Genomic DNA, 108,928 nt, shown 5'->3' on the forward strand with positions numbered 1-108,928 from the left:
TCATAATAGCAAAGTGAAAAACTTTCTTTGTGAACATCCATTCCGATGAAAAGTGTGGTAAAATGAAACATATAAGACCTCCAATTGAGTGTGGTAATTCCTGTTAGAAGTTGATTGTTTTTTTATTCTAGTGTACAGGTAAATCCACGAATTCTCAACTGGGGGTCTTTACATATTGTCTAAACGACTATAATACTCAAAAAGCAGGTCCAAGCCTAAGACCTGCTAACTTTTTTATTTCTATTTCATTCACGCTTCATGCCTTCCGGTACTGATACTGCCCTGCTCTCTCCATTATTCGCTCTTCTCTAACTGATAAGCAAAGCCGATTGATGTTTGTTCAAAGCCATAATGCTCATAGAAACGATGGGCAGCCTGTCTCTTATCTCCTGTACCGCTATTTAAAGCCATCACCTGACAGGCTGTTTCTTTTCCAATGTCTTGAACCCTGTCTAACAAGGCTGTCGCAATCCCTTTTTTACGATGCCTACTGTCTATAACGAGGGCTAAAATACGGATATAGGTACCACTTCGCTCAAAGAAATACATCTTGGCATAGCCAAGCAAGCCAATCACCTGCCCCTTTTCTTCATAGACCAAACATTCATAATCAGGATGAGCCAAAAGATGGGTCAAGCGCTCCCTCAACTCTCCCAGCTGACTAGGGTAGCCCAACTCCACCAACAACTGCTGACAAGATTGGGCATCTTCTTCTTGGTAGCTCCGAATCATCATGTCTCCTTTAAAGCGTCAAATTTAGCTTTCATGGTTGGATTTTTCCTCGTTAGCTTTTTAACTGTAACATCCTCCAACTTATTATTGGCTAAACGCAGTTGATTTTCACTAGTCGTAAGTGCCGCCTTGACTGCCTCCATCCGCTTGATAGCCTTATCAATCTCATCGATTGCCTTTTGGAAGTTCGTGCTAGCAGACTGGTAGTTCTTGGCAAAGGCGTTTTTAAAGGTTTGTAAGTCCTCTTCAAAGTGAGTGATGTCAATATGCTGCTCTCTCACCAGCGCCAATTCCTGCTTGTATTTAAGGGCATTCATCGCTGCATTACGCAAAATTCCGATTAGTTGAATAAAAAACTGGGGACGAACCACGTACATTTTTTCATATTTATGGCTGACATCCACAATCCCTGTATTATAGTAGTCGTTGTCGGACTCTAGCATGGTGACAAGCACAGCATATTCACATTCTTTCTCTCGGCGATCCTTATCCAATTCTTTGAAAAAATCTTCATTCTTATGTTTTTTCACTGTATCATCGGCTTCATTTTTCATCTCAAACATAATGGAAAGAATTTCTACACCATTTTCGTCCACCTCCCGATAGATGTAATCCCCTTTAGAACCACGCTGAGAGACCTGATTATCCTTTTCAAAATAGGCATTCGGAAAGGCTAGATGACGAACCTTGTTAAACTCTGCTTCTGCGTATAGTTCTAGACTCTCTCCAATAGCTTTGGTCGACTGCTGAGCCTTGAAATTTTTGTAAAATTCAACCTGTTCATTGGCTGCTTTTAACTGCAATTCAAACTCCTGCCTGGTCGTTGCAAGAGCCAATTCCTGCTTTTGTTTCTGCATGAGCAACTCTGTCTTAACCGTATCTCGCTCTTTCTCCATAGAGGAAAGAGCTAATGTTAATTCGTGTTCCTTTTCTAAGAGTGCCTTCTCAAGCTGTGCTTCAAGGGCGAGGATTTCCTGCTCCTTCTGTGATAAGGCAGAACGAATTTCCAGTTCTGTTTGGTGCTCTGACTGTTCTAACTTGGCAGTCAATTCAACGATTTCTTTATCCCGCCTTGCTAGTTGTCTTTGCAAATCATTTTTAGCCTTTTCTGCGACTAATTCCGTCTCACGTGCTAAGCGTTCATGCAATTCTTTTTCAAACTCTGCTCCGCGGACCTGAGCCAGTAGCTGGCTATATTCTGTTTCATTGACCTGAAAGGCCACCCCGCAGTGCGGGCATGTTAGCATCTGCATATATCGTCTCCTTGTCCTTCTATCCTTCTTTACCTAGCCTGCACCTCGGCTAGTGCTTACAGGTTCTAATACTCTTTAAAAACCTTCCCTTACTCCAGTCTACAGACCTAGATTTTAAAACATCACCTTACAAGTTACCAAAGGATACCTCTATAGGCCAAAACAGTCGAAATAAAGTAAAGGAGGTACAAAACGATGAATAGCCATTTGAGGCGCACACAGAGGGCTATAAACTCACGGATAAAGGCAGAAGGAATATAGTAAGAAGCGGTTGCGCACCCCAAACCATCTCCAACTAGCCCTATCTTTTTGGCATAAACACTGGTTCTAAAAACATGATAGTCGTTGGTCACAAACAGGAATTGGGGCTGAGGACAAAGACTCTCACCTATTTCTTTTGAAAATAGGAGGTTTTCAAACGTTGTACGTGATTTATCTTCTAAGAGAATAGCACTACTAGGAACAGCCCCTGTTTTTAATAAATAATTTGCAATCGCCTGAGCTTCTGAAATCTTCTCATCTTCGCCTTGTCCCCACTGGCAATCAACCTTGTCTTTGAATTGCCCAATCGTTGGTAGGCTTCTACTGCCTTATCTATTCGTTTTTTTAATAGGGGAGTGACCTCTTCTCCGTTCATCAACCCAGCACCATGAATAATAATAAAGTCATACTGTTTGCGCTTGGGGATAAAGAGATAGAGGTATGAATACAGCATGAAGCCCGCAAAAGCAAATCCAAATAAGAAATAAGTGAAAAAAATGCTGATGACGAAAATGTTCAAGTAGCTATTCCTATAAAATAGTCCGTTTTGATCTGTGAAACGCCAAAAGAGTAGAAGAAAAAAGAGAAGGATAGCAAAGCCCATAGCCAGCGATAATAGATTCGCCTTGGAGTATCCCTCTTTCCTCAATAGAATACAACCATTGTAGACTAGGAAAAATCCGCTAAGAAATAGGATAAGGGGTAGTAATACAAAGCCTGCAGCAAAAACGATATTGTGTACCACCAACCAGTCCAACTGGTAAAATAAATCTGCCAGAGAGAGATAGAGGAAAAAAAGACCGATTATCAATAGTGCAGGATTTAATAAACTACGATTATCCTTCATAAATGAGACAATAAGCAATAAAATAACAATCAGTGTCAACCAATACAGCATAGATACTCCTTAAAATCATCTTCTTGGACTATTATACCATAAACGAGTAAGAAATCTCACTCCCCTTCAAAAAGAAAGGGAGACTCTGACCATCACTTGTCTATCTTCAATGACATTCGTGATTGAACTTCCTATGCCTACCATATAAAAACAAAAGCAACGGCAATCAACCGTTGCTTTTGAAGAGTATAAACTACTTTCCTTTCTTCACTAGATAGACACCAAGTCCGACCAGTAGAACAAGACCAAGGACAATCAGTCCCAGACTGGTCGTGCTATTAGTTGCTGGTAAGATTTTCTTAGTTCCTGCTGATTGACCAGCCTGTGGTTGAGTCGGCTCTCCTACAGGTGGCTGAGTAGCCGGAGGAGTTCCCTTTGGAACATGGCTATTGGTAATCAAGGTACCATCAATCTGTGTGGTGTAGCCTGCTACCGCTTCTTCCTCAACCGTATACTGAATGGCTTTTCCATCCTGGTATTGGTCTAGGTCGTCAAAATGGTAGTTCCAGCCTGTAGCTTCTGAAGCAATCGCCGTTTTCTTGGTATCCACCCCATTCGCAAATAGGTGGACGGTGATACTGCTTGGACGAATCCCATCTTGATTGTTCCCATCGTTCCAGACCTTAGAACCCTTGAGGCTTATCTTCTTAGGTGTGTAGCTGTTGGTAATCGTATAACGACTGCCCTCAGCGATCATCTTGCTTCCATACTCTGCTGGGACAAGCTCCTCTAGGCTATAAGGAATCTCTTGGCCATTTGCGTACTTGGGCAGGTCTTTCGATGCAAAGGTCCACTGTCCCTCTTCATCAGGTGTGACCGTGATGCGATCTACTTCCTGCCCTTGACCATCCTTCACAAGGAGGACGATACTGCTAGGACGCTTGCCATCTTGGTTGTTGGCATCCTCCCAGACCTTGCTTCCAGTGATGCGAATCATCTCAGGAGTCCGTGAATTGGTGATCACTTGACCCTCGACCGTGGCACGGTAGCCCGCCGTTTCTAACAGGGCTAGCGTCGCCTCATCTTCTCGGACAGAGTATTGGATTTCTTGGCCATTTTCAAATTGTGGGAGCTGGGTGAAGCTAGCTGTCCAAGTCTCGTCATCTGTTTGGTCTGCCTTCGTCAGAGTCAGGGTCTTTCCTGCAATGGCGACAGGCTCACTACCAGCTACAGATTTGTAGAGTTGGACAGTGATCGAGCTTGGACGTTTCCCGTCCTGGTCTCCCCTATCTGCCCATTTTTTGGTGACCTGATAGCTGATTTCTTTTGGTGTATAGCTATTGATGATGGTAAAGTCGTGAACGGTGGTCGTATAGTCGTCAACCGCTACTTCTTCTACCGTATACCGAATGACTTGTCCCTTGGCATATTTGGGCTTGTTGGTAAAGGTGGTCATCCAGTTCCCTGTCGCATCTGCTTGAATCGTTTGGCTATCGACCCGCTCTCCATTTGCCAGAAGGTGCACTTGAATCTTGTCCGGACGCTTGCCATCTTGGTTATTGCCATCCTCCCATTTTTTGTGAACCGTAATATCCACCATTTCTGGTGAGTAATGGTTGGTGAGGTTGTAGCCTTCAAGGCTGGTCTGATAGTTTGGCACAGCTTCTTCTGCAATCGTATAAGCAATGGCCTTCCCATCTTGGTACCTTGCTAGATTGGTGAAGCGATAGGTCCAGTTATCGGTAGCAGTCACGGTCTGACTGGCCACCTTTTGCCCATTGGCAAGCAGGTGGACGGTGATAGAGTCTGGACGTTTCCCATCTTGGTTGTCCGCATCATCCCAGGTCTTGCTTCCCGTCACTTCCGTTACTTCAGGACTATAGGTGTTGGTCAAGTTATAGCCCTCTACTGTTTTTGTATAGCCTGCTGGAAGCTCTTCATCTACGCTATAGGTGATGGCTTGACCATTTTCAAACTGAGGAAGATTGGTAAAGGAGTACTTCCAATCCTCCTTAGCGGAGGTTTCCGTTCTAGCTGCTTCTGTTGTCTGACCTGCTACTGTTTTGAGAAGTTTGACAACCAGCTTCTCTGGACGTTTCCCATCTTGGTTGTCATTATCAGCCCAGGTCTTAGTACCAGAAACCTCTGTTACGGCAGGCGTATAGCTATTGGTCAGGTTATAGCCTTCTACTGTTTTTGTATAGCCTGCTGGCAGCTCTTCATCTATGCTATAGGTGATGGCTTGACCATTTTCAAACTGAGGAAGATTGGCAAAGGAATACTTCCAATCCTCTTTGGCGGAGATTTCCATTCTAGCTACTTCTGTTGTCTGACCGCCTACTGTCTTGAGAAGTTTGACAACCAGCTTCTCTGGGCGCTTGCCGTCTTGGTTGTCATTATCAACCCAAGTCTTGGTACCAGAAACCTCTGTTACGGCAGGCATGTAGGTATTAGTGAGGGTAAATCCTGTTGTCATGTCACCTGCTACCTTAGATTGATAACCATCTGGGACATCTACCTCTTTCAACGAATAGGTAATTTCTACCCCCTGATCATCATATTTGTTTAAATTTTCAAAACTGCCTGTCCATTTATTCTCTGCATTGAGGGTAAGGTTTTTTCCTGCGACTTCTTGACCGTTGGCAAGTAGTTGAACCGTAATAGAATCTGGGCGCTTTCCATCTTGGTTATTAGCATCTTCCCATACTTTAGTGACGGGAATGGATACTTTTTCTTTCTTATTTTTAATGGTCCGAATGACCCCATCCTTTCCGACCGTCACTTCAATCGGCGTTTTATCCAACATATAGCCCTTGGGAGCCTTGATTTCGACGATGGTAAATTTCCCCTTAGCTACTTCATCAGCTGTGTACACTTTAGACTGGGCAACACCGTCTTTCTCAATTTTAACGATTTCTTTCTGACCACTTGGTGAAGTGATTTCAAACTCTGCCCCATTCAGCAAGGACGCTGTTTCGGCATCCTGTTTGTAAAGGGTGATACGGTAACCTGTGTCTAATTGGATGGACCCGCCTGTTGTAATTTTAGTAGAGCGTGTCACACGATGAACCGTTCTTTGATTCTCCGTGCTAATAGTCACATCTGTCTCCCCACCTTTCATAGACAATTCATTGATGACGTTTGTACCATTAGCAGGTGAGGTTGTCGCATAATAGACGTTATAAGCGGCAGGTCGCCCGTTTTCTGCCATTCTCGAAGCAGTATTCAACAATTTTAAGGTATAGCTGGTATAGGCACTATTATATTCGATGGTGTAATCTTTTCCTTCTTCAAGTAACTTTTGGCCCGTCAAATTCAAACTAGAATTAAAATGCCCTGCATAAACCTTGACCTTTTCAGGAATAAACTGCATCGGTGCAGAATCTTCAGGAATCACATCTTTTAGGGAGATGGAGTCGTAACTGGACTGATTTGTATTGACCCGTAGGTACCAGTTATGGATATAGTCCCCACTTTTTCCTAGTGTCTGAGAACTCCAAGACTCTTTGCTCATCACTCCACCATTTTTTACAAAATTTTCTTTTTTGATTCCTTCTGTATAATCAGGTGTCGTCCGTTCTTTGACCGAAATAGAGTGACTAATGTTTTTGCTGGTTTCTGTAGATGGATAGGTGATGGTTTTGCCACTCACGACCTCGTCTACTTTGAAGTCTGTATAAAAAGTTCCCTTGACTCCTTGAATCTGGCTACCACCCTTCTTTTTGAGATATTCCTGCAAGTCCTTGAGGGTGACCTTCACCGTCCCACCATTTCCGGCTCCGTTTGAGGTTACAGTAACTGTTCCGACAGCCACATCTGTCCCGCTATCTTTCAAGTCAAAACTCGTATCGCTAACAGTTATTGGTGCAGGTATGGTGAATGTAAAATAATCACCATCTACTAAATTCCCATCATACTTTGAGAGATCAAAAATTGATTCAAATCGATACGTCACCCCTTTTATTAACTGATAAGAACCTGAACTATCTGTAGTAAGATGACTCCCATTACTGACGTCCCACAAGTTGATATCTGTTAATACATTTTGGAGTTCTTTTGCTTGAACAGTCGTCGCACTTGCTCCAATGCCTAATAAGGTGACCATTATAGCTAGAAACATGACTAACCATTTCTTAAGCTGGTTCATTTTTTCCTCTTTTCTACACATTATTTATGTTTGTTATATGATTTCTTTTTTCTTTTCGTAAATCAGAATGTCGCCAGTAACGTCGGCTACAGATACTGCTACAAAATACCGTTCGCTTATCAAGAACACCTTTTTTCGTCACCACTCGGCGCCCACATTTTTTACAGGTAAACGTCCGGCTCTCATAAAAATTGATTCGTTTTTCTGCGAGCATTTTACCTCCCTTTAGCTGATAGCCCCTTTCTGGTTGTTATAGTCTTTTCATTTACTTCTAGTGTCTACTCCTAATCATTTAAGAGAGGATTGAAAGTTGGAAATGAGAAATCGACATTTTTTCAGACATTGAAGTAATAAAAGAGACGCAGCTATCTCAACTTTAGTCAATGACAACTGTAGCTACCTTTAGGTATAAACTGACTGTCTATAAAAGCCTAAAAACTTCCAGAGTTGTAAAATATATCCCCACCACCCCAACCCTCATACACTAGCCCTGATCACGAATCCATGTACATACCAGACTACGAACTGTTTGTCCTGCATCCTTTTTCTCCCTTCTTTATATTCTCGCACTAACAGCTCTAGTTTCCTTCTATCTCCAGATAAATATGCAAAGCATCCCATGTATAGCCATAGGGCTTGCAACTACTATAAACATGTCAATATTTATAGTGGTTCATGTTCAGCACATTAGAGACACGACTGTTAGTTATAAGGTTTGACTTGTAGTCAAACCTTTGATATACGTAGTATATCAAACACCCATTAAATTTATGTACATTATCAAATTGAGGTGTAGAAAAATGATTGCTCACACATTTGTACAGCACATTGTCCTAAGAAGGTGATAGACAAAGACTTGAACTGTTACTCATACTCTTTAAAAATCAAAAGGATACGTCGTCAAGAGTCTCGAGGACGAGTGAAAAAACAGGACAATGGACTTGGACTCGCTGCCCGGTTTTTGGGCGAGGGAAAAAACAGTCCACTGGACCTTGGACTAGCTTTCCTGTTTTTGGGCGAGGGAAAAAACAGTCCACTGGACCTTGGACTAGCTTTCCTGTTTTTGGGCGAGGGAAAAAACAGTCCACTGAACCTTGGACTAGCTTTCCTGTTTTTGGGCGAGGGAAAAAACAGTCCACTGGACCTTGGACTAGCTTTCCTGTTTTTGGGCGAGGGAAAAAACAGTCCACTGGACTTGGACTCGCTGCCCGGTTTTTGGGCGAGTGAAAAAACAGTCCACTGGACTTGGACTCGCTGCCCGGTTTTTGGGCGAGTGAAAAAACAGTCCACTGGACTGTTTTTTTATGCTATACTATCCTATAGGAATACTAGAGGAGGAATCTATGATAAAATTACTTGCCCTTGATATGGACGGGACGTTACTGAATAGTCAGAAACAGCTGACAGAGACACAGATCAAAGCGATTCACCAGGCTGTTGAAAGTGGTGTCAAGCTAGTCCTTTGCACCGGTCGGATGTTGACAGGAGTTAAGCCCTATTTTAACCAACTGGGTCTCGAAACAGAAAATGAGTATGTCATTGTCAATAACGGGTGTTCAACTCATCAAACAAGCGACTGGAAACTCATCGACTGGGCTGAGCTATCGCCAGAACAAATTCAGTACCTTGCAACGTTCTTGCCAGAGACTAGCCTGCAACTAACCTTATTCGATGAAAATCACTACTATGTCTTGGACGATGAACCCAATCAATATTCACGAGCAGATGCCGAGCTTGTCAACGTTGAGCCTACTATCTTAAGCATGGAAAATGCAACTGACCAAAGCCGTCATCTTTTCCAAGCCATGTTCGTCGGAACACAAGAGGCTACGGATGATTTTGAAAACAAGCACCGAGTAAGACTTAGCAAAGACTTCGATGTTGTCCGCTCTCAAGATGTACTGCTTGAAATCTTACCAAGCGGTACGAATAAGGCTTCCGCCTTAAAAAAATTATCAGAACAACTACAGATTTTACCAGAGGAAATTATGGCTATTGGAGATGCTAACAATGATATTGAAATGCTTGAATTTGCAGGTCTCAGCATCGCAATGGGGAATGCCAGCAAGCTGATTAAATCTTTAGCAGATGATATCACCGATACAAATGATCAAGACGGTGTAGCCAAAGCCATCTACAAACATATTATCCATAAACCTTAAAAGGAGGAAACATGAAATACCCAAATCTTTTAGAGCGCTTCCTTATCTACGTGAAGGAAAACACACGTTCAGACGAAAAGTCTACCACCACACCTAGTACCCAGAATCAGGTAGCATTTGCCCAAAATATCCTACTTCCTGAAATGAAACGCATCGGGCTTCAAGATGTCCACTACCTGCCAAACGGATTTGCGGTCGGAACACTGCCCGCTAATGACCCAAGTCTGACTCGCAAGATTGGCTTTATTGCCCACATGGATACGGCTGACTTCAACGCTGAAGGTGTCAGCCCACAGATTATTGAAAACTACGATGGCCAACCGATTGCCCTCGGCAGTTCTGGTTTTGAATTACATCCGAAAGATTTTCCACAACTGAATCATTACCATGGTCAAACCTTGATTACGACAGACGGAACGACCTTGCTTGGTTCTGACGATAAGTCAGGTATCGCTGAAATTATGACAGCTATCGAATACCTCGTTGCTCATCCTGAACTCAAACATTGTGAAATCCGAGTCGGCTTTGGTCCTGATGAAGAGATTGGAGTCGGTGCAGATAAGTTTGATGTGGAAGATTTTGACGTAGACTTTGCCTATACGATGGACGGAGGACCTCTTGGTGAACTCCAGTATGAAACATTTAGCGCTGCTGCTGCTAAAATTGACTTTATCGGACGCAATGTTCACCCAGGTTCTGCCAAGAATCAAATGATCAATGCCTTCCAACTAGCGATTGATTTCCACAACGCCCTTCCAGAAACGGACCGTCCCGAAAAAACAGATGGGTATCAAGGTTTCTTCCATCTGATGGATATGGCAGGAAGTGTGGATCAGGCCTATAGCTCCTACATCATTCGTGACTTTGAGGAAGCTGATTTCCAAGCCCGCAAGCAGCTGATGTTAGATATCGCAGCAAAGATGAACCAAGAGTTTGATACACCAAGGATTATCGTCAATCTTCACGATCAGTATTATAATATGAAGAAAATTATCGAAAAAGATATGACCCCTATTACCATTGCAAAAAGTGTCATGGAAAACCTTGGGATTACGCCAATTATCGAACCAGTCCGTGGTGGGACAGACGGTTCTAAAATCTCCTTCATGGGAATTCCTACGCCCAATATCTTTGCAGGTGGCGAAAATATGCACGGGCGCTTTGAATTTGTCAGCCTTGAAACCATGGAATCCGCTGTCGACGTTATTCTAGGGATTGTTAGCCATCCATAAGCAGCTAGCATGACACATCAGACATTATTACTTTGAGTGGCTGAATAAAATGCGAGCGACAATCCGTTTTACCCGAGTAAAGAAATGAAAAGCTAGTTTCGTCTTCATTTAGTATCAGATTTTTTCAACTTGCAACCAATAGTAGCCAAATGTAAACAAGACTTTCTTGAGGAATGCCCTTCCTCTTGCTAAACTCTACTCAGGAGGTGACACCATGTTACTAAATGAAAAAATTCGTCTCATTCGGAGTATCCATCACTTATCACAGGAAGAATTTGCTGAAATATTTGCTGTCAGTCGCCAATCTATCTCTAAATGGGAAAAGGGTAGCTCGATTCCTGATCTGCAATCTCTTATCAAAATTGCCGACTTTGCAGCTATCAGCTTGGATCAGCTGGTCAGAGAAGAAAATGACTTCCCGCCCCTGCAAACGACAAAGCCACCAGCAGCTGAAAACAAAAGCCTATCCATCCCTCATTTTTCTATCCAAAACTATCTCGGGAAAGTCTGCGATGTATCCTTAAATAGCATGTGGTATTCCGTTCTACGAAATATCAAAATCATCGGTTGCTATCAGGAGATGGTTTGCTTTGAAAAGAATCAGCGCTATGGCTACTTCAACCTCAATCGCTGTACCAGTATCCTCATCAAAAAAGAAGAAGCCTACACAGCCCACCATCACATTTCCCTCGGAAAATGCAAGGCCTATACTAATATTGACCGTTTCTGGGGTGGTCACCACTACCTCTTTAGTCAAGTGGTAGCTGTAGATGAGACTGGTATCAAACTTCAAACAGGGACCTTCACTACTAAGATTGACTTTAGCCATTTGGTCATTCTGATGATGAAATAGTTTTTCCAAGCACTGATTCCAGTGCTTGTTTTTGGATGACCTGTTGCAACAGTTCACAGAGCTTCTATGGTCACTTGCTAGTTTTTAGGTGACCAGTTGCAACAGTTCACAGAATTTCTATGGTCACTTTCTAGTTTTTAGGTGACCTGTTGCAACAGTTCACAGAATTTCTAGGGTCACTTTCTGGTTTTTAGGTGACCAGTTAAATCAGTTCAACGAGCTTCTGTGGTTACTTGCTAATTTTTGGATAATCAGTTGAATCAGTTCACAGAACTTCTATGGTCACTTGCGCATTTTTAAATAATCAGTTGCAACAGTTCACAGAATTTCTATGGTCACTTTCTAGTTTTTAGGTGACCAGTTGAATCAGTTCACAGAACTTCTATGGTCACTTTCTGGTTTTTAGGTGACCAGTTGCAACAGTTCACAGAACTGTTGCAATCCCCTGACTATTTCTATCCTTGAAAATTCTTCCTCCTTCTGCTACAATATAGCGAAAAGGGGAGGATTATGAATCAACAAGCATACAATTTAAAACTGGCCGAGCGTGGTGCTATCTTATCCATTATCGCCTATGTCGTCTTATCGGGTATAAAGCTGGCTACAGGCTCCCTCTTTCACTCGGATGCTCTAACAGCAGATGCCTTTAACAATATTTCAGACATTATCAGCAACATTGCAGTATTGATTGGGCTGAGGATGGCGCAAAAACCTGCAGACACTGACCATAAATTCGGTCACTGGAAGATGGAGGACCTAGCGAGCCTCATTACCTCATTCATCATGTTTGTCGTTGGATTTCAGGTTCTTCATAGTACCATCCAAAAACTCTTCAGTAAGGAAGTCGTTGAGATTGATATGATGGGAGCAACCATCGGAATCCTCTCTGCCTTTGTCATGTTTGTCGTCTATCTCTACAATAAACGTCTAGCAAAAAAGGTTCGTTCCAAGGCCTTAGAGGCAACTGCAAAGGACAATCTCTCTGATGCGATGACCTCAATCGGAACATCCATCGCTGTCTTTGCTGCTGCCTTTCAATTTCCAATTATTGATAAAATCGCAGCCATTATCATCACCTTCTTCATCTTAAAAACAGCCTATGATATTTTTATGGAAAGTTTCTTCACCCTATCAGATGGCTTTGACGAAGAACTGCTCCACAAGTACGAAACAGACATCCTGACCTTACCCAAGATTAGCGCTGTCAAGTCCCAGCGTGGTAGGACCTACGGAGCCAATATCTACCTTGATATTGTCCTTGAAATGAATCCCGACCTATCTGTCTATGAAAGTCATGAGGTGACAGAGCAAGTCGAGCAACTCCTTATTGGAAAGCATGGAGTCTTTGATGTTGATATCCATGTTGAGCCAGCCGCAATCCCTCACGATGAAATGTATGAACATGTCTTTGATAAACTCTACCGTCTTGAAGCTGAAATCCAAGCCCACGAAAAGGGCTACCAAGAGTTAATTGAGGAGAATTACCTACTGATTGATGAAAATGGGCAGTATCTAAACAAGGAACAGATGTTGCAATCTCATCCCGTGCAGTCCACCTATTTGACAAATTTTAAAATGGTCTCTGTCAGCCAGAAATCAAAACTTGTCACTTTTGAAATGGGAGATAAGATGCACACCTCTCTCTGGCGCCGCCACGAAGTATGGCGGGTCGTCTTTCATCAGATAACACCAAAAAAGCTGGGCTAGTCATTATCCACTAGCCACAGCTTTTTCTGTCTGGAAATCGAGCTTGGGTGCAATACTGTATATTTGCCAAACTCTAATATCGTTACATAATATAGACATTCGGTTTATACCTAGCGTCAAAAGTATAGTATGTCTTTGAAGGAGAAACTAGGAGTTTACCTTATACTCAATAAAAATCAAAAGTAGACTAGGAAACGAAGGCGAAGGTAGAACTAGCGTTCACCGAGACAAGGTGACAACGTATCCTTTTGATTTTTAAAGAGTATTAGCAAATATCCCTTACTTCTTCGGCATATTTCCTTTGAAATAAGAGGAAACTATTGAGAAAAGTCGTGACTTTTCTCAATAGTTCCAATTAGAGTATTATTTCTCTTCAATCGCTGCGATAAGTTCCGCAACAAGGACCTGATCACTCACACCTGTTACCTTTTCTATGACACTAGCGAGCGGTTCTTGAGCCTGCATCTCTTGTAATTCAACCGATTGAGCATCTGTTTCATCCTCATACTCAAAAATATAATGCACCGTTTGGAGGAGAGCATCGTAGGATAAACCACGCTCCCGTAATTCACGGATTGGACGGATAAAGCGTTCATCATAACCCAGTTTTCTAATAGGTGTACGGGCTACACGGGCCACATCATCAACAATAAATGGATTTTCAAATCGGCTAATGATAATGTTATGATAGTCTTTCAGTGCTTCTTCCTCAAAGCCCCATTTAGCCATAAGAAGGCTACGAATTTCAGCCAAGACCGCTTCCACTTTGGTCTTAACTATTGGCATTTTAAGAGCTTCTAAAATGGTCTGCGCTCCAAAGTATGCCCCCGTATAGGCTGATGTGGCATGACCTGAGTTGACCGAGAATAATTTCCGTTCGATAAAGGGTTCAAGATCAGCTTCATAATGGACTTTTGCCAGCTTCAACTCAGGATTTTTCATGGCCTGACTTTCCACGACCCACTCATTGAAAGGCTCTACCACAACAAACAGAGGATCCTCATGACTTTGAGCAGGGACAATACGATCTACTGCAGCATTAGGAAAACCGATATGTGCTTCTGCAAAGGCAGTTCCTGCTTCAGACAAGTGTTTTTTCACTTCTTCATGGAGGAAGCTAGAACCACCAATCATGTTTTCGCAGGCCAAAATATCGAGTGCCTGCTGATTGTCTGCTTGCTGACGTGCCTCAATCCCTTGTGCTATTAGGCTTGCAATAAAGGGTAGGATATTCGGTCCAATAGCTGTGGTCACCAAATCTGCCTCAGCAATCGCCGCCACGACTTCCTCGGGATGGGTACTGTTGTTAATCCCTCGCACACCTGATATGATGATGTGGCGCTGTCCTTCCTCTGCAATCTCGATCTCATAGCTACCACGCTCATTCAGCGCATCAATAATCTGCGCGTTCACATCAACAAAGGTAATCTCAAAGCCATTTTCAAATAAAATTTCACCGATAAAACCTCGACCGATATTTCCTGCACCAAAGTGGACTGCTTTTTTCATCTTCCTACCTTCCTCCCTATTCAACACTATTTAAAAGAGCGATTACTTCTTCTTTTGAGGTGGCATCCGCCAGTTTGACCACATTGTCTACGTCTGCGCAAAAGATGGAGATTTTCTGAATAATGTCCAAATGCTCATCGCCAAGACCGGCAATTCCAAAAAGGACCGTCGCAATTTTCGGATCAGCCTCTGTTCCAAAATTCACCCCAGCTGGGACTTGAACAAGACTTATCCCTGATGAAAGAACCTCTTTTTTAGCTGCCTCTGTCCCATGAGGAATAGCAATAAAGTTCCCCATATAGACGGATAATTCCTCATTGCGTTCAATCATCGCCTGGATATAGGCTTCCGTGACATGGCCTGCATCTACTAATTGACGACCGCAAAAGCGGATCGCTTCTTCTTTTGTCGCAAATGCTTGCTTTAATTGAATCAATTCTTGTTGAAGTTTCATGTTAATTCTCCCATTGTTTCATTTTTTCATTGAAGATTGTATTCAGGAGCTGGTAGATAATCTCCTGATTTCCTGTACGATAAATTTCTGTATAGAGATTGTTTTCAATAATCGATTGGCTGATGGCTGTCATCAGTTCACGAACTTCTTCCTGCTCGCCTAGCTTGGTCAACATGACCAAGATCCGCTGAACGGTTTCAGGTTGATTGTTCATTGACAAGGCTGTGACTGGCTGATGCAGGGCGACGATTTGAAATTGACTCTGGCTCACCTGGCTAGATTGGGTATGAATCAGCGCTAAATTGGTATTCGGAATGGCGAGCGGACTCATCTCAAAGCGTGAAATCAACTTTTTTGCCAAATAATGCTTATCCTTCACAAAGGAAAGTTGCTCAACAATCTGAAGCACGGTTTCTTCAAAGGTAGCCCGATTCTCTAAATGATAGAGTGAAAAATGCTCTAATAATTGGCTGCTCCCTTTCAAATAAGCCTGTAAGTCGTAATGCTTAGCCACCACGATATCCTCACGGACCGCCACTGTCCGATGCTCCTGAATCGCCTGCAGTCGTTCCTGTAGTTCCAAAATTTCCTTGGTATTGGGAAAGGTCGAAATGACATCAATGTCCATCTGCGGAATCGGCTTAGTCGCAAGGCAATAATCATACTGCTCAAGGTTTAGTTGGGCAAGTTGAGTGGTGCTTTGCACGTCCATCCATCCGACAAAAGGTGCAACACTTTTTATCTTAGACACAAGGACACTGGTCGGCAAAGGACGCTCATCTGTCACTAGCAGCATCCGAATCGGATAAATATCCGGACTGCGCCTAAGACTGGAAGCAAAGTGGAGCGTCACCAATTCATATTCGTATTCATTATGGATATAGCTCGGGAAAAGATCCCGCATGACTAGGCTCACAAGACTGTGCAAAAATGGATTTTTCTGGGTTGCCAGATAGGCCACATTCGTCGTTGTCCGATCTGGAAAAAGAACTGGTACTGCCAAACTCAAGCGAATATGGTGAAAGAGCAAGGGAAAGAGTATCTTATCTTTCACAAAGTCAATCTTGGTAAAGCGTGAAATGCTATCAACTAATTGGGAAATACTGTAATAAAAGCCAGTATCAAAACTCTCGCTAAACAAGGGGACTTCTTGTCGCTTGATAATGACCTCATCTAAAACCATCGCAAAGTAGATGATTTCTTGAATATTGTAAAATTGCTTGCTTTCCTTGGCTAAATCTGTAAAGACTTTTTGTGCAAAGTCCAGGGCTGCTTTAGAGACATTGACCTGTTGGGTCAACTCTCCTTGATTGTCTGCCAGCCCCAGCAACATCATCAAAAATTCCTTGAGCTTGGGATCTATCTCTCCCAGTACAGTTTGATAGCGCTCAAAAACCCTGCGTGCCTGTCGCATCTTGTCGACCTGTAAAATCGGAAAATCATTATAGTTATCCGACCAAAAATCTTGGATTGAAATGGCATTGGCCAATAAGATAGCTAACAAGCGTCGCTTTTGACTGTTTGAACTTTCTACGCGGTAACCCCGTTGGCGTATCAGCTGTAAGCCAAAGACGGTAAGACAGCGCTCTATTTCTGCAATATCCTGAATGATGGTAACATTTGACACTAAAAAGCGCTCTTGAAATTGCTCATTGGTCACCACTTCTTGACTGGTTAGTAATTGGTAAGTCATCAAGGTCTGACGTTGACTTGGAGTATAGACCGTCTCTGCCTGATAGTCACCCAAGGCAGAAAAATTACCCGACAGGTAGTATTTCTTACCATCCTTAATCAGTTGAATATTTTCTTTGGAAAGGCTCTCAGTCAAGTCTGATAAGGTTCGGTAGACTGTCCGTGACGAGACCTGGAGAATGCCTGTCATTTCCTTTAAGGAAAGCTTTCCTACTTGGAGGAAAGCTTTCATCAGTTGTTCTTCTCGTTTGGTTAGTAACATACTTTCATTATACTATAGTTGCTGTAAATTGTCTGTTGATTTTTGACGAGTATGAGATGACCCTTCCTTACTGGAGGATTCTTGCCACTATCCTATCATATTGCGGCGTTGTCACAAGACTATCAACAACGACAAACTTCGCATGCGGTGCGTTTGCTTGGATTATCTCCTGCTGATTAGGAGTTAGCACTATCAAACTGGTCTGTGCATCGTACTCAGATAGACTTTCATAAGGTAGGCTAATAACGGGTAGCTTGATTCCCTTATTTTTAAAGACTGCATTCAAGGTAGCTTGCCCCATTGTTGCTGATCCTTGAGCCTCTCCGTATGCAAAAATGACGGTTTCTAAATCCTGCAAATCTGGTATCCTATCCTCACTTGCCTCTACTTGATCTACAGGCTCTGTATCTACTTGACTCGTCAACTGAGCGATGATTTCATCATATTTTGGTGAGGTGAGGAAATTATCTACTGCTACATGGATAGCACGAGGGGTGCGTTGTGCTGCACGATTAGCCAGTTCCTCCTGCGTGATAATGAGCGTATGATCTGTATCTTGAAGATTGGCGATTGCTTTATTTGTCACCGGAATATTCAAGCCTGCTTTTTTGACCTTGTCACGGAGTAAGGAGGCTCCCATAGCAGAACTTCCCATACCTGCATCACAAGCAAAGATGATTTGGTGGACATTCTCTAGTGTTACCTCCCTTGACACAGCTCCCTGCACCTGACCTTTTGCAACAGCTTTTGCAGCTTTCGTAACTGCTTGTGCAGATTCAAGAGAAGCCCCTTCTGATTTGTCGGCCTTCAAGATAATGGAGGCGACAAGGAAGGAAGCGACTGCTCCTGCCAGTACCCCGCCCCAAACAGCCAAAAGATTGGCAAAATAATTTCCTTCTTTCGGTACAAGACCAGTAATCGCAATGATTGATCCTGGTGAAGAAGCCCCTACAAGCCCTGCATTCAAGAGTTGGAAGGTAAAGGTTCCAGAAACACCGCCTGCAATCGCAGCTAGAAAGAGGGCTGGTTTCATCATCACGTATGGGAAGTAGATTTCATGGATACCTCCGAAGAAGTGGATAATCATCGCCCCCCATGAAGAAGATTTGGCAGAACCCTTGCCAAATAGAGCGTAGGCAAATAGGATTCCTAAACCAGGTCCAGGGTTTGCTTCCAAGAGGAAGAGGACCGATTTTCCGACTTTTAATACCTGCTCTGTTCCCAGCGGGGTAAAAATACCGTGGTTCAGTGCATTGTTCAAGAACAAGACTTTTGCTGGCTCAATGATGATGTTCGCAAGCGGTAAGAGCTTCATATCTACAATCGCCTGCACCCCATCTCCGATGGCGCTTGTCATGCTTGATACAAGGGGACCTACCACCTTAAAGCTAATCAACATAAACGCAAATCCGATGAGACCAGCAGAGAAGTTATTGACTAACATTTCAAATCCTGGGCGAATCTTGTCTTGGAAGGCTTGGTCAAATTTCTTGATAATCCAAGCTCCAAATGGACCAACGAGCATGGCACCGATAAACATTGGGACCTCTGAACCCGCTATAACCCCCATGGTCAAGATAGCTCCGACAACACCACCGCGTTGCCCGTAGACATTGTAACCGCCTGTGTAGCCGATTAAGAGTGGCAATAAATAGGTAATCATCGGGCTAACAATGGTTGCAAAGGTTTCATTTGGTAGCCACCCTGTCTCAATAAAGAGTGAGGTTAAGACCCCCCAGGCAATAAATGCCCCGATATTGGGCATGACCATATTGGATAAGGTTGTTCCCAGTTTTTGAATCCGAACTTTTAATGAAGACTGTTCCATCTTTCTCCTCCTACATTTTTCTACTCTTATTATACAAGCTCTCCCGGCAGAAAAAAACTCAAATCTTGGCACAAAAATTTTGACAAAAGAGAAATAGAAGAAAAAAGACGAGGAACACTCTCGCCTTTTAGTTATTATTTACCTTTGATGACATCCGTTGCGACATCTTCTCCAAACCATTTATCTGAGATTTTTTGGAAGCTACCATCTGCATACAATTCTTTAAAAGCTGCATTGATCTTGTCGACCAAGGTCGTATCTGCCTTGCGAGCACCTACTCCAAAGGCTTCTTTTTCAAATCCTGCATCGATAATGTTGTAGTCGCTGATCAATCCCTCTTGTTGCAAGTAATAATTGGCATAGACACGGTCGATCAAGAGTCCATCAATGCGGTCATTTTTCAAATCAATCAAGGCTTCATTAAAGGTGGCATACTGGGTTGCTTCATTGTTTTTTACAAGGTCTTTTAAGATAGTTGGCTGTGATTCAAAATTTGTATAACCAGATGAACCAGCTTGGGCGCCGAGTACCTTGTCCTTCATGCCTGAGCTATTTGTAATATTGGAGGATTTTTTGGTGACCAGTACTTGGAGATTCTCCATATAATTATCTGTGAACAGGACTTTTTCACGGCGTTCAGCTGTCGCTGAATAGCCATTCCAAATCAAATCAATGTTCCCATTGTTTAATTCTGTCTCCTTCAAATCCCAGTCAATCGGTTGCCACTCAATAGCAAGACCATACTTGTCAAAGACAGCTTTTGCTAACTCAATATCAAAGCCTGTATACTGACCATTCTTTTCTTCAAATCCCATTGGGACAAAAGTTTTGTCAAATCCAATGGTAATTTTTTTACTTTCTTCATAGCGAGACCAGTTGTCTTTTTTAGTGACAGAGTCTCCTGTCCCACACGCTGCAAGAGCAAAACTTGCAACCATCCCTACTAGACCGATAACGATTGATTTCATTTTCATAATGATATTTCCCTTTCACTGATACACATGTTAATGTTTAGGCTCAATCTTGATAATCTCATCGGCAATATGTTCAGCAAACTGCATATCATGAGTGACGACAATTTGCGTAATACCAGTTCTACGATTTTCAAGAATGAGATGCTCCACTTCTTTTCGTAACTCAGGGTCAAGTGCTGAGGTTGGCTCATCATAGCCAATGATCTCAGGGTCAATCATCATAGCTCGCGCTAAGGCAACACGCTGCTTTTGCCCACCTGATAAAGAGTAGGGATAAGCAGCTGCATGACCAGCCAGACCGAGAGTTTCCAGTAATTGACGGGCTTTGCCTTCCGCCACTACACGAGACATATTCTGCGTTTTGATGGGCGACAAGATTAGATTTTCCAACACTGACAGGTGTGGAAACAACTGGAAATCTTGGAAAACAAAGCCCAACAAATGTCGTTTTCCTAACTCTTCTAAGGGAAGTTCCTCTCCATTATAAATCAACTGACCAGAATCAATACTCTCAAGGCCTGCGAGCATCCGTAGTAGGGTCGTTTTCCCACCGCCAGATTGTCCAACGATAGCCAGGATTTTCCCCTCGGGAATCACGAGGTCATAGTTGGAAAAAATCTGCTTATTACCAAAACGTTTGGAAAGATTGCGTACTTCTAACATAAGACCTCCTATTTATAATAATCAAATTTTTTCTCAATCCGCTTGGCCATCAGGGTCACCAGGCCAATCATTACCAAATATAAGGCACCTGCGATAAACATAGGGGCTAGACTAACATCACGATTGGCAGCTGTCCGACTCGCCAAGAGCAAGTCATTGACCCCCAAGGCATAAATCAAAGAGGTATCCTTGACTAAGGTTGTCACCTCATTAAAGACACTTGGGAGGACGATTTTCACCACCTGAGGCAGGACAATATAACGAATCGTCTGGACTGGAGTAAATTTCAGTACTTTGGCTGCCTCATACTGACCGGAAGGAATCGCCTCAATGCCCCCACGAAAGATTTCAGAGAAATAGGCGGCATAGTTCAAGGTAAAGGTGAGGATGACCGCAGGCATCCGATCAAAGGTAAGGCCCACGCTCGGCAAGACATAATAAACAAAAATCAACTGGAGCAACAAGGGAGTGCCACGCATAATCAACACATAAAGATTCAAAAACCAGAGCAAGGGCTTAAATGGAATTTTCATCAAAAAGGCAACCAAGGCTCCCAATGGAAGAGATAGGAGCAAAACCAGTACAAAGACCTGAAACGATACATAGGCGCCATTTAACAAGCTCGGTAAAATTTCCACAACGTATCCCATAATCTCCTCCAAAATAGTAATTAAACCTTAGTATAACAGAAATTTCTGAAAATTAAAAGACCTTTTCTGCATTTTTATAAGAAGAGCCAGCATAGTAATGCTAATACTCTGCAAAAAGCACACTCGGCAACGAGACTATTGAGACTATTGAGTCTAGGCTAGCCTGTGCTTCGCTTTCCTAGCACTCTATTTTATATATACAAAAATCCCTGTAGCAAGACTACAGGGCAGATAAATTCACAAATCTAGCAGATTATCTAAGGAATAGCAACCAGAGGTCTATACACTTTACTCCACCGTAACAGCCTTGGCCAAGTTCCGTGGTTTATCGACATCTAATCCACGTTGAAGAGAAGCATAGTAGGCAATCAACTGGGTTGGAATGACCATTGAAATGCTTGAAAGGAATGGATGAACCTTGTTAACCACGATATCATCTTCTTCACGCTCCAAGCCTTCTTCAACAACCGTCAAGATATGGGCACCACGAGACACGACTTCTGCAATATTTCCACGCGTATGAGCCGCAACTTTCTCGCTAGCTGACATCAAAGCAATAACTGGGGTACCCTCTTCAATCAAGGAAATGGTGCCGTGTTTTAACTCACCAGCTGCAAATCCCTCACATTGGATATAGGAAATTTCTTTTAATTTCAATGCAGCTTCAATCGTTACATAGTAGTCATTTCCACGACCGATATAAAAGGCATTGCGGGTTGTTGCAAGCAACTTCTCCACCTTTTCAGCAATCATATCCTTCTCAGACAAGGTTGCTTCGATCGATTGTGCCACAATAGATAATTCATGCACCAAGTCAAACTCACGCGCTTCCTGCTTACCGTTTGCTTCTCCGACTGCTTTTGATAGAAAGGCAAGGGCTGCAACCTGTGCTGTATAGGCCTTGGTAGAAGCAACTGCAATTTCAGGTCCTGCGTGAAGAAGCATCGTATGGGTGGCTTCACGTGAAAGGGTGGAGCCTGGAACATTCGTAATCGTTAAACTTGGAATCCCCATTTCATTGGCTTTTACCAATACTTGACGGCTATCTGCAGTTTCTCCTGACTGGGTCAATAAGATAAAAAGTGGCTTCTTGCTCAACAGTGGCATGTGATAGCCCCACTCAGAAGCCACCCCTAATTCGACTGGTGTATCTGTCAGGGCCTCGATCATATTTTTAGAGGCATATCCTGCATTGTAAGAGGTACCTGCTGCAAGGATATAGATACGATCTGCTTCCTGAACAGCTTGGACAATCGCAGGATCAACCGTCATCTGACCATCCTCATCAGAATAGGCCTTGATCAACTTACGCATCACCGTTGGTTGCTCATCAATCTCTTTCAACATATAGAAGGGATAGGTGCCCTTACCGATGTCTGATAGATCCAATTCTGCTGTATAGCTACTGCGCTTGATCGGGCGACCATCATAGTCCATTACTTCCACTGCGTCTTTGGTCACGATGACCAACTCTTTATCATGGATTTCCATATATTCACTGGTCTCACGAATCATGGCCATGGCATCTGAACAGACCATATTATAGCCCTCTCCAAGACCGATTAGAAGTGGCGATTTGTTCTTCGCCACGTAGATTGTATCTGGATTGACAGTATCAATCAGGGCAAAGGCATAAGAACCTTGAATAATGTGAAGGGCTTTCTTAAATGCTTCAAGCACCTCTAAGCCTTCTTCTTCAACAAATTTACCAATTAGGTGAACCACAATCTCTGTATCTGTCTGTCCCTTGAAGGTATGGCCTGCCAGATAGGCATTTTTCATTTCAAGATAGTTTTCAATCACCCCATTGTGGACAAGAACGAAACGACCTGTCTGTGATGTATGAGGGTGGGCATTGTCTTCCGTTGGTTTTCCGTGAGTGGCCCAACGAGTATGTCCGATTCCGATTGTCCCTTCCACAGACTCTCCGACCTTGAGCGACAAATCGGCAATGCGGCCAACAGATTTAACCAAGTGACCTGTTTGTCCACCTGTAACAAAAATTCCGGCTGAATCATAGCCACGATATTCTAATTTTTCAAGTCCTTGAATTAAAATATCTGTTGCATTTGTATTTCCAACAACACCAACGATTCCACACATATTGTTTACCATCCATTTCTAACTAAAGGGTTTTATAAATTGGTATAGTCATATCTTTTCCAAACAAAACCAATAAAAATAGTATATAGAAAAGATTTCTATTTGTCAAACGTAAAATTGGTCTAGTCTGATTCATAAAAAGACCATCAAAAAAACTAACCCTACTTCTGGGTTAGTCCGATGTCTACAAAGCCAAATTCACTGATAGGGCTGACACGAAAGGTCAAGCGACCGATGACTTGCTGAGAGGAAATCAAGCCGAGTGTCCGACTATCTTCAAGATTCGTCCGAATATCATTTAAAATCCAATAATTCTTTTTCTCAAGCTGGGGAACGATGATATCCTCTGTGTAGTAATCTTGGTGATTCGCTGATTTACTGAGATAGGTTTCTTCGACAATTTCATTATTACGATACAAGACATCGTCCATATAGGTCACACTATCCCCACCTTTGGCGATGACGCGACCGACATGCTCTGTCCCGTCTACCTGATATAAAACAAAGTCGCCATATTCGAGTTCCTTGCCTTTCACAGCAATGATGACATCATTTTCTTTGAGATAATGATTCGCCATTTGCTTGGTTATAGTGACAGGTTCAAAGACCCAGATACGCAGTGCAATGACACCTACTGCTAGCAATACCAGTATAATCATACGATGAATCAGTTCTCTTTTTACCATAATTCTCTCCCTTCCTCTCTTATTAGTATAGCATATTTTTCTCGAAAATTACCCAAGACTTTTTCCCATGATGGCTGCATAGACGGTATCAGCTACAAGCTGATTGCCCAGTAGGTTTAAATGTAGCCCGTCGCTGTAGTAGTCTAGCCGTCCCTCCGTCAGCGGGTATAAGTTAATCCACTCCACCCCTTTATCCTCAGCGATGCTGGGAATTATTTCCTGCAATTCAGTACGGATAATATCGTTGTTCAGTCCAAAACGACTGGTCGGTACATAAGGAGGAACTAAGAGATAGATGTCTGGCTGGCTAGGCATGTGTCGGTACCGATCTACCAACTCTCCATACTCCTGCATAAATCGCTCCTTATCCCAATACAAGGGACGACTATCATTGCTTCCAATCATGATGATGACGATAGCTGCTTCACTTTCAAGCGATAGCTGGCCATTTTTTTCCTGTAAATAAGGATAGTCCGAGCTTGACTGCAAGGAACGACCACTCAGACCAAAATTCGACACCTGATAATGAGACCCGAGCTTTTCAGCTAGGATACTGGGATAAGCCTCATGCTCTCGATTTTCTAGTCCATAACCATAGGTCAAACTATCACCAACTGTCGCCACCTTGATAGCACCACTTCCAATCGTCATGACTTCTGGATACATTACATCTGACATATTTTCTCCTTTTTTCTATTCTAACATTTTCAAAAAAATAAAGAAACCCTATTGACTTTATGCTATACTAGGAGCATGAAAGCAAAAGAGATTATCATTATAGGGGGAGGAATTGTTGGCTCTACTGCTGCTTTTTACCTCTCTCAACATCCAGACATACATGTCACACTTATCGATGAAGGGACAGGTAGTGCAACGAGAGCGGCAGCTGGTATCATCTGTCCTTGGCTCTCTCAACGCCGCAACCAAATCTGGTATCACTTGGTTGATAAGGGAGCTGCCTTTTATCCAGACATGATGCAAGACTTACAAAAAGCAGGCATTACCCAACTTCCCTATCAGCAAACAGGAACCATGGTCTTTAAAAAGCAAGACAGCCTGCTAAGCAAATTAGCAAGTCTTGCTCAAGAAAGACGAGAGCGGTCTCCTATGATTGGACACCTTGAGGTCTTAAAGGGGCAAGAAGTAACGAAACGAATCCCCCCTCTTGTCACAGACCAAGGTGCTGTCCTCACATATGGTGGTGGACGAGTTGACGGTGGACAACTCTTAGATCAGCTACAGGAGCTATTTCAACAGCAAGGAGGATGCTTTATCCAAGGAAAAGCCCAACTCTTGCCTAACAAGCAGATTCAAGTAGAGTCCAACAGGTACGACTATGACGAGGTAATCTTAGCAGCAGGTGCTTGGCTACCAGACCTCCTTGCTCCCTTGGGCTACGAGGTTGATATACGGCCACAGAAAGGGCAACTACTAGCCCTAGATACGGACTTTATTACTGATGATTGGCCGGGCTGTATGCTTCATGGAGAGATAGATATTCTGCCATTTGAAGATGGAAAAATCATCATTGGGGCCAGCCATGAAAATGATCAGGGCTATGATTTATCGCTTGATTGGGAAAAAATCCTGCAGATGAAAGCCACTGCTACTTCTTTTCTCCCTGACTTACAAGAATATGAAATCAGTCATACCCGTGTGGGGACTCGAGCCTATACGTCAGACTTTTTACCTTTCTACGGACGACTAGCAGACCAACCTTCTATTTTAGTAGCAAGTGGTCTGGGTTCTTCTGGTCTCACCTGCGGTCCTTTTATCGGCTGGCAACTGGCACAGCTCATCTTATCACACCCCTTTGCATTTGATGCGACACCCTATGCACCCAATCCCTACATCCGATTCCAGCAAGGGCGGGACAGCTCATGCTCTTCAAACTAGAGCAAATGTCGCCTTGTTATACTCAATAAAAATCAAAAGTAGACTAGGAAACGAAGACGAAGGTAGAACTAGCGTTCACCGAGACAAGTTGACAACGTATCCTTTTGATTTTTAAAGAGTATTAGATGTTCGTTCTACCTTCATTTCCTATCCTATTGTTGATTTTTAGTGACTATAGAACACTATACTAGAAAAATAGAGAAAAATGAACAAAGATTGAGATTTTCTTTTCACATCATCAATCTTTGTTCATTTTTATGCTACTGTTAGCCTATTGGCTAGTCTTGATTGACCAATAACATGGACTTAATCACCTTACGATCTGCCATATCTTGGTAGGCTTGATTAACATCTTCCAAAGGATAGGTCTGCGTAAAGACACGTCCCGGATTGATGTCTCCATCAAGTACAGCCTTCAATAAGACTTGCTTGTTATAAGTGGTCACTGAAGCTGAGCCACCTGCAACAGAGATATTCTGGGCAAAGGTAGAACCAAGGGGACGACTGTTGTAATGTGGCACCCCAACAAAACCAACACGCCCGCCATTGTGAAGTACGCCGAGTGCTTGTTCGATGGCTGCCTCGGTCCCCACACATTCAAGTGCTGCGTCTGCTCCGCCACCCAAGATTTCACGAACCTTAGCAATGCCTTCCTCACCACGTTCTGCTACGACAGCAGTCGCACCTGATTCCAAGGCCATGGCCTGTCGATCGGCATGGCGACTCATTAAGACAATCTGAGAAGCCCCCATCATTTTAGCTGCAATCACCGCACATTGCCCAACTGCACCATCACCGATAACGACCACCTTATCTCCACGCTGAACGTTTGCCACACGTGCCGCATGGTAGCCTGTCGGCATAACATCTGCCAAGGCCAAGAGTGATTTGAGCATACCTTCTGAATAGTCAGAGGGTTGCCCTGGAACCTTGATTAAAGCCCAATTTCCATAGTGGAAGCGTAGATACTCAGACTGGAAACCACCACCCCAGTTAGTCGGTGCTGGATGATTATCACAGGTGCCATCAAATCCTGCACGACAAGCATCACAATGTCCACAACCATGCGTAAAAGGAACGATGACAAAATCTCCTGGCTTGACCGTGGTTATCTCACTTCCTACTTCTTCGACGATTCCCAGAGCCTCATGTCCTGAGTTGATGGAGTGGGCTGCACGATCATCTCCATGCGAATAAGACCAAAGGTCCGATCCACAAACACAGGCGCGGACAATCTTGATAATAACATCATCCTTTTCTTGGAGGTGGGGTTTCTCAACCTCACCAATAATCATCGAACCAGCTTTTTCAAAAATTGCTGTTTTCATCCTCTTTCCTCACTTTCTTTACTGGAATATATCTAGTATAGCACTTGGAGTTGACTCCAAGTCAAGCTATTTATAAAAATTTTGCTCCCTCTTCTTTTTGACAAGTATATAGGCCAATGCACAGGCAAGTATCATCAGACTAGCACTAATATAAAAAGGTGTGATAAAAGTTTCAATCTGGAGTTTTTCCAACAATTTCGTTAGTAGGACTGGCGTTAGGACAACACCAATATTTCCTCCTGTAATCGCTAGGCTCGTCACAAAATGGACCTGTTCCTTAGGGAATTGATTAGAAATATAGGAAAAGTTGTAGGACATGATACCAACAAAACTCATCCCTACCAACATGCTAGCCAGTGTAAAAAGGAGTTGGTTGAAAGGAAGGGTAAAAAGAAAGTTCCCGAGTCCCATTGCGATGAAACCAACAAAGAGGCTTGTATCTCCTAACTTCTTCAACATTGAACCAAAGAAACAACCTGTGACAATCCCACTAAGGGCCAATAGGGTGAGCAACTGACTGGATAGGGTTGTTGGAAGACCGTTCCGAGTGACAAGGAGACTAGGAATTTTAATAGTCGCTCCGATGTAGGAGATTCCGACTAAAAACGTTAGGACCATCACCAAACCTACTTGGGGATTCCATACAAGAGTATCCTTTACCGTCACCTGATTCTGCTTCGTTTCAGGAACATTCAGATAAAAGAGGGTAAGAACTGGGAAGGCCAATAGATAGACTAAGAAGGTATAATTGACTCCCACCAGCAAGGCATAGCCCGCTACAAAGGTGGTCAAGGCTTTCCCGATATTTAGAAAAGCTGTTCGCAACCCTATCATCTTGGCTCGCATGTCTCCCTCGTAAAAGTCACTAATCAGACTAATCGAAAGGGAATTATAGAGTCCAATCCCCACTCCCAATAGTAACCGACAGATGAAAACGAGGGGAAAGGAGGTTAAAAAGGTTGGAAAAACGCCAAATACACCAATCAGACTCAAGCCGATTAAAACTGTCCGCTTGGTGCCGACCCAAGAAACAAACAGATTACTGAATAAAACCGTAAGGGTAATCATCATGGCTGGTACTGTCACCAAGCTCTCAACGGAGGCAAGACCGATACTTGCATCCTTAGCATGGTAATAGTGATACAGTTTTGGAATGGCTGGGGCAATCGCCAAATGGGACATTAAAAAGATAGAAATCAGCAAGATTGAAAACCGAGTCATCTCTTTATTTTTCATAAATTCTCCTTTAATACTCTATCAAAATCAACATCTTAATAGGCAAGGAAACCGAAGGGAATTGAAACACTTGAATACTGTCCCAAGTTGGACATCAGAAATTTTTCTCAATCCTCCCATCTTGTTTGAAAGAAACGGGATGAAATGATTGAGAAAAGTTACGACTTTTCGTATTTCAACTACTTTCTTCCTCGTTTCCTAGTCTACTGTTGATTTTCATAGGAAGTACCGTTTTTGATCCTAGCAACTACTGCATCAGAAAAGCCATCGTGGTTTCCACTAGGCTTTTACTAGGTTTTATTTTACAGTACGTACACGCATTGTATTTGTAGAACCAGCGACACCAACTGGCACACCTGCTACGATAACGATGTTGTCACCAGATTGAACAAGACCTGCTTTGATTGCTTCGCGCTCTGCCAATTCAAACATGTCATCTGTAGAAGCTGGTTTATCCGTCACAACTGGGATAACCCCCCAGTTAATCATCAATGATTTTTGAACTTCTTCTGTAAAGGTTACAGCCAAGATGTCTGCATCTGGACGGTACTTAGAGATGGAGCGTGCTGAGAATCCAGTTTCCGTTACCGTTACCACTAATTTGATATTCATTGAATGACAAGCGTCACGAACAGCTGATGCGATAACTTCTGTCTTGCTTGTACGTTTAAAACTTTCTGCGTCTAAACGACCATATTCGTTTAAGAGAGTTTGCGCATTTTTGGCAATAGTCGCCATCGTACGAACGGATTCAACTGGGTATTTACCATTCGCTGATTCACCTGACAGCATGGTAGCATCTGTCCCATCAATAACAGCATTGAATACATCTGATACCTCTGAGCGAGTCGCACGTGGTTTTTCAGTCATTGTTTCCAGCATGTTTGTTGCTGTAATGACTGCTTTACCTGCTGCATTTACCTTAGTGATAATCATTTTTTGGTAAACTGGAACCATTTCAAATGGTACCTCAATCCCCATATCACCACGGGCAATCATGATACCATCTGCTGCATCGATGATTTCATCAATGTTATCAATACCTTGTTGGTTTTCGATTTTCGCAAACAATTTCACATGACCATTGCCAGTTTCTTCACAGATAGCACGTACTTCTTCTACGTCTTTTGCCGTACGAACGAATGAAATCGCAATGAAGTTCAAGCCTTGCTCAAGACCAAAACGGATATCTGCATTGTCACGGTCAGCAAGTGCTGGGAAAGGAATTTTAGTGTACGGAATATTGACACCTTTTTGTTTCGCAATGACACCGTCATTTTCAACTGTTACCTCAAACTCACGTTTTTCATCGTCTTTGGCAAAGACACGAAGTCCCAGCTTTCCATCATCAACAAGGATTTGCTTGCCAACTTCAACATCATCATAGATGTCAAGAGCCCCTGCAACATTCAAGGCAATCACTTCACGAGTTGACTTGATTCCTTGTTTTGTAGCAACACGAAGAGTTTCACCAGTTGTATACTCATATTCTTTTGCGTCATCTTCAAACAATTCTGTACGGATTTCAGGACCCTTGGTGTCAAGTAAGAAACCAACTTTTTGACCAGCGATTTCTTCTGCACGACGCACTGTTGCCATACGTTCTCCCTGCTCTTGGTGATCACCATGTGAGAAGTTAAAACGGAATACATTTGCCCCTTCTTTGATCAATTCAGCGATTTTCTGAGCAGATGCTTCAACATCTAGTTTTTCTCCCCAGTATCCATCTTCACCAAATTTTTTACCACCACGGATTTCAACCGCAGGACCCAATGTAGCAACAAGTTTTACGCGTTTATTCATGATTTGTTTTTTCTCCTTTTTTGCAACCAGTTTATACGAACCGTTATAGATATTTAGTAACGAGACAAGCTCCGAGCCAGTCCTGCTAACTTAGCATCCCCTCTATGTGGGTTGTTGACGATAATCTTACCATCTTCTCCTAGACAAAATAGAGCATTCTCTTCTTTGCTACCGAGAATTGGATGGGCAACAAGTTCATCTTTATGGACACCGACAGCAAGACCACCACAACCTTCTTTCAGAAGCTCAACAGCATAAGCTCCCAAACGTGAAGCTAGAACACGGTCTCGGACGGTTGGACGACCTCCACGTTGGATATGACCGAGTTCAATCGCCCGAAGGTCGCTCGTGTCGCCAGCTTCTTTTAATTTTTTCGCAAAATCATGAGCGGACATGACACCCTCAGCAAGCATGACAATATTGTGGTTCTTCCCTTTTTCGTATCCCTTTTGAATGCTTGCAACGACGTCTTCAATCTTAAAGTCTTCTTCTGGAACGATGATCTCATCAGCACCGATAGCAATCCCTGTCCAAAGAGCAATGTCTCCTGCATGACGCCCCATTACTTCTACGACGAATGTACGGTGGTGGCTCATCGCTGTATCACGAATTTTATCAACCGCATCCATCACCGTCATACATGCCGTATCAAAACCGATTGTGAAGTCTGTACCTGGAATATCATTGTCGATGGTACCTGGTACACCGATCGCTGGAAAACCATGCTCTGTCAAGCGCATCGCACCGTGGTAAGAACCATCGCCACCGATTACTACGACGCCTTCAATACCGTGTTTTTTTAATTGCTCAATCCCTTTTAACTGACCTTCTAATTGAGCAAACTCTGGGTAGCGGGCAGAATACAGCATCGTACCACCAGTACCCAAAATTCCACTGACACCTTCTTTTGTGAGCGGGAAGATGTCTCCAGCTACCATTCCAGCGTAACCATAGTTAATCCCGAAGACTTCCATTCCTTCTGAAATTGCTTTCCGAACAACCGCACGCACGGCAGCGTTCATACCAGGGGCATCACCGCCACTAGTCAAAACAGCAATACGTTTCATTTAACTAATGCTCCTTTTTTCATTTTTAACTGTACCATTATATCACATTTAACCGCTTCATGCTTGACTTTTTGCTATTTTTTACCGAAAAACCGTTTTCATTGAAAATTTCTGTAAGCGAGTTTGCAAGTGGGGAGATTTTTCAACAAATATCCGTTCTAATTGCACCGTCTGGTTGCTATCTTGATAGTGTAATATGACCGGAATTGCCCCTGGATACTCACTCAAAATTCTAGCAACCTGCTGGTCATTCTCTCGGTTTTCCAGCAAGATCCAACATTTCTCCGTACTGGGTTGCTCTAGCCTATCCAACACCATCTGCAGCCGTCCCTCCCGTTCTTGCATCTTACCTGTCAGATAAAAAATCTCTCCTTCTGCCAAGAGGGGCTGGTAGCGCTGGTAGATTTCTGGAAACAGGGTCACATCAAGTTTTTTCTTGGTATCGCTCACTTGGACAAAAGCCATCTGCTGTCCTGTTTTCTTGGTTCTAATCACACGAATCGTCTGAATCTGCCCTAAAATAGTCGCAACACTCCCAGCTACCAATTCAGAAAATGCAGTGTGGGGCTTACTCGTGGACTGGGCTAAGGAGACCAAGGGATGGGGACTGATGCCGACCCCGATGATGGCTTGCTCTAGCCTAAATTTTTCACTATCGCTATAGTCTTCTACTTCAATCCAACTATAGGTTTCTTCTGAAAAAAGGTTTCCAAAGGTATCAGCAAAGACAAAGAGATGATCTAGATTTTGTAAAACTTTCTTTCGATTGGGTTCAAAAATATCAAACAAACCGAGTTCAATCAAGGGTTTCAAAGTCTCTTGCTTTTTAAATTGAGAAGGCAAGCGCAGGATGAAATCCTCCACACTCTTAAAGGGTCGCTCTTCAATCATCCAAAAGGCCAAGTCCTTGGGGAGGCCCTTGATATTTTTTAAGCCCATAAAAATCTTCTTCTCGTCAAACTTATCATGGTAAGGAACGTTATTGACGGTTAGCGGTGCCACCTGAAAATCGAATTGTAGGGCATCGGATATATAATCACTGCTTGAATAATTCAGCATAATGTCAAAAAAGACATCCGGATAATGGGCCTTAAAATAGGCGAGTTGAAAGGCGAGAGCCGAATAAGCATAGGCATGACTGCGATTGAAACCATAACCGGCAAATTTTGCCATCATACCAAAGATGGCTTTTGCCTTATCTTCATCATGCCCATTTTGAAGAGCTCCTGCCAGAAAATCGGCTTCCATCCCCTGCATCTCCGCCTTATTTTTTTTGGACATAGCACGGCGCAAGAGGTCGGCTTTCCCCAGTGTAAATCCTGCGAAGCGCTGCGCAATTTGCATGACCTGCTCCTGATAGAGCATAATGCCATAAGTCGGTTGTAAAATCGCTGCAATCGAATCGTCTAGTAAATCAACCGCTTCTTGACCGTGCTTGCGTTTGACAAAATTATCGGAATAATCACTCGCTCCAGGACGGTTCAGACTGGTGGTCGCCACAATTTCTTCAAAACGACTAGGTTGAACGCGCTTCAGTAAGTGAATCGCCCCTGGTTGCTCAAATTGGAAAATCCCCTTGGTTTGTCCCTTGGCAAAAAGAGCCAAGGTCTTTTTATCTTCCAAATCAATCGCTGCAATCACAATTTTTTGACGATATTTTTCCTCAACAGCTGCCGCCATTTTCTGTACGAAGGTCAGATTACGTAGTCCGAGAAAGTCCATTTTTAAAAGACCGTTAGCTTCAACTGCATGAGCATCATACTGGGTAATCAGCATATCTTCCCCTGCCTTTAAGGGGATGGTATCTGTCAGTTCCTGATCGCTCATGACAACTCCTGCTGCATGGATAGAGGTCTGTCGTGGCTGTCCCTCAATCTGACAGGAAATGGCATAGGCTTTTTGATATTCAATTTTACTATTGATGATCTGACGAAAAGAAGCATTTCGCTCATAGGCTGTTCCCAACGTATCGCGAAAAGAAATCTTCTTCGTGATGGCACTAACTTCGTACTCTGGTGTTCCATAGCGCTTCAAGACATCTCGCAAGGCCTGCTTGGCTCCAAAGGTCGAATAGGTCACAATCTGTGCTGCGTGAAACGTCCCATAGCGCTCTCGTACATAGCGGATAAAATCCCCACGGTGAATGTCTGGAATATCAATATCAATATCAGGCATGCTATAGCGCTCAACATTTAAAAAACGCTCAAAGAGTAAGTCATGCTTGACTGGATCGATTCCTGTAATGTAAAGGGCATAGGCAACGAGACTTCCCACTGCAGAACCACGCCCCATACCCATATAGTAGCCCTGGCTACGACCGAAGCGCAACAAGTCCCAAACGATTAAAAAATAGTCATCAAAGCCCATTTGATGAATGACCGCTAATTCCCGCTCCAAACGTTCCTGATAAGCTGGGTCCGTCAATTTCCTACTCCGAAGCCCCTCTTCTGCCTTTTCACGTAATTCTTCCACCGCCAAGCGTTTGCGATTAAAGCGAGGTAATTTCAACTCTTTATCTAGTTCGTAGGAAATGCCAGAGACCAAGTGCTCCAACTCCTGAAGAGCTTCTGGAAAACGCTGCTTAAAAATGCCCATCAGACTTTCTGGACTTAGCAGGGCCTGGTTATGGATAATGTGTGACACTTGGTTGAGGGGGACGTTTTCTTGAATCGCATGGAGAACCTGCAAAACTTCGACTTGACCTTCTTCAAAGTACCTGACTGTATGTAAGGGAATCAGGGGACGACTGGTCTTCAATGCTGGCGTTGTCGCGCATACTCCGATGTAAAAATCAATCCCTACATCACAGTCCTCAATCCCATCAAAATAGGGAATAATGACTGCAATACCTGCTAGATATGGGCGGATACTCTCAAATTCTCTTTGCCCCATCATCCTTGCCGTTGAGATTTTTAGGAGATTTTGATACCCTTCTGTATCTCTTGCAACGAACTGAAATAGTAAGGTTTCATCCGGTGAAATAGATAACTCCATCTCACAGCCAATAATCGGCTGAATACCTGCTTTCTCACAAGCCTCCATAAAAGAATAGGCTGCATAGAGATTATCGCGATCCATGATGCCTAGATGTGTATAGCCCATGTCCTTAGCACGCGCGACATAGCGCTCGATGGTCATCATACTATCCATGAAACTATAGACGGTTTTAGTATCTAATTGTGCTAGCATATATCACCTCATTTTCCTTCTATCATTCCCTGTTGTTATCATCTTTTATCCTACATTTCATACCTTCTGTCATTCCTCTCAGGCAGCGGGGACGCAAGCACTCCTTTGGAGTGCTTAGACTGAAGAAAAAGTTTATTTTCTTCAAAACGATTATTTTATTATGATACTTTACTTAGGTAGCACGGACGGCAGCAACTCCCTACGGGATTTCATGCCTAGATTTTGAGCCTAAGTCTCAAAATCTCCGAACACCAGAAACATAACGTTTCTGGTGTTTTTTGCTACGGCGTAAAGTAGCGGTTATGAGCTCGCTTCGCTCGCCTTTTCACGAAGAGATAAGAGCACTGATACTATCCTTCGATATTGACATTGACAAATTTTCTCAGAGATACTTTGTCTACAACCTGAGCACTCCTTTGGAGTTTTATCCCTCACTTGTGAGTCTCTGCCTTATACTCAATAAAAATCAAAATTAGTAAGATACAAAGCCCGTAAAAAACTCAAAGTGAAAATAGGAAATCCGACGAGTGAAAAGTTGAGGAAGTATCCTGTTGATTTTTAAAGAGTATGAAAACTAAAGTACTATATCATCTACTATTATACACCAAAAATACTGGCCTTGCTACTGCTGACTTTTAAGAACTTACAGACGGTATGGAGCAGGGCAGAATCAGACTGCTGAAACAACCTAGTTTCTGCAAATTCCTTATGTTATAATCATACTTTCCTTGAATCGACCCAATATCCTTTGCTTTGCAAAGAGTCTGAATAGATTTTTTATCCTGCAATACGAAAATAATACTTGCAATCTTCAAATAAAAGTTGTATTATATATATAAGACAAAGATACAGGATGGAGGCTAAGATTTGCCATCTCACACCATCTATTGAAAGGAGCTATCATGGCTTGGAAATTCGATAATAACTTCCCCATCTATATTCAGATTGCCAATACCATTAAGCTGAAAATTGTGACGCATCAGCTCAATTCTGGAGACAAACTGCCGACTGTGCGTGAGTTAGCAGAAATCGCTGGTGTCAATCCCAATACTGTCCAGCGCGCCCTGTCCGATCTTGAAAGTGAAGGCTTTGTTTACTCGGTCCGCACGACAGGACGTTTCGTAACAGACGATCTTGAACTCATTCAACAGACCCGTATCAGTCTAGCTAAAGATAAGTTGGAGAACTTTGTGACCAGTATGTTAAATCTGGGATTTGAGCAAGAGGAACTCATTCAGCAATTAGAACACTATCTAAAAGGAGAATAAGGATATGGAAAAGAATGTTACACTCGTTGACATCCAGCAAGTATCAAAATCATACGGTGGATTGATCGCCTTAAACAATATCAACCTCAAACTATCTGCTGGAAAAATCATTGGCCTACTAGGACCAAATGGTTCTGGTAAGACTACCTTGATTAAATTGCTCAATGGTCTGCTCCAGCCGGAATACGGTCAGATTTTAATCAATGGTCATCGGCCATCTTTAGAAACGAAACAAATCGTGTCCTATTTACCAGATACGACTTATCTAGATGAACACATACGAATCATTGAAGCTATTGAATTATTCAAAGACTTTTACGCTGATTTTGACGAGGCGCGTGCTCTCCACCTCCTCCAAGATCTCAACATCGATCTCAATAGCCGTATCAAACATCTATCAAAAGGAAATAAAGAAAAGATACAGTTGATTTTGGTCATGAGTCGACAGGCCCTCCTCTATGTCCTTGACGAACCGATCGGCGGAGTGGACCCTGCCGCCCGAGACTATATCTTGCAGACAATTATCAACAACTATTCCCCTACCTCTTCTGTACTGATTTCGACCCACTTGATTTCAGATGTCGAACAGATTCTTGATGAAGTCATCTTCCTCCAATATGGTAGTGTTGTGCGCCACAGTGATGTCGATGATTTGCGGATTGAAAGCGGAGAATCCATTGACGAACTTTTCCGCCGTGAGTTTAAGGCTTAATAAAGGAGATGTTTATGTTTGGAAAATTATTAAAATATGAATTTAAAGCTGTCGGAAAATGGTATTTGGGACTCTATGCCGCAGCTATCTCACTCTCTGTCATCATTGGGTTCTGGCTACAAGACTTCACTACACGTCCAGCTTCTTCACTAACTGGAGTAACTTCAGCCAGCACTGTTGAAGGTGTCCTATTGATTGCAATCCTTAGTAGCTTTGCAATCATTCTTGTAGGTCTCCTCCTCTCCACCCTCTTTCTCATTGTCAACCGTTTCAGAAAGAATGTCTACGGTCGTCAGGGCTACTTGACAATGACTCTTCCAGTTACCAACCACCAGATTATTCTCAGTAAATTAACGGCTGGCTTTATCTGGAGTCTCTTATCTAGTATTGCTACGATCATCTGTCTCCTTATCATCTTCTCCATCACCATCGCTCCAGTCATGAATGAAGTAACAGGAGAGATGCTACAAGAAATGAGTAAGGCTTTCCAACAGCTAGCAGAAACAAACCTTATTTTTTACTATGCAGTAGGACTCATCGCAGACACTGTAAATTCTATTCTCTTAATTTACTTTGCTATTTCACTCGGTCAGCTATTCAAAGACCACCGTACCTTACTCGCTATTGTATTCTATTTTGCCATCAATTTTGCACAAGGTATCTTCAGCTTCATAATCCTCTTATCTATGGGAGGGGATGCTTACACACCTTTAAATACATATAGTCTCTTTACTATCAGCCTATCCATCCTCCTCTCCATCGGCTACTACTTCGGTACCTACTACATCATGAGCAATAGATTGAATCTTCAATAGTAACAAAACATCTCTGAAACAATTAGGTTTCAGAGATGTTTTCGTCATAAATCCCGTTCTAGACAATCACATAATGATTGTCTGGAGTACCACTAGGGAGAGAAATAGCGTTACTACACAATAAAAGTTCCCTTCGTTCGCTACCTATTTTGTCGGTATCGACTGATTCGTACATCCACTTTATACTCAATAAAAATCAAAAGTAAACTAAGATACAAAGGGCGTTAAGCGAGCTAAGCAAAAATAGGAGTTTTGACGCAGAACTTCAAGTTCTAGGAAAAACTATCCCAAAGGGATTCTCAGCTGTAATCAGCTAAAGCCGAAACAGCTGCCTATCTTTTTTGCACAGCTCGTAGCCCGTGTTCAGTTACACAAGATACAAAGTGCGTTTGACACGAGTTGCACTCGTTCTATTTCCAACCTTCAACAGTCTATCCCTAGACTGGTTGACACGAGTTGCACTCGTTTTATTTCCAACCTTCAACAGTCTATCCCTAGACTGCTTGACACGAGTTCCACTCGTTTTATTTCCAACCTTCAACAGTCTATCCCTAGACTGTTGAAGCGAGCAAAGCGAAAATAGGATTGAAACAGTTCGGGGAACTGTTTCAACGGTCACCTAAAAACAAGAAAGTGACCACAGAAGCCTGAGCTAGGAAATAGAAAATTTGACGAAGAAACGTTTGAACACCTAATTAACCTCGCTCTTTCGTTTTTAGGCTCAGTAACAAATTCCCTCACTTTTTAATTTCTAGGTTCGGGCTAAAATAATCCACTGGATTATTTTACTCCCCTGACTATTTCTATCTTTTTTCTCACATTTTTAGTCCGAACTCAATTCCATAAGATGTGAGGACATTAGAAGGTCTAAGTGAAAATAGGAATTCTGACGCAGAGGGTTGCTGAGAGTTTGCTAAGGCAAACTTCTATTTCCCGCCTTCAAAGGTATACCATACCTTTGAAGCTAGGAAGAACTATCTTTTTCACACAGACCTTAGTCCGAACTCAATTCCATAAGATACAAAGCCCGTTAAGAACTCAAAGCGAAAATAGGAAATCTGACGAGTGAAAACCTCCACTGGAGCTTTTCACTCACCGAGGTGAGTTGACGAAGTATCCTTTTGATTTTTAAAGAGTATTAAAAACCAAAGACTGGATTAGCTTCATCTCTCGTCTTGCACAATTCTCAGTAGTGAAAGCTCATCTAGCCTTACTTTTTCTGTGAGTAGCAGAAGGGATTATTCACTCTTTTTATTTTTCCTAAGGAAGGCCATACCCGATATAAGAGACAGGAGACCCAGATAGAGAGAAGTTATTGACCGCTCCTCACCTGCTTTAGGCAAGACTTTCCGATTCTTCCCACTTGCAGAGTTTGATTCCTCTTGCTGGCTTGATGCATCACCTGCCTTTGGAGCTGTTGAACTGCTGGAAGTCTGAGGAGGACTGACTGGTGGTGTTTGCTGAGTACCTGTCTTAGGAGTAAGGGTAACAGGAACGACCAAGGCATCCGTACTCTTATCAGGATAGGTCACAAGAATAGGTATTTCATATTCACCTGCCTTCGTTGGCAATTCTGTATCTGGAGCAAGGCTGACACTTCCTTGACCCACATCTGTTACTGCACCTAAAATATCAGATTCGCTTAGCTCTCCTTCTGGCTTAGTGACGCGCGAAACAGTCGGGCTAGTTTTATCAGCGTCTGTCTCTGGCGCTGGTTGTGGCTCACTTGGGCTATCAACCTCTTTGTAAACATAGGTCACAATTAAGGTTGTATTCCCTTTCACGACACCGCTCGTAGGTGCCGATGTTACCAAATGTCCCCTGTCATCCACCTCGCCCACCGTGTAGTGGCCTGCTGCTGCCAAAGTATAGGTCTTTTTATCATATCCGACGATGGTCTGCAACTTATGTTCTGATTGCTCAGCATCGTAGGCAGTCCCTACTGCGGCATTATAATGAACGAGGGCATTGTCCTTTAGAATACGATCGTTGACATCTTTGTACTTAATAATCACCGACCCCTTTATCTCTCCACCTATTTGTGGGATAACCTCTTCTTTTGCAATCCGTAGAACAGTGGCCGTCAACGGAGCAAGGGTCACCTCATCTTCTGTCACTCTTACACCGTCAGGTGCTTGAATCGCCTCTGTACCTGCCGTTTGACCATCGACTAATACCTTTGCATTCTTTAAAGATTGACCTGCCTTAAACCTACGTTCCTTAGTATCTGCATTGACAAAGACTAGATAAACATCATCGTTACTTGCAAGCACTTGATAACCAAGAACCAAATCATCATGTTCAACACCATCTTGACCAGGTGTTGTGAGCAATCTGACACGCTTTTCTACCTCTTCCTTAGAGGACAATTTGAAAGCGTCGGTAGACTTACGAAGAGCGATCAGCCCCGCCGTATACGCACGGCTCTTTGCATGTTCGGGATGAGTAAGACTGTCTGTTGCCTTACTCCAGTCAAAATGATTGACCGCATCGCTCGAATCATAGGAATCATGGATAAAATAAGGATACTCAAACGGGCTACCGTCTTCATTGGTCAAAAGGTGAGACTTGTTTGGCACCTTATCGTCTGAGACAGGGGTGCGATAGTCGGGATGGCGGAATTGCTTCGTTCGACCATACTCCTGTCCCGAATGGATGAAGGGAGTTCCTTGAGAGGTCAAAATCATCAGATTACCTAAGCGCAGACGACGATGGATTTCCGCTTCATTTTCTGGCTTAGCAGGATCTTTTTTAATGGATTGAGCAATAATATCTGCTAATGGTAAATTATCATGAGCTGCGATGTACTGGATGACATCGCCTGGATCATCTGCTTCAAAGTTCGTCGGTTGCGCCTTGATATTGCGAAAGACTTTGTCGATACTCTGCTTTCCATTTGTAATAAAGGCTGGAGTACCTTCATTAGGATAACCCGATTTTAGCGTATTTCTAATATCGTCTGAAAATACAGCAGCAGAATTGGTAGACTTCATCCAAGACTGGTCAGCAGGTTGAACAGGCTTGTTTTCATCACCTGAATAGGTCGCCCAGCCTTCTCCCAGCATCACGAGATTCGGATTGAGCTTTCTCGCTTCATCATAGGCTGTTTGAATGGTTTCTGCATCATGATCTCCCATTAAGTCAAAGCGGAAGCCATCCACCTTATATTCCTCTGTCAAATACTTAATCGAATCGACCAAGACACGACGACTCATGTGGTGAGTCGTTCCCAAGCGACCACCGCCATAGCTAGTCCGAGGCGTACCGTCTGCATCCATAAAGTGATAATAATTCGGTTCTAGGTCCTCGAATATATCGGTTTTAGCTGTGTGGTTATACACAACATCTAAAATAACCCCCATCCCTCGCTTATGAATTTCATGGACAAGTTCCTTAAATTCTTCTATGCGGGCATTCGGATTGCTTGGATCCGTCGCATACATACCTGTTAGAGAGAAATAGTTCTGCGGGTCATAGCCCCAGTTATAATTGCTATTGCTAGAAGCGTAGTCGTCCATCCGCTCCCCATTTTTTAGTTCATTGACATAGTAATAACTCAAAACAGGTAGCAACTGAATATGGGTCACACCCAATTCTTTTAGATAATCCAACTTCTCTACAAAGGCTGAAAATGTTCCAAATTGAGACTTCAAGTCACCTGCAATCGCCTTATCGGAGGTAAAATCACGAACATGAGCCTCATATATCACAGCGTCTTTTCGATCTTTAAAGCCAGGAATAGTGGCATAATCCAAGTCTTTTGGTCCTACTTCGGATGGATTGACAAAGGCTGCCTTGGCAACCTTATAGGATGGGTCAGTCATTGCTAAATCGCTATTCCAAGCTGCTAGTGATTTCGCATAAGGATCCAGTGTTAATACAGACTGATCTCCCCGTTTGATTTCATAGTGGTAATAATAGCCACGGTAATCCGTGATGCCTAAACCGCTACTAGACGACAGGTCTGCATGCCAGCTTCCCTTGTCCCCTCTGTTCATGGCTACCTTACCTATAACCTTACTTTGATCCTTTTTATCATAGACTACTACTGACACCTCGTCTGCACTTGGTGACCATAAGGTAACGGCCACTTTTTGACCATTTTCGGTCACACGCGCTCCCAGCTCACCATCATACTGATACAAGTGATCTTTCAGTTGCCAATTCATACCTGTCGTAAATTGCTCGCTTCCATATCTCACTGTGTAGGGAGCTTGATTGCCACCGAAGTCCCCTTGGATTAGAATTTTTTTCGCATCTTTATCTAGGACAATGTCCTTTATTTCAACTGCCTGATTGTCCTTGTTTTTCACCTGCAAATTCTGTAAAATCTCCTCTTTTGTCACATTTTCTAAAGTGGTAAAGGTCGCTTCAATTTCCGTTAAACTAATCTGCTGTGCTCCCTTCATTCGGACATCATTGATAAAATAAGGATTCGTATAAATCATTGGGTCCGCATCTCGCAAAAAAATCTGACGATACTTTTTCAAGTCTGTAAACTTATAATCGTTGGGCTGAATTTTCACATCATCCCCTGATTTGCTTTCGTCTAGCAGCAGGAAGCCAATGGTTTTAGCTAGATCAGTCAACTTCACATCAAGGTAAGCACCAAATTTGCCTTGTTTTTCAAAATCAAGACCATCTGGCCAGTTGGTCGTAGGGCTTTCAACATCTCCCCATAACCACAAGGACTTACGATCGTAGTTGTTATCCGAACGCAGATAATTGATACGCACCATGCCTTCCGCGATAGGTTCATAAAGATAGGTATTATACTCTTCATCTAGCCAGATTTCATTCATCTGGGGACTAATCAAATCAACTGTTTTATCTCCCGTTAGATTTTGTCCCGATGTATTATTGATTAAAAAACTGATTTTTTCGCGCTTGGCTGTAGAAAGCGGAACATCAAGATAATAGCCATAATGATCCGCTTTCGCTGCTGAAAAGTTCGTTGCCCCCATTGGCCAGCTACCATTTTGAGCAGAAGGCTTTTCCACATCATCCCAAGTCCATAGGCCAAGGCTAGCAAGGTCATCTGAAGGAAGTTTCTTGAAATGCAGACGGATAAAGCCAGCTTTTATCTCGTCCTTTTCCTCTACAGGCGCTGCACGAAAAGCAGGAGCAGAGCTTACTTCTTCAGACTGTCCGTCTCCATCGTCTGAGCCTAGCTGGTCATTAGAAGCACTTCCTTTATCAACTGTCTCCTCCTTCTCTACCGCATTTTCTACAGGATCAGGAGACTCTGCCTGTAAGATTGGGGTACCTACGTCTGGTTCTTCTGCTTGAACAACCTGACTTCCCAAAGCACAAAAACTAGCCGATAACAGTATCGAAGCAGTTCCACATTTGAGGGTGCGCAATCCAAAATGCTGTCGCTCCCTGCCAATCGTTTCCTTTTTCATTCAGAAACCTCCTAAAATTCGATATTGATGCAAACGTTTGCTCCACCTATCTAGTATATCCTCAATACAATAAATTGTAAAGGCTTTCATTGAATTTGTAGATATTTTTTACATTAAGATACAAAGGGCGGTTAACACGAGGTGAACTCATTTTATTTCCAACCTTCAACAGGCTATCCCTAGACTGTTGAAGCAACTCTTAGAAAAAATAGACAATCGAAGTGGGTGGTCTTGCAACCAATGAGATTGGACTTTTTTCAGTGAGTTGTAGCTCGAGTTTATTTAAGATGTGAGGACGTTAAGAAAATGTAAAGAAAAATAAGGAATCAGAACAGATGAATCCGCAAATGCTAACCTCGCTGTATAAGTTTTAGGTTCGGGCTTATGTGGTCACTTTCTTCTTTTTGGGTGACCAGTTGCAACAGTTCACCGAACTTCATGGTCACTCTCTAGTTTCTAGGTGACCAGTTGCAACAGTTCACCGAACTGTTGCAATCCCCTGACTAGCTTCGCTTCCTAGTTTCTATCTCGTCAGACAAGCTGGAACAGAGTTTTACCCTTGCCTTCGTTGCCTATTCAGATTTCGATGTCTATAGAATCCAGCAAAGCAAACTTACCCTCATCACCGCAAGCGCTAAGATGAAGGCAAGCCCAGTACACCATAGCTATAGACTCATTGGAGAATATAAAAAACCAAGAGTAGCAATACTCCTGGCTTAGGTCATTTGTGATAGGCTATTTCCAACTGCTTCAACAGCTTTTCTTTTTCTGCTTCTGTTGAAAAACTAGCTCGTATAGCATTCTGGTTGAAGCGATAGAAATCTTCCTTACTGGTTCCAAAATATTGGGCAAACAAGCTGTATTCCTTGGTCAGAGTCGTATCTGATACTGTACGGTTATCCGTATTGATAGTGATATTAGCTCCTAAATCATAGAGAACTTGATAGGGGAAATCTGCCAAACTTGAAGCAGCACCCGTCTGTAGATTACTGGTCAGACACATCTCAACCGTTGCACCTGCTTTTATAACATCTTCGATCACCTCGTGGTCCTTCAAAAGAGCTGTTCCGTGACCGATACGCGAGATTCCTAACTGCACAGCATGGGCTACATTAGCAACACAACCACATTCTCCTGCGTGGAAGGTCATCGGCAAGCCCAGACTCTGTGTTTCTTCGATAGCCTTTGTTAGTAGCTTTGTCGGATAATCAGCTTCATTTCCTGCAAAATCAAATCCAACCAAGCCCTTATGAGCTAGACTGACAACTTCTTGAAAAATGGCCTGCGTTTGTTCGGGATCACTTTGCTTCAAGCCACAAACCAGCACCTTAGCAAGCGTACCAAACTCCGCTTCTGCCTGCTGGATTCCTTCTAGGACTGCTTCCACTGTCTCAAGCGCCGTAAGACCTTGATCTGTAGACAATTCTGGAGCAAAGCGGATTTCCATATACAAAACATTTTCCCTCGCTGCCTGAGCGACTACATCATAGGCCGCAAATCTGAGTGCCTCCTTGGTCTGCAACAAGGGGCGGATAAAATCAAACACTGTCAGATAGTCCAATAGAGACTTTGTCCGAGTAGGTGCTGTAATCAGATTGCGCAAATCCTCATCACGATTGGGGAGGGATATGTGAGCCATCTCAGCCAACTGTCGAATGGTATTCAAGGATAAGGAGCCATCTAAATGGCAATGTAGTTCAGCCTTTGCTAACTGATGAAGCATTTCTTCCTGCATATATCACCTCTTCGTTCGTGTATTGTTAGTATCACCATTTGGTTTGCCTTTTATTACTTCGACGATTGAAACGCGCCAGTGGAGGTTTCCAGCCTGCCACCTTTCATTAAAAAAGTGGTAATTTGAAACTCCCTTCCCTTATTTCCAACCTTCAACAGTCATTGACATGAGTTACCTCGTTTCATCTCCAACAGACTAGGAGCTAGTACTAAAAGTCTCTATCATCTCAGTGACAAGATAAAACGACTCCTACATGATAGCTTCATATACAAAAAAACTCCTCGTGGGAGTTTTTCCTAACGGAAGACATGGGATTCGAACCCACGCACGCTGTTACACGCCTACCGCGTTTCCAACACGGCCTCTTAAGCCTCTTGAGTAATCTTCCATCTGAACTACCGTCCATTATATCATAAATTTGTCCTCTTGACAAATATGGAGCCGGTGGGAGTCGAACCCACGTCCAAACATCTGCTAACTTATTCGTCTACAACCATAGGTTATGTCTTAATTTAACTGATATACGACACATAACTCAAGTCCTATACAAGCGATTCAGTACATCTCTTTTAGAATTTACTGACACAATTCTAACGTAGCTTGCTCAATTAAGACCAAATAGCAAACACAAGCAATCTGCTACTAGTCACGCAGGCAGGTTATTAAGCTGCTAATGCGTAAGAATTTGTATTTTTTGCAGTTATATTTAACTGGCGTTTTACATCCGCTAGATGGGTTGCAGAACAAGCCTCATAATGCCTGTCGAATCCGTAACGACCCCTCATTGTAGTACCGTATCAGTATATCAAATTAGAAAAAAAATAGCAATAGATTTTTGTTTTCTAATTTCAGAATTGGATTGTTTTATGGTAAAATAATGATATGTATAAATTTTGGCAAAAAACCTTTCAAGTACTCAGTATTCTCACGCTCATTGCCAGCGTCTTTCTCGTTTTCTGGCTCTATAAGATTGGCATTTTAAACGATCAAAATGTCTTTGCCGATACGATTAAAAGCCATGGAGCATTCGGTAGCTTGACTTATCTATTCATCCAGATTATTCAAGTGGTCTTTCCCATTATCCCTGGAGGTGTGACGACCGTTGTTGGCTTTCTCGTTTTTGGGCATTGGTGGGGCTTTGTCGTCAACTATGTTGGAATCTCAATCGGGAGTATCATCCTCTTTTGGTTGGCACGAAAATATGGAAAGGCCTTCTGTCTCCTCTTTATGACGGAAGAAACTTTCTACAAGTACGAGAGTAAGATTGACAATAAAAAAAGCTATGAAATTTTCTTTATCCTCTGCATGCTGTCGCCTGTCTCCCCTGCTGATATTGTGGTCATGATTACTGGATTGACCAGCATGAGTTACCGCAAATTCACAACCATTATCCTTTTATGTCGCCCAGTTTCCATCGTTGCTTACAGCTTCTTTTGGATTTATGGTGGACAGTGGCTACAGCAATTTATCAAATAAGAGCCTAGAAAATAAGAAAAGATACAAAGCCCGTAAAAAACTCAAAGCGAAAATAGGAAATATGACGAGTGAAAAGCTCCAGTGGAGGTTTTCGGCATATTTCATAAAGGTAGCTGAGAGGTTACCAAAGCAAACTCCTCTTTCCCGCCTTCAAAGGTATACCATACCTTTGAAGCTAGGAGTATTTATCCCAAAGGGATTCTCAGCTGTAATCAGCTAAAGCTGAAACAGCTGCCTATCTTTTTCGCACAGAGTTTAGGGCGTGTTCAATTAAGATGTGAGGACGTTAAGAAAATGTAAAGAAAAATAGGGAATCGGAGCAGGTGACTCAGGTCAGCAAGCCGATTCATCTTTTTTCTCACATTTTTAGTCCGAACTCAGTTACATAAGATACAAAGCCCGTGAAAAACTCTAAGCGAAAATAGGAATTCTGACAAGTGAAAAGCTCCAGTGGAGGTTTTCAGCTCATTTCCTAGCTTTCCTGCTTCTTGGCTCAAACTTCTGTGGTCACTTTCGTGTTTCTAGGTGACCAGTTGAAACAGTTCACCGTTCTGCTATGGTCACTTTCGTGTTTCTAGGTGACCAGTTGAAACAGTTCACCGTTCTGCTATGGTCACTTTCTGATTTTTGGGTGACCAGTTGAAACAGTTCACCGTTCTGCTATGGTCACTTTCTGATTTTTGGGTGACCAGTTGAAACAGTTCACTGAACTGTTTCAATCTCAGCTGTAATCAGCTAAATTTGTATCAGTCTACCAAAAAACTTCGTTAGAACAACTATCTAACGAAGTTTTTTTACTTAATACCTAGGGCTATGCGCGCATAGCGACTCATTTTTTGTACGGTCCAGGCTGGCGACCAAACCAGACGAACATCTACTTCTGTCACTTCTGGAATCGTAGCCAATACATCATGGATTTGATCAGTAATCAAATCAGCTAAAGGGCATCCCATGGTCGTTAAGGTCATATCAATTTCTGTTTTTCCATCTAGAAAACGAATTTCATAAATCAATCCAAGATTGATAATATCAATTCCTAATTCAGGATCAATGACTTCCTCCAAGGCATGGAAAATCCGTTCCTGAATTTCATTTACTTGTTCTTCTGTATAAGCCATTGACATCTGTCTCCTACTACTTTGGTGTGATACAAGGTTATTCCTGTATAAAAAAGGCCGACTCATTAGCTCGCTTTCAAATCAAAGCGTGTGCTGATACCACCTAGTTTACGATTTACAGGTGCTAGCAACTGACTACCTATTTCTCTCTTATGAATGTTCAAAGAGCTCCCCAAGCTAGCCTCTGTCTCGTTGCTTGCGGGGCGTTAAAACGGTTCGCTGAACCTGGCTCGCTTTCCTATTTTCATGCGAGCGTTAAAACAGTTCACTGAACCTTGCCCACTTTCTTATTTGCAAGCGAGCGTTAAAACAGTTCACTGAACCTGGTCGCTTTCCCATTTTCATGCGAGCCTTAAAACGGTTCGCTGAACCTGGCTCGCTTTCCTATTTTCATGCGAGCGTTAAAACGGTTCCCCGAACCTGGCTCGCTTTCCTATTTTCATGCGAGCGTTAAAACGGTTCCCCGAACCTGGCTCGCTTTCCTATTTTCATGCGAGCGTTAAAACGGTTCCCTGAACCCTGCTCGCTTTCCTATTTTCATGCGAGCGTTAAAACGGTTCACTGAACCGTTTTAATCCTCAATAAAGTCGCGCAAGGGTTTGCTTCTGCTTGGGTGGCGGAGCTTGCGAAGGGCTTTGGCTTCGATTTGACGGATGCGTTCGCGGGTAACATTAAAGACTTTCCCAACATCTTCTAGGGTTCGCATTTTCCCATCATCAAGTCCAAACCGGAGTCTAAGGACATTTTCCTCACGGTCTGTTAGGGTGTCTAGCACCTCATCTAGTTGTTCACGTAAGACAACCCGTGTGGTATAATCCACTGGATTTTCAATCACTTCATCCTCGATAAAGTCACCTAGGTGACTGTCATCTTCTTCCCCGATTGGTGTTTCGAGAGAAACAGGCTCCTGAGCAATCTTCAAAATTTCACGAACCTTGTCTGGTGTCATATCCATGCGTTCAGCAATCTGCTCTGGCGTTGGATCCTGACCTAACTCCTGGAGCAAATTACGCTGTTCGCGAACCAATTTATTGATTGTTTCGACCATGTGAACCGGAATCCGGATAGTACGAGCCTGATCGGCGATTGCACGGGTGATAGCTTGGCGAATCCACCATGTCGCATAGGTTGAAAACTTGAACCCTTTGGAATAATCAAACTTGTCAACAGCCTTCATCAATCCCATATTTCCTTCTTGGATCAAATCCAAAAACTGCATGCCTCGACCGACATAGCGCTTTGCAATCGAAACAACCAAACGAAGATTGGCTTCCGCAAGCCGTTGCTTCGCTTCTGGATCACCAGCTTCTACCGCAAGGGCCAATTCTTGCTCTTCTTCATTGGTCAAGAGAGGCACAACTCCAATCTCTTTCAAGTACATCCGCACAGGGTCATTGACCTTGGCTGAATTACTACCAAGCAACTCTTCATCCGTCAATTCAGGTTCTTCTTCTACTTGCAAGACACGTGCGCTTGGATTACCCTCTTTATCGACAATGGCAATCCCTGCATCTTGAATCCGTTGCAAGAGGTCGTCAATACCATCTGCATCAAGGGTAAACGGAATGACTAATTGATCGTTGATTGCATCATCTGTTGCAGCCCCTTCTTTTTTATGGTTACGAATAAAATCCGCAACTTGGACATCAAAAGTAGTCACTTCTTGTTTTTTATCTTTTTTTGCTACCATAGTTACTCCATGTTTCTTTTGTGTGCAATGAGTTGTGCCAATTCATCCAATGCCGCTTCGGTATTCCCATTGTGAACTTGTTCCCGAATGACACGTGATTTTTGCTGATTTTCTCGCTTCAGCTGTTCCTGCTGTCGCCGTCTCTCTAGCTCTTCTAGCTCGCTATCACCTACCTCCTCGGGCAATTTTTCTTCCAAGACCTGATACCAAGCCCGCTGCACCTCGTCTGTCTGCTGGGCCAAATCATACGCCGTTACTTCCCCATGCTCCTTTAATAGGTCAAACAAGACCTGCAATTCTGGTGTGAGAAAGAAAAAGTCCGCTTTCAATCGGTAATCATTCAGGATATAAGGGTGGGTTATCATCCGATTGAGCAAGTGGTTTTCTGTCCGAATCAAACGTGATAAGCGCGATTTTTGCGGTAATTCAATCACCGGCTGTCGCCACATCTCCTTTTGACCTTGTGCGACATGGCTACGCTGTGCTCGTTCATGCAAACGCAGATGATTGACCGCTGCCTCTACTTGACCATAATCAAAGTCCGGCAGTAAATCTGCCACCTTATAAATATAAGAATTTTGAGCAGTGATAGACTTGTTTTTAGCAATAATCGGTGCAATTTGATCAACAAAATCAATTTGCATCTGTAAATTATCAAGGTTGGCAGGCTTTAGATACTGAATCAAAAATTCTACATCACTAATCCGATTACTGGTCAAGACCTGATAGAGCTTTTCCTTGGAATGCCTTGCTAAAAATTCATCTGGATCTAAGTTATCTGGCAGACTGACAATCTCTACTTGAAAGCCCTGCAATTCATCCAAGGCTTTTGCTGTCGCTGCCTGTCCCGCCGCATCTCCATCGTAGGTCAAGATTACCTTCTTACAAAATTTTGCTAGATGCTTGACATGTTCTCCAGTCAATGCTGTCCCCATTGAGGCAACCGCATTATCAATACCAACACGATGAGCCGCAATAACATCCATAAAACCTTCCATGAGATAGACTTCACGACTCTTTTTCATAGTTGCCTTGGCTTGATCTAAATGGTAGAGCTCATAACTTTTATTAAAAATCGCAGTGCTTCTGCTATTCTTGTACTTGGCCAGCTGTTTATTGTCACTATCACGCTGCAACCAAATACGACCAGAAAAGGCCACGATCCGCCCATGCTCATCCGTCAAAGGAAACATGATTCGTGCCTGAAAGGCATCGTAGATTAGGTTATTATCCGCAGGGTTAAATAGCCCTGAGGCAAGTAGATCCTGTTCCTCAAACTTAGTAGATAAGTGCCGATAGAGGTAATTTTGCTCCTGTGGAGCTAGGCCAATTTGAAAATGCTTAATCACCTCATCTGTCAAGCCACGATGATACAAGTAATTTCGAGCTTCTTCGCCCATTTTAGTTGTCATCAAGAGGGCATGGTAAAATTTTCCAGCTTCCGTATGAATGTCAAAGAGAATCTGGTGGGGATGAACCCTAGAGGCTTGTGCTGCTACTCTTTGCTGCTCTAACTGGATGCCTGCCTTCTCAGCTACTATCTGAACACTATCTGTAAAAGAGATGCCACGGTATTCTTCAATAAATTTAAACACATCCCCCGACTTCCCACAACCAAAGCAATGGAAAAACTGTTTGTCTTCAACTACGTTAAAAGACGGAGTTTTTTCCCCATGAAAAGGACAGAGGCCTAAAAAATTACGTCCTGCCTTGGTTAGAGAGATGACTTCACCAATCACATCGACAATGTTGACTGCCTGCTTAATCTCATTGATTTTTTCTTTTGAAATCATGTGGCACCTCCTTTCAATGCAGAATATCAGCTATTATAACATGTTCTATTTTATACTAAAAATGTAAAATTGTAAAATTTCTAAGCTAGGATACTTGTAAAAAAAATCTTTTCAGCATATAATAAGAATAATTATTTTTTATGAAAGGACATATTTAGGATATGTTAAAAGATTTAAAAGCATTTTTGCTTCGCGGTAACGTTGTTGACATGGCAGTCGGTGTCATCATTGCTGGTGCCTTCGGTGCTATTGTCCAATCACTCGTGCAAGATGTCATCACTCCCCTCTTCTTGACGCCTGCCTTGAAAGCTGCTGGCGCAGAAAAGATTGCTGAGCTTCGCTGGAACGGTGTTGCCTATGGTAACTTCTTGAGTGCTATCATCAACTTTGTGATTGTAGGGACAGTTCTCTTCTTTATCGTAAAGGCAATGGAAAAAGCACAGAACCTTAAGAAAAAAGAGGTAGAAGCTACTGAAGAGGCTCCTGCTGGTCCAAGTCAGGAAGAATTATTGGCTGAGATTCGCGATTTATTAAAAAACAAATCATAAGGCAGCAGGCAAGTGGACTTGTCTTAAGACTGAAGAAACAATCCAATTTGGAAGTTTCCTCGGTCTTTTTTTGTGTAGTCGTTTCGTTTGCCTTTATACTCAATAAAAATCAACAGTAGACTAGCTTTCACAATTAAGAATTGTGAAAGGTGGTAGGTTGAAAACCTCCACTGGAGCTTTTCACTCGTCAGAATTCCTATTTTCACTTAGACCTTTTAACGTCCTCATATCTTGTGTAATTGAGTTCAGCCTAAAACCTTGGAAAAAAGATAGGCTTTCTTGTGTTCATCGAACACTGCGGCAGCCTCCTATTTTTCATTCGGTTTTTTAACGGCTTCACATCTTAAATGAACACGCCCCTAAGCTCCGTGCGAAAAAGAAGTTGGATTCTTCCAACTTCCCTCTAACCTCTTATTTTGCATACCCATTCGGGTTCTTTGATTGCCAATTCCATGTATCTCGGCACATATCTTCAATAGTTTTTTCTGTTTTCCAGTTAAGCTCAGTAAGCGCCTTGTCCGCATTCGCAAAACAGGTTGCCACATCGCCAGGACGACGATCCACAATCTTATATGGTATCGGAACCCCATTAACTTTTTCAAAGGTGTGTATTAACTCTAGTACACTGGTTCCTTGTCCTGACCCTAGGTTATAGGTGTAGACTCCTGAACCATCTGCAAGTTTCTCCAAAGCTCTGATATGACCAAGGGCCAAATCAACTACATGGATATAATCACGAACGCCTGTTCCGTCTACTGTATCATAGTCATTGCCAAATACACTCAATTCGGGACGTTTACCAACGGCTACCTGAGCAATAAACGGCATTAGATTATTCGGAATCCCTGAAGGGTCCTCGCCGATTAAACCAGATTCGTGGGCCCCAATCGGATTGAAATAGCGAAGAAGGGCGATACTCCATTCAGCATCTGCTACTTCAACATCTCGGAGAATCTGCTCCAACATGACCTTGGTATAGCCATAGGGATTGGTCGCACTCGTAGGCATCGTTTCTACTAAAGGAGAAGGATTATGAAGCCCGTAGACAGTCGCACTAGAACTAAAGACAATTTTTTTCACACCAAATTCAGCCATGACTTCCACAAGGGATAGAGTCGTCATGATGTTGTTTTCATAATACATCACTGGTTTTTCAACAGACTCACCAACTGCCTTGTAGCCAGCAAAATGAATAGCGGCATCAATCTTTTCTTTTTCAAACACAGCACGAAGGCCATCTTTATCTGCCACGTCCAACTCATAGAAGGCTGGAGATTTCCCGGTTATTTCCTTGATTCTATCTAAGACCAATAAACTTGCATTAGATAAATTATCAACAATGACTACTTCTTTTCCTAGCTTTAACAATTCGACTACGGTATGACTACCGATATAGCCTGCGCCACCTGTTACTAAAATACTCATGAAAAACTCCTTAATCTAAATATGAGCTAGACAGAAAAAACAGCTTGACAGCTGTTTTTCAAATGTTAGAATTTTTTACGCTTACGAGCTGCTTCTGATTTGCGTTTACGTTTTACAGATGGTTTTTCATAGAATTCGCGTTTGCGTGTTTCTTGAAGTGTACCAGCTTTGGTAACCGCACGTTTGAAACGACGAAGAGCATCATCAAGTGATTCGTTCTTGCGTACAACTGTTTTTGACATTATTTTCACTCCCCTCAATTTCAAAGTCTATGTTATTATACTGCTATATAGCAATTTTGTCAAGATTTTTCTAGAAAAAGTTTGTGGTATTTACCGTATTTACTCACCGAGACTCGACAACGTATCCTTTTGATTTTTAAAGAGTATCAGTCTATTTTCTTATACTTACTCGGATGGCGCCAGTAGCGTCTCGAGCAGAGAGTGCTACAAAAGCAGAGTCTCCTGTCAAAAGCACCCTCTATTGTGGTCACTATCTGGTGACACTGCTTACAACTAAATGTTCTGCTTTTGTAATAATCAATGGACGGTCGTTCTTTCATATATACTCCTTTCCGAACATCATGATTGATAGTGATTTCTAAACGATAGACAGACGATACCAAGGACGAACATTCCTGCAAGTAGCCCTACTTTCTTACTACTTTCTCCTGTTGCAGGGAGTTGTCGCTCTGATAGCTGGTCTTGATCTTGCGGGTAATCTGGGAATAAGAGGGTATTTTTTGAATCATTTGAAACTTGCTTTTCCGTGCCTATCTCTATAACATGATAAACTACAGGAAAAGCTGCTGGCGATCTGACTTCCGTTCGATTGCTCTCTTCATCAATAGGATTGGTCAGTTCATCTGCGGGGATTGGAGTAAGGTCTTTTTCAGGAGCTTTGATTTGTTCGCTACCAGCACTATTCCCCGGTGTCTCTTTATGAGGAAGGGATGCACCTACTGGTTGCGTCTTGGTTACTCCCCTAACATCTAAATCAATGTCCTTTACATCTCTCTCCGTAACCTTATCAAGCGTCGTGGGAGAGGGTACGGGGCTTACTTCTGTCTGATTCGTCCCTTTGTCAGCGGGATTTTCCAGCTCATCTGTTGGGGTTGGAGTAGCTTCCTTGGCGGATACTTTGATTGCATCCATATCCTGATTGTCTCCCTCTACCTCATTATGAGCAGTAGAACTATCCAACATGTCTATCGTTGGCTCTACTGATGGTGCTAGATTTGATGTTTCTTCATCTCCCTGCCCTTTCTCTGATTGTGCTTTTACAGTGACTGGGATAGTCAAGATACGGCTGGTCTTATTCTTAAAGGTCACTTTTAACCTTGCTTTAAAATTCCCCACTAGCTCACTACTGACCGCTTCAACTATTTCAATCATGCTATCTTCTGGTAAGTTTTGAATAGTCTCTTCTAGCGTGATGAAATCCCCTTGATATACCTCTTTAGCTACAATATTCTCAGGTGGAATAGTTGGAATCTCCTCAATCAACAGAGCTGTTTTTACTGTATCTCCTAAACTAGCTGAGACTTCCTTTTTCTGCACCAACAGTTGTTCCAGCGGAATGCTATCTTCTGACTGATCCGCATAGATAACAACCAGTCCTTCCTTGGGTCTAATCTGGTAGCGAACACTATCGGGGAGATAGCCTTTGTTTATTTCAGTCATGGATTCAATCAAAGTGGCTTCTTCCTCTGGGGAGATAGCGGTTGGATCGGTGACTTCCATTTTATCACTAGGTATTTTGGGAGTGTATTGTTCGGCTTCCATAAGAGGAGGTGCGCTCACTACAAGAGGAATATCAACGTCCCTTGTACTCTGATCGGAAAACATGAGGCGGATTTTTCCAATATAGTTTCCAGGTTTCGTTAAATCGATGGTTGTATAATCAGTGATGTCTTCTATTGACGCATCATCTGGTACTCCACTAATATTATCCGTAAAATCAACGGTAGTACCTGCGATAATTTCCTCAGAAGTCACGATAAAATCTGCATAAACCTGACCATCCGTCACTCTTTCATTGAAATGCAAATCCGTGAGCACAGCTTCCTTATAGCCCACTTCATGCATCCTTGTTCGCCTTCCAACTGAAAATTCTGGTAGGTGATTGATCAACTCTTCAAAATAAGTTCTAGAACCGTGGCCATTTGACGAGGAGCCAACACTTATCGCCCCTTCAAAGGTTCCTACCATTCTGATGGTTCTGTCATTATCGACGATATAATGCGTCGCTTTCCCTTGCTTCATTAGCTCATTTCCTTCCTCAGCCAATGAATTTAACCAGCTGTTAAATAAGTTCCCTTTAATTTTAGGTGCATTAAAAGTATAGGCCTTTTTATACCAAGTATATCCTCTTTTACTTGCTTCAATCAACCCACGTTGAGCTAAGTAGCCACCTAAGGAGTGACCCGTAACATAAAGATTATGAATACTAGGATCCCCGTCGTATCGTTGCAACAGTCTTTCCAAAACACCAGCTTGTCCCGGGTTTGCTCCTACAAAGATAGATAGATCATCGTCTACATCTCGCGCCCCTTTTGTTCCCCTTATTCCTAGTACCTGCACTGCTCCATCTTCTAAATATGGATAAGGACTGCTCGTTTCAAATAAGACTGCATCAAACCCTTCCTCTAAGTGATAAATCTCTCTAACCTTCCAAAAATGCGAAAGTTCATTATGCATCATGGAATACTCCAATCGATTATCATACAATTCCGTCAATTCGCTCCGTTCATCTAACACCTTATTGATGTAAGCATCCTCTCGATATACTAATTCCATAAACATCGTCATATCTCTTGTGGTGACATTCCACACAAGGGGCTGGTCATCGTCTTTATCGGATAAGCCATCGCCATCTGTATCATAAAGTAATGGATGACTGTTATATGCATAGTATTGTTTATTGTCTTTCAGATAGGTATGTATCTCCTCTGCATTTATGAGTCCATCCCCGTCGTCATCACTATCTGGAGATAGTATTTTTCCTCTATATAAAAGAGAATCAACCCTTCCATCCTCTAAACGTATTTTCCCTTCTGAAATCAGCCTTGCAGTCTCCACTGTTAATGGTAACTGGGGGTATTCTTGTGCAGATACAGGCTGTCCTAGAAAGAAGGTAGTTGTTATCAGCCCACACAGTGAGAGAAATAATACTCTTTGAAAATCAACATGAGTCGTTATCAACTTGACTGGATGAATACTAGTTCTCTCTTTACCTACGAGGAGGATAGATTCACTATTCTTATGTCTCCACCTTTCATATTTTTCAATGATGAGCGCTAGGCTATTTTCAATTTTCCTTGAGTATAAGCACTTTTGCTGTTCCATTTCTTCCTCCATTAAAACAACAAGGGAGCTTCCTTGCAATCACTCCCTCATTGTTCTCATCTAACATTAGCCTTTACTTCGCTTTTGAATAGTATCGCGTGCTTTTTTTACTAGAGCAAAAAACACACCTATACCAGCTAACAATATTCCTACTACTCCCAATAGACTCAGTCGAGTACCTGTTTGTGGTAATTTCCGTACCCTACCTAGCATCTGATTAAGGGAATTAGATGCTCCTGATCCATCAACTTTTGATTGGTTTCGGGAATTGTTCTTATCCGCATCACTACGGGGGTCGACAACCGTCACTGTGACGGAGATTTCATCAGTCGAGCCATCTGGGTAGGTTACAACAACTATAGCAGACTTGTCACCAACGGTGCTGGTATCTACTGGAGTTTTATAGCTTACCTGACTGCCTGATGGGACTTGAACGAGGGAACGGGCTACGTCTGGAGTATCACCTAGATTCACCTCTTGATTCTGTCCTTGCGGGTCATTCTTATCCGCATCACTACGGGGGTCTACGACCGTCACCGTGACAGGAATTTCATCAGTTGAGCCATCTGGATAGGTTACAACAACAATCGTATCCTTAGTGCCAACGGTGCTGGTATCTACTGGAGTTTTATAGCTTACTTGACTGCCTGATGGGACTTGAACGAGGGAACGGGCTGCGTCTGGAGTATCACCTAGATTTACCTCTTGGTTCTGTCCTTGCGGATTGTTCTTATCTGCATCGCTACGGGTGTCGACAACTGTCACTGTGACGGGAATTTCATCAGTTGAGCCATCTGGGTAGGTCACGACAACAACTGCAGGCTTGTCGCCAACGGTGCTAGTATCCACTGGAATTTTATAGCTTACCTGACTGCCTGATGGGACACTATCTAAGGAGTTCGCAGGAGTCGGAACTTCGCCAACAGTGACTGTCTGCGGACGACCTTGCGGGTCATTCTTATCCGCATCACTACGTGGGTCAACAACCGTCACTGTGACTGGGATTTCATCACTCGAGCCATCTGGGTAGGTCACGACAACAACCGTATCCTTAGTGCCAGCAGTGCTAGTATCTACTGGAGTTTTATAGCTTACCTGACTACCTGCTGGAACTTGAACGAGGGAACGGGCTGCGTCTGGAGTATCACCTAGATTCACCTCTTGATTTTGTCCTTGCGGATTGTTCCTATCCGCATCATTGCGTGGGTCGACAACCGTTACTGTAACGGGAATTTCATCAGTTGAGCCATCTGGGTAGGTCACGACAACAACTGCAGGCTTGTCGCCAACGGTGCTGGTATCTACTGGGGTCTTATAACTTACTTGGCTGCCTGATGGGACACTATCTAGGGAGTTCGCAGGGATGGGAGCTTCGCCAACAGTGACTGTCTGCGGACGACCTTGCGGGTCGTTCTTATCCGCATCACTACGGGGGTCAACAACTGTCACTGTGACAGGGATTTCATCAGTTGAGCCGTCTGGGTAGGTCACGACAACAACTGTAGGCTTGTCGCCAACGGTGCTAGTATCCACTGGAGTTTTATAGCTTACCTGACTGCCTGATGGGACACTATCTAGGGAGTTCGCAGGGATGGGAGCTTCGCCAACAGTGACTGTCTGCGGACGACCTTGTGGCTCATTCCTATCCGCATCACTACGTGGGTCGACAACTGTCACTGTGACTGGGATTTCATCAGTTGAGCCATCTGGATAGGTTACAACAACAATCGTATCCTTAGTGCCAGCAGTGCTAGTATCCACTGGAGTTTTATAGCTTACCTGACTTCCTGCTGGAACTTGAACAAGGGAGTTAGTAGCCTCTGGAGTATCCCCTAGATTCACCTCTTGATTCTGTCCTTGCGGGTCATTCTTATCCGCATCACTACGGGGGTCGACAACCGTCACTGTGACGGGAAGTTCATCACTCGAGCCATCTGGGTAGGTCACGACAACAACTGCAGGCTTGTCGCCAACAGTGCTGCTATCCACTGGAGTTTTATAGCTTACTTGACTTCCTGCTGGAACTTGAACGAGGGAACGGGCTACATCTGGAGTATCACCTAGATTCACCTCTTGGTTCTGTCCTTGCGGATTGTTCTTATCCGCATCACTACGTGGGTCTACGACCGTCACCGTGACAGGAATTTCATCAGTTGAGCCATCTGGATAGGTTACGACAACAATCGTATCCTTAGTGCCAGCGGTGCTAGTATCCACTGGAGTTTTATAGCTTACCTGACTTCCTGATGGAACTTGAACGAGGGAACGGGCTGCGTCTGGAGTATCACCAATATTCACCTCTTGGTTCTGTCCTTGCGGATTGTTCCTATCCGCTTCACTGCGGGGGGCGACAACTGTCACTGTGACAGGAATTTCATCAGTTGAGCCATCTGGGTAGGTCACAATGACAACTGCAGGCTTGTCGCCAACGGCGCTGGTATCTACTGGGGTCTTATAGGAGACCTGACTACCTGTTGGGACTTGAACGAGGGAGTTGGTAGCCTCTGGAGTATCCCCTAGATTCACCTCTTGATTTTGTCCTTTCGGATTGTTCTTATCCGCATCACTGCGGGGGTCAACAACTGTCACTGTGACAGAGATTTCATCAGTTGAACCATCTGGGTAGGTTACAACGACAACTGTAGACTTGTCGCCAACGGTGCTAGTATCTACTGGAGTTTTATAGCTTACCTGACTACCTGCTGGAACTTGAACGAGGGAACGGGCTGCGTCTGGAGTGTCACCTAGATTCACTTCTTGATTCTGACCTTGCGGGTTATTCCTATCCGCATCACTACGGGGGTCAACAACCGTCACTGTGACGGGGATTTCATCAATCGAGCCATCTGGGTAGGTCACGACAACAACTGCAGGCTTGTCGCCAGCGGTGCTGGTATCGACTGGGGTCTTATAGGAGACCTGACTGCCTGATGGGACACTATCTAGGGAGTTCGCAGGAGTCGGAACTTCGCCAACAGTGACTGTCTGCGGACGACCTTGCGGGTCGTTCCTATCCGCATCACTACGTGGGTCAACAACTGTCACTGTAACAGGGAGTTCATCAGTCGAGCCATCTGGGTAGGTCACGACAACTATAGCAGGCTTGTCGCCAACAGCGCTGGTATCTACTGGAATCTTATAGGAGACCTGACTTCCTGCTGGAACACTATCTAGGGAGTTCGCAGGGATGGGAGCTTCGCCAACAGTGACTGTCTGCGGACGACCTTGTGGGTCATTCTTATCCGCATCACTGCGGGGGTCAACAACTGTCACTGTAACAGGGAGTTCATCACTAGAGCCATCTAGGTAGGTCACGACAACAACTGCAGGCTTGTCGCCAACGGTGCTAGTATCCACTGGAGTCTTATAGGAGACCTGACTTCCTGCTGGAACACTATCTAGGGAGTTCGCAGGAGTCGGAACTTCGTCAACAGTGACTGTCTGCGGACGACCTTGCGGGTCGTTCTTATCCGCATCACTGCGGGGGTCAACAACTGTCACTGTAACGGGAATTTCATCACTAGAGCCATCTGGGTAGGTCACGACAACAACTGCAGGCTTATCGCCAGCGGTGCTGGTATCCACTGGAGTCTTATAACTTACTTGGCTACCTGCTGGAATTTGAACAAGGGAGTTAGTAGCCTCTGGAGTATCACCTAGATTCACCTCTTGATTTTGACCTTGCGGGTCGTTCTTATCCGCATCACTGCGGGGGTCGACAACTGTCACTGTGACTGGGAGTTCATCAGTTGAGCCATCTGGGTAGGTCACGACAACTATAGCAGGCTTGTCACCAACGGTGCTGGTATCTACTGGAGTTTTATAGCTTACTTGACTGCCTGCTGGAACTTGAACGAGGGAACGGGCTACGTCTGGAGTATCACCTAGATTCACCTCTTGATTCTGTCCTTGCGGGTCATTCTTATCCGCATCGTTGCGTGGGTCAACAACTGTCACTGTGACGGAGATTTCATCAGTCGAGCCATCTGGATAGGTCACGACAACTATAGCAGGCTTGTCACCAACGGTGCTGGTATCCACTGGAGTTTTATAGCTTACTTGACTTCCTACTGGGACACTATCTAGGGAGTTAGCGGGGGTTGGAGCTTCGCCAACAGTGACTGTCTGCGGACGACCTTGCGGATCGTTCCTATCCGCATCATTGCGGGGGTCAACAACCGTCACTGTGACTGGGATTTCATCAGTTGAGCCGTCTGGGTAGGTCACGACAACAACTGCAGGCTTATCGCCAATGGTGCTGGTATCTACTGGAGTTTTATAGCTTACCTGACTGCCTGATGGAACACTATCTAGGGAGTTAGCAGGGGTTGGAGCTTCGCCAACAGTGACTGTCTGCGGACGACCTTGCGGGTCATTCTTATCCGCATCCGTATATGAAGTATCAATAATAGCAATCTTACTAAAATTATATATTCCTGTGCCATTTGGTTTCGTAGCAGCAGTTCCTGTCGCTTCTCGGGAGGTTGCACCGACCGTTATCCAAACCTTATCTGTAAAGTCTACATCCTGTCTGAAATCCTGTCCCCACTTCATATAGTTACCAAATTGACTGGCGACATTGGGCGTACCTGCTCCTAGATAGGTAACTTCATTGGGTAGTATCCTTGTATCAAATTCGTAGATACGAGTGGCATCCTGTATGGTTGCTGACTGCATAAAATCTTCCAAAAAATACTTGGAATAATAAATATATTTTTCAATATTATACCGAGAACTGGCTTCACGGTCTGGACCAGTGACTCCGAGACGGTAACCTCCTGCCCATTCTGTCGTAGGATAGCCTTTTTCTCCAAAAATAGTAAACTCACGCGTCGTTCCATCTGGGAATCTCACCTCTTTTGGAGTACCTGCATAAATTTTTCTTGATCTGGTCTCCATGCTATCAAAGTCACTTGGATAGGTAGTTAAGGTAGTTGTTGAATTGGAAACCCTCCAATTCTCAGGTTTCCCCAACCCCCGTGAGGTACCGATGAGGTAATAAGGACGATAAAAATCTCTCATGACCCCCTTATACTCACCACTATTGGTACCTTTAATAATTACTTTCCAGTGTATGCTCGTTTTATCCTCGTTTAGGGTTCCCTTGATACGAATCAATTCGTCTGCATAATTGGCATTTCCTCCAGGTTTTGCAGACCAGCCAAATTTGCTAGCTGTTCCTTCGGTATAGAAAGGATCAGCTATTGCAGCCCTCCAGCCAAGCGGACCAATCTGTGAGTAACCACTCTCTGAAATCACCACCGCATCACTACCATCCTCAAAGTTATCTGGCTTCCACTCGGATATAGGTGAAGCTGACTCTGAACTTCGAGTAAGGGTAGCATGCTCTGGTTCAACTCTTGATTCAGCCTGTGCATTTATAATACTTCCAAAAATAATTGTAGCCCCAATGATACAAGAAACGAGCCTTGTACCAATCTTTTTCAAACCATATCTGAGTTCTACTTTTTCATCTTTTAAAAGAGGCTTTCGTTTTCCTCTATCACTATACTTCATTTCCGTACTCCTTTCACATCATATCGTTAATTGTCGCAAGGCTTGTAATCCTTAGAATAACATCACCCTTGCTAGTTTACATGCTTAACATTTCATTCTTACTTTCCTTTTGTCCTCCTTTTACTTTGCCACTATAACATTTATGCTCTTAATTTGATTAAATCACTACTCACCTCTCTTTCACAACCGACTCACAGCCTATACTCAGCAATCTTTTTTCATTCTGAAAAATATGACTAGCTCCACTTTCGGTCGACACTGTTCATTCCTCTAACCATATCTAACGTCAAGAGGAGTTAGGCTCAATTACATATAGACTATTAGTTATAAGGTTTGACTATAAGTCAAACCTTTGATATACACAGTATATCAAGACCATTTTTATATGTGTTTACTTTTAAAATAGCAAAACCATCAGATACTTGTCCAGAATCAAGCAATCCCCTTTAATACTCTTTAAAAATCAAAAGGATACTTCATCCACTACCTTCGGTTTCCTTGCCTATTCAGAGATCAATTTTTTTTGAGTATGAGTGAAATGTTTGAAGGGTGGGGAAAATAAAAAGAACCGATTTCTCGATTCTCTATCTGATATACATTATAGTGTTCGTTAAGATAATTGGAAAAGACTAGCCTAGGACATAGATGAGCCTTTCAGCCACAAACGCTTGTCACTTACCTAGAAGGATTTCTCAGCACTTATCCTATTTTTCTTAAAATGGCAGGCAAACACCATTCCAATACACAGGCTCTCATATAGGGCAAAAAAGAGCAGGAAACAATGGAGGAAAAATTCTGCCGGCAAAATATAGATAACTGGATCCGTGTGGGGATTAAATAGCCAACTACTATCGCCAACAAACAGGACTTGGTGAAAGAGGGTGAAAAAGCGCTCAAAGCCTACGACCACTCCAAACCCACCAATCAAGATTGGCAAAACCGCTGCTGCTACAAAGACAGTTTGATACAAGTTACCATACCCTTTTCTTACAATCCTTCTCCAAAAATATAGAAAGCCTAGCAAACTTATCAGAAAAATAGCCTGAGCAAGATGAAAAAGCCACTTGACTTGCTGAAAATGGTGTAGACCACTTGCCGATGAGGGGAAACTAGCCATGGATAGCTCTTGCACCCAAGGTAGGGTCAAATAACGCAGGAGGATGTTAAAGTTATATCCAATCTCTCTAGCTTCCATATAGACTACATCCTCTAGTCGCAACCATTGGATTTCTAAAGGATAGAGCATCCAAATCAGGTAAATAGTCGCGAGCAAGGCGGCTGACAGGATAAAAAGGAGGCTGGCCACTAGGGAACATTTAATTTTCATCAAAACTCCATTCATCTAGGCTACTCAATATATGGGTGGGCGCTACTGGAAGCCCTTCTACCTCTTCTGGCCTGGTAAATCCTGTCAAGACCAGAAGAGTAGGAAAACCATTATCAATCCCAGCCCGAATATCGGTCAAATAATTATCACCAACCATCAGGGTCTTACTCCGCTCAGTCCCTAAAATAGCAAGGGCATTATCCATAATAATCGCTTGAGGTTTACCAATAAAAGTCGCTTTCACCCGCGTCGCTCTTTCAAGCAAAGCAATCAGCGAGCCTGCCCCTGGTAACAAGCCACGCTCAGTTGGAATATTCAAATCGGGATTGGTACCGATAAAAACTGCCCCCTTTTGGATTGCTAAAGTGGCAATCGTCAATTTCTCATAGGTCAAATCAGTATCTAGTCCAACCACGACATAAGCAGGATTGTCGCACTCTTCCACATAACCTGCTTCAAAAATGGCAGATTTGAGTCCTTCTTCGCCAATCACATAGGCGGTCTTTGCTCTTCCGACCTGATTCATATAATCAACCGTTGCAAGACTGGCAGTATAAATGGTAGACAGTGGTGTCTCAATAGCAAACTGCTCCCGTAACATGGTCTGAACTGCTTCTGGTCGGCGAGTCGTATTATTGGTGACAAATAGATATGGGAGTTTTCGTTCTTGTAAGCTGTGAACAAATCGCTCGCCAGCTGGAATACGGTCTTTCCCCCTGTAAATAGTTCCATCTAAATCAATCAAATAGCCTGTATAGGTCATCTATCCTTATCTCCTCATTCAAATCGTGTCTCCCAATGCTCAGCCTGATAGGCTTCAAAGCAAAGGGCTATCTGCTCTACTGTATTTTTCCCCAAGGAAAGGGTAGGTAGGTCACCCAAGGAAAAATAAGCACTCGTAAGAGTTTCTGAATTAGCTTGAAACTGCCCGCCGAGCGAGCGACATAGGTAAAATACCTTGGTCACATGGTGCGCCGAGCGACTAGGATTGCTTTTCATCTTATCCAAAACCGCTACCAGCCTCACGACTTCGACGTCAAGTCCTGCCTCTTCACGTACCTCTTTGACCGTATTTTCCATAGTAGACTGATCCACATCACACCAGCCTCCCGGCAAGGACCACAAGCCGTCATTTTCCTGAACGAGAAGAATTTTCTGTCCTTCTATGATAGCTGCTCTCGTATCCAGCTTTGGGGTTTGATAACCGGATTCATTGCAAAATAAGGCCTCTACTTGCGCCAAAGGCAAGCCCGAAGGCTCAACGAGCATTTCGGCTGCTATTTGACGAATTTCTTCAAAGCGTTCGATGTCGTAGACATCCTTACTATAGGCAAGACCTGCCTGTGCCAAGGCCTGCAGTCGGACTGCCCACTTGAGCCAATTAGTTTCCCTTGTCATCTTGTCTCTTCCATTTCATCATTCCTTGAGCATGGAGCTGGCCGCTAGACCAAATCTCATGCAGACTACTCTCTTCTTCTTGCACAACCCTGGTCGTCACCGAGGCCTCTGGTCCTATTTCCTTAACGTACTTAATCTGGAAATAAGTAAGGCGGTGGCTGGTAAGAAATTCATAGCCTAAACTCTCGTACATCCATTCAAGATATTTACTATTATTGACATGCCCATTGAGGTCAATATCCCAATAGCCCACTTTTCGTTCCTGCTCAATAGCTTGCTCCAGACTCCTATACTTTGAAGCACGCGCTACTTTTTTAACCTTTTCAGCTTGATAGGGAGCAATCAATTCTTCTGGAACTGGTGTGACCCTCCTTGTCTCAAAATCAATCAAAACAAAGTAGGCTAAAATCTTGATGAGCAAGTCTCCTTCCTCGTCATAAATGCAAAAGATTCGATAGCAAAAAAACTTATTATAAGAAATCGCCTCTGTCTCAATCGTAATCGTTTCCTGATAACGTGGTAAACGGGTGATGGCCACTTCATAATCTGTCACAACCCAAACGAGACCATACTGCTCAAAGATTTCCTTATCCCCACGCCCTAAAAGCTCCGATTGACGACCAGACAAGGCCAGACAGTAGGCTAAAAAGCTAGGAATTTTTAACTCTTGCTGAACATCTACCATGTCAAATGGCAGCGTCATCTTCTCCTGATAGCGTAATCCCATTAGGACTCCTCCTCTATGATGAAGCGTTCTGCGACCGTATCTCCAAGAAAAAGGCCTTTTTGGGTCATGCGGATAAAGCCATCTTCTTCCTGAATGAGACCTTCAGCCGTCAAGTCTGCTACCACCTGACCATAGCATGTCGCAAAAGACGTTTCAAATTTTGCTTCAAAACGAGCAATGGAAACCCCGGCTTTCTTCCGCAAGCCTAGAAACATCTCTTCTTCCATCTGCTCTCCCTGCGATAAATGCTCTTCATGAAGTCTCGCATGACCTTTTTCCCGAATGGATTTTAGATAGTGCTGAATGGGACCTCGATTACGATAGCGCATCCCTCCCAGATAGCCCGAAGCTCCTGCTCCCAGTCCAAAATATTCTGCATTATCCCAATACATGAGATTGTGCCTGCTTTCAAAACCCGGCTTGGTGAAATTAGAAATCTCATAATGCTCAAAGCCATTTTTTTTCAACTCTTGCAGGATATATTCGAACATGTCCGACTCAAGGTCTTCACTCGGTAGGTGTAAATTCCCACGGCGTTGCCGATTCATAAAGACGGTATGCTTCTCCAAAATCAGGCTATAGAGGCTCAGGTGAGGAATATCAAGCTCCAAGGCACGCGCCACATTATCCTTCACCTGTTCCATCGTCTGTCCAGGCAGGGCATAGATCAAATCGATTGAAATATTATAAAAACCCGCAGCCTTTAGAGCATTGATTGTCTCATAAATCTGGCTTTGGTTGTGGGAACGCCCGATTTTCTTGAGCATGCGATCATCAAAGGTCTGCACACCGAGGGAGACTCGGTTACACTTAGAACGTCGTAAGACAGCAATCTTGTCTTCTGTCAAATCCCCTGGATTAGCCTCAATAGTAAACTCTTCTATTTGAGATAAATCAAGTAAGCGTTCGAGATTGGTCAGTAGGTAGTTCAGTTGTTCTGCTGATAGGGCTGAAGGTGTCCCACCACCAATATAGAGTGTTTTTAAAGGAGGCAGGTCATAGAACCGCACCTCCTCCATCAGAGCTGCCAAATACTCATCGACGGGTTGATTCTTGATAAATACCTTTGAAAAATCACAATAGTAGCAAATCTGAGTACAAAAAGGAATATGGACATAGGCTGAAGTAGGTCTTTTTATCATGAAGATATTATACCACAGACTCCCTTTTTCGTCAGAAAGCGAGACATACGAAAAAAGAGAGTGAGAACAATGCTCCCAATCTCTCATTTCTTTATTTTTCCAAGTGCCAAATATCTTGGTTGTACTGCTCGATCGTGCGGTCACTTGAGAAAAAGCCTGCTTTTGCAATGTTGACAATCACCTTTTCTAACCATGCATCGCGATCCTCGTAGTCTGCCAGCATCCGCTCCTTAGTCTCAATGTATTCTTCCAAGTCAAGAAGGGTCATAAAGTGGTCATTATGCTTGAGATTATCTTGTAGCCTCCACAAGCGCTCATCGATTCCGCCAGCCTGACGAATGAGGTCACTGGTGATAAAGTCAATCAAGGGACGGATGGCTTCCTTCTCATAGAAGCTATATGGATGGTAACTACCGTGGACGTAGTGATCAATAACCGTCTGGCTATCCTGACCAAAGATATAGATATTCTCATCACCGACCAATTCATGAATTTCCACGTTCGCTCCGTCATCTGTACCAATCGTTAAGGCACCATTGAGCATAAATTTCATATTTCCTGTACCAGATGCCTCTTTAGAAGCAAGGGAAATTTGCTCTGAAATATCCGCTGCTGGAATAATGAAACTCGCTTCCGTGACATTATAATTTTCAATCATCACCAGTTGCAAGTGCGGGCTGACATCAGGATCGTGCTGAATCACCTGTGACAAGACCAAAATCAAATGGATAATATCTTGAGCAATGGTGTATGCTGGGGCTGCCTTTCCACCGAAGAAAACAGTCAATGGACGGGCTGGAATATTACCTGCCTTGATATCCAAATACTTATGAATCACATACAAGACATTCATCTGTTGACGCTTGTATTCATGCAGCCGTTTAATCTGGACATCAAAAATCGAGTTCGGATTCACTTCAACACCTTGTGTTTTCGCAAGATGACGTTGCAATTTCCGCTTGTTATGGTGTTTAATCTTTTCTAATTCCTGTTTGAGGGCATCGTCATCTTTGTAGGCAAGTAAGCCTTCCAAAGCCTCGGCTTGACGGTGGTAATCATGGCCAAGCAAGTTATCCAAGTGGTGCGCCAATCGAGGATTGGCGTGCATGAGCCAGCGACGGAAGGTGATACCGTTGGTCTTATTGTTGAACTTATCAGGATACAGTTCATAAAAGGCTTTGAGTTCTGACGACTTCAAAATCTCCGTATGGAGAGCGGCAACTCCATTGATGGAATAACCATAGTGAATATCCATATGTGCCATGTGGACACGGCCGTGTTCATCAATGATGTTGACGGCTGGATTGTCCTCAACTGCCTTAGCACGACGGTCTAATTCTTCAATAAACGGAACCAAATGCGGTACAACCTTATTCAAGAAGTCAAGTGGCCATTTTTCCAAGGCTTCAGACAGGATGGTATGGTTTGTGTAGGCTGTCATATTCTTGACAATCTCGACTGCCTCATCAAAGGAAATACCACGAAGTTCTAGGAGGCGAATCAATTCTGGGATGACAAGGGAAGGATGGGTATCATTGATTTGCACAACAGCATAGTCTGCCAAATCATGGAGATTAGAACCCTTGGCTACTGCCTCGTCAATCAATAATTGCGCTGCATTTGATACCATGAAATACTGTTGGAAAATCCGTAGAATTTTTCCCTGATCCGTCGAGTCATCTGGGTAGAGAAAGAGGGTCAAATTACGGAAAATGTCATCCATATCAAAGTCGATTCCATCGTCAATGATATTGTCATCAACAGATGCTAAATCAAACAGCCGCAGACGATTTTTCCTCTCGGTCTTATAGCCTGGCACATCAATATCGTAGAGCTTTGATGTCAGTGTAAAATGCGCAAATGGCACTTGATAGGAAATGGGAGATTCTGTCAACCAGGAACGTGGTGTTATCCACTCATTCGGCACAGCTGACTGTTGATGGTACTCAAACAACTGACGAAAAAGTCCAAAATGATAGTTGAGACCGACACCGTCTCCATTCAATCCAAGACTAGCAATCGAATCAAGGAAGCAGGCCGCCAATCGACCTAGACCACCATTTCCAAGTGAGGGTTCCATTTCCACTTCTTCAATGGCAATCAAATCCTTTCCAACCTCTGCCAGCTGACGCTTCACTTCATCATACAGGCCCAAGTTGATAAGATTGTTGGACAAGAGTTTTCCAATCAAAAATTCAGCCGAAATATAATAGACCTTCTTCTTTTGATCGTTGGTACATTTAGCCTCACTGCGCTGCTTGGTAAAAGCGAGTAAGGCATAGTATAACTCCTGATCCGAGCAATCTTCGATACGCTTTGCGTACATCGTTTGCACAAAATTTTGTAGATTCATCATCATTCTGTTTACTCCTCTATTTTCAATTTTAGATAGAAATACATATGCAAGTTTTCCGTATTTTTTGGAAACGCTTTCCAATATATTGTACTATATTTTATAAAAAAAGGCAAGGACTCCATCAAAAAAAGATATAAAAATGTTCACCTTATCCTCAATCCTTTATAGCAGAGCCAACTATCCTAGCGTAATCTATGGCTCGCTTCCTAGTGTGTGTTTGATGTTCATTAGGAGAGTATAAGATGTATCCTTTTGATTTTTAAAGAGTATAAGAATCCGTATTCATAAGCAAAGCACTGATTGTGAATGCAGGTTCTAAGACTATCTACAAAAATACAAGTACCCGAGAAGCGCTAACTCGGGTACTTGTTTAGGGCTATAGAGCAGTCACCAGCTCCTACTCCTCTCTTTTTTTGTAGGAAGAAAATAAGGTCAGCAAAGCGATTTGCAAGCCTAGTAAGAAGATGGTGCTTGATGAGCTATCACCAGTCGCAGGCAGAACCTTGCGAGAACTGTCTGTTTGAGCTGGAGTTTGTCTTACTGCAACATCTGGCTCATTCTGAACGGACATACTCGTCTGACCAGACTGACCAGTTAGACTGGTAGAGCCTGTCTGTCCATGAGATATTCCTGCTATTTTATCCTTATCTAACCTATCAGCTTGATGATAGACAAGGGCATAGACACTAAAGTGATTCGTAGTAAACTCAACTGTGTTACCAGTCTGGGTAAACGGCATATTTTCCAACTGATTATCAGTATTGATATGGTAGAGTGCTTCTACCTCTCTTCTAGCTGGTACACGAACCAGTACCGCACCTCTTGGCTGTTGCTCTTTACCATCCTTATCAATGAGAAGAACATCAAAGGCATCATACTCACGATCATTTAGGACTTGACTATCTGTCCTACGAACGATCAGCCGCTCAACACCCTCTAGGATAGTTGCTTTAGCAATAATAGACAATCCAGTTGCGCTGTCTCTTAGGATACGCATATCAGTAGGAGCTGGATCAGGTGTCGGACTTGGAGTAGATGGTTCACTCGGAACAGTCGGATTACTTGGGGTGGACGGTTCACTCGGAACAGTTGGCCCACTTGGGGTGGACGGTTCACTCGGAACAGTCGGGTCACTTGGGGTGGACGGCTCGCTTGGAACAGCAGGCTCATCATCTGGAACCTGACTTTCATCGAGTGCAAAGAGTCGAATATCCCGTAGGGTCATCATTTTATTATTGACATCAGATGGTCGGGTTCGTGCCTCAAGAATGGTTACAACCACCCTGTCTACCTTGGCTAAGGCTGCTAATTCATGACGGGCTGTTCCCTCATCAAATGGTGTTTCTAGTACATCTGATTCATGAACCTGCTCATCACCTAAATAGGTAGTCACCTTATACTTAGTCACTGTACCATTACCCGGTGTCCGTTTATCTATCTCAAGCGACGTTAGGTAGAAGGAAGCTCCATCTTGGCGCTTGAAAGTAATATCCTGCGGCAGAGTGATGTCTGCTGGTAGTCGTCCATCAACGTGATTCGGTTCCCAATCCCACTTGAGTTCTGTCAAACTGTTTGGATTATCATCATTGAGGTTTGAAAGACCATTGCCGACTTGATACACACCATCATTTCCAGTGACAACAAGCTCACTGGCAGGGATACGATTTTCCAAAACTTCTGGAGTATCCGGCTCAGGATTTTGACTTTCATGCAGGATAGGACTAGACTCACTGACACGATTGCTACCTGTTAAAAGAGCCTGTTCAAAAGTCAAGACGACATCAGTTGCACGCTTCGCACGAAGACGAATGCTTGCAATCGCCTTATCTCCATGGATAGTCGGGTTATCACGGCGGTTGCTAAGGAGGACAAAGGCCTCAATAGACTTGTCACCATGTGTCCGAACTGTTGAGAAGTTCTGCATGGTGGATACATCTGGAGCAACCACTACCTGACCAACGACCTCATACAGTTCCTTATCGATCGGTAAGGCTGCCGTAATCGCTTCGATATTAGCCAAGCCTTTACCAGTCAAACTCACAGTAAATTCTTCACCAGCGCCTACACGGTCTCGATCGCTACTCCATACCAGACGACCTCCGACTGGACCACTGATCTTATCACCTTCTCCAAGCTGGCTAGTCACATAATAGATGTCGTAGGCATCGATTACGTTGTTTTTGTTCAAATCTGCAACTTCTACGTAACCCTCAAAGTCATTATCCTTGTTCCGACGTAGGCCTGCATAATTGATCAGTGAGGTAATATCATTACTGTCAATAGTCCCATCAGCAGTTACATCTCCGACTACACGGGCTTTTGTGCCATCTTTCTTGAAAACGAAAAGTTCTTGACCAGATACAAAGGTATTTGCCGCTTCAGCTGAATTGCCTGCTGTCGCCGTCACATTAAGCCGAACATAGCGTGCGGTCACACCTGCTGGGAATTCGTAGGTCTTTTCCGTCGCATCTGCCGCCCAATGAACTGTCCTATTTTCAGCAGTAAACCAATGTACTCCATCCTCGCTATACAAGATTTCTCCAGCCGTAATAATACCATTTAGGCCGCCGTCTGAACGTGGAACATAGACAAGTTTATCTAGTTCATAGGCTGCCTGCAGGTCAAGGGTCAAGAGTTCTGGCACAGACTTGGCATCCCACTTAGAATGATACTGACTATCCACATTCTTATCTACTAAGTGGTGATGTGGTGTGCTAGCTTGAGCTGCTTGATTACTATGGAGGCGGATATTATCAATAGCATTTACTAGAGGATTTTCCTTGGTAGCTGATTCCAGCAACTCCGACCACGGAGTCGTGTGACTATTCGCCACCACTGCTCGAATACGGTATCCATGATGACTAGCAAATGGCAAATCTCTGTGTTCAAAACGGTTGCCACTGATATTGCTATAGCGTACGCCATCTACTTCTAATTCATAGCTAGTAGCCCCCTCAACCTCTTGCCAAGAGAGAAAGACGGTCGTTGCTGTATTAGCCTCATCATTAGCCGATAGCACTGGCGCTTGCCCTGCTTCACGACTCAGGATAGATTGAGCTTTTTGATCCATGACAAATCCGTCCAGCTCTAAGCTGACCGTATGAGCTGTCACATCCATGACGGCAGATTTGACACGCAAGACAGGATTCTTCGTGATAGCTTGGCCATAGTATGCCCCACCCTCTGTTGAGAATTGGTTAAGATTTGGTCGAGCATCATAGTAGTAGACATTGCTACCTGCCTTAAAAGCCTCTAGACTATCCACACGGGTCAACTCGACTGCCTGGCCATCTACGAGCAGGCGAATACTGCTTGGCTCACTGGATACATTAACATTGAATTGACTAGCCTTTTCTCTGACAAAGCCTTCGTAATGGCTATCCGTACGATTGATAGTGAGGGTCACACGCTGGCCTTCCTGCACACTGGTAATCAAGGTCTTGGCAACCTTGCCGAGCTTGTAGCTTTCTGTTATACCATCGTCTTCGACAAGGGTAAAATCAGTCCTACCATGCGGATAGAAATCAACCTGACGTAGGGTATGGTCAATCTCTTTGTAATTATTATTAGCAGCTGTGACTGGAATAATCGCACCATTGCGGATAAAGACTGGCAACTTCCAGATTGGGGCATTGAAGTTATTGAGCATTTGCCCACCTTCATAAATTTCCCCCGTAAAGAAGTCGATCCACTGCTCACCAGCTGGAAGGTAGATCTTGTTGCGAATGTCATTGCCATCTGCATCGCTTTGGACTTGCTCATAGATAGGAGCCACGAGGATATTCTTTCCATACATATATTGATATTGAACATCCTTGGTATAGTTAATCGCCTCATTTGGGAATTGCAAGAACATCGCCTGAATAATCGGATGACCATCTGCCGCCTCATGCATGATGCTGTATGAGTATGGGACTAGCATGGACTTCCACTTGAGGTAGGAACGATTGATATCTGTCGTCGTACGATCAAAAGCATATGGATTTTTCGGATTCCAGCCCCAGCCATCCATGTTGAGTTGCATACCTGTAAAGGTCTTCCACTGGTAATCACGGGTGTTAATGACCTTATTGCCACCACCGAAGATGCCGTCCATATCAGAAGAGATGTTAGGATTTCCTGAAAGGCCGGTACCGATGTAGGTAGGGATATGGAAGCGGATATATTCCCACTCACCACCTACTTGGTCACCTGACCAGATACCACCATAGCGTTGGGTACCGCCCCAACCATCTAAGGTAATGATAAACGGACGGGCATTGTTTCCTTGAGTAGTCATAATATGAGCAGCATCTGCGATACCATTGAGACCAAAGGAATATCCTGGACCCACCCAAGCCACATCTGTCTTGAGGATACGGACCAGTGCCTCGCGCACCTCATTTGGCAAATCACGTTGTAGAAGTGCTGCTACCCCCTCTTTTGGATGGAGGTCTGACTGAGTCCATAGACCGGACTCAACACCGTGCTGACGGGCATATTCACTGAATTCTTTCAGATTCTGGATATTGCCTTCAAGGGTACTTGTCTGACCATAGCCTGCACCGTAGCCATCATTTGATAATATCCATCCTAATGGCATATCATTTCGCTTATACCGATCGATAACAGCTGTCGCTGTGAATGGGTAGTTGGCGTCTCCCGGACGACCGTTCAAGGACTCACGGATTCCCTCACGGTCTCCTAGGTGTTGTGGCTGGTATTCTTTGTAATATTTGCCAACTTCTTCAAAAAAGACTGCTCCTGGTGTTCCTGCTGGAACCTCTACCCAGTAATCACGATTGTAGGCATTGAGGTGACCTTCATAAAGCGAGAAGATTGGTAAGACTTGTGGTGCGCCTGTCAGCTCATAGTAGTCTTTCAAGAGGTCGATAGGTTTACTATTAACAAAGTAATAAGCATCAAACATCGAATCATTATGAACCGTACTCACTGTATGTTCGTCACCTTGCTCAAAGTCATAGCGTCCCGGACGGAAGGTGTGACGAAGAACTCCGTAACCATCTGTGGTCCAGTAGAATGGATTTGGAGAAGCAACACCTCCATCTACCCAGTTATTCTCATTGACGATATTGATACTGTTGCCCTTATGGGTAAAGCGACCATTTTGTGTACCGCCACCAAAATACTGACTATTTTCACCAGCTTTTAGAGTCTGCTTGGTCTGTGCTGTCGTCATCTCAAGAGGACTCGCTTCGGACAGGACAACCTTGCGACGGCGTTTATCGTAAATTTCCAAGGTACTATGTGCCTTGCTAAGGCGGAGTTCCACTGCTCCTGTATCAATTAGGTAATGGCTATCTGTATCACGAAGGGCAGGCACCGTCCCTCTTGCGTAGTCAGATAGGCGTTTGACGACGATTTCAGCTGGACGAGCTTCTGGCCAAGCCAAGGTAGGAGAGTCGCTAAAGTTTTCCCCTTGAGGTACGATTTGATAGCGAACCACATGATCGTTATGGATAGAAATCTTACCACGTTGACCAGTTGCATAGGTCACGTCAAATATACGAGGATCTGTTTCATTGACAGCTATCGCTGTGATAGCTCCTAGATGGCTGTCTTTACGGCTGTATTCTGGTTCAGTAAACGTCGTTTCTTGACGGCGTTCCAAGCCATCAATAGCCGAGCGAATAGCAGCGACCAGACGTCCTACATCTTCTGCATTGACCGTATCAGAATTGAGAGCTCCCTCAGCCTCTCCTGTCAGATTGAGCAAGGCACCTGCCGTGGCATCTGTATAGTAAGACGAGAGCTCATTGTGGGCTTTTGCCTCCACAAGACTATCGCGGAGCGGTTGAAGGATATCATACTTGCCGAAAATAAATTCTGCTGCAGAACCAAAGCCACCGACTCCCTCTAGAATATCCATTTTGAGATAACGGGCTGAGGTCGCTCCAAAGTTGACAGTCTTGTCTGAGCTACTGCTATCAAAAGTACCAGCTGTCAACTCAGTCCAGTCGTCAGCCTCAGCTAGCTTATAAGAGAGCTTGTAACGAGTGATATTACCATTCCTACCAATCTGACGGGGTACATAGAGCATGTGGTCAATGGTTTGTGCTTCTTTCATATCAATGGTAATCGTTGCTGGCAACTCTTTTTTACTTGGATTCCACTGGGTATGCCAGATTGTATCGCGGTTACCATCAAAGGCAGAGGCAATCGGATCTCCTCCATCTTCGTTGTTGGCAGTTACTGCCCAGTTGCTGCTATCTAGCTGCTCTGCGCTAGTTTGTACATCTTGACGGACGATAAAGCGATCTATCAGCCCTTGCATCGCATGACTGCGACTACCGATATACTCGACGGGAAGTATCAGACTAGCAAGTTTATTTGCTTCACCTGATGGGGTACTTCTTGCAACAGAGGTGTTTCTTGGAGTGCGGCTCAAGGTATGAACAAGTTGCCCATTTACCAAAAGATCTGCTTCTCCCTCACGACCGACGAAAGTCAATTCCACCCATTCTCCTTTTGGCAGGGTATAATCAAAGGAATGGTCATAACCTTCTGTTGAGAATCCGACCTTACCTGTTTCTTTTTGTACCAACTTGATGGCTGAAGTACCTGATTCTGAAAGAATTTGCTCACCTGTTGCAGTGACATCTAGCTTGACACGAACGGTTAAGCTATTGCCAACACCAACTTTTGTCAGAGGTGTCTTAATGTGGCTGACCCCACCATTGAGACGAAGAGCATAGCCCCTACCTTCTGGTTCATAGCTAGCATTCACGAGATTACTTGCATCATAGTTGTTCCCAGATACGTCATCGAGTGTTTCTGTATCAAATTTATAGTCGAGGACAACACCAGTCGCACTATCCACTCGATGATAAGGATTATAGTTAACAGGGTCTCCTACTGCTGACTCAACTTTCTTGAGATCAGCGTAACTTCCCATATCTCGATTTCCCCACATCTTGGCAGCAAGAGCTGGGAGAGCCGCATCAAAGCGACGATAAACATCGTGTTCGAGTATCCCATTTGCTTGTTTGTCAATCTTGTCATTCCAGACAGCAAAGGCTGCACCTGAGACTTGTTTGTCACCGACAGGCAGTCGTGTCCCTCCAAAATTATTGACCTCCCAATGATTATAGAGGCGTTCTGAGTTAAGGTAGTCATAGTAATAGCCTGCGGCTGGAACAATATAAAGGTCTCCATCAATCGTATTGATGAGCTTATAGCCTTGGTCATACATGGCTTTTGGATTGGCCCATCCAGCATTCCAGACGTTAAGCTCCGTACCTTCTACTTGAACAGGAGTACTGCCTGCCTTCGCTGTCAAACTTCCCCAGAAACGAGGCGTCTTCCCCTTACTGATAGCATACTTGAGCAAATCGTCAGTAAACTTACGGAAGCCTTCATTGTTGCCTTCAAATTCATCGACTCCGATATGGATGGTGTCAGTATCTGCAAAGACTGAGTCAGCACCACCGTCGATGTACTCGTTCCAGACCGACTTGATAAATTCTAAGGAATCAGGATTTGATACTTCCAGATGGTCCACCCAGCGGCGAACCGTATGGTCCGTCATAGTCAGATCCGGACGAACCTTTGTGAAAGCAAGGGCATGCGCTGGTGCATCAAATTCAGGGACTATTTTAATACCACGCTTCTTCGCAAAAGAAATCAATTCCTTAAATTCTGCCTTGGTATAGAATAGGTCTTTGGCTGTCAAATCTGCCTTATTGAGACCCTTGTTGCCACCCTCTCGGATATCTGATTCCAGACGAAAGGCTGAGTAAGCTCCCTGGGGCTTATCTGTATTTTGATACTCCTCTACTTGTATATAGTTATCATTTAAGTGAATATGAAAATCATTATACTTGTACCATGCTAATTTCTTAATCATATCTTTTAAGGTACTAAGTTGGAAGGGCTTACGGGCTACATCAAGAACGAATCCCCGTGTTTCAAATTTAGGATAATCGCGTGCAATACCACGGTCAATACTGCTCGGGTTTTGTTTGAGGACTTGGAGCAAGGTTTGCGTTGACCAAAACGTACCGACGGCATCTTGTGCCTCTACCTTAACAGTATCTGCAATCGTCATCAAATAACCTTCACGCTTGAGACCTCGGTCATTGTCATTTAGCTCGAAATAGAAGTCTCCTGTTTTTGCATCAGTCCCGTAGACAATCGAAATCTGATGCCCTGTGATGGCTTCATAGTCCTCCTTAAAACTTTCAACTACATGGTTCAAGTTCTCCCGATCTTTGGGATTGACCACGATACGAGCTGTTGATCCAACTTGGAAAACGCCAGTATGCCCCTTCCACTCAGCAATACCTGGCAGAACATTGAGCTTGGCATTATCCTCTTCCGTCACCTGATACTTCCCACGTACCAAAATCCTTCGCTCAGGACCGACAAAAGTCTCATCACCTCTTGTCAATCTGTAGTTGAAGGTCACTGTCGTATCGACAATCGGCTGGTAGACCGTCAAGTCGTGATCAATAATCTGCTCAAAATCAGCACCGACAAATGCTACGGTGACACCTGCAGGAGCGACTGGCAAGGTCCAGCGACCGATTGTCCCGTCAATTTCAGCAGGGACTTCCAAGGCACTCTCAATAGCAGCTAAGGAAACCTTTTCTACTACATGGATCGGTTGACGATACACCTCTAGTTCGTAGACAGAAACATTTCCCCAAGAAATAGGGTCAGTCGCCCCCTTTACATTCCCTTCATGCTGGAAACTATCGACCATTAAACGGACATAACGCGCTTCTTGTGGACTAGCTAAGGTAATGATGTCATCATGCTCTGGACGACTGTTAAAACTGGCTCCATCTGTCCAAGTTGTACCATCTTGTGAAGTCTGAATTTTATAAGCTGTAGCGTTATTGCGCTCCCACCGTATGATGACAGATGAGACTGTTTGGCTTGTGCCAAGGTCAACTTGCAGAGTCTTGGGAGTATCAGAAACAGCACTTGCCCAGCGCGAGCTATCATTCCCATCTACCGCCTTGTCTGCTCCTAGAGAAGCCGCCTCTCTATCACTTGCTGTAGCTGGTTTTTGATAGGCCAGATTCTGGATTTTTTCCTTCCCCAATACTTGGAACTCATAGAGAGAAACAGACGACCAGTTCAAAGCTCCACCATCAAATTGATCGACCACCAGACGGGCATAGCGAGCATTGACAGCTGCGTCTAGGACAATACTGCTCTTGAGAGGTAGATATTCCTCACTACGAATACTCTTAACGATTGTGAAATCTTGCCCGTTCTGTGAGGTTTCAACACGGAAACCTTTGATGTTTTGGCGTTCCCACTCAACAGCAAAAGCCTCGATGGCACGTTCTCTTAAGAGGTCAACAGTCAAGTGTTGGGCATTGGTCGTATAATCTGTTGCCCACCGTGAGTGATTTGACTTAGTAACTTCTTCACGATTAACGATTCCATCGATGGCCTTGGAGGCATCAAAGCTGGTTCCTGATTCTACATTTGAGGCAGTAGCTGTTCCCTCAACTGCAAAGTTAATATAGTGTGTATTTTTAGCAGCTTCTGGTACTTCTGCTACAGTCCTTTCAGCTACGCTATTATCTTCTAGGCTTCGCTTGCTAATTCTTCTAGGTTGATTCTCACTGTTCTCAGCTGGAGTTTCAACAGGTGTAGCTGTCTCCTCTACTGGGGCGTCATTGGCAACGCTTACATTTTCTGGCTGATTTTCTTCAGTGACCCCTTCATTCACGACAGGTTCTGAAAGTTCTGTTTCAGCAGGTCTTTCTGCATCAGGGAATGCGCTTACATTTTCTGCCACGTCAGACACTGCTGCCTCATTCCCCTGCTCTATCTCTTGCCTATGGACAGCTTCTGCCGTTACCTGAGGTTCTTTCTGCTCCTCAGCAAAAACCCTACCTTGACCTAAAAAAGATAGGGCTAAGAAAGTCCCTACTAGAACTGCAGCTGCACCGATATGGGTCTTCCGGATGGAATACCGCTGGCGACGGTCAACGACATGCGGTTGTTCTTTCTTCATCAAACTTCTCCTTTTAATATGTTGATATAGTGTTTATATGTTAAGTATACTATATACTCTTCTTCTTGTAAATACAAAAAATGGCACATTTTCGTCTTTTATGCCATTTCGTATAGATTTCTGCAACATATGATATAATAATAAGCCAAAAACAAATGATCGATTGCTGAATTTTTCAAGTCAACGATGAACATTTGTTTTTGGCCTATTGAATAGTAATGATTGCACTTTCTAATAGCCTATACTCTACAACAATCAAACTCTGATTAGGAATGAAACCGCAGGTAGTTGAAATAGTTGATAACTATTTTAGGGGAACAGGCTGAAAACCTCTACTGGAGCTTTTCACTCAGCAAGGTGAAGTAACGACGTCAGACTTTGATTGTTGACGGGTATTACCATTACCCTTCTCCCATACCAGCAGGCATTCTCTAGTAGTAAGAGAATGCCGCCAGTATCATCACATATTAAGCATTCGAGAGACATATAGCTTATAGTCCAGCTACAGTGAGCTATGCTCCAACTAATCGATAGCAGTGATAACATTTCCTAATCTGTTGATTGAAAAGAGCTGTCCTTTACTCTTCCTCTTTCTTTTTACCAGCAACCGATAAGACACTCAGTAAAGCTAGAATTCCGCCTAACATAGTGAGCGATGACACGTTAGTATCTCCAGTCTTTGGCAAGGTTCTCAATGCTACATCCTTAGATGCTCTTTGAGCAGCTACTGGATTGATCAGAGCAATAGCCTTGAGACCTTTTTCTAGCTCACTGTTGACCCCTGTAAGATTCTTAGCTTGATCAATGGCTTGTTTTGCAGCGCTAGCAAGGGTATCAACCTGTGCTTTAGCGGCTGCTTTTTCTTCATCTGTTAAATCAGTGCGGGCATCAATAGCTGCTTTCTTGGCAGCTGCTGCTTCGTCAATAGCTCTCTTAGCTTCGGTCTTAGCAGTAGCGGCTGGGTTCACCGCACGGATAGTATCTACACCACTGGTCTTAGCGGTCTCTACATCTGCATTAGTAGTTGCCGCATCAATGGCATCCTTAGCGGTTTGTGCCTTAGTGTCCACATCTGCTTTAGCGGTTTGCTTTTCTTCGTCCGTTAAATCGGTGCGAGAGTCAATCTCTGCCTTCTTGGCAGTCGCCGCTTCGTCAATAGCTTTCTTAGCGTCCGTCTTAGCGGTCGCAGGTGGATTCACTGCTGTGATAACATCTACGCCAGCTGTCTTGGCTGTAGCTACGCCATCGTTGGTCGTAGCTGCGTCAATGGCGTCCTTAGCGGTTTGTGCCTTGGTATCCACATCTGATTTAGCGGATTCTTTCTCCTCAGATGTTAGGTCAGGACGAGAGTCAATCTCTGCCTTCTTGGCAGTCGCTGCGGTTTCAATAGCTTCCTTAGCTTCCGTCTTAGCAGTAGCGGCTGGGTTCACTGCTGTGATAGTAGATACCCCACTGGTCTTAGCAGTATCTACATCTGTATTAGTAGTTGCCGCATCAATGGTGTCCTTAGCGGATTGTGCCTTAGTATCCACATCTGATTTGGCAGCTTCCTTCTCCTCAGATGTTAGGTCAGGACGAGACTCAATCTCTGCCTTCTTAGCAGTTGCCGCTTCATCAATAGCTTTCTTAGCATCCGTCTTAGCTGTCGCAGGTGGATTCACTGCTGTGATAGCGTCTACACCAGCTGTCTTGACTGTAGCTACGCCATCATTGGTGGTTGCCGCATCAACGGCATCTTTTGCTTTTTGAACTTCGGAATCTACCAAGTCCTTAGCGGATTGCTTTTCTTCATCCGTTAAATCGGTGCGAGAGTCAATAGCTTCCTTCTTGGCAGTGGCTGCTTCGTCAATAGCTTTCTTAGCGTCCGTCTTAGCAGTAGCGTCTGGATTCACTGCTGTGATAGTGGATACCCCACTGGTCTTAGCTGTAGCTACGCCATCGTTGGTAGTTGCCGCATCAATGGTGTCCTTAGCGGTTTGTGCCTTGGTATCCACATCTGATTTGGCAGCTTCCTTCTCCTCAGATGTCAAGTCAGAGCGTCCATCTATCTCGGTTTTCTTAGTAGCCGCTGCGTCATCAATAGCTTTTTTAGCTTCTGTCTTAGCAGTAGCAGCTGGGTTCACTGCACGGATAGTATCTACACCACTGGTCTTAGCGGTCTCTACATCTACATTAGTAGTTGCCGCATCAATGGCGTCCTTAGCGGTTTGTGCCTTAGTGTCCACATCTGCTTTAGCGGATTGCTTTTCTTCGTCCGTTAAATCGGTGCGAGAGTCAATCTCTGCCTTCTTGGCAGTGGCTGCTTCGTCAATAGCCTTCTTAGCTTCGGTCTTAGCTGTCGCAGGTGGATTCACTGCTGTGATAACATCTACGCCAGCTGTCTTGGCTGTAGTTACGCCATCATTGGTGGTTGCCGCATCGATGGCATCCTTAGCGGTTTGTGCCTTGGTATCCACATCTGATTTGGCAGCTTCCTTCTCCTCAGATGTCAAGTCAGAGCGGCCATCTATCTCGGATTTCTTAGCAGCTGCTGCTTCATCAATGGCTTTCTTAGCGTCCGTCTTAGCAGTAGCGGCTGGGTTCACTGCTCGGATAGTATCTACACCACTGGTCTTGGCAGTCTCTACCCCATCATTGGTGGTTGCCGCATCAATAGCGTCCTTAGCGGTTTGTGCCTTAGTATCCACATCTGATTTGGCAGCTTCCTTCTCCTCAGATGTTAGGTCAGGACGAGAGTCAAGCTCTGCTTTCTTGGTAGTCGCTGCTTCATCAATAGCTTTCTTAGCGTCCGTCTTAGCTGTCGCAGGTGGATTCACTGCTGTGATAGCGTCTACACCAGCTGTCTTGGCTGTAGCTACGCCATCATTGGTGGTTGCCGCATCAACGGCATCTTTTGCTTTTTGAACTTCGGAATCTACCAAGTCCTTAGCAGATTGCTTTTCTTCGTCCGTTAAATCGGTACGAGAGTCAATCTCTGCCTTCTTTGTAGCCGCTGCTTCATCAATAGCTTTCTTGGCTTCCGTCTTAGCGGTCGCAGGTGGATTCACTGCTGTGATAGCCTCTACACCAGCTGTCTTGGCGGTCGCTACGCCATCATTGGCGGTAGCTGCATCAATGGCGTCTTTAGCGGTTTGTGCCTTGGTATCCACATCTGATTTGGCAGCTTCCTTCTCCTCAAATGTTAGGTCAGAACGACCATCTATCTCTGCCTTCTTGGTAGCCGCCGCTTCATCAATGGCTTTCTTAGCTTCGGTCTTAGCGGTCGCAGGTGGGTTCACTGCTGTGATAACATCTACACCAGCTGTCTTGGCTGTAGCTACACCATCATTGGTGGTGGCTGCGTCAATGGCGTCCTTGGCGGATTGTGCCTTGGTATCCACATCTGATTTAGCGGATTGCTTTTCTTCGTCCGTTAAATCGGTGCGAGAGTCAATCTCTGCCTTCTTGGCAGTCGCCGCTTCGTCAATAGCTTTCTTGGCTTCTGTCTTAGCGGTCGCAGGTGGATTCACTGCTGTGATAACATCTACACCACTGGTCTTGGCAGTCTCTACACCATCATTGGTGGTTGCCGCATCAATAGCGTCCTTAGCGGACTGTGCCTTGGTATCCACATCTGATTTGGCAGCTTCCTTCTCCTCAGATGTTAGGTCAGAACGACCAGCTATCTCTGCCTTCTTGGCAGTCGCTGCAGCTTCAATGGCGTCCTTAGCTTCGGTCTTAGCGGTCGCAGATGGATTCACTGCTGTGATAACATCTACACCAGCTGTCTTGGCTGTGGATACACCATCGTTAGTGGTGGCTGCGTCAATGGCATCTTTTGCTTTTTGAACTTCGGAATCTACCAAGTCCTTAGCGGTTTGCTTTTCTTCGTCCGTTAAATCGGTGCGAGAGTCAATCTCTGCCTTCTTAGCAGTAGCTGCTGCGTCAATAGCTTTCTTGGCTTCGGTCTTAGCTGTAGCGGCTGGGTTCACTGCTGTGATAGTGGATACCCCACTAGCCTTAGCAGCCTCTACATCTGTATTAGTAGTCGCAGCATCAATAGCGTCCTTAGCGGTTTGTGCCTTGGTATCCACATCTGATTTAGCGATTGCCTTTTCCTCTGCTGTCAAGTCCGAACGTCCATCTATCTCTGCCTTCTTGGCAGTAGCTGCTGCGTCAATAACTTGCTTGGCTTCGGTCTTAGCTGTAGCAGGTGGATTCACGCTTGTGATGGTTGCTACTCCACTAGTCTTAGCTGTCTCTACCCCATCATTGGTGGTTGCAGCATCAATAGCATCCTTAGCAGTTTGTGCCTTAGTATCCACATCTGCTTTAGCAGCTTCCTTCTCCTCTGCTGTCAAGTCAGGACGAGAGTCAATCTCTGCCTTCTTGGCAGTCGCCGCTTCGTCAATAGCTTTCTTGGCTTCTGTCTTAGCGGTCGCAGGTGGATTCACTGCTGTGATAACATCTACACCACTGGTCTTGGCTGTGGATACACCATCGTTAGTGGTGGCTGCGTCAATGGCATCTTTTGCTTTTTGAACTTCAGAATCTACCAAGTCCTTAGCGGATTGCTTTTCTTCGTCCGTTAAATCGGTGCGAGAGTCAATCTCTACCTTCTTGGCAGTCGCCGCTTCGTCAATAGCTTTCTTAGCGTCCGTCTTAGCGGTCGCAGGTGGATTCACTGCATGGATAGTATCTACACCACTGGTCTTGGCTGTAGTTACGCCATCATTGGTGGTTGCCGCATCAATAGCGTCCTTAGCGGTTTGTGCCTTGGTATCCACATCTGATTTGGCAGTTTGCTTTTCTTCGTCCGTTAAATCAGTGCGAGAGTCAATAGCTTCCTTCTTGGCAGTGGCTGCTTCATCAATAGCTTTCTTAGCGTCCGTCTTAGCTGTCGCAGGTGGATTCACTGCTGTGATAACATCTACACCAGCTGTCTTGGCTGTAGTTACGCCATCGTTAGTGGTAGCCGCGTCAATGGCGTCCTTAGCGGTTTGTGCCTTAGTATCCACATCTGATTTGGCAGCTTCCTTCTCCTCAGATGTTAGGTCAGAACGTCCATCTATCTCGGATTTCTTGGTAGTCGCTGCGGCTTCAATGGCTTCCTTAGCTTCTGTCTTAGCGGTCGCAGGTGGATTCACTGCTGTGATAACATCTACACCAGCTGTCTTGGCTGTAGTTACGCCATCATTGGTGGTTGCCGCATCAACGGCATCTTTTGCTTTTTGAACTTCGGAATCTACCAAGTCCTTAGCGGATTGCTTTTCTTCGTCCGTTAAATCGGTGCGAGAATCAATCTCTGCCTTCTTGGTAGTGGCTGCGTCGTCAATAGCTCTCTTAGCGTCCATCTTAGCAGTCGCAGGTGGATTCACTGCTATGATAACATCTACGCCAGCTGTCTTGGCTGTAGTTACGCCATCATTGGTGGTTGCCGCATCAACGGCATCTTTTGCTTTTTGAACTTCGGAATCTACCAAGTCCTTAGCGGATTGCTTTTCTTCGTCCGTTAAATCGGTGCGAGAATCAATCTCGGATTTCTTAGCAGTAGCTGCTGCTTCAATATCGGACTTAGCTGTGTTCTTGGTAGTAGCGGCTGGGTTCACTGCTGTAATAGTGGATACCCCACTGGTCTTAGCAGTCTCTACATCTATATTAGTAGTTGCTGCATCAACGGCGTCCTTAGCAGTTTGTGCCTTAGTATCCACATCTGATTTAGCGGATTCTTTCTCCTCTGCTGTCAAGTCAGAGCGTCCATCTATCTCGGTTTTCTTGGCAGTCGCCGCTTCATCAATAGCTTTCTTGGCTTCGGTCTTAGTAGTCGCAGGTGGATTCACGCTTGTGATGGTTGCTATTCCACTTGTCTTAGCAGTTTCTACGCCATCATTGGTAGTTGCCGCATCAACGGCATCCTTAGCTGCTTGTGCCTTGGTATCCACGTCTGATTTGGCAGCTGCTTTCTCCTCTGCTGTCAAGTCAGAGCGTCCATCTATCTCTGCCTTCTTGGCAGTAGCTGCTTCATCAATAGCTTTCTTAGCGTCTGTCTTAGCGGTCGCAGGTGGATTCACTGCTGTGATAACATCTATACCAGCTGTCTTGGCTGTAGCTACTCCATCATTGGTCGTAGCTGCATCAACGGCGTCCTTAGCGGTTTGTGCCTTGGCATCCACATCTGATTTGGCAGCTTCCTTCTCCTCAGATGTTAGGTCAGGACGAGAATCAATCTCGGATTTCTTGGCAGTCGCTGCTTCGTCAATAGCTTGCTTAGCTTCTGTCTTAGCGGTCGCAGGTGGATTCACTGCTGTGATAACATCTACACCAGCTGTCTTGGCTGTGGATACACCATCATTGGTGGTTGCCGCATCAATGGTGTCCTTAGCGGTTTGTGCCTTGGTATCCACATCTGATTTGGCAGCTTCCTTCTCCTCAGATGTCAAGTCAGAGCGGCCATCTATCTCGGATTTCTTAGCAGCTGCTGCGTCATCAATAGCTTTCTTAGCTTCTGTCTTGGCTGTAGCATCTGGATTCACTGCTGTGATAACATCTACACCAGCTGTCTTGGCGGTCGCTACGCCATCATTGGTGGTTGCCACATCGACGGCAGCCTTAGCAGTTTGTGCCTTAGTGTCCACATCTGATTTAGCGGTTGCCTTTTCCTCTGCTGTCAAGTCCGAACGTCCATCTATCTCTGCCTTCTTGGCAGTGGCTGCTTCGTCAATAGCTTTCTTAGCTTCGGTCTTAGCGGTCGCAGGTGGATTCACTGCTGTGATAACATCTACACCAGCAGACTTGGCTGTAGCTACGCCATCATTGGTAGTTGCCGCATCAATGGCGTCCTTAGCGGTTTGAGCCTTAATATCCACATCTGATTTAGCGGATTGCTTTTCTTCGTCCGTTAAATCAGTGCGAGAGTCAATAGCTGCTTTCTTGGCAGTCGCTGCTTCGTCAATAGCTTTCTTAGCTTCGGTCTTAGCGATCGCAGGTGGGTTCACATTAGTGATGGTAGCTACTCCACTGGTCTTAGCTGTAGCTACCCCATCGTTAGTGGTGGCTGCATCAACAGCAGCCTTAGCAGTTTGTGCCTTAGTGTCTACGTCTGATTTAGCAGCTTCCTTCTCCTCAGATGTTAGGTCAGGACGAGACTCAATCTCTGCCTTCTTGGCAGTAGCTGCTTCGTCAATAGCTTTCTTGGCTTCTGTCTTGGCAGTAGCGTTTGGGGTCACTGCACGGATAGTATCTACACCACTAGTCTTAGCTGTCTCTACATCTGTATTAGTAATTGCCGCATCAACGGAGTCCTTAGCGGTTTGTGCCTTAGTGTCCACATCTGATTTGGCAGCTTCCTTCTCCTCAGATGTTAGGTCAGAACGTCCATCTATCTCGGATTTCTTGGCAGTAGCTGCGGCTTCAATGGCTTGCTTAGCTTCGGTCTTAGCGGTCGCAGGTGGATTCACTGCACGGATAGTATCTACACCACTGGTCTTAGCTGTCTCTACATCTGTATTAGTAGTTGCAGCATCAATGGCGTTCTTAGCAGTTTGAGCCTTAGCATCTACATCTGATTTGGCAGTTTGCTTTTCTTCGTCCGTTAAATCAGTGCGAGAGTCAATAGCTTCCTTCTTGGCAGTTGCCGCTTCATCAATAGCTTTCTTGGCTTCGGTCTTAGCGGTCGCAGGTGGATTCACGCTTGTGATGGTAGCTACACCGCTGGTCTTAGCAGTCTCTACGCCATCGTTGGTCGTAGCTGCATCAATGGTATCTTTTGCTTTTTGAACTTCGGAATCTACCAAGTCTTTAGCGGATTGCTTTTCTTCGTCCGTTAAATCAGTGCGAGAGTCAATAGCTTCCTTCTTGGCAGTCGCTGCGGCTTCAATGGCTTCCTTAGCTTCTGTCTTAGCGGTCGCAGATGGATTGACTGCTGTGATAGTGGATACCCCGCTGGTCTTAGCAGTCTCTACCCCATCATTGGTGGTTGCCGCATCAATGGCGTCCTTAGCAGTTTGTGCCTTAGTATCCACATCTGATTTGGCAGCTTCCTTCTCCTCAGATGTTAGGTCAGAACGTCCATCTATCTCGGATTTCTTGGCAGTCGCTGCGGCTTCAATGGCTTCCTTAGCTTCGGTCTTAGCAGTAGCGGCTGGGTTCACTGCACGGATAGTATCTACACCAGCTGTCTTGGCTGTGAATACACTATCGTTAGTAGTTGCTGCATCAACGGCGTCCTTAGCAGTTTGAGCCTTAGCATCTACATCTGCTTTGGCAGTTTGCTTTTCTTCGTCCGTTAAATCAGTGCGAGAATCAATAGCTTCCTTCTTGGCAGTCGCTGCGGCTTCAATAGCTTTCTTGGCTTCTGTCTTGGCTGTAGCGTCTGGGTTCACTGCTGTGATAGTAGATACCCCACTGGTCTTAGCGGTCTCTACATCTGTATTAGTAGTTGCTGCATCAACGGCGTCCTTAGCAGTTTGAGCCTTAGCATCTACATCTGCTTTGGCAGTTTGCTTTTCTTCGTCCGTTAAATCAGTGCGAGAATCAATAGCTTCCTTCTTGGCAGTCGCTGCGGCTTCAATGGCTTCCTTAGCTTCCGTCTTAGCAGTAGCGCCTGGATTCACTGCACGGATAGTATCTACTCCACTGGTCTTAGCTGTCTCTACATCTGCATTAGTAGTCGCAGCATCAACAGCAGCCTTAGCAGTTTGTGCCTTAGTATCCACATCTGATTTAGCGGATTCTTTCTCCTCAGATGTTAGATCAGAGCGTCCATCTATCTCGGTTTTCTTAGCAGTTGCCGCTTCATCAATAGCTTTCTTGGCTTCTGTCTTGGCTGTAGCGTCTGGATTCACTGCACGGATAGTATCTACACTACTGGTCTTAGCAGTCTCTACATCTGTATTAGTAGTCGCAGCATCAACAGCGTCTTTAGCCGTTTTTGCCTTAGTATCTACGTCTGATTTAGCAGTCGCCTTTTCCTCTGCTGTCAAGTCTGAACGTCCATCTATCTCGGACTTTTTGGCAGTTGCCGCTTCATCAATAGCTTTCTTAGCTTCTGTCTTAGCAGTAGCGTCTGGGTTCACTGCACGGATAGTATCTACACCAGCTGTCTTGGCTGTGAATACACTATCGTTAGTAGTTGCTGCATCAACGGCGTCCTTAGCAGTTTGTGCCTTAGTATCCACATCTGATTTGGCAGCTTCCTTCTCCTCAGATGTCAAGTCAGAGCGTCCATCTATCTCGGACTTCTTGGCAGTAGCTGCGGCTTCAATGGCTTGCTTAGCTTCGGTCTTAGCGGTCGCAGGTGGATTCACTGCACGGATAGTATCTACACCACTGGTCTTAGCTGTCTCTACATCTGTATTAGTAGTCGCAGCATCAACAGCATCTTTAGCAGTTTGTGCCTTAGTATCCACATCTGATTTGGCAGCTTCCTTCTCCTCAGATGTTAAGTCAGAACGACCATCTATCTCGGATTTCTTGGCAGTCGCTGCGGCTTCAATGGCTTCCTTAGCTTCGGTCTTAGCTGTCACAGGTGGATTGACTGCTGTGATAGTGGATACCCCGCTGGTCTTAGCAGTCTCTACATCTGTATTAGTAGTTGCCGCATCAATAGCATCCTTAGCAGTTTGTGCCTTGGTATCCACATCTGATTTAGCGGATTGCTTTTCTTCTGCCGTTAAATCAGTGCGAGAGTCAATTTCTGCTTTCTTGGCAGTCGCTGCGGCTTCAATAGCTTCCTTAGCTTCCGTCTTAGCAGTAGCATCTGGGTTTACTGCTGTGATAGCATCTACACCAGCAGACTTAGCATTCTCTACCCCGTCATTGGTGGTAGCTGCATCAATGGCATCTTTTGCCTTTTGAACTTCAGAATCCACTAAATCTTTAGCAGATTGCTTCTCTTCGGCAGTGAGGTCACTACGTGCATCAATAGCATTCTTCTTATCCTCTGCTGCCCTATCAAGAGCTGATTTCGCATGGTCCTTGGCTCCATTAACCTCACCGTTTAGAGCCATCTTGGCAGCTTCGATTGCCTGGATAGCCTGTTCGATTTCAGCTTGTTCTGAATTAGGATTCTCTAAAACTGCCTGTCCTGCTTGAAGAGCCGCATCATAAGCCGCTTTCTTATCTAAATCAGCCTTCTCATAATGAGGGGTTGGCTTAACGGTATTTTGTTCATCAATCTTAATAACGAGTTGGCTCTTGTCCACAACTGTGAGTGTGAAGGTCTGAGCGTCTGATCTATTTCCAGTAGTATCTTCTGCTACAACTGTAACAGTATAGGTTCCCGAAGGAGCAGTAATCCTTCCTGTAATCCGCCCTTGACTATCAGCAGTCAGACCAGCTGGCAAGCCATTGACCGTAACAGCCTTAACTCCGATATTATCTGTTACTTGCGGAGTAATGGTAACCGAACTATTTTTTTCAACCAAACGGTTATCCAGCGTAGCAATGGTCGGTTTCGTTTCATCAGGTCTTACAGTTGCCCGATAGCTCCCTGTTGCCTGCGTCCCATTTACATCCCTGCGAACTACCTGAAGTTCTGTTCCAAGGCCTACAAAAGTCGTTTCTGGAGTAAAGGTCACTCGACCATCTGCAGCAAGAGTATAGGTCCCTTCCCCTACGATTGTCTTACTCCTTGTCCCGTCCGCAAATGTTGCAGGCTGACTATCATCCATTGGTACAGAGACATCTCCCGGGGTGAAAGGGACTACCTCTGACTGGACTCTCCCTTGCTCATCGGTTGTCGTCACTACCCCACCGCTTGGGGTAACAGCTCTTACTGTTGGAGTATAGGTTGCCGTAGCTGTCCTCAAAACTGGGTTTCCTGTCTTATCCACTCCCACACTAATGGTTAACTGAACTTGAATCGGTCTTGCTGTCCCTACAAAGCCTTTTTCAGGAGTAAAGGTCACTTGCCCTGTCATTCCATCAACCGAGTACACACCTTGTCCACTAACAGTTATAGGAGCCGTAACAGGTGTGTTACTTCCTAATGCTAATAGTTTTACGGGATAGGTGGCGTTTGGAGTAACTCTTGCTTGATCCAGTGTTTTTTGGAAAACAATCTCTACGCTTTGAGCCTGTCCTTGTAAACCATTGGTCTCCTTATTAGAAGTTGTGAGATCAGGAATCAGCACCTCTGGGATATAAACAGCATCCATAGTCTGTCCACTAACAGTATTGATGTTCGCAAGTCCTGAACGAGGCTCTGCTGTCCAACCTGTGTCAGCTCCATTCTCATCCCAGGCCCTAACAACTACTCCAGTAGCCACCCCAACAAAGTCTGCTTCTGGGGTAAAGGTAATTACCCCACTTTGTGGATTTAAGCGATAGGTACCTTGTCCTGCAACAGTCAGTGTTGCCTCTTCAGACACCTGACCATTGACGACAAACTTATAGGGTCTGCTGGCATCCAAATGATTGTCCGCATTCACATTGTAAGAACGTTTCCCATAGGCTGTAAAGGTTACAGTAGTGGATTGTTGCTCACCTTTCTGACCTCGCGTTTCTTTCTTGCTTCCTCTCGGTGGGATGGTTTGCTGAATTTGAAAATCTTCCACCTCTCCAGAATAGGCTACTCCAGTAGGTTTTTCTACATCTTCACGATCAAGTGCAATCCGTACACGACCTCCAAGAAGCATCTTGCTAACATCTACATTTTGAGGAATGCCTTGGAAAGTAAATATAACCTTTTGGTTATTACCTGTCACTTGGACAATGTCTGAAGACTCCGCAGCACCATCAAAACGACCGTCTCCGTCAAAGTCGATAAAAGCTCTTGCATAGGCAGTGGCACTACCATTCTTACTTGCTAAAACGGTTAATTTATAGGTAGAATCCCCGGCTTTTTGAAGAGGGTAGTTGCCATTTGTACTGATACCGTTCTTATCAACAATTTCTCCAGCTCCTAATAGTTGACGAGTTCCTTCGTCGGCATTATCCGTTCGGTCATCCCCCTCCCAAGCTACAACGGTTGATTGATTACTTGCTATATCGACATCTGGTCTCGTAGTACCGAGATAGGGTTGTTGAAGATTGTTTGCTACACCTGTTGAGATTGTATGGCGAGCTGTCCCGTAAGAAGCTGGTGCATCACCAGTATCGAAGATGACAAAGCCGATCATGGCTCCTTGCTTCCCTCTCGAATTGAAGTAGACACCAATATTTCTAGCATCTCGTGTCAAGACGACCGGCACAGAGTTTACATGATTAGCTGCCTGAATAGGACCAAATACCCTAGTTCCTAAACCGTCAGCATAGGTCACACCATTTCTGGTCACTTTCTGCTGGGTTTCCGCTGTCACCTGGGTATTGAGCCACCCTTCATCAATCTTGGTACTTCCATTTACTGTATAAGTTGCACTACTTGGAGCATACCACGGATTATCAATAGGCTTATAAGAGCTCGTTGTTCTGGGACCAGATAATTCCGTCAACAGTTCAAAGGGTTGCCCGTCCGTTGTATATAGTTCTAAGTCATGCTCAGATGGCTCTTCCCCAGTCATTAAGACAACGTTAGCAGGAACCTCTCTACCATTTAAGTTTGCCTTAACGGAAAACTCAACTCCTACATTATCTCCATTATTTTGAGATTGAATCACTGTTTTGCCACCAGTATCCAAGCCTGCATTTTTTGCTGATGAATAGACAGCATCTTGAGCAGCTAATATAATAGAAGCTGGTGCATTGCTAGTATTATTCTTATTGATGGCATTGGCATCATAATTCTTCCCACCACGCTGACGATAAATCTCTGTCGCATTAAAGGGACGGAGCTTGGTAACTTCAAGGGTAATAGTATAACCTGGTACAATTTCTTTGACAAAGCGTGTGCCAACCCGCAAGGTGTTATTAGGTCCAACGTTTGTCAAGGCTTTCGTATCATTAAAATCCAAAAAGATAATCTGATTTTTCAAGCGTTCGACACTCGTCCCGACATACTGCCTATAATTTTGACTAGGGTCGGCATTCGTTGCTGGCGTTGCATTTCTAAAAGCAGACCTTCTGACACGACGTCGCCTTTCCTGTAGTTCATTTGGTACTATTTGTGGCGTTATTGGGGCTTCTATTTTTTCTGTAGCGATAGCCTCTCTTGCTTCCCTACCTTCCTCTACCGTTGGCCCTTTTCCTTGATTCTCCTTAGCCTCTGCAGTGGCAGCGATACCTGCTTGGGAGCTGGAGCTACTCTCTGCCTCGTCCTTGTTTTGGACTGCTGGAGTTTCTGATGCAGGTTGGACGATTGCAGGAGACGAAACCGTCTTTTCTGCTTGCATCACTACCTGTTCAGCCACTAACATTAACTGCATACCAGTCGGTAACATAACGGTCACATGACCATTATCCGCTACTGTCACGATAGAATCTGCTGGTAGACTAGGGTTACTTCTTCTAACTTCTGTCTCAACTTGACTCTTTTCCTCAGCTGTCAATTTTGTAAGTTCGCCAACAGCTATCTTATGAGATAGTTCCAGTCGAGAAACCGAAGCGCTTTCATCATCAACCGACACAGGAACTGGACTGGCAGAATCCTCAGTAGGAGTTTCTACTGGAGGGACAGTAGCATCTGTCTTGTTTTCCGTCTTTTCTGCTGTATCCCCGGACTCTTCTGTTGCCTGTATCCTACTTTCTTCCGTAGCACCTGTTTCAAGAGCTGAACTTACTTCCGTCTCCCCTACCATATCAGCCTGAACAGTTTGCCCAGATTGAAGTGTTAGGAAAGCCAAGACCCCTAGCAAGACCGATACAGTTCCAATATTATACTTACGGATACCAAATCGAAACCGTGTTAATTGTTTAAAAAAGGACTCCATTCTATTATCAACCTCCTTTATATTTTATATATATCTTACGACTTCCATTCATTTCCGTTTGCTTCCTAAAACTCTCATCAGAATAAATGAAAACATAGGCAGATTCATACACAATCGCCAACTTCTATTAAAGCAGATTTATCGTGTAAAGTAAAGTATTTCTTCCTATTTATGCCACAATCATTCAACCTTTTATATTCTTACATTTTTAGAGTGATTTACCTGTCTTAATATACCCCCTTATCTCCAAAAAGTTGTCAAATTTTCCTGTAATCTATGAAAACCTATTCACATCCGCCCAAATTTCTCCTCGCTATATCTATCCCCTTAGGAAATCAGACAGCAAACTAAACATACTATAAAAAATCGTCTATACTTGATTTTCCTAGCCTATAAGAATCAATGTCCTCAGCAAACAAATTTGCACCCCTAAGGGGTGCAAATCACTTGGTGCCTATTTTGAAATCAGGGTCTCTAATCCCACTTTCATCATATCGGTAAAAGTAGTTTGACGTTCTTCTGCTGTCGTATCCTCATCTGGGTTAACCAAACTATCTGAAATAGTCATGATTCCAAGTGCCTCTACACCGTGTTGGGCTGCTAGGTAGTAAAGGGCTGCAGCTTCCATTTCAACAGCATGCACTCCCATCGTTCCTAATGCCACATTTTGCTCATAAAAGTTGGAGTAAAAGACATCTGTTGACAAGACAGATCCTACATGCGTTGTCATTCCCAAATCCTTAGCGATGTGGTAGGCCTTATCCAACAAGTTGAAACTAGCAATCTGCGGGAAATCATACATCGGCCAATCGTTACGGATGATGTTTGAGTTAGTCGCTGCTGCTTGTGCTAGGACCAAATCCCGAACATGCACATCAGGATTGAGCGAACCTGCAGTGCCTACACGAATCAAGCGTTTCACACCATAGTCCACAATCAATTCGCGAGCATAAATAGAGATGGACGGCATCCCCATGCCCGTTCCCATAACACTGACACGTTCCCCTCTATAGGTTCCTGTGTAGCCATACATTCCACGAATTTCATTGAACAGTACCGCATCTTCTAAAAAGTGTTCCGCAATGAATGTTGCCCGCAAAGGGTCCCCTGGTAATAAAATCTTGTCAGCAATCTCGCCAACCTTTGCTCCAATATGAATTGACATCCTTTTCTCCCCTTATAATCCTGCTAAAATTGCCTTGATTAATCCCTTGAAATCTTCTTTAATGCGCGTTGTCACTTCAACCACTTCTTCATGATTTAGTGAGCTTTGGAAACCTGCTGCATAGTTGGTAATGGCTGAAATCCCCAAGACCTTCATGCCGGAATGTACTGCCACAATAACCTCTGGCACCGTTGACATACCAACCGCAGAAGCTCCCATCGTTTGGTAGGCTCTAATTTCTGCTGGTGTTTCATAGGTTGGACCTGATACGCCCAGATAAACTCCCTCTTCTATCGTGACACCGATGCTATCTGCAATCTCTTTTGCCTTTGCACGGTAGTCTTTACTATAGGCATCTGACATATCCGGAAAACGTGGACCAAATGAATCCAAATTTTCCCCAATCAACGGATTGGTCCCAATCATGTTAATATGGTCACTAATCATCATAAGTGTCCCAGGACCATAGCTGATACCACCCGCTGCATTCGTGACAATGATGCTCTGGCAACCGAGTGCCTTCATCACACGAACGGGGAAGGTGACAACTTCCATTGGATTTCCCTCATAGTAGTGAAAACGCCCCTGAAGAGCTAAGACTTTCTTACCAGCCAGATCTCCATAGACCAATTTTCCAGCATGCCCTACAACAGTCGATTGACCCCAATTTGGAATGTTTGCATAGTCAATGACAAGGGCATTTTCCACTTCATCTGCTAATTCACCCAAACCTGATCCTAAAATCAACCCAAATTCCGGCGCCACAAGACCTTTTGCCTCTAAAAAACTCTTGGTTTCTTGAATTTTTTCCATCAATGACATTTTACTTCTGTTCTCCTCATTTTATATACTTTCTTCCACTTACGAATCTTGGTCCGAAAAGTGGTAAAGGGTGCAACGGTATTGATATGAATCCATTTCCAAACAGGCCACTTGCTCGGCGTTGAACTGGCCCACTTTCTGATCCCAGAATGAAACAAGTCCTCATCTGTATAATGATTCACCTGCTGGACCACGCCATCCACCTGCTCTTGAAACTGTGCGATTAGTTCCTCCAAGGATAAATCCGCAACATCTTCATAGAAGCTCTGATACAGGCCTCCAAGCTGATTCCATTTAAAATATGGGTGAGGGGTCACTACCTCAAGTCCAGCCGCTTCATCGCGTTCCCAACTTTGCAATAGTTTCAACCATCCTAATTGATAGGCTAGCATCTGGGCTGGGCTACGATCCACTTCATCAAGGAGGAGGTCCTTGTCTTTCTCCGAAATAGTCGAAAATTCCCCAATAAAGAGTCCTGCTTTCCTTTGAATCTCTGCTATTAGCGCTGATTTTGATTCATATTCTTTCATCTTATACTAACCTTTCTAGGAAACTGTCTCCAATCTGGCTCTTTTCAACACCAAAGTTATCAGCAATGGTTGCTGAAATATCTGCGAAGTGTCCAAGGGGAAGAGTCCCTGCACCTGTTAGCGACTTTCCAAAGATGAGCAATGGCACATACTCACGGGTATGGTCTGTTCCGACATAGGTTGGATCATTTCCATGATCTGCTGTAATCATGAGGAGGTCATCCTCACGAAGATTCATGATAATTTCTGGCAGACGTGCATCAAATTCTTCCAAGCAAGCACGGTAGCCGTCCGTGTCGCGACGGTGTCCGTAGACTGCATCAAAATCTACTAGGTTAGTGAAAGATAAGCCTTCAGTAAAATTCTCATCTTGTAAGACCTTGATAAGAGTGTCGACACCGTGATTGTTCGACTGGTTGTGTCCCATATCATGAGAAATTCCTGCGCCATTAAAGATATCATTGATTTTTCCAACACCATAGGTAGCGATTCCTGCCGCTTTCAAGTTGTCCAGCACGGTTGGAGCAAATGGAGAAACGGCATAATCGTGACGATTGGCCGTCCGCAAGAAATGACCCGGTGTCCCCACATAGGGACGTGCGATGATGCGCCCCAATAAAGATGGGCGTTCGAGGGTAATCGAACGGGCGTACTCACAAATCTTATACAACTCTTCTAGCGGAATGATTTCTTCATGCGCTGCAATTTGAAGGACAGGGTCTGCAGATGTGTAGACAATCAGCTCACCTGTTTCCATTTGACGGGGACCAAAATCATCGATAACAGCTGTTCCAGAATAAGGTTTATTGGCCTCACGGATAATTTTGCGACCTGAAAATGCTTCGATTTTCTGGAGAAGCTCTTCGGGGAAACCATCCCAGAAAGTATCAAAGGGATCTGTGATATTGAGACCCATAAGTTCCCAGTGACCTGTCATGGTATCTTTTCCGCGCGAGACCTCTTCTAATTTTGTGACATAGCCCGTTGGGCTTGCTTCAGCTACGACGGTTTGTAGCGGTCTCTCCCGTTCAATATTTCCCAGCCCTATTTTGGCCATATTTGGCACGGCTAAGCCTGTCGTTTCTGAAATATGCCCCAGAGTATCTGAGCTTGTATCTGGCTCACCGGCATTGAAAAATCGATCTGCATCAGGTGCTGCACCAATCCCTACAGAATCTAGTACAATGACGTGCATGCGGTTAAATCTTGCCATCTCGTTCTCCTTTACATGAATGATTACTTCCATTATAACACAAAAACGCTTTCCTAGTCATTTCTAGGCAAAGCGCACTTGATAAACACTTATTCAGACTGATACTCTCTAAAAATCAACATCTGAATAGGCAGAAAAACCGAAGGTAGGGCTGACCTTGGGCAGGTGAGTCTATTACTCAATAAAAATCAAAAATAGACTAAGATACAAAGGGCGTTTACACGAGTTTCTCTCGCTCTATTTCCAACCTTCAACAGTCTATTCCCAGACTGTTGAAGCGAGCAAAGCGAAAATAGGAGGTTTGACGCAGAACCTCAAGTTCTGTGAAAAAACTATCTTTTTTGCACAGCTCGTAGCCCGTGTTCAATTACGTAAAACTTTTCTCAATAGTTCCATCCTATTTCAAGGGAACAGGCTGAAAACCTCCAGTGGAGGTTTTCAGCCTATTCATTAAAGACAGTCAATAAGTGTATTTATCTTCGCTTCTTAGTTTTTAAACTCAGTAACAAATTCCCTCACTTTTTAATTTCTAAGTTCGAACTTCTGTGGTCACTTTCGTGTTTCTGGGTGACCAGTTGAAACAGTTCACTGAACTGTTTCAATCTCATCTGTAATTGGCTAAAGCCGAAACATCTGCCTATCTTTTTTCTCACATTTTTAGTCCGAACTCAGTTCAATTCACCGAGACTCTTGACGACGTATCCTTTTAATTTTTAAAGAGTATAAGAACAGCAGAATTTGATTTTGACAAATATTACCGTTTCTCAAGGATGCGTGGTCCGTCCGGATAGCCAACGATAACCGTTGATACCAACTGGATAAACAGGCCATGCTCTACCACTCCCACTGTATGGTCTAATTCATTGGCAAGAGAAACTGCATCAGGAATGTTTCTTAAATCTAAATCAATGATGTAATTTTTCATATCCGTCACATGCTTCTCCCCATCTTTCATACGAAAACTTGGACGATAGCCTTTTTCTTCAAACTTTCTACATAGTCTCTCTGCCCCATATTGAACGACTTCGACTGGTAATTTAAAAGCACCTAAGGTCTCCACAACCTTCGAGTCATCGACAATCCAAATACAATCCTTACTGCTGACTGCCACGATCTTTTCCATGAGCAAGGCAGCACCTCCGCCCTTAATCCCATTAAAGGCTGCATCTACCTCATCAGCACCATCCACAGTAAGATCCACATAAGGCACTTCGTCAATAGATTTCAAGGGAATCCCTAGAGAGGCTGCATGCTCTGAAGTCGCATGAGAAGTTGTTACCCCAATAATCGACAGTCCTTCTTCTTGGACACGACGCCCCAGCTCCTGCACAAAGTAGTAGGCGGTTGATCCTGTACCAAGACCAACAATCATCCCATCTGTGACAAATTCAGCAGCCTTTACACCTACTTGCTCTTTCAAATTTACCATGACCGTACTCCTTTTAAAACGTTTTCCATTACAGTATATCATTTTACAATCCGTATTGGAAATGAAAGTTTTATCAAGATACGAGGGCGTAAAGCAACTCCTGAACAAAATAGGAAATACGACGAAGAAACTGAAGTTTCTAGGAGTATTTATCTTTTTGTCAGCGAGTTGTAGCCTGAGTTCAATTACATCAAGATACGAGAGCGTTTGACACGAGTTTCACTCGTTCTATTTCCAACCTTCAACAGTCTGTTCCTAGACTGTTGAAGCAACTCCTAGACAAAATAGGAAATGTGACGAGTGAAAAGCTCCAGTGGAGGTTTTCAGCCTATTCATTAAAGACAGTAAATAAGTGTATTTATCTTCGCTTCTTAGTTTTTAAACTCAGTAACAAATTCCCTCACTTTTTAATTGCTAAGTTCGAGCTTCTGTGGTCACTTTCGTGTTTCTGGGTGACCAGTTGAAACAGTTCCCCGAACTGTTTCAATCTCATCTGTCATTGGCTAAAGCCAAAACAGCTGCCTACCCCCTTAAAGGGATTCTCAGCTGTAATTGGCTAAAGCCAAAACAGCTGCCTATCTATTTTCCGAGGTTTTAGGCTGAACTCAATTACACAAAATACAAAGCCCGTGAAAACTCAAAGCGAAATTGGGAAATCTGACGAGTGAAAAAGAGGTTCGCTGAACCTAGACTCGCTCTCTGATTTCCAGGCTCGTGAAAAAGAGGTTCGCTGAACCTCTTTTTCTTTCTTGACTATTTATCTCCCAAATTAACACTTGGAACGGTGGTTGCAGCATCTGATGTCGCTTGGAATAAGTCTACTTTTTCATAACCGAAGATTCCTGCATAAATACTTGTTGGGAAGCGTTTAATCTTCTTATTGTAGGAGGTCGCAACGGTGTTGTAGTCCTTACGAGCAACTAAGAGACGATTTTCTGTTCCTTCTAACTCTGTAATCAAGTCAGATACCTGCTGGTTGGAATTGAGTTGCGGATAATTTTCTGTTAGGACTAGGAGCCTAGAAACCGCTGAATCCAACGCACTTTGTCCTTCCTTATACTCGGATGACCCTTGCTTGCTGGAGCCGATCTTTGCCCGCGCATCAGCAATAGCGGTAAAAACTTCTGTCTCGTGTTCCATAGCGCCTTTGACAGAAGCCACGACATTGGGAATCAAGTCATACCGTCGTTGCAGTTGGGTATCAACATTGGACTGGGCATTTTCAACCTCAGCATAGCTATCAACAAGACCATTGTATTGTCCAATGGCTCCCATTGCGATAAAGACAATCGCTAAAACGGGAATGAGAATATAGAGTAATTTTTTATTCATTATCGTTTCCTTTCTTTTTCTACCAGCCAGACGAGGCACCGCCTCCGCCACCACCGCCGCCAGACCAACCACCACCACCGAATCCTGAAGATCCTGAGGAATGAGAGCGATTACTGGATCGGCTAGAAGCATTGAGTAAAAGCCATAGCAGGGCATCTCCACCTCCGCCTCGACCGCCTCTGCCACCTCGACCACCACCTTTTAATAGGGAAAACATCGCAATTCCGACAATGATGATGGGAATCAGCAAAGAAGCTAAATCATCTTCACCACGGCTCTCCTCAAACTCCTCCATACGAGCTTGAGCTCTGTCTGTACCATAAAAGGCATCTCCGATGGCATCTACAATATAGCGCACACCTCCATTATAATCACCCTTTCGGAAAAAATCTCGCGCATCTTCTAATATCCGCCTCGCAGCAACATCTGTCAACACTGTCGCTGCATTGTCTGAGGTTTCAATCCGAAACTTACGGTCGTCTAAGGCGATGACTACCAGCACCCCATTGTTCGTTCCTGCAAAGCCGACCTGCCACTTTCGGAACACATCGTTAGCTAGAGATTCGATATCCCCCGAGAGTCCTCCCGTCATATAGACCCCGACTTGGAGCTGTTCACTCGTTGATTTCCAGGCCCGATTCTCACTATCAATAGCCCGAATCGTTTCCTGAGAGAGTAAGTTCGTCTCATCAAGCACTGTTGATTCTTGTGGTCTATCCGGAACGCGGGCATCAACCGAAGGGATCATCAGCACTAACATGAGGGGGATTACCAATAAGCCGACAAGCCATTTTACACCTTTCTTCATAGGATGACCTCCTTTTTACTATTATACCATCTTTCCCCTATCTATTTACGATTTGATCTACCCTTTCCTGTAATTTCGGAAGCAATTCCGTCGCAAACCAAGGATTCTTAGCCTGCCAGATATTATTACGTGGAGAGGGATGCACGAGAGGAAAGTACCGTGGTAGATATTCCTCATAAGCACGAACTGTTTCTGTCAAGGTTCTTTTTTTCCTATCTTTCAAATAGTACTCCTGGGCATATCGTCCAATCAAAATAATCAATTCGAGTTGAGGCAGATGGGTCAGTAGCTGCGGATGCCATTGAGGGGCAAAATCTCTTCGCGGTGGTAAGTCCCCTGACTTCCCTTTTCCTGGATAGTAAAAATCCATGGGTAAAATCGCAAACTGACAGCTGTCGTAAAAGGTCGCTACACCCACGCCCAACCACTTTCGCAAGCTGTCCCCACTAGGATCTGCAAATAGCTGCTGACGCTCCTCAGCTCTCCAACCTGGAGCCTGACCGACAATCAGAATTTTAGCTGTAGGACCTGCCTGAAACAGGGGGCTAATGCCCTGATCTGTATAGGAACGATTTTCAGGAGCTTTCATAATGGCTGTTCGGATACTCGCTATACTAGACATAAGCCCCTCCTTTGCAAAAGGAACTGGACATCTAGCCCAGCTCCGCTTATCCGCTTTCTATAACGCTTATTTGACCAACTCATAAATCGCTTCGGCGTAGATAGCCGCCGCCCGCATCAAATCTTCAACAACGATAAATTCATTGGCTTGATGCATGGTGTCTGTATAGCCCGGGAACATAGCACCGTAGGCCACGCCACGTTTCAACAGACGACCAAAGGTTCCACCACCGATGACTTGCTCATGACCACATAATCCCGTCTGACGTTCGTAGACATCCAGCAAGGTCGCAACAAGTGGATCTTCCATCGGTACATAGTGCGGCGTATGCCCCTGTTCTGACAAGGTTACATCCGCTACAGCCAGTTTCTGCAAAACAGCCTGAATCTCTTCGGGACTCCTACCTTTTGGATAGCGGAAATTGAGCGCAATCGTATTATTTGCTAGGGTTTCATCAAAGCGAAAGACCCCTGCATTCATGGATAAGGCACCCATTTTCTCATCTGTATGTGCCACACCAAGCGCTTGTCCTGCATGGTCCTCAAACAAGACCTCTCCTGCAATAGAAAGGTAGTCCTTGGCTGGACCTGCAAAGTCAAATTGGTTTAAGAAGCGAGCCAAGTAGGTCGCACCGTTAACACCGGACTGAGGGGAGGCCCCGTGAGCTGATTTTCCAATAATGGTCACCTTTGATAATCCATCTTCTTCTGCCAGCTCAAAGGCCACTTTATGCTCAGCTGCAAAAGCTGCTAGCTTGTCCGCAAGATCTGGCAATACTCCTGATACAAGAGCTGTTGCCGATTCCGGCACCATATTTTCACGCAAACCACCTGTAAAGCAATGCAAGCGAGCTGCTCCGCTATTTTCCCCAGTGAAGTGGAGATAGGCAGTAATATTTCCTTTTTCCCCGTTGATAATCGGAAATTCAGCATCAGGAGAAAAGCCAAAGTCAGGTTCTTTGACACCGCTATGTTCAAAGTAATAATCCATATCTGCCCATCCAGATTCTTCGTCCGTCCCTACAACAAATCGAACCTTCTTTGAAATGGGCAAGCCCAATTCCTTGATAATCTTGAGGCCGTAATAGCAGGCCATGGTTGGTCCCTTATCGTCACTTGAACCGCGTGCATAGAGCTTGCCGTCCTTAATGGTCGGAGTGTAGGGGTCTGTATCCCATCCACTTCCTGCTGGTACCACATCCATGTGCGCAAAGATTCCAAGCACTTCATCACCATCACCGTATTCAAAATGTCCTGCATAGTTATCAACGTTTTTCGTTGGATAACCATCACGCTCTGCAATTTCTAAAAATTTATGAAGAGCCTTGACAGGTCCAGGTCCGAATGGATGGGCTGCATCTGCTAGATGATCCTCACGCTCAGAGTTAATGGCAAGCAAGCTAAACAGGTCCGCCAGCAAATCCTCACGACGCTTTTCCACCTCTGCTTTAAAATCAATCGTCATCTGCTTCTCCTTTTCAAGTATGAATTGATACCATTCTACCATAAAATGAAAGAGATTTCATACATTTGGCAGGGGAAAGGGGAGATAAGAGGTAGGACAATATCTGTTTAGGCAAACGAACTTTAATGTAAGCAAGATGTCAAACATGCATGTTGCAACATAGATACGTATACATTTCCCCCCTAGGTAACAGATAGCCCGAAGGGGGAAGAAAATACTTACAAGCAACTAATTCCCACCTATTTGTCTAATTCTATCACGCGCTGACATTTTTCTGCTACTGCTTGGCTATGGGTAGCAATAATAATACAAGAATCTTTAGATTGACGGTATTTTAACGAAGTCAGTACCTCTTCTTCAGTTATTCTATCCAAAGCCCCCGTTATTTCATCTCCAATGATAATGGAGGGTTTTTTCACTAACGCACGGGAGATTGATATTAGCTGACGTTGTCCCCCTGAAATTTCTGAAGGATATTTATCTCTCAGATGAGTAATTTGCAGTTCTTCCATAATGTCCCTTACTTTAGATTCCCTAGCACTCTCTGTCTCCTTTAAAAATTTCAACGGAAGGGCAACATTATCAAAACAGGTCAAATCTTCCAATAATTGATAATCTTGTGGAATATAACCAATATGACGCAAACGATAGCTCGCCAAGAGTCTATCATTTTTAGGCTGAATATTCCCAAAAATAGAGCAAGTACCTGTATAGGAAGAATCCAAGCCCGCTATGATGTTTAACAAAGTGGACTTTCCTGTGCCAATTCTTCCTTTTATTGCTGTCAGTACTCCAGACTCTACTTGCATGTCAAATTGATCAAAGATAACATTTTTATTGTATTTTTTATTTATTGCTTTTAACGTTATCATCAATATCCCTCCTAACTATATCCCGTCTTCTTGCATAGTATAGAATAAATCCCCAGATACAACAATAAATTTCCCAGTAATCCAAAAGGTAAGATAAGGAAGTCTTTAAATAAAATGATTTCAATGAGTAAGCATGTCAATATAGAAACCATGTAATATAGGGAACAAATTCTAAATAGAATTCGAGCTTTTAAATCGTTCCCCATTAACCAACTCACACGAATGCTATCTCTATAGTATCTCAATATTAGTATTGAAAGACTGATAATTAGATAGCAGAAAAGGCTACTAAGAACGACCAATAAAATGATGAGCAGCATTCTAGAATAAGTAACAGCAGATAGTAGTTGCTCATATTTTATAAAAAAATCATCCACTTCAATAATTGAATAATCTACAAAACCTGATTGATGAGAATACCTTTGAATGACCCTCAACATCTCACCTTCTGACAAGCGCGTTACAAATTGACTATTCAGCATCGCAAAATATAGAATACCTTCAAATGAAAAGTCATCTGCACCGACTGCTGCAAGGATAGGAGGATAAGGAACAACTAGATAATCATCCAGATAAAACTCTGGATTCCCTTTATAATACACATAGCTATTTGGCGGTAGAAAGCCTTTTACCTCAAAGGTCACATCTTTCGTATAAAATCCCGCAACCAACTTATCTCCTACCTGATAATGACCACGGTAGTGATGACCTAAAATAATAGGGTAGTTTTCTAAGTTGGACAAAGTCATATTTTTCCAATCGAACTCTTCTCCCTCCTCAACGGTCAGTTGATAGAAATTAAATGCTTTCTGACTAATTTGAAAGGATTTCACTGCCATAGGTTGCGGAGTACTTTGATTGAAATTATCTATTTCTCGACTATACAAAAAATTCTCCCCTTTATCAAATGATTGAATAAAGAGTGGTTGATTAAATGTTGGCAAAAATTCAAATCCTTGTGACTGGTACAAACTGTTATAGAAATTTACAAGAGTGTTGAGTTTTTCTCTATCTGTTCTAAACTGATAAAAATCGGCATCTTCCAATAATGTATCAATTAATGTATAACGACTATATCCATGAGACATCTGATTTAAGTTATGTCTAGCCTGACTATTTTTTAATAATAACTGGCTAGATATTGTTATCAGGCTGGTAAGTAATACTACCAAAACAATTGACACACCATGAAGCAGAGATAATGAGAAAACCTTCCTCCGTTTGGTCATTACGTGTTTACTACTTATCTGCATTGTCTAGTCCTCTATAAAAAAAGTAAGTGAAACAAATTAACTCAAAAACCATCAATAATAAAAATTGAAACAATATATCCATTCTCTCTTTTATAGCAACAAACAATCCAAAAGAAAGAGCCATTATACTACTATTTATCAAAAATAGTTTACATAACTCTTTCCGATAGATAGATTGATAGTCTTTTCCTAACAGATAGTAAATTCGATAGCATATACATTTTTTCTGAATAAAAAAATGAATCCAGATAATCGTTGATAGACTTACTAAAACCAGGGTGCCTATTTGAATTAGTAAAGCAAATTTCGATAAAGATAAAAGGCGTTCAATTCCTCTATTATCCCCTACTTCTCCCAAATCTACTAACTTAGAATCCTCAAAATCACCATTTAGACTGACTTCTCCATCAGAAAACAAAAATCGTTTGTCACTAATTATCACAGTATTAGAGAGCGGGCTATTATCTAACATCCCTATACGCCCAATCACTTCATAACGTTGATTAAAACAAATAACATACTCCCTCCCCTCTTCAAGGATGGTTTCTACTGATTGCCCCACAAGAGCTGTCGAAACATCATTCGTAGATAATAAGCGACCTATTTTCAGAGGAAAACTAATTTTTAACCAATCATTGGCAAAAATATTCAAAACCTCTTTATTTCCATCTTTCATCTCTCTAATCAACCAGAAGTTGCTACTAGATGCTTCCATTTGTTTCAATACATCGTTCATCTTGTCCGAAGATATGAGCAAATGATACGATGTTTTTAGAGTATTACTTTCTAAAATGATGAGCTCTTGTTGCCTCTGGTAGCAGTAGTTGAGCCACAAAGTTATTAGTAAAATGAGCAATGGAATGTACGTAAGTATCTCTTTCAATTTCCGCATAAACTACCCCACTCCAGTCAGTATAAGATTAAGAAATAACTCTACAAATAGAAAAGACGCATAAAATCATTGCTAAAAACCGTGATTTTATGCGTTTTATAATGTAACTTATCTCAATATTCTTGTTAAGGTTTGAGTTTTGCTCAGCCTCATACTGAACTTATATTTCATTATCTTCCATAAAAAGTCTTAGCAATATGTGTTAAAAGCTCTCCTTCATATACCCAGCCAGAATAAGCCCTTGTACCTCCAGTTCCCCAAATACGACCTGAATCGGCACTAACTCCTCCCAAGCCCTTCCATTCAACCATCTGCGCTCTCGTATAGTGATGCACACCTTCCCAAACTGTCCAACCGACTGCCCTAGATTCTGCACCACCACTATTCCATCTGTCCTCACGTTTTCCACCATGGACAGGAGACTGTGCTGCGCGAAAAGCAAATCTCTCAGAGATTCCATTATCTTGGCTATTTGTAAAATTCCCTAACTCCTCACTCCAACCACCTAACACAGATGAATCCAACTGGTTCAAAGTAGTAGTAGCTAAAACAGGAGCAGGGGTTAGCCCTAAAAGAATACCTACTGAGACACCAACTAACAGCAACTTCTTGATTTTTCTCATAAAACCCTCCTTATAATTAATATGGAAATATAACTTGTCACGCTACTTATGATAAGTAGTAGATGACATTCACAAAATAACAACTATTGGCTACTCCTAACCTCCCTTCTTAAAGTAGTACAGTTAATAGCTTGTTATTTTAACATGAACAATAATCATACCATTCTATATCAATGGTTTATCAATCACTAGAGGCATTATTTCTAAAATTGAGGAATTAGAGCTAGTATTAGCTTTACAACTTGTCCACAAAAAACAAGCATAATAGTCAATACAATAAGGAAACCCTAAATTATTGATGATAGCGCTTTCTTTATAATGATATTATGACATATTTCCATTGGTTTGTCAATCATTTTTATGTATGAACCACGACAAATGCATGAAAAAAATGTATATACCTGTTGTCCAGCTACATACATTTTTTACAATCTTTACATATGTTTATTGGTTAGCCCTCGTTGTCACCTACATTCTAACAAAGTTTCATGATATAGTTGTTCCACTTTAAAAAACATCGTTCAGGCATTCTGTCACCGAATTGTAGTTTGGCAGTAACTCCATGACTTTTTTCTTGAGGTTAGCCCAGGCTTTTTCAATCGGGTTGAGTTCAGGACAATAGGGTGGTAAAGGCAAAAAGAAATGCTGGTTATCTATGCAAAGCTCATCTAATCGTGCTTTGGGATGAAAGGTAGCGTTATCCATAATCACAATATGAGGTTTATCTAAAGATGGCAATAGCTGAGTTTTAAACCATTTGACAAAGAAATCACTTGTCATGCTTTGGTTATAAATCATAGGGGCTACAAACTGACCTTACCATAGACTTTCTCCCCTCGTTTGGCTCTTCCCTTTTTCCGATATAGATAGGTATCCATTCCTGTCTCGTCAATATAAACAATAGGGAGACCAACGAGAACAGATAGCACAACAAGGTAGCGTCTAATTTTTTCTGGGTCTTGTTCGCGATAACGTGTCGTCTTTTTTTAAAGTGATATTGTATTTCCTCAAAGCTTTCCAAACTGCATTAATCGCACAGGAAAAGTGCTCTGCGATTTCTCGCAGATAAGCATCTGGATGTTGCTCAACGTAAGCTAATAATTGGTCTTTAGGAAGTTTACGGGGAGAACGCTGTCTAGGCTTGTCCTGCAAGTGCCCTTCTGTTTTTACTTTTTGTTCCCATCTACGTAAAGTAGAAGGATTGATACCGAAAAGCTTGCTGGCTTCTGTTCGGGTGTGGCCTTCCTGAACGAAAGACAGCACACGTTTTCTAAAATCAATACTATATGTCATGTTTCTATTTTATCACGTATTTTAAAGTGGAACAACTATAAAAAATATACATTCTATGAAAAATCCTTATCAGAAAACAAAATTTTCTTCATGCATTTGTCGTAGGGGAACGATAGGGAAATCCGAGAGGCCGACATCTAGGTGGACTAAACGTTCTCGAATCCCACCTCCTGCACAACAGTTGGTCAGTATCAACCATGAGCAGATTATTCCCAATAATGTGAAGCGGCTAGCATCGCTAGATGACAGTCACATTTTGAAGAGGCTTATTTGCGAAAGATTCATCGCGGTTGCTACTTTTGCTCCATTACCTGTGTGATGGCTTCCACCATCTCTTTCGGTGCTGTATGGAGGATGTCCTTTTTCAATGGATACTGGTTAAAAATAGGGGCAGCGGTCGTATCAAATGATAAGACTGGTTTGGAGTTCGTCATCACATGCTCCAGCAATTCATCCAGCTTCCCACCATGATTGATATCCAAATACAGATCGCAGTCTGCTATCATCTCTTCTAGTAAGTAGCCGATGACATGTGGATGAAGAAAGACATTCTCTCTTGCTGCTAAGCGCCTAATGTCATCATGAAAACTTGTAAAAGCAGCAATATGAAATTCATATTCAGGCAGTGCTTCTACGAGATATTCTATCTGTTCTAATAGATGGGTATTCGTCAGCGTGATAATCTTTCCTTTTGATTGGATAGGAAGAATAGGACTGGTACTCGCTCGCCATTTGTCCACAATTACCCCCCCCATCTATAAAGTGGTAAGACCACCACACATCTCTCAGGCGTCCAGAAGAATACGTATTCCAAGGCTTGTCGGGAGAGATGTAGTGAATGATGGCAGGAAGCGGGTCCAGTTTCATGTCAAATAGATGACGATGGCGATACGTAAAGGCACCATAATCAAAACCGACTTGAAAATTATAGGTATCATCTAGCCAGATCATATCATGGTTCAACAACCGGTTTAAGATGGTTTGATCCCCCTCAGGAATCGTATCCTTTTCTTGTTCAGTCAAGGTAATAAATTGTTCCATCAGGTTTTCTTCACGCCAGCGCCGATTATTGATGACCATCATGCCTGAATTAAAACCCGCACCGTAACCAAAGGTGGACCGCACTGCCGCCAAGTAATGTTCAGAGACATCGAGGTCAAATAGTTCATCCAGGCTAGAAGTCACGACTATGTCGCTATCGAGGTACAAGACCTTATCTTCTACTACAAACTGAGGAATAAAGTAGCGGGCAAAGGCCATAAAGTTGATGTGACTAAAACCGGCATACCATTCTTTATTCAGGGCTACATTCAGCAGTTTTACATCCACAAGGTCGCTCCCTATCTGATTAAGAAACTGTTTATAATACACAAACCATTCTTTAGGGATGTCTTGATTGAAGATATAAATCTTAAGATTTTTATTGTGATAGGTGAGTGATTTTAAAGTCGTTTCGATTTGGCGAATATAGCCATAATCACCAGCCAACACTACTGCGCGTAAAAAGTCATTACTCATATGTTTCTCTACTCTTTCTGATACTTCTTGATTGCTCTTTCAATCAGGTCTTTCAGCTTCTCTCCATAATAGCTTTCAGACGGTCGAAAGGGAAAAATCCCTCATCCATAATAAGCTGAAAATCGATAAGGCTATCGCAGTCTAATACTCAATAAAAATCAAAAGTAGACTAGGAAACGAAGGCGAAGGTAGAACTAGCGTTCACCGAGGCAAGTTGACAACGTATCCTTTTGATTTTTAAAGAGTATAAACCGACCGTAATACTTTTTAAATAGATAAGAAAGTCCTTGATAGGCAAGTTATATAGTCTGTTTAGTTTACTTTTAGTGCTTGCTCCACTAGTCTGGGAGAGTGAAACAGTTCGGTGAACTGTTTCAGCCTGAGCCTATAAATCCGAGAGCGAAGTAGGCAAGGTTGAAAATGAAACGAGGGAACTCGTGTCAATAGCTGTAGGTTGCTTCAACAGTCTAAGGACTGTTGAAGCAACTCCTAGACAAAATAGGAAATACGACGAAGAAGTAAAGGACGTTTGCTAAGGCAAACTCCTATTTCCTGCCTTCAAAGGTATACCATACCTTTGAAGCTAGGAGTATTTATCCCAAAGGGATTCTCATCTGTAATCGGCTAAAGCCGAAACAGCTGCCTATCTTTTTCGCATAGAGTTTAGGGCGTGTTCAGTTAAGATGTGAAGCCGTTAAAAAACCGAATGAAAAATAGAAAATCGAAGCAGGTTGTCTTGCAACCAATGAGATTTATCTTTTTTCCGAGGTTTTAGGCTGAACTCAGTTTCAATTCACCGAGACTCTTGGCGAAGTATCCTTTTGATTTTTTTCAGTTTTCGTCAATTACAGCTGTGGCTACCTTTAGGTATAAACTAAATGACTGATATGTAAAGCCCTTTGTCAAGTAAAAACAATCGAACTGATAAAAAATGAAAAGTATCTAGAAAGAGCCTAGTTCTTAGCTTCGGGCATTGGCCACTCTGATATTCGTGGATTGGTTACCTAC

At 43.6% G+C, this 108,928-nt stretch carries 63 protein-coding genes, 1 tRNA gene, 1 other RNA gene and 1 pseudogene; 10 read left to right on the forward strand and 56 right to left on the reverse strand.

Annotation, left to right across the window (positions count from 1 at the left end; all coding sequences use genetic code 11):
- Window positions 1-294: 294 nt before the first annotated feature.
- From BVE84_RS04550 to BVE84_RS04565, 4 genes and pseudogenes are all read right to left on the reverse strand, one after another.
- Window positions 295-735, reverse strand: a complete 441-nt coding sequence (locus BVE84_RS04550; protein ID WP_076995883.1) for a GNAT family N-acetyltransferase — start codon at window positions 733-735, stop codon at window positions 295-297.
- Complete coding sequence (locus tag BVE84_RS04555; protein WP_076995884.1) at window positions 732-1,985, reverse strand: DUF2130 domain-containing protein; 1,254 nt, start codon at window positions 1,983-1,985, stop codon at window positions 732-734. The genes BVE84_RS04550 and BVE84_RS04555 overlap by 4 nt, the downstream gene beginning before the upstream one ends.
- 134 nt (window positions 1,986-2,119) lie before the next feature.
- A pseudogene (locus tag BVE84_RS04560) lies at window positions 2,120-3,141 on the reverse strand (YdcF family protein).
- Window positions 3,142-3,337: 196 nt separating this feature from the next.
- A complete protein-coding gene (locus tag BVE84_RS04565) occupies window positions 3,338-7,231 on the reverse strand; it encodes a Cna B-type domain-containing protein (RefSeq protein WP_076995885.1) in 3,894 nt (1,297 codons plus the stop codon).
- A 1,343-nt stretch (window positions 7,232-8,574) separates the two neighbouring features.
- On the opposite strand from BVE84_RS04565, the gene BVE84_RS04575 reads away from it, so the two are divergent.
- The 4 genes from BVE84_RS04575 (at window position 8,575) to BVE84_RS04590 (ending at window position 13,185) form a co-directional block, all read left to right on the forward strand.
- Window positions 8,575-9,393: a Cof-type HAD-IIB family hydrolase gene (locus BVE84_RS04575; RefSeq protein ID WP_076995887.1), complete on the forward strand. Its 819-nt coding sequence runs from the start codon at window positions 8,575-8,577 to the stop codon at window positions 9,391-9,393.
- 11 nt (window positions 9,394-9,404) lie between these two features.
- Window positions 9,405-10,625, forward strand: a complete 1,221-nt coding sequence (gene pepT / locus BVE84_RS04580; RefSeq protein ID WP_076995888.1) for a peptidase T — start codon at window positions 9,405-9,407, stop codon at window positions 10,623-10,625.
- 214 nt (window positions 10,626-10,839) lie between these two features.
- Window positions 10,840-11,478 (forward strand): helix-turn-helix domain-containing protein, encoded by a 639-nt coding sequence (locus tag BVE84_RS04585; protein ID WP_076995889.1) that lies wholly within the window; start codon window positions 10,840-10,842, stop codon window positions 11,476-11,478.
- A gap of 510 nt (window positions 11,479-11,988) precedes the next feature.
- Complete coding sequence (locus BVE84_RS04590) at window positions 11,989-13,185, forward strand: cation diffusion facilitator family transporter (protein ID WP_076995890.1); 1,197 nt, start codon at window positions 11,989-11,991, stop codon at window positions 13,183-13,185.
- Between the two features lie 363 nt (window positions 13,186-13,548).
- Here BVE84_RS04590 and BVE84_RS04595 read toward each other — a convergent pair whose 3' ends face one another.
- The 10 genes from BVE84_RS04595 to BVE84_RS04640 form a co-directional block, all read right to left on the reverse strand.
- Entirely contained in the window at window positions 13,549-14,694 is a 1,146-nt protein-coding gene (locus BVE84_RS04595) for a mannitol-1-phosphate 5-dehydrogenase (protein ID WP_076995891.1), read from the reverse strand.
- Between the two features lie 16 nt (window positions 14,695-14,710).
- Window positions 14,711-15,148, reverse strand: a complete 438-nt coding sequence (locus BVE84_RS04600) for a PTS mannitol transporter subunit IIA (protein ID WP_076995892.1) — start codon at window positions 15,146-15,148, stop codon at window positions 14,711-14,713.
- Between the two features lies 1 nt (window position 15,149).
- On the reverse strand, window positions 15,150-17,102 hold the full coding sequence (locus BVE84_RS04605) for a BglG family transcription antiterminator (RefSeq protein WP_076995893.1): 1,953 nt from the start codon (window positions 17,100-17,102) through the stop codon (window positions 15,150-15,152).
- Between the two features lie 67 nt (window positions 17,103-17,169).
- A complete protein-coding gene (locus BVE84_RS04610) occupies window positions 17,170-18,930 on the reverse strand; it encodes a PTS mannitol transporter subunit IIBC (protein ID WP_076995894.1) in 1,761 nt (586 codons plus the stop codon).
- Window positions 18,931-19,064: 134 nt separating this feature from the next.
- Window positions 19,065-19,904 carry an amino acid ABC transporter substrate-binding protein gene (locus BVE84_RS04615; RefSeq protein WP_076995895.1) on the reverse strand — a complete coding sequence of 280 codons (840 nt, stop codon included), beginning with the start codon at window positions 19,902-19,904 and terminating at the stop codon, window positions 19,065-19,067.
- A gap of 30 nt (window positions 19,905-19,934) precedes the next feature.
- Window positions 19,935-20,567, reverse strand: coding sequence for an amino acid ABC transporter ATP-binding protein (locus tag BVE84_RS04620; protein ID WP_076995896.1), 633 nt, complete (start codon window positions 20,565-20,567; stop codon window positions 19,935-19,937).
- Between the two features lie 8 nt (window positions 20,568-20,575).
- Complete coding sequence (locus tag BVE84_RS04625) at window positions 20,576-21,217, reverse strand: amino acid ABC transporter permease (protein ID WP_076995897.1); 642 nt, start codon at window positions 21,215-21,217, stop codon at window positions 20,576-20,578.
- A 288-nt stretch (window positions 21,218-21,505) separates the two neighbouring features.
- Window positions 21,506-23,320, reverse strand: a complete 1,815-nt coding sequence (glmS, locus tag BVE84_RS04630; protein ID WP_076995898.1) for a glutamine--fructose-6-phosphate transaminase (isomerizing) — start codon at window positions 23,318-23,320, stop codon at window positions 21,506-21,508.
- A gap of 161 nt (window positions 23,321-23,481) precedes the next feature.
- Window positions 23,482-24,006: a signal peptidase I gene (gene lepB, locus BVE84_RS04635; protein ID WP_076995899.1), complete on the reverse strand. Its 525-nt coding sequence runs from the start codon at window positions 24,004-24,006 to the stop codon at window positions 23,482-23,484.
- Between the two features lie 48 nt (window positions 24,007-24,054).
- The gene (locus BVE84_RS04640; protein ID WP_076995900.1) at window positions 24,055-24,684 is read right to left on the reverse strand and encodes a GDSL-type esterase/lipase family protein; all 630 of its coding nucleotides are present in this window, start codon (window positions 24,682-24,684) and stop codon (window positions 24,055-24,057) included.
- A gap of 75 nt (window positions 24,685-24,759) precedes the next feature.
- Here BVE84_RS04640 and BVE84_RS04645 point away from each other — a divergent pair, with 75 nt between their 5' ends.
- Complete coding sequence (locus BVE84_RS04645) at window positions 24,760-25,902, forward strand: NAD(P)/FAD-dependent oxidoreductase (RefSeq protein WP_076995901.1); 1,143 nt, start codon at window positions 24,760-24,762, stop codon at window positions 25,900-25,902.
- Window positions 25,903-26,180: 278 nt separating this feature from the next.
- Here BVE84_RS04645 and BVE84_RS04650 read toward each other — a convergent pair whose 3' ends face one another.
- The 5 genes from BVE84_RS04650 to BVE84_RS04670 form a co-directional block, all read right to left on the reverse strand.
- Window positions 26,181-27,230 (reverse strand): zinc-binding dehydrogenase, encoded by a 1,050-nt coding sequence (locus BVE84_RS04650; protein WP_076995902.1) that lies wholly within the window; start codon window positions 27,228-27,230, stop codon window positions 26,181-26,183.
- A 66-nt stretch (window positions 27,231-27,296) separates the two neighbouring features.
- The gene (locus tag BVE84_RS04655; protein ID WP_076995903.1) at window positions 27,297-28,466 is read right to left on the reverse strand and encodes an MFS transporter; all 1,170 of its coding nucleotides are present in this window, start codon (window positions 28,464-28,466) and stop codon (window positions 27,297-27,299) included.
- 297 nt (window positions 28,467-28,763) lie between these two features.
- The gene (gene pyk / locus BVE84_RS04660; protein ID WP_076995904.1) at window positions 28,764-30,269 is read right to left on the reverse strand and encodes a pyruvate kinase; all 1,506 of its coding nucleotides are present in this window, start codon (window positions 30,267-30,269) and stop codon (window positions 28,764-28,766) included.
- A gap of 53 nt (window positions 30,270-30,322) precedes the next feature.
- On the reverse strand, window positions 30,323-31,336 hold the full coding sequence (gene pfkA, locus BVE84_RS04665) for a 6-phosphofructokinase (RefSeq protein WP_076995905.1): 1,014 nt from the start codon (window positions 31,334-31,336) through the stop codon (window positions 30,323-30,325).
- Between the two features lie 81 nt (window positions 31,337-31,417).
- On the reverse strand, window positions 31,418-34,525 hold the full coding sequence (locus BVE84_RS04670) for a DNA polymerase III subunit alpha (protein ID WP_076995906.1): 3,108 nt from the start codon (window positions 34,523-34,525) through the stop codon (window positions 31,418-31,420).
- A 902-nt stretch (window positions 34,526-35,427) separates the two neighbouring features.
- Between BVE84_RS04670 and BVE84_RS04675 the strand changes: the two genes are divergently transcribed.
- The 3 genes from BVE84_RS04675 to BVE84_RS04685 are packed head-to-tail and all read left to right on the forward strand — an operon-like array spanning window position 35,428 to window position 37,320.
- A complete protein-coding gene (locus BVE84_RS04675) occupies window positions 35,428-35,793 on the forward strand; it encodes a GntR family transcriptional regulator (RefSeq protein WP_076995907.1) in 366 nt (121 codons plus the stop codon).
- A gap of 4 nt (window positions 35,794-35,797) precedes the next feature.
- Window positions 35,798-36,505: an ABC transporter ATP-binding protein gene (locus tag BVE84_RS04680; protein WP_076995908.1), complete on the forward strand. Its 708-nt coding sequence runs from the start codon at window positions 35,798-35,800 to the stop codon at window positions 36,503-36,505.
- Between the two features lie 14 nt (window positions 36,506-36,519).
- Complete coding sequence (locus BVE84_RS04685) at window positions 36,520-37,320, forward strand: hypothetical protein (RefSeq protein WP_076995909.1); 801 nt, start codon at window positions 36,520-36,522, stop codon at window positions 37,318-37,320.
- 367 nt (window positions 37,321-37,687) lie between these two features.
- Here BVE84_RS04685 and BVE84_RS10850 read toward each other — a convergent pair whose 3' ends face one another.
- The 5 genes from BVE84_RS10850 to ssrA all read right to left on the reverse strand — a co-directional run bounded on the left by BVE84_RS10850 (window position 37,688) and on the right by ssrA (window position 45,241).
- On the reverse strand, window positions 37,688-37,861 hold the full coding sequence (locus BVE84_RS10850) for a hypothetical protein (RefSeq protein ID WP_158072000.1): 174 nt from the start codon (window positions 37,859-37,861) through the stop codon (window positions 37,688-37,690).
- 697 nt (window positions 37,862-38,558) lie between these two features.
- Window positions 38,559-42,725, reverse strand: coding sequence for a pullulanase (locus tag BVE84_RS04690; RefSeq protein WP_076995910.1), 4,167 nt, complete (start codon window positions 42,723-42,725; stop codon window positions 38,559-38,561).
- A 721-nt stretch (window positions 42,726-43,446) separates the two neighbouring features.
- Window positions 43,447-44,460 (reverse strand): adenosine deaminase, encoded by a 1,014-nt coding sequence (gene add / locus BVE84_RS04695; protein ID WP_076995911.1) that lies wholly within the window; start codon window positions 44,458-44,460, stop codon window positions 43,447-43,449.
- A 300-nt stretch (window positions 44,461-44,760) separates the two neighbouring features.
- A tRNA-Ser gene (locus BVE84_RS04700) sits at window positions 44,761-44,848 on the reverse strand.
- A 45-nt stretch (window positions 44,849-44,893) separates the two neighbouring features.
- Window positions 44,894-45,241: a transfer-messenger RNA gene (gene ssrA, locus BVE84_RS04705) on the reverse strand.
- A 101-nt stretch (window positions 45,242-45,342) separates the two neighbouring features.
- On the opposite strand from ssrA, the gene BVE84_RS04710 reads away from it, so the two are divergent.
- On the forward strand, window positions 45,343-45,936 hold the full coding sequence (locus BVE84_RS04710; protein ID WP_076995912.1) for a TVP38/TMEM64 family protein: 594 nt from the start codon (window positions 45,343-45,345) through the stop codon (window positions 45,934-45,936).
- A gap of 794 nt (window positions 45,937-46,730) precedes the next feature.
- On the opposite strand, the gene BVE84_RS04715 is transcribed toward BVE84_RS04710, so the two are convergent.
- The 3 genes from BVE84_RS04715 to dnaG all read right to left on the reverse strand — a co-directional run bounded on the left by BVE84_RS04715 (window position 46,731) and on the right by dnaG (window position 50,537).
- A complete protein-coding gene (locus BVE84_RS04715) occupies window positions 46,731-47,054 on the reverse strand; it encodes a metal-sulfur cluster assembly factor (RefSeq protein WP_076995913.1) in 324 nt (107 codons plus the stop codon).
- Between the two features lie 571 nt (window positions 47,055-47,625).
- Entirely contained in the window at window positions 47,626-48,744 is a 1,119-nt protein-coding gene (gene rpoD, locus BVE84_RS04720) for an RNA polymerase sigma factor RpoD (RefSeq protein ID WP_076995914.1), read from the reverse strand.
- A 2-nt stretch (window positions 48,745-48,746) separates the two neighbouring features.
- Window positions 48,747-50,537 carry a DNA primase gene (gene dnaG / locus BVE84_RS04725; protein ID WP_076995915.1) on the reverse strand — a complete coding sequence of 597 codons (1,791 nt, stop codon included), beginning with the start codon at window positions 50,535-50,537 and terminating at the stop codon, window positions 48,747-48,749.
- A 161-nt stretch (window positions 50,538-50,698) separates the two neighbouring features.
- Here dnaG and mscL point away from each other — a divergent pair, with 161 nt between their 5' ends.
- Window positions 50,699-51,085, forward strand: a complete 387-nt coding sequence (gene mscL / locus BVE84_RS04730; RefSeq protein ID WP_076995916.1) for a large conductance mechanosensitive channel protein MscL — start codon at window positions 50,699-50,701, stop codon at window positions 51,083-51,085.
- Between the two features lie 411 nt (window positions 51,086-51,496).
- Here the strand turns inward: mscL and galE are convergent, their stop codons facing one another.
- The 29 genes from galE to BVE84_RS04870 all read right to left on the reverse strand — a co-directional run bounded on the left by galE (window position 51,497) and on the right by BVE84_RS04870 (window position 107,920).
- Window positions 51,497-52,510 carry a UDP-glucose 4-epimerase GalE gene (galE, locus tag BVE84_RS04735; protein WP_076995917.1) on the reverse strand — a complete coding sequence of 338 codons (1,014 nt, stop codon included), beginning with the start codon at window positions 52,508-52,510 and terminating at the stop codon, window positions 51,497-51,499.
- Between the two features lie 65 nt (window positions 52,511-52,575).
- On the reverse strand, window positions 52,576-52,752 hold the full coding sequence (gene rpsU, locus BVE84_RS04740) for a 30S ribosomal protein S21 (protein ID WP_000048054.1): 177 nt from the start codon (window positions 52,750-52,752) through the stop codon (window positions 52,576-52,578).
- Window positions 52,753-53,091: 339 nt separating this feature from the next.
- The gene (locus tag BVE84_RS04745) at window positions 53,092-55,857 is read right to left on the reverse strand and encodes a Rib/alpha-like domain-containing protein (RefSeq protein ID WP_158072001.1); all 2,766 of its coding nucleotides are present in this window, start codon (window positions 55,855-55,857) and stop codon (window positions 53,092-53,094) included.
- Window positions 55,858-55,923: 66 nt separating this feature from the next.
- The gene (locus BVE84_RS10715) at window positions 55,924-61,374 is read right to left on the reverse strand and encodes a Rib/alpha-like domain-containing protein (protein ID WP_076995919.1); all 5,451 of its coding nucleotides are present in this window, start codon (window positions 61,372-61,374) and stop codon (window positions 55,924-55,926) included.
- A 679-nt stretch (window positions 61,375-62,053) separates the two neighbouring features.
- Window positions 62,054-62,701, reverse strand: a complete 648-nt coding sequence (locus BVE84_RS04755) for a TIGR01906 family membrane protein (RefSeq protein ID WP_076995920.1) — start codon at window positions 62,699-62,701, stop codon at window positions 62,054-62,056.
- Window positions 62,691-63,464, reverse strand: coding sequence for a TIGR01457 family HAD-type hydrolase (locus BVE84_RS04760; RefSeq protein WP_076995921.1), 774 nt, complete (start codon window positions 63,462-63,464; stop codon window positions 62,691-62,693). The genes BVE84_RS04755 and BVE84_RS04760 overlap by 11 nt, the downstream gene beginning before the upstream one ends.
- 14 nt (window positions 63,465-63,478) lie before the next feature.
- Window positions 63,479-64,099, reverse strand: a complete 621-nt coding sequence (locus BVE84_RS04765) for an NUDIX hydrolase N-terminal domain-containing protein (RefSeq protein ID WP_076995922.1) — start codon at window positions 64,097-64,099, stop codon at window positions 63,479-63,481.
- Entirely contained in the window at window positions 64,083-64,826 is a 744-nt protein-coding gene (locus BVE84_RS04770) for an acyl-ACP thioesterase domain-containing protein (protein WP_076995923.1), read from the reverse strand. Before BVE84_RS04770 ends, BVE84_RS04765 begins: the two co-directional genes overlap by 17 nt.
- A complete protein-coding gene (hemW, locus tag BVE84_RS04775) occupies window positions 64,826-65,968 on the reverse strand; it encodes a radical SAM family heme chaperone HemW (RefSeq protein ID WP_076995924.1) in 1,143 nt (380 codons plus the stop codon). The genes BVE84_RS04770 and hemW overlap by 1 nt, the downstream gene beginning before the upstream one ends.
- Before the next feature lie 91 nt (window positions 65,969-66,059).
- Entirely contained in the window at window positions 66,060-68,324 is a 2,265-nt protein-coding gene (locus BVE84_RS04780) for a glycogen/starch/alpha-glucan phosphorylase (RefSeq protein ID WP_076995941.1), read from the reverse strand.
- A 397-nt stretch (window positions 68,325-68,721) separates the two neighbouring features.
- Window positions 68,722-78,300, reverse strand: coding sequence for a discoidin domain-containing protein (locus BVE84_RS04785; protein ID WP_076995925.1), 9,579 nt, complete (start codon window positions 78,298-78,300; stop codon window positions 68,722-68,724).
- A gap of 578 nt (window positions 78,301-78,878) precedes the next feature.
- Window positions 78,879-92,084, reverse strand: a complete 13,206-nt coding sequence (locus BVE84_RS10720; protein WP_076995926.1) for a DUF1542 domain-containing protein — start codon at window positions 92,082-92,084, stop codon at window positions 78,879-78,881.
- 454 nt (window positions 92,085-92,538) lie between these two features.
- Window positions 92,539-93,249, reverse strand: coding sequence for a purine-nucleoside phosphorylase (gene deoD / locus BVE84_RS04795; protein ID WP_076995927.1), 711 nt, complete (start codon window positions 93,247-93,249; stop codon window positions 92,539-92,541).
- Between the two features lie 12 nt (window positions 93,250-93,261).
- Window positions 93,262-94,071, reverse strand: coding sequence for a purine-nucleoside phosphorylase (locus BVE84_RS04800; protein ID WP_076995928.1), 810 nt, complete (start codon window positions 94,069-94,071; stop codon window positions 93,262-93,264).
- A complete protein-coding gene (locus BVE84_RS04805; protein ID WP_076995929.1) occupies window positions 94,062-94,601 on the reverse strand; it encodes a ClbS/DfsB family four-helix bundle protein in 540 nt (179 codons plus the stop codon). Before BVE84_RS04805 ends, BVE84_RS04800 begins: the two co-directional genes overlap by 10 nt.
- A 1-nt stretch (window position 94,602) precedes the next feature.
- Window positions 94,603-95,814: a phosphopentomutase gene (locus BVE84_RS04810; RefSeq protein WP_076995930.1), complete on the reverse strand. Its 1,212-nt coding sequence runs from the start codon at window positions 95,812-95,814 to the stop codon at window positions 94,603-94,605.
- 754 nt (window positions 95,815-96,568) lie between these two features.
- On the reverse strand, window positions 96,569-97,243 hold the full coding sequence (rpiA, locus tag BVE84_RS04815) for a ribose-5-phosphate isomerase RpiA (protein ID WP_076995931.1): 675 nt from the start codon (window positions 97,241-97,243) through the stop codon (window positions 96,569-96,571).
- A 753-nt stretch (window positions 97,244-97,996) separates the two neighbouring features.
- Complete coding sequence (locus BVE84_RS04820) at window positions 97,997-98,575, reverse strand: LemA family protein (protein ID WP_076995932.1); 579 nt, start codon at window positions 98,573-98,575, stop codon at window positions 97,997-97,999.
- A gap of 19 nt (window positions 98,576-98,594) precedes the next feature.
- Window positions 98,595-99,383, reverse strand: a complete 789-nt coding sequence (locus BVE84_RS11235) for a TPM domain-containing protein (protein ID WP_076995933.1) — start codon at window positions 99,381-99,383, stop codon at window positions 98,595-98,597.
- A 37-nt stretch (window positions 99,384-99,420) separates the two neighbouring features.
- Window positions 99,421-100,005, reverse strand: coding sequence for a uracil-DNA glycosylase family protein (locus BVE84_RS04830; RefSeq protein ID WP_076995934.1), 585 nt, complete (start codon window positions 100,003-100,005; stop codon window positions 99,421-99,423).
- Between the two features lie 66 nt (window positions 100,006-100,071).
- Window positions 100,072-101,469: a dipeptidase PepV gene (gene pepV / locus BVE84_RS04835; RefSeq protein ID WP_076995935.1), complete on the reverse strand. Its 1,398-nt coding sequence runs from the start codon at window positions 101,467-101,469 to the stop codon at window positions 100,072-100,074.
- A 239-nt stretch (window positions 101,470-101,708) separates the two neighbouring features.
- A complete protein-coding gene (locus tag BVE84_RS04840; RefSeq protein WP_083708241.1) occupies window positions 101,709-102,341 on the reverse strand; it encodes an ABC transporter ATP-binding protein in 633 nt (210 codons plus the stop codon).
- 11 nt (window positions 102,342-102,352) lie between these two features.
- A complete protein-coding gene (locus BVE84_RS04845) occupies window positions 102,353-103,594 on the reverse strand; it encodes a hypothetical protein (RefSeq protein WP_076995936.1) in 1,242 nt (413 codons plus the stop codon).
- Window positions 103,581-104,318 (reverse strand): hypothetical protein, encoded by a 738-nt coding sequence (locus BVE84_RS04850; protein WP_135017497.1) that lies wholly within the window; start codon window positions 104,316-104,318, stop codon window positions 103,581-103,583. Before BVE84_RS04850 ends, BVE84_RS04845 begins: the two co-directional genes overlap by 14 nt.
- Window positions 104,319-104,656: 338 nt before the next feature.
- Window positions 104,657-105,109 (reverse strand): hypothetical protein, encoded by a 453-nt coding sequence (locus BVE84_RS04855; protein ID WP_076995938.1) that lies wholly within the window; start codon window positions 105,107-105,109, stop codon window positions 104,657-104,659.
- Window positions 105,110-105,616: 507 nt separating this feature from the next.
- The gene (locus BVE84_RS11240; RefSeq protein ID WP_076995939.1) at window positions 105,617-105,907 is read right to left on the reverse strand and encodes a transposase; all 291 of its coding nucleotides are present in this window, start codon (window positions 105,905-105,907) and stop codon (window positions 105,617-105,619) included.
- 144 nt (window positions 105,908-106,051) lie between these two features.
- Window positions 106,052-106,402, reverse strand: coding sequence for an IS630 transposase-related protein (locus tag BVE84_RS11245; protein WP_076995940.1), 351 nt, complete (start codon window positions 106,400-106,402; stop codon window positions 106,052-106,054).
- A gap of 293 nt (window positions 106,403-106,695) precedes the next feature.
- Window positions 106,696-106,908 carry a hypothetical protein gene (locus BVE84_RS10855; RefSeq protein ID WP_158072003.1) on the reverse strand — a complete coding sequence of 71 codons (213 nt, stop codon included), beginning with the start codon at window positions 106,906-106,908 and terminating at the stop codon, window positions 106,696-106,698.
- 112 nt (window positions 106,909-107,020) lie between these two features.
- Complete coding sequence (locus tag BVE84_RS04870) at window positions 107,021-107,920, reverse strand: glycosyltransferase family 8 protein (protein WP_142241939.1); 900 nt, start codon at window positions 107,918-107,920, stop codon at window positions 107,021-107,023.
- Window positions 107,921-108,928 lie beyond the last annotated feature (1,008 nt).

Source organism: Streptococcus azizii (assembly GCF_001984715.1).
In the GTDB taxonomy this organism is placed as follows: domain Bacteria; phylum Bacillota; class Bacilli; order Lactobacillales; family Streptococcaceae; genus Streptococcus; species Streptococcus azizii.

What these genes read in the sequence shown, in the direction of transcription:
- BVE84_RS04685 (WP_076995909.1), top strand. Translation starts at nt 36,520, where the DNA reads ATGTTTGGAAAATTATTAAAATATGAATTTAAAGCTGTCGGAAAATGG.
- BVE84_RS04610 (WP_076995894.1), bottom strand. Translation starts at nt 18,930, where the DNA reads ATGGAACAGTCTTCATTAAAAGTTCGGATTCAAAAACTGGGAACAACC.
- BVE84_RS04595 (WP_076995891.1), bottom strand. Translation starts at nt 14,694, where the DNA reads ATGAAAAAAGCAGTCCACTTTGGTGCAGGAAATATCGGTCGAGGTTTT.
- BVE84_RS04715 (WP_076995913.1), bottom strand. Translation starts at nt 47,054, where the DNA reads ATGGCTTATACAGAAGAACAAGTAAATGAAATTCAGGAACGGATTTTC.
- pepT (WP_076995888.1), top strand. Translation starts at nt 9,405, where the DNA reads ATGAAATACCCAAATCTTTTAGAGCGCTTCCTTATCTACGTGAAGGAA.
- BVE84_RS04655 (WP_076995903.1), bottom strand. Translation starts at nt 28,466, where the DNA reads ATGAAAAATAAAGAGATGACTCGGTTTTCAATCTTGCTGATTTCTATC.
- deoD (WP_076995927.1), bottom strand. Translation starts at nt 93,249, where the DNA reads ATGTCAATTCATATTGGAGCAAAGGTTGGCGAGATTGCTGACAAGATT.
- BVE84_RS04675 (WP_076995907.1), top strand. Translation starts at nt 35,428, where the DNA reads ATGGCTTGGAAATTCGATAATAACTTCCCCATCTATATTCAGATTGCC.
- BVE84_RS04650 (WP_076995902.1), bottom strand. Translation starts at nt 27,230, where the DNA reads ATGAAAACAGCAATTTTTGAAAAAGCTGGTTCGATGATTATTGGTGAG.
- dnaG (WP_076995915.1), bottom strand. Translation starts at nt 50,537, where the DNA reads ATGATTTCAAAAGAAAAAATCAATGAGATTAAGCAGGCAGTCAACATT.
- BVE84_RS04670 (WP_076995906.1), bottom strand. Translation starts at nt 34,525, where the DNA reads ATGCTAGCACAATTAGATACTAAAACCGTCTATAGTTTCATGGATAGT.
- BVE84_RS04805 (WP_076995929.1), bottom strand. Translation starts at nt 94,601, where the DNA reads ATGAAAGAATATGAATCAAAATCAGCGCTAATAGCAGAGATTCAAAGG.
- BVE84_RS04710 (WP_076995912.1), top strand. Translation starts at nt 45,343, where the DNA reads ATGTATAAATTTTGGCAAAAAACCTTTCAAGTACTCAGTATTCTCACG.
- rpsU (WP_000048054.1), bottom strand. Translation starts at nt 52,752, where the DNA reads ATGTCAAAAACAGTTGTACGCAAGAACGAATCACTTGATGATGCTCTT.
- BVE84_RS04605 (WP_076995893.1), bottom strand. Translation starts at nt 17,102, where the DNA reads ATGTTACTAACCAAACGAGAAGAACAACTGATGAAAGCTTTCCTCCAA.
- BVE84_RS04600 (WP_076995892.1), bottom strand. Translation starts at nt 15,148, where the DNA reads ATGAAACTTCAACAAGAATTGATTCAATTAAAGCAAGCATTTGCGACA.
- pepV (WP_076995935.1), bottom strand. Translation starts at nt 101,469, where the DNA reads ATGACGATTGATTTTAAAGCAGAGGTGGAAAAGCGTCGTGAGGATTTG.
- BVE84_RS11235 (WP_076995933.1), bottom strand. Translation starts at nt 99,383, where the DNA reads ATGAAGAAAGGTGTAAAATGGCTTGTCGGCTTATTGGTAATCCCCCTC.
- BVE84_RS10720 (WP_076995926.1), bottom strand. Translation starts at nt 92,084, where the DNA reads ATGGAGTCCTTTTTTAAACAATTAACACGGTTTCGATTTGGTATCCGT.
- BVE84_RS04565 (WP_076995885.1), bottom strand. Translation starts at nt 7,231, where the DNA reads ATGAACCAGCTTAAGAAATGGTTAGTCATGTTTCTAGCTATAATGGTC.
- hemW (WP_076995924.1), bottom strand. Translation starts at nt 65,968, where the DNA reads ATGATAAAAAGACCTACTTCAGCCTATGTCCATATTCCTTTTTGTACT.
- BVE84_RS04645 (WP_076995901.1), top strand. Translation starts at nt 24,760, where the DNA reads ATGAAAGCAAAAGAGATTATCATTATAGGGGGAGGAATTGTTGGCTCT.
- BVE84_RS04760 (WP_076995921.1), bottom strand. Translation starts at nt 63,464, where the DNA reads ATGACCTATACAGGCTATTTGATTGATTTAGATGGAACTATTTACAGG.
- BVE84_RS04840 (WP_083708241.1), bottom strand. Translation starts at nt 102,341, where the DNA reads ATGATAACGTTAAAAGCAATAAATAAAAAATACAATAAAAATGTTATC.
- BVE84_RS04745 (WP_158072001.1), bottom strand. Translation starts at nt 55,857, where the DNA reads ATGGAACAGCAAAAGTGCTTATACTCAAGGAAAATTGAAAATAGCCTA.
- BVE84_RS04765 (WP_076995922.1), bottom strand. Translation starts at nt 64,099, where the DNA reads ATGACAAGGGAAACTAATTGGCTCAAGTGGGCAGTCCGACTGCAGGCC.
- BVE84_RS04810 (WP_076995930.1), bottom strand. Translation starts at nt 95,814, where the DNA reads ATGGCAAGATTTAACCGCATGCACGTCATTGTACTAGATTCTGTAGGG.
- BVE84_RS04800 (WP_076995928.1), bottom strand. Translation starts at nt 94,071, where the DNA reads ATGTCATTGATGGAAAAAATTCAAGAAACCAAGAGTTTTTTAGAGGCA.
- pfkA (WP_076995905.1), bottom strand. Translation starts at nt 31,336, where the DNA reads ATGAAACGTATTGCTGTTTTGACTAGTGGCGGTGATGCCCCTGGTATG.
- BVE84_RS04590 (WP_076995890.1), top strand. Translation starts at nt 11,989, where the DNA reads ATGAATCAACAAGCATACAATTTAAAACTGGCCGAGCGTGGTGCTATC.
- BVE84_RS04830 (WP_076995934.1), bottom strand. Translation starts at nt 100,005, where the DNA reads ATGTCTAGTATAGCGAGTATCCGAACAGCCATTATGAAAGCTCCTGAA.
- BVE84_RS11240 (WP_076995939.1), bottom strand. Translation starts at nt 105,907, where the DNA reads ATGATTTATAACCAAAGCATGACAAGTGATTTCTTTGTCAAATGGTTT.
- add (WP_076995911.1), bottom strand. Translation starts at nt 44,460, where the DNA reads ATGCAGGAAGAAATGCTTCATCAGTTAGCAAAGGCTGAACTACATTGC.
- BVE84_RS10855 (WP_158072003.1), bottom strand. Translation starts at nt 106,908, where the DNA reads ATGATAGCAGACTGCGATCTGTATTTGGATATCAATCATGGTGGGAAG.
- BVE84_RS04585 (WP_076995889.1), top strand. Translation starts at nt 10,840, where the DNA reads ATGTTACTAAATGAAAAAATTCGTCTCATTCGGAGTATCCATCACTTA.
- BVE84_RS04780 (WP_076995941.1), bottom strand. Translation starts at nt 68,324, where the DNA reads ATGATGAATCTACAAAATTTTGTGCAAACGATGTACGCAAAGCGTATC.
- BVE84_RS04555 (WP_076995884.1), bottom strand. Translation starts at nt 1,985, where the DNA reads ATGCAGATGCTAACATGCCCGCACTGCGGGGTGGCCTTTCAGGTCAAT.
- rpiA (WP_076995931.1), bottom strand. Translation starts at nt 97,243, where the DNA reads ATGGTAAATTTGAAAGAGCAAGTAGGTGTAAAGGCTGCTGAATTTGTC.
- BVE84_RS10715 (WP_076995919.1), bottom strand. Translation starts at nt 61,374, where the DNA reads ATGAAGTATAGTGATAGAGGAAAACGAAAGCCTCTTTTAAAAGATGAA.
- BVE84_RS04625 (WP_076995897.1), bottom strand. Translation starts at nt 21,217, where the DNA reads ATGGGATACGTTGTGGAAATTTTACCGAGCTTGTTAAATGGCGCCTAT.
- BVE84_RS04550 (WP_076995883.1), bottom strand. Translation starts at nt 735, where the DNA reads ATGATGATTCGGAGCTACCAAGAAGAAGATGCCCAATCTTGTCAGCAG.
- BVE84_RS04620 (WP_076995896.1), bottom strand. Translation starts at nt 20,567, where the DNA reads ATGTTAGAAGTACGCAATCTTTCCAAACGTTTTGGTAATAAGCAGATT.
- BVE84_RS04855 (WP_076995938.1), bottom strand. Translation starts at nt 105,109, where the DNA reads ATGAGAAAAATCAAGAAGTTGCTGTTAGTTGGTGTCTCAGTAGGTATT.
- BVE84_RS04870 (WP_142241939.1), bottom strand. Translation starts at nt 107,920, where the DNA reads ATGAGTAATGACTTTTTACGCGCAGTAGTGTTGGCTGGTGATTATGGC.
- galE (WP_076995917.1), bottom strand. Translation starts at nt 52,510, where the DNA reads ATGAGTATTTTAGTAACAGGTGGCGCAGGCTATATCGGTAGTCATACC.
- BVE84_RS04690 (WP_076995910.1), bottom strand. Translation starts at nt 42,725, where the DNA reads ATGAAAAAGGAAACGATTGGCAGGGAGCGACAGCATTTTGGATTGCGC.
- BVE84_RS11245 (WP_076995940.1), bottom strand. Translation starts at nt 106,402, where the DNA reads ATGACATATAGTATTGATTTTAGAAAACGTGTGCTGTCTTTCGTTCAG.
- BVE84_RS04615 (WP_076995895.1), bottom strand. Translation starts at nt 19,904, where the DNA reads ATGAAAATGAAATCAATCGTTATCGGTCTAGTAGGGATGGTTGCAAGT.
- BVE84_RS04785 (WP_076995925.1), bottom strand. Translation starts at nt 78,300, where the DNA reads ATGAAGAAAGAACAACCGCATGTCGTTGACCGTCGCCAGCGGTATTCC.
- BVE84_RS04770 (WP_076995923.1), bottom strand. Translation starts at nt 64,826, where the DNA reads ATGGGATTACGCTATCAGGAGAAGATGACGCTGCCATTTGACATGGTA.
- lepB (WP_076995899.1), bottom strand. Translation starts at nt 24,006, where the DNA reads ATGGTAAAAAGAGAACTGATTCATCGTATGATTATACTGGTATTGCTA.
- BVE84_RS04680 (WP_076995908.1), top strand. Translation starts at nt 35,798, where the DNA reads ATGGAAAAGAATGTTACACTCGTTGACATCCAGCAAGTATCAAAATCA.
- glmS (WP_076995898.1), bottom strand. Translation starts at nt 23,320, where the DNA reads ATGTGTGGAATCGTTGGTGTTGTTGGAAATACAAATGCAACAGATATT.
- BVE84_RS04575 (WP_076995887.1), top strand. Translation starts at nt 8,575, where the DNA reads ATGATAAAATTACTTGCCCTTGATATGGACGGGACGTTACTGAATAGT.
- BVE84_RS04640 (WP_076995900.1), bottom strand. Translation starts at nt 24,684, where the DNA reads ATGTCAGATGTAATGTATCCAGAAGTCATGACGATTGGAAGTGGTGCT.
- BVE84_RS04755 (WP_076995920.1), bottom strand. Translation starts at nt 62,701, where the DNA reads ATGAAAATTAAATGTTCCCTAGTGGCCAGCCTCCTTTTTATCCTGTCA.
- BVE84_RS04820 (WP_076995932.1), bottom strand. Translation starts at nt 98,575, where the DNA reads ATGAATAAAAAATTACTCTATATTCTCATTCCCGTTTTAGCGATTGTC.
- BVE84_RS04845 (WP_076995936.1), bottom strand. Translation starts at nt 103,594, where the DNA reads ATGCAGATAAGTAGTAAACACGTAATGACCAAACGGAGGAAGGTTTTC.
- mscL (WP_076995916.1), top strand. Translation starts at nt 50,699, where the DNA reads ATGTTAAAAGATTTAAAAGCATTTTTGCTTCGCGGTAACGTTGTTGAC.
- pyk (WP_076995904.1), bottom strand. Translation starts at nt 30,269, where the DNA reads ATGAATAAACGCGTAAAACTTGTTGCTACATTGGGTCCTGCGGTTGAA.
- rpoD (WP_076995914.1), bottom strand. Translation starts at nt 48,744, where the DNA reads ATGGTAGCAAAAAAAGATAAAAAACAAGAAGTGACTACTTTTGATGTC.